At 70.4% G+C, this 108,718-nt stretch carries 99 protein-coding genes, 4 tRNA genes and 1 other RNA gene; 31 read left to right on the top strand and 73 right to left on the bottom strand.

Annotation, left to right across the window (positions count from 1 at the left end; all coding sequences use genetic code 11):
* From BGO15_RS08845 to BGO15_RS08760, 18 genes are all read right to left on the bottom strand, one after another.
* A partial coding sequence (locus BGO15_RS08845; RefSeq protein WP_286748041.1) for a methionyl-tRNA formyltransferase occupies positions 1 to 355 on the bottom strand: 355 nt, incomplete at its 3' end.
* A gap of 55 nt (positions 356 to 410) precedes the next feature.
* Complete coding sequence (locus tag BGO15_RS08840) at positions 411 to 2,399, bottom strand: primosomal protein N' family DNA-binding protein (RefSeq protein WP_235557345.1); 1,989 nt, start codon at positions 2,397 to 2,399, stop codon at positions 411 to 413.
* 10 nt (positions 2,400 to 2,409) lie between these two features.
* Positions 2,410 to 3,603, bottom strand: coding sequence for a methionine adenosyltransferase (gene metK / locus BGO15_RS08835; protein WP_056208999.1), 1,194 nt, complete (start codon positions 3,601 to 3,603; stop codon positions 2,410 to 2,412).
* An 84-nt stretch (positions 3,604 to 3,687) separates the two neighbouring features.
* Positions 3,688 to 3,942, bottom strand: coding sequence for a DNA-directed RNA polymerase subunit omega (gene rpoZ, locus BGO15_RS08830; RefSeq protein WP_045248098.1), 255 nt, complete (start codon positions 3,940 to 3,942; stop codon positions 3,688 to 3,690).
* A gap of 43 nt (positions 3,943 to 3,985) precedes the next feature.
* Positions 3,986 to 4,900, bottom strand: a complete 915-nt coding sequence (gene gmk / locus BGO15_RS08825; RefSeq protein WP_056518567.1) for a guanylate kinase — start codon at positions 4,898 to 4,900, stop codon at positions 3,986 to 3,988.
* On the bottom strand, positions 4,897 to 5,745 hold the full coding sequence (gene pyrF / locus BGO15_RS08820; RefSeq protein WP_056208997.1) for an orotidine-5'-phosphate decarboxylase: 849 nt from the start codon (positions 5,743 to 5,745) through the stop codon (positions 4,897 to 4,899). Before pyrF ends, gmk begins: the two co-directional genes overlap by 4 nt.
* Complete coding sequence (gene carB, locus BGO15_RS08815; protein WP_056208995.1) at positions 5,742 to 9,029, bottom strand: carbamoyl-phosphate synthase large subunit; 3,288 nt, start codon at positions 9,027 to 9,029, stop codon at positions 5,742 to 5,744. Before carB ends, pyrF begins: the two co-directional genes overlap by 4 nt.
* Positions 9,029 to 10,183: a glutamine-hydrolyzing carbamoyl-phosphate synthase small subunit gene (gene carA / locus BGO15_RS08810; RefSeq protein WP_056208992.1), complete on the bottom strand. Its 1,155-nt coding sequence runs from the start codon at positions 10,181 to 10,183 to the stop codon at positions 9,029 to 9,031. The genes carB and carA overlap by 1 nt, the downstream gene beginning before the upstream one ends.
* Positions 10,180 to 10,698, bottom strand: coding sequence for a PH-like domain-containing protein (locus tag BGO15_RS08805; RefSeq protein WP_045248093.1), 519 nt, complete (start codon positions 10,696 to 10,698; stop codon positions 10,180 to 10,182). The genes carA and BGO15_RS08805 overlap by 4 nt, the downstream gene beginning before the upstream one ends.
* On the bottom strand, positions 10,695 to 12,005 hold the full coding sequence (locus BGO15_RS08800) for a dihydroorotase (RefSeq protein WP_056208988.1): 1,311 nt from the start codon (positions 12,003 to 12,005) through the stop codon (positions 10,695 to 10,697). Before BGO15_RS08800 ends, BGO15_RS08805 begins: the two co-directional genes overlap by 4 nt.
* Positions 12,002 to 12,979 carry an aspartate carbamoyltransferase catalytic subunit gene (locus tag BGO15_RS08795; protein ID WP_056209237.1) on the bottom strand — a complete coding sequence of 326 codons (978 nt, stop codon included), beginning with the start codon at positions 12,977 to 12,979 and terminating at the stop codon, positions 12,002 to 12,004. The genes BGO15_RS08800 and BGO15_RS08795 overlap by 4 nt, the downstream gene beginning before the upstream one ends.
* A 5-nt stretch (positions 12,980 to 12,984) precedes the next feature.
* On the bottom strand, positions 12,985 to 13,518 hold the full coding sequence (gene pyrR, locus BGO15_RS08790; RefSeq protein ID WP_045248091.1) for a bifunctional pyr operon transcriptional regulator/uracil phosphoribosyltransferase PyrR: 534 nt from the start codon (positions 13,516 to 13,518) through the stop codon (positions 12,985 to 12,987).
* Positions 13,519 to 13,595: 77 nt separating this feature from the next.
* Positions 13,596 to 14,030 carry a hypothetical protein gene (locus tag BGO15_RS08785; RefSeq protein ID WP_235557346.1) on the bottom strand — a complete coding sequence of 145 codons (435 nt, stop codon included), beginning with the start codon at positions 14,028 to 14,030 and terminating at the stop codon, positions 13,596 to 13,598.
* 8 nt (positions 14,031 to 14,038) lie between these two features.
* Complete coding sequence (locus tag BGO15_RS08780) at positions 14,039 to 15,616, bottom strand: Rieske 2Fe-2S domain-containing protein (RefSeq protein ID WP_056208983.1); 1,578 nt, start codon at positions 15,614 to 15,616, stop codon at positions 14,039 to 14,041.
* An 85-nt stretch (positions 15,617 to 15,701) separates the two neighbouring features.
* Entirely contained in the window at positions 15,702 to 16,112 is a 411-nt protein-coding gene (gene nusB / locus BGO15_RS08775) for a transcription antitermination factor NusB (RefSeq protein WP_056208977.1), read from the bottom strand.
* 3 nt (positions 16,113 to 16,115) lie between these two features.
* Positions 16,116 to 16,676 carry an elongation factor P gene (gene efp, locus BGO15_RS08770; RefSeq protein ID WP_045248088.1) on the bottom strand — a complete coding sequence of 187 codons (561 nt, stop codon included), beginning with the start codon at positions 16,674 to 16,676 and terminating at the stop codon, positions 16,116 to 16,118.
* A gap of 93 nt (positions 16,677 to 16,769) precedes the next feature.
* The gene (locus tag BGO15_RS08765) at positions 16,770 to 17,228 is read right to left on the bottom strand and encodes a type II 3-dehydroquinate dehydratase (RefSeq protein ID WP_045248087.1); all 459 of its coding nucleotides are present in this window, start codon (positions 17,226 to 17,228) and stop codon (positions 16,770 to 16,772) included.
* Entirely contained in the window at positions 17,225 to 19,051 is a 1,827-nt protein-coding gene (locus tag BGO15_RS08760; protein ID WP_056208972.1) for a bifunctional sugar phosphate isomerase/epimerase/4-hydroxyphenylpyruvate dioxygenase family protein, read from the bottom strand. The genes BGO15_RS08765 and BGO15_RS08760 overlap by 4 nt, the downstream gene beginning before the upstream one ends.
* Before the next feature lie 82 nt (positions 19,052 to 19,133).
* On the opposite strand from BGO15_RS08760, the gene BGO15_RS08755 reads away from it, so the two are divergent.
* From BGO15_RS08755 to BGO15_RS08745, 3 genes are all read left to right on the top strand, one after another.
* Positions 19,134 to 19,763 carry a TetR/AcrR family transcriptional regulator gene (locus BGO15_RS08755; protein ID WP_235557347.1) on the top strand — a complete coding sequence of 210 codons (630 nt, stop codon included), beginning with the start codon at positions 19,134 to 19,136 and terminating at the stop codon, positions 19,761 to 19,763.
* 82 nt (positions 19,764 to 19,845) lie between these two features.
* Positions 19,846 to 20,727, top strand: a complete 882-nt coding sequence (locus tag BGO15_RS08750) for a shikimate dehydrogenase (RefSeq protein ID WP_045248084.1) — start codon at positions 19,846 to 19,848, stop codon at positions 20,725 to 20,727.
* A gap of 77 nt (positions 20,728 to 20,804) precedes the next feature.
* The gene (locus BGO15_RS08745; protein WP_056208965.1) at positions 20,805 to 22,136 is read left to right on the top strand and encodes an MFS transporter; all 1,332 of its coding nucleotides are present in this window, start codon (positions 20,805 to 20,807) and stop codon (positions 22,134 to 22,136) included.
* Between the two features lie 54 nt (positions 22,137 to 22,190).
* Here BGO15_RS08745 and aroB read toward each other — a convergent pair whose 3' ends face one another.
* From aroB to BGO15_RS08695, 10 genes are all read right to left on the bottom strand, one after another.
* The gene (gene aroB / locus BGO15_RS08740; RefSeq protein ID WP_056208962.1) at positions 22,191 to 23,270 is read right to left on the bottom strand and encodes a 3-dehydroquinate synthase; all 1,080 of its coding nucleotides are present in this window, start codon (positions 23,268 to 23,270) and stop codon (positions 22,191 to 22,193) included.
* Positions 23,267 to 23,797, bottom strand: a complete 531-nt coding sequence (locus tag BGO15_RS08735; protein ID WP_045248081.1) for a shikimate kinase — start codon at positions 23,795 to 23,797, stop codon at positions 23,267 to 23,269. The genes aroB and BGO15_RS08735 overlap by 4 nt, the downstream gene beginning before the upstream one ends.
* Positions 23,794 to 25,038: a chorismate synthase gene (gene aroC / locus BGO15_RS08730; protein WP_056518569.1), complete on the bottom strand. Its 1,245-nt coding sequence runs from the start codon at positions 25,036 to 25,038 to the stop codon at positions 23,794 to 23,796. Before aroC ends, BGO15_RS08735 begins: the two co-directional genes overlap by 4 nt.
* A gap of 4 nt (positions 25,039 to 25,042) precedes the next feature.
* Complete coding sequence (locus BGO15_RS08725; RefSeq protein WP_333792752.1) at positions 25,043 to 25,930, bottom strand: shikimate dehydrogenase family protein; 888 nt, start codon at positions 25,928 to 25,930, stop codon at positions 25,043 to 25,045.
* Positions 25,900 to 27,441 carry an endolytic transglycosylase MltG gene (gene mltG, locus BGO15_RS08720; RefSeq protein ID WP_056208957.1) on the bottom strand — a complete coding sequence of 514 codons (1,542 nt, stop codon included), beginning with the start codon at positions 27,439 to 27,441 and terminating at the stop codon, positions 25,900 to 25,902. Before mltG ends, BGO15_RS08725 begins: the two co-directional genes overlap by 31 nt.
* Positions 27,434 to 27,913: a Holliday junction resolvase RuvX gene (gene ruvX / locus BGO15_RS08715; RefSeq protein WP_045248180.1), complete on the bottom strand. Its 480-nt coding sequence runs from the start codon at positions 27,911 to 27,913 to the stop codon at positions 27,434 to 27,436. Before ruvX ends, mltG begins: the two co-directional genes overlap by 8 nt.
* A gap of 1 nt (position 27,914) precedes the next feature.
* Complete coding sequence (alaS, locus tag BGO15_RS08710; RefSeq protein ID WP_056208956.1) at positions 27,915 to 30,575, bottom strand: alanine--tRNA ligase; 2,661 nt, start codon at positions 30,573 to 30,575, stop codon at positions 27,915 to 27,917.
* A 61-nt stretch (positions 30,576 to 30,636) separates the two neighbouring features.
* Complete coding sequence (locus BGO15_RS08705) at positions 30,637 to 30,882, bottom strand: ATPase (protein WP_045248077.1); 246 nt, start codon at positions 30,880 to 30,882, stop codon at positions 30,637 to 30,639.
* A 138-nt stretch (positions 30,883 to 31,020) separates the two neighbouring features.
* Positions 31,021 to 31,650, bottom strand: a complete 630-nt coding sequence (rpsD, locus tag BGO15_RS08700; protein ID WP_056518571.1) for a 30S ribosomal protein S4 — start codon at positions 31,648 to 31,650, stop codon at positions 31,021 to 31,023.
* 181 nt (positions 31,651 to 31,831) lie between these two features.
* On the bottom strand, positions 31,832 to 33,121 hold the full coding sequence (locus tag BGO15_RS08695; RefSeq protein ID WP_056209230.1) for a replication-associated recombination protein A: 1,290 nt from the start codon (positions 33,119 to 33,121) through the stop codon (positions 31,832 to 31,834).
* Between the two features lie 146 nt (positions 33,122 to 33,267).
* Here BGO15_RS08695 and BGO15_RS08690 point away from each other — a divergent pair, with 146 nt between their 5' ends.
* From BGO15_RS08690 to BGO15_RS08680, 3 genes are all read left to right on the top strand, one after another.
* A complete protein-coding gene (locus BGO15_RS08690) occupies positions 33,268 to 33,567 on the top strand; it encodes a hypothetical protein (RefSeq protein WP_056208953.1) in 300 nt (99 codons plus the stop codon).
* A gap of 92 nt (positions 33,568 to 33,659) precedes the next feature.
* Positions 33,660 to 35,225 carry a DUF349 domain-containing protein gene (locus tag BGO15_RS08685; protein ID WP_082483181.1) on the top strand — a complete coding sequence of 522 codons (1,566 nt, stop codon included), beginning with the start codon at positions 33,660 to 33,662 and terminating at the stop codon, positions 35,223 to 35,225.
* Between the two features lie 66 nt (positions 35,226 to 35,291).
* Positions 35,292 to 35,843 (top strand): hypothetical protein, encoded by a 552-nt coding sequence (locus BGO15_RS08680; RefSeq protein ID WP_056208949.1) that lies wholly within the window; start codon positions 35,292 to 35,294, stop codon positions 35,841 to 35,843.
* On the opposite strand, the gene BGO15_RS08675 is transcribed toward BGO15_RS08680, so the two are convergent.
* The 11 genes from BGO15_RS08675 to pdxS all read right to left on the bottom strand — a co-directional run bounded on the left by BGO15_RS08675 (position 35,830) and on the right by pdxS (position 46,571).
* Positions 35,830 to 38,082: a RelA/SpoT family protein gene (locus BGO15_RS08675; protein WP_045248074.1), complete on the bottom strand. Its 2,253-nt coding sequence runs from the start codon at positions 38,080 to 38,082 to the stop codon at positions 35,830 to 35,832. The two genes, BGO15_RS08680 and BGO15_RS08675, sit on opposite strands and share 14 nt — an antisense overlap.
* 64 nt (positions 38,083 to 38,146) lie before the next feature.
* Complete coding sequence (gene secF / locus BGO15_RS08670) at positions 38,147 to 39,136, bottom strand: protein translocase subunit SecF (RefSeq protein WP_056208945.1); 990 nt, start codon at positions 39,134 to 39,136, stop codon at positions 38,147 to 38,149.
* Complete coding sequence (gene secD, locus BGO15_RS08665) at positions 39,136 to 40,845, bottom strand: protein translocase subunit SecD (RefSeq protein ID WP_045248072.1); 1,710 nt, start codon at positions 40,843 to 40,845, stop codon at positions 39,136 to 39,138. Before secD ends, secF begins: the two co-directional genes overlap by 1 nt.
* Before the next feature lie 37 nt (positions 40,846 to 40,882).
* On the bottom strand, positions 40,883 to 41,329 hold the full coding sequence (locus BGO15_RS08660) for a preprotein translocase subunit YajC (protein ID WP_056208943.1): 447 nt from the start codon (positions 41,327 to 41,329) through the stop codon (positions 40,883 to 40,885).
* 76 nt (positions 41,330 to 41,405) lie between these two features.
* Positions 41,406 to 42,437 (bottom strand): Holliday junction branch migration DNA helicase RuvB, encoded by a 1,032-nt coding sequence (gene ruvB, locus BGO15_RS08655; protein WP_045248070.1) that lies wholly within the window; start codon positions 42,435 to 42,437, stop codon positions 41,406 to 41,408.
* Positions 42,424 to 43,044: a Holliday junction branch migration protein RuvA gene (gene ruvA / locus BGO15_RS08650; RefSeq protein WP_045248069.1), complete on the bottom strand. Its 621-nt coding sequence runs from the start codon at positions 43,042 to 43,044 to the stop codon at positions 42,424 to 42,426. Before ruvA ends, ruvB begins: the two co-directional genes overlap by 14 nt.
* Positions 43,045 to 43,089: 45 nt before the next feature.
* The gene (gene ruvC / locus BGO15_RS08645) at positions 43,090 to 43,653 is read right to left on the bottom strand and encodes a crossover junction endodeoxyribonuclease RuvC (RefSeq protein ID WP_056208939.1); all 564 of its coding nucleotides are present in this window, start codon (positions 43,651 to 43,653) and stop codon (positions 43,090 to 43,092) included.
* Between the two features lie 55 nt (positions 43,654 to 43,708).
* Positions 43,709 to 44,467: a YebC/PmpR family DNA-binding transcriptional regulator gene (locus BGO15_RS08640; protein ID WP_056208936.1), complete on the bottom strand. Its 759-nt coding sequence runs from the start codon at positions 44,465 to 44,467 to the stop codon at positions 43,709 to 43,711.
* A 10-nt stretch (positions 44,468 to 44,477) separates the two neighbouring features.
* Positions 44,478 to 45,014 (bottom strand): DUF1697 domain-containing protein, encoded by a 537-nt coding sequence (locus BGO15_RS08635; protein WP_056208933.1) that lies wholly within the window; start codon positions 45,012 to 45,014, stop codon positions 44,478 to 44,480.
* Between the two features lie 46 nt (positions 45,015 to 45,060).
* Positions 45,061 to 45,654 (bottom strand): pyridoxal 5'-phosphate synthase glutaminase subunit PdxT, encoded by a 594-nt coding sequence (gene pdxT / locus BGO15_RS08630; protein WP_200930906.1) that lies wholly within the window; start codon positions 45,652 to 45,654, stop codon positions 45,061 to 45,063.
* Positions 45,648 to 46,571 carry a pyridoxal 5'-phosphate synthase lyase subunit PdxS gene (gene pdxS / locus BGO15_RS08625; protein WP_200930901.1) on the bottom strand — a complete coding sequence of 308 codons (924 nt, stop codon included), beginning with the start codon at positions 46,569 to 46,571 and terminating at the stop codon, positions 45,648 to 45,650. Before pdxS ends, pdxT begins: the two co-directional genes overlap by 7 nt.
* Positions 46,572 to 46,633: 62 nt before the next feature.
* On the opposite strand from pdxS, the gene BGO15_RS08620 reads away from it, so the two are divergent.
* The 6 genes from BGO15_RS08620 to BGO15_RS08595 all read left to right on the top strand — a co-directional run bounded on the left by BGO15_RS08620 (position 46,634) and on the right by BGO15_RS08595 (position 52,517).
* On the top strand, positions 46,634 to 47,974 hold the full coding sequence (locus BGO15_RS08620; RefSeq protein ID WP_056208927.1) for an aminotransferase class I/II-fold pyridoxal phosphate-dependent enzyme: 1,341 nt from the start codon (positions 46,634 to 46,636) through the stop codon (positions 47,972 to 47,974).
* The gene (pdxY, locus tag BGO15_RS08615; protein WP_056518573.1) at positions 47,971 to 48,822 is read left to right on the top strand and encodes a pyridoxal kinase PdxY; all 852 of its coding nucleotides are present in this window, start codon (positions 47,971 to 47,973) and stop codon (positions 48,820 to 48,822) included. The genes BGO15_RS08620 and pdxY overlap by 4 nt, the downstream gene beginning before the upstream one ends.
* A gap of 125 nt (positions 48,823 to 48,947) precedes the next feature.
* Entirely contained in the window at positions 48,948 to 49,850 is a 903-nt protein-coding gene (locus tag BGO15_RS08610; protein WP_056208923.1) for a quinone oxidoreductase family protein, read from the top strand.
* Between the two features lie 79 nt (positions 49,851 to 49,929).
* On the top strand, positions 49,930 to 50,829 hold the full coding sequence (locus tag BGO15_RS08605) for an MBL fold metallo-hydrolase (RefSeq protein ID WP_056518575.1): 900 nt from the start codon (positions 49,930 to 49,932) through the stop codon (positions 50,827 to 50,829).
* 10 nt (positions 50,830 to 50,839) lie between these two features.
* Positions 50,840 to 51,601: an SDR family NAD(P)-dependent oxidoreductase gene (locus BGO15_RS08600; protein WP_056518619.1), complete on the top strand. Its 762-nt coding sequence runs from the start codon at positions 50,840 to 50,842 to the stop codon at positions 51,599 to 51,601.
* A 25-nt stretch (positions 51,602 to 51,626) separates the two neighbouring features.
* Entirely contained in the window at positions 51,627 to 52,517 is an 891-nt protein-coding gene (locus tag BGO15_RS08595) for a LysR family transcriptional regulator (protein WP_056208918.1), read from the top strand.
* Between the two features lie 42 nt (positions 52,518 to 52,559).
* Here the strand turns inward: BGO15_RS08595 and BGO15_RS08590 are convergent, their stop codons facing one another.
* On the bottom strand, positions 52,560 to 53,120 hold the full coding sequence (locus tag BGO15_RS08590; RefSeq protein WP_045248061.1) for an HIT family protein: 561 nt from the start codon (positions 53,118 to 53,120) through the stop codon (positions 52,560 to 52,562).
* Complete coding sequence (thrS, locus tag BGO15_RS08585; RefSeq protein ID WP_056208916.1) at positions 53,117 to 55,123, bottom strand: threonine--tRNA ligase; 2,007 nt, start codon at positions 55,121 to 55,123, stop codon at positions 53,117 to 53,119. Before thrS ends, BGO15_RS08590 begins: the two co-directional genes overlap by 4 nt.
* Before the next feature lie 189 nt (positions 55,124 to 55,312).
* On the opposite strand from thrS, the gene BGO15_RS08580 reads away from it, so the two are divergent.
* A complete protein-coding gene (locus BGO15_RS08580; protein WP_056208912.1) occupies positions 55,313 to 56,461 on the top strand; it encodes an ArsB/NhaD family transporter in 1,149 nt (382 codons plus the stop codon).
* Positions 56,462 to 56,465: 4 nt separating this feature from the next.
* Here BGO15_RS08580 and BGO15_RS08575 read toward each other — a convergent pair whose 3' ends face one another.
* The 6 genes from BGO15_RS08575 to BGO15_RS08550 form a co-directional block, all read right to left on the bottom strand.
* Positions 56,466 to 57,134: a DNA alkylation repair protein gene (locus tag BGO15_RS08575; RefSeq protein WP_056208909.1), complete on the bottom strand. Its 669-nt coding sequence runs from the start codon at positions 57,132 to 57,134 to the stop codon at positions 56,466 to 56,468.
* Positions 57,131 to 57,640, bottom strand: a complete 510-nt coding sequence (locus BGO15_RS08570; RefSeq protein WP_056208906.1) for a glycine cleavage system transcriptional repressor — start codon at positions 57,638 to 57,640, stop codon at positions 57,131 to 57,133. The genes BGO15_RS08575 and BGO15_RS08570 overlap by 4 nt, the downstream gene beginning before the upstream one ends.
* Before the next feature lie 9 nt (positions 57,641 to 57,649).
* Positions 57,650 to 58,174: a GNAT family N-acetyltransferase gene (locus tag BGO15_RS08565; RefSeq protein ID WP_056518577.1), complete on the bottom strand. Its 525-nt coding sequence runs from the start codon at positions 58,172 to 58,174 to the stop codon at positions 57,650 to 57,652.
* Between the two features lie 72 nt (positions 58,175 to 58,246).
* Positions 58,247 to 58,321 (bottom strand) — tRNA-Val (locus tag BGO15_RS08560).
* Between the two features lie 25 nt (positions 58,322 to 58,346).
* Positions 58,347 to 58,420: transfer RNA gene (locus BGO15_RS08555), tRNA-Cys, on the bottom strand.
* A 54-nt stretch (positions 58,421 to 58,474) separates the two neighbouring features.
* A tRNA-Gly gene (locus BGO15_RS08550) sits at positions 58,475 to 58,547 on the bottom strand.
* A gap of 150 nt (positions 58,548 to 58,697) precedes the next feature.
* On the opposite strand from BGO15_RS08550, the gene BGO15_RS08545 reads away from it, so the two are divergent.
* Positions 58,698 to 58,773 (top strand) — tRNA-Val (locus BGO15_RS08545).
* A gap of 38 nt (positions 58,774 to 58,811) precedes the next feature.
* On the opposite strand, the gene BGO15_RS08540 is transcribed toward BGO15_RS08545, so the two are convergent.
* From BGO15_RS08540 to zapE, 4 genes are all read right to left on the bottom strand, one after another.
* The gene (locus BGO15_RS08540) at positions 58,812 to 59,096 is read right to left on the bottom strand and encodes a hypothetical protein (RefSeq protein ID WP_056208903.1); all 285 of its coding nucleotides are present in this window, start codon (positions 59,094 to 59,096) and stop codon (positions 58,812 to 58,814) included.
* Positions 59,097 to 59,128: 32 nt separating this feature from the next.
* Positions 59,129 to 59,587, bottom strand: a complete 459-nt coding sequence (locus BGO15_RS08535; protein ID WP_235557349.1) for a type II toxin-antitoxin system PemK/MazF family toxin — start codon at positions 59,585 to 59,587, stop codon at positions 59,129 to 59,131.
* A gap of 89 nt (positions 59,588 to 59,676) precedes the next feature.
* Complete coding sequence (locus tag BGO15_RS08530; RefSeq protein ID WP_056208900.1) at positions 59,677 to 60,969, bottom strand: ammonium transporter; 1,293 nt, start codon at positions 60,967 to 60,969, stop codon at positions 59,677 to 59,679.
* Positions 60,970 to 61,199: 230 nt separating this feature from the next.
* Positions 61,200 to 62,234, bottom strand: coding sequence for a cell division protein ZapE (gene zapE, locus BGO15_RS08525; protein ID WP_056208896.1), 1,035 nt, complete (start codon positions 62,232 to 62,234; stop codon positions 61,200 to 61,202).
* Between the two features lie 116 nt (positions 62,235 to 62,350).
* Between zapE and BGO15_RS08520 the strand changes: the two genes are divergently transcribed.
* The 3 genes from BGO15_RS08520 to BGO15_RS08510 are packed head-to-tail and all read left to right on the top strand — an operon-like array spanning position 62,351 to position 64,454.
* Entirely contained in the window at positions 62,351 to 63,256 is a 906-nt protein-coding gene (locus tag BGO15_RS08520; protein WP_056208893.1) for a sulfurtransferase, read from the top strand.
* Between the two features lie 29 nt (positions 63,257 to 63,285).
* Positions 63,286 to 63,735, top strand: coding sequence for a SufE family protein (locus BGO15_RS08515; RefSeq protein WP_056208890.1), 450 nt, complete (start codon positions 63,286 to 63,288; stop codon positions 63,733 to 63,735).
* Positions 63,732 to 64,454 carry a dihydrofolate reductase family protein gene (locus tag BGO15_RS08510; protein WP_082483179.1) on the top strand — a complete coding sequence of 241 codons (723 nt, stop codon included), beginning with the start codon at positions 63,732 to 63,734 and terminating at the stop codon, positions 64,452 to 64,454. The genes BGO15_RS08515 and BGO15_RS08510 overlap by 4 nt, the downstream gene beginning before the upstream one ends.
* Here BGO15_RS08510 and BGO15_RS08505 read toward each other — a convergent pair.
* On the bottom strand, positions 64,423 to 65,646 hold the full coding sequence (locus BGO15_RS08505; RefSeq protein ID WP_056208886.1) for an alpha/beta hydrolase family protein: 1,224 nt from the start codon (positions 65,644 to 65,646) through the stop codon (positions 64,423 to 64,425). The two genes, BGO15_RS08510 and BGO15_RS08505, sit on opposite strands and share 32 nt — an antisense overlap.
* 25 nt (positions 65,647 to 65,671) lie before the next feature.
* Between BGO15_RS08505 and BGO15_RS08500 the strand changes: the two genes are divergently transcribed.
* The 4 genes from BGO15_RS08500 (at position 65,672) to BGO15_RS08485 (ending at position 70,873) form a co-directional block, all read left to right on the top strand.
* Entirely contained in the window at positions 65,672 to 66,259 is a 588-nt protein-coding gene (locus tag BGO15_RS08500; RefSeq protein ID WP_056208883.1) for a DUF3000 family protein, read from the top strand.
* Entirely contained in the window at positions 66,252 to 67,445 is a 1,194-nt protein-coding gene (locus tag BGO15_RS08495; protein WP_056208878.1) for a ribonuclease D, read from the top strand. Before BGO15_RS08500 ends, BGO15_RS08495 begins: the two co-directional genes overlap by 8 nt.
* Before the next feature lie 72 nt (positions 67,446 to 67,517).
* On the top strand, positions 67,518 to 68,720 hold the full coding sequence (locus BGO15_RS08490) for a thiolase family protein (RefSeq protein WP_045248048.1): 1,203 nt from the start codon (positions 67,518 to 67,520) through the stop codon (positions 68,718 to 68,720).
* Positions 68,721 to 68,728: 8 nt separating this feature from the next.
* Complete coding sequence (locus tag BGO15_RS08485) at positions 68,729 to 70,873, top strand: 3-hydroxyacyl-CoA dehydrogenase NAD-binding domain-containing protein (protein WP_056209217.1); 2,145 nt, start codon at positions 68,729 to 68,731, stop codon at positions 70,871 to 70,873.
* Between the two features lie 71 nt (positions 70,874 to 70,944).
* Here BGO15_RS08485 and dxs read toward each other — a convergent pair whose 3' ends face one another.
* The 5 genes from dxs to dut all read right to left on the bottom strand — a co-directional run bounded on the left by dxs (position 70,945) and on the right by dut (position 77,837).
* Positions 70,945 to 72,912, bottom strand: coding sequence for a 1-deoxy-D-xylulose-5-phosphate synthase (dxs, locus tag BGO15_RS08480; RefSeq protein ID WP_056208875.1), 1,968 nt, complete (start codon positions 72,910 to 72,912; stop codon positions 70,945 to 70,947).
* 143 nt (positions 72,913 to 73,055) lie between these two features.
* Entirely contained in the window at positions 73,056 to 75,890 is a 2,835-nt protein-coding gene (locus tag BGO15_RS08475; RefSeq protein ID WP_056518621.1) for an aconitate hydratase, read from the bottom strand.
* 137 nt (positions 75,891 to 76,027) lie between these two features.
* The gene (locus BGO15_RS08470; protein WP_045248046.1) at positions 76,028 to 76,795 is read right to left on the bottom strand and encodes a DUF3159 domain-containing protein; all 768 of its coding nucleotides are present in this window, start codon (positions 76,793 to 76,795) and stop codon (positions 76,028 to 76,030) included.
* Positions 76,792 to 77,385, bottom strand: coding sequence for a DUF3710 domain-containing protein (locus BGO15_RS08465; RefSeq protein ID WP_082483178.1), 594 nt, complete (start codon positions 77,383 to 77,385; stop codon positions 76,792 to 76,794). The genes BGO15_RS08470 and BGO15_RS08465 overlap by 4 nt, the downstream gene beginning before the upstream one ends.
* On the bottom strand, positions 77,382 to 77,837 hold the full coding sequence (dut, locus tag BGO15_RS08460; RefSeq protein WP_056208872.1) for a dUTP diphosphatase: 456 nt from the start codon (positions 77,835 to 77,837) through the stop codon (positions 77,382 to 77,384). The genes BGO15_RS08465 and dut overlap by 4 nt, the downstream gene beginning before the upstream one ends.
* 12 nt (positions 77,838 to 77,849) lie before the next feature.
* Here dut and BGO15_RS08455 point away from each other — a divergent pair, with 12 nt between their 5' ends.
* On the top strand, positions 77,850 to 78,344 hold the full coding sequence (locus BGO15_RS08455; protein ID WP_045248043.1) for a DUF3093 family protein: 495 nt from the start codon (positions 77,850 to 77,852) through the stop codon (positions 78,342 to 78,344).
* On the opposite strand, the gene BGO15_RS08450 is transcribed toward BGO15_RS08455, so the two are convergent.
* Positions 78,319 to 78,612: a DUF4193 domain-containing protein gene (locus BGO15_RS08450; RefSeq protein ID WP_045248042.1), complete on the bottom strand. Its 294-nt coding sequence runs from the start codon at positions 78,610 to 78,612 to the stop codon at positions 78,319 to 78,321. The two genes, BGO15_RS08455 and BGO15_RS08450, sit on opposite strands and share 26 nt — an antisense overlap.
* A 199-nt stretch (positions 78,613 to 78,811) precedes the next feature.
* Here BGO15_RS08450 and sepH point away from each other — a divergent pair, with 199 nt between their 5' ends.
* The gene (sepH, locus tag BGO15_RS08445) at positions 78,812 to 79,867 is read left to right on the top strand and encodes a septation protein SepH (protein ID WP_045248041.1); all 1,056 of its coding nucleotides are present in this window, start codon (positions 78,812 to 78,814) and stop codon (positions 79,865 to 79,867) included.
* A 2-nt stretch (positions 79,868 to 79,869) separates the two neighbouring features.
* Here the strand turns inward: sepH and BGO15_RS08440 are convergent, their stop codons facing one another.
* Entirely contained in the window at positions 79,870 to 80,985 is a 1,116-nt protein-coding gene (locus BGO15_RS08440) for an alkaline phosphatase family protein (protein ID WP_056209209.1), read from the bottom strand.
* A 55-nt stretch (positions 80,986 to 81,040) separates the two neighbouring features.
* Between BGO15_RS08440 and BGO15_RS08435 the strand changes: the two genes are divergently transcribed.
* Positions 81,041 to 83,491 (top strand): DNA gyrase/topoisomerase IV subunit A, encoded by a 2,451-nt coding sequence (locus tag BGO15_RS08435; protein WP_056208870.1) that lies wholly within the window; start codon positions 81,041 to 81,043, stop codon positions 83,489 to 83,491.
* Between the two features lie 79 nt (positions 83,492 to 83,570).
* Here the strand turns inward: BGO15_RS08435 and BGO15_RS08430 are convergent, their stop codons facing one another.
* Positions 83,571 to 85,649 carry a DNA gyrase/topoisomerase IV subunit B gene (locus tag BGO15_RS08430; RefSeq protein ID WP_416361452.1) on the bottom strand — a complete coding sequence of 693 codons (2,079 nt, stop codon included), beginning with the start codon at positions 85,647 to 85,649 and terminating at the stop codon, positions 83,571 to 83,573.
* Between the two features lie 180 nt (positions 85,650 to 85,829).
* On the opposite strand from BGO15_RS08430, the gene BGO15_RS08425 reads away from it, so the two are divergent.
* The gene (locus tag BGO15_RS08425) at positions 85,830 to 86,051 is read left to right on the top strand and encodes a DUF7455 domain-containing protein (RefSeq protein ID WP_045248038.1); all 222 of its coding nucleotides are present in this window, start codon (positions 85,830 to 85,832) and stop codon (positions 86,049 to 86,051) included.
* On the opposite strand, the gene BGO15_RS08420 is transcribed toward BGO15_RS08425, so the two are convergent.
* From BGO15_RS08420 to BGO15_RS08395, 6 genes are all read right to left on the bottom strand, one after another.
* Positions 86,038 to 87,090 carry an alanine racemase gene (locus BGO15_RS08420; RefSeq protein ID WP_056208867.1) on the bottom strand — a complete coding sequence of 351 codons (1,053 nt, stop codon included), beginning with the start codon at positions 87,088 to 87,090 and terminating at the stop codon, positions 86,038 to 86,040. The two genes, BGO15_RS08425 and BGO15_RS08420, sit on opposite strands and share 14 nt — an antisense overlap.
* Positions 87,087 to 87,734, bottom strand: a complete 648-nt coding sequence (locus tag BGO15_RS08415) for an alanine racemase (protein ID WP_056208864.1) — start codon at positions 87,732 to 87,734, stop codon at positions 87,087 to 87,089. Before BGO15_RS08415 ends, BGO15_RS08420 begins: the two co-directional genes overlap by 4 nt.
* Positions 87,735 to 87,737: 3 nt before the next feature.
* Positions 87,738 to 88,484, bottom strand: coding sequence for a type 1 glutamine amidotransferase (locus BGO15_RS08410; RefSeq protein WP_056208860.1), 747 nt, complete (start codon positions 88,482 to 88,484; stop codon positions 87,738 to 87,740).
* Complete coding sequence (locus BGO15_RS08405) at positions 88,481 to 89,776, bottom strand: Mur ligase family protein (RefSeq protein ID WP_056208857.1); 1,296 nt, start codon at positions 89,774 to 89,776, stop codon at positions 88,481 to 88,483. The genes BGO15_RS08410 and BGO15_RS08405 overlap by 4 nt, the downstream gene beginning before the upstream one ends.
* 7 nt (positions 89,777 to 89,783) lie before the next feature.
* Complete coding sequence (locus tag BGO15_RS08400) at positions 89,784 to 91,184, bottom strand: RNA polymerase sigma factor (protein WP_056208854.1); 1,401 nt, start codon at positions 91,182 to 91,184, stop codon at positions 89,784 to 89,786.
* 181 nt (positions 91,185 to 91,365) lie between these two features.
* Positions 91,366 to 92,295 carry a proteasome assembly chaperone family protein gene (locus tag BGO15_RS08395; protein ID WP_045248033.1) on the bottom strand — a complete coding sequence of 310 codons (930 nt, stop codon included), beginning with the start codon at positions 92,293 to 92,295 and terminating at the stop codon, positions 91,366 to 91,368.
* 70 nt (positions 92,296 to 92,365) lie between these two features.
* Between BGO15_RS08395 and BGO15_RS08390 the strand changes: the two genes are divergently transcribed.
* Genes BGO15_RS08390 through sucB form a run of 3 tightly spaced genes read left to right on the top strand, consistent with a single transcriptional unit; the run spans position 92,366 to position 96,911 of the window.
* The gene (locus BGO15_RS08390) at positions 92,366 to 93,823 is read left to right on the top strand and encodes a leucyl aminopeptidase (RefSeq protein WP_056208851.1); all 1,458 of its coding nucleotides are present in this window, start codon (positions 92,366 to 92,368) and stop codon (positions 93,821 to 93,823) included.
* Complete coding sequence (gene lpdA / locus BGO15_RS08385) at positions 93,820 to 95,193, top strand: dihydrolipoyl dehydrogenase (protein ID WP_056208848.1); 1,374 nt, start codon at positions 93,820 to 93,822, stop codon at positions 95,191 to 95,193. Before BGO15_RS08390 ends, lpdA begins: the two co-directional genes overlap by 4 nt.
* Before the next feature lie 53 nt (positions 95,194 to 95,246).
* The gene (gene sucB / locus BGO15_RS08380; RefSeq protein WP_056208845.1) at positions 95,247 to 96,911 is read left to right on the top strand and encodes a 2-oxoglutarate dehydrogenase, E2 component, dihydrolipoamide succinyltransferase; all 1,665 of its coding nucleotides are present in this window, start codon (positions 95,247 to 95,249) and stop codon (positions 96,909 to 96,911) included.
* Positions 96,912 to 96,917: 6 nt separating this feature from the next.
* Here the strand turns inward: sucB and BGO15_RS08375 are convergent, their stop codons facing one another.
* Positions 96,918 to 98,219: a hypothetical protein gene (locus BGO15_RS08375; protein WP_056208841.1), complete on the bottom strand. Its 1,302-nt coding sequence runs from the start codon at positions 98,217 to 98,219 to the stop codon at positions 96,918 to 96,920.
* 114 nt (positions 98,220 to 98,333) lie between these two features.
* Between BGO15_RS08375 and BGO15_RS08370 the strand changes: the two genes are divergently transcribed.
* Positions 98,334 to 99,041 carry a DUF4191 domain-containing protein gene (locus BGO15_RS08370; RefSeq protein ID WP_056208838.1) on the top strand — a complete coding sequence of 236 codons (708 nt, stop codon included), beginning with the start codon at positions 98,334 to 98,336 and terminating at the stop codon, positions 99,039 to 99,041.
* Between the two features lie 51 nt (positions 99,042 to 99,092).
* Here BGO15_RS08370 and BGO15_RS08365 read toward each other — a convergent pair whose 3' ends face one another.
* Positions 99,093 to 99,494 (bottom strand): RDD family protein, encoded by a 402-nt coding sequence (locus tag BGO15_RS08365; RefSeq protein ID WP_056208835.1) that lies wholly within the window; start codon positions 99,492 to 99,494, stop codon positions 99,093 to 99,095.
* A gap of 136 nt (positions 99,495 to 99,630) precedes the next feature.
* Here BGO15_RS08365 and glnA (BGO15_RS08360) point away from each other — a divergent pair, with 136 nt between their 5' ends.
* The gene (gene glnA / locus BGO15_RS08360; RefSeq protein ID WP_045245759.1) at positions 99,631 to 101,055 is read left to right on the top strand and encodes a type I glutamate--ammonia ligase; all 1,425 of its coding nucleotides are present in this window, start codon (positions 99,631 to 99,633) and stop codon (positions 101,053 to 101,055) included.
* 89 nt (positions 101,056 to 101,144) lie between these two features.
* On the opposite strand, the gene BGO15_RS08355 is transcribed toward glnA (BGO15_RS08360), so the two are convergent.
* From BGO15_RS08355 to BGO15_RS08345, 3 genes are all read right to left on the bottom strand, one after another.
* The gene (locus BGO15_RS08355; RefSeq protein ID WP_056518579.1) at positions 101,145 to 104,132 is read right to left on the bottom strand and encodes a bifunctional [glutamine synthetase] adenylyltransferase/[glutamine synthetase]-adenylyl-L-tyrosine phosphorylase; all 2,988 of its coding nucleotides are present in this window, start codon (positions 104,130 to 104,132) and stop codon (positions 101,145 to 101,147) included.
* Positions 104,133 to 104,139: 7 nt separating this feature from the next.
* Positions 104,140 to 105,477 (bottom strand): type I glutamate--ammonia ligase, encoded by a 1,338-nt coding sequence (glnA, locus tag BGO15_RS08350; RefSeq protein ID WP_056208832.1) that lies wholly within the window; start codon positions 105,475 to 105,477, stop codon positions 104,140 to 104,142.
* 67 nt (positions 105,478 to 105,544) lie between these two features.
* A complete protein-coding gene (locus BGO15_RS08345; protein ID WP_045246578.1) occupies positions 105,545 to 105,730 on the bottom strand; it encodes a hypothetical protein in 186 nt (61 codons plus the stop codon).
* A 71-nt stretch (positions 105,731 to 105,801) separates the two neighbouring features.
* On the opposite strand from BGO15_RS08345, the gene ppgK reads away from it, so the two are divergent.
* Entirely contained in the window at positions 105,802 to 106,563 is a 762-nt protein-coding gene (gene ppgK / locus BGO15_RS08340) for a polyphosphate--glucose phosphotransferase (protein WP_045246577.1), read from the top strand.
* Between the two features lie 27 nt (positions 106,564 to 106,590).
* On the opposite strand, the gene rnpB is transcribed toward ppgK, so the two are convergent.
* Positions 106,591 to 106,946: RNase P RNA component class A (gene rnpB / locus BGO15_RS08335), an RNA gene on the bottom strand.
* A 32-nt stretch (positions 106,947 to 106,978) separates the two neighbouring features.
* Positions 106,979 to 108,691: a bifunctional 3'-5' exonuclease/DNA polymerase gene (locus BGO15_RS08330; RefSeq protein ID WP_056208829.1), complete on the bottom strand. Its 1,713-nt coding sequence runs from the start codon at positions 108,689 to 108,691 to the stop codon at positions 106,979 to 106,981.
* Positions 108,692 to 108,718 lie beyond the last annotated feature (27 nt).

Below are 108,718 nucleotides of genomic sequence, written 5' to 3'. Positions count from 1 at the left end.
CCGGGGCGGCGCCCCGCCAGCGCGGGAGCAGCGAGAAGTGCAGGTTGATCCAGCCGAGGCGCGGGGCGCTCAGCAGCGGCTCGCGCACGAGCCCGCCGTACGCGACGATCACGCCGAGATCGGCGTCGAGGGCCTCGAGATGAGCGGATGCCTCGGGGTCGAGGCGACGGGTCTTGAGCGTCGGCAGCTGCAGCTCGTCGGCGGTCGCCGCGACCGGCGACGGGGTGAGCACGCGCTTGCGGCCGATCGGGGCATCCGGGCGCGTGACGACCGTCGCGATCGTGTGCGAGGAGGCCGCAAGGGCACGCAGAGACGGCACCGCGGCCGCCGGCGTACCGGCGAAGATCAGACGCATGGGCTCCCTGTTCGTGGACGACCGCGGGCATCGCGACACTGGGTCGTCGAGCGGGTCACAGGTCGACGTCGAGAAGGTCGGCCCGGACGTTCAGTGTATTGCGCGGCACCGGTGGTCGCCCCTTCGGCGGGCGTCGCCCGGAGATCGCCGCGGCCACGACGCTCGCGCGCAGCGACCGCATCGTGTCGGCGCCGGCGGCGTAGTCGACGCGCAGCAGCGCCCGCACGCGCCCGTCGTCGAGCGCGACGGGTCCGAGCAGGGCGTCGGCGGGAAGGGGTGCGTGGGCCGCGGCATCCTGCACCGCCTGCTGCACCCGTTCGGGCGTGCCCTCGATGCGCACGATGCGCACGGTCGGCGGCATGCGCAGCGGTGCGCGTTCGGCGAGCTCTGCGCGGGCGTAGGCCGCCGGCGTCCAGGTGGCGAGCGCCCGTGCGGCGGGCCCGGTCACCCCGACGAGATGCACCGGCGCGCCGGGCCGCGCGAGGGCCGCCGCGTTCGCCCACCAGCGCAGGCACGCCTCGCCGATGCGCAGATCCTCGGCGAGCAGCATCCGCTCGCCGTCGAGGAGCACGACCGCACGGTATCCGCCCGCGGCGATCGGCTCGGCGCCGCGCGTCGCGATCACGAGGGCGGGTGCGTCGTCGACGCGTTCACGGGGGTGGGCGCCGTCGGCCACGATCACCCGCATGCCCGCGAACGCGCGGCCGAGCTCGTCGGCGGTGCGCTCCGTCCCCGCCGATGCGAGGCGGAAGGTGCTGCCCGCGCAGTGCGGGCACGCCCAGCCGTGCGCGCGACGGCCGCACCAGCCGCACTCGGGCACGCCGCGCGGGGCGTCGGCCCGCAGGGGGCCGCCGCAGTGCAGGCAGCGCGCGGGGCGCCGGCACTCGGCGCACAGGACGACCGGCGCATAGCCGGGGCGCGCGACCTGCACGAGCACCGGTCCTTGACGCAGCCCCTCGCGCATCGCCGCGAACGCGGACGACGGGATGCGGGCGCGCGATGCGGCGTCGTCGGGTGCGCTCAGCACGACCTTCGGCGACACGCGGCGCCGCGCGGGCACGTCGGTGACCCAGCCGAGCTGCACCAGCCGCTCGACGTCGGTTGTGCGGGTGTGACCCGCGAACAGCAGCGTGTGGCCCTCGAGCTCCTGGCGCACCAGGGCGGCGTCGCGCGCGTGCACCCCGGGGCTCAGGGGTTCGGCGAGCAGTGGATCGCCGTCGTCCCAGAGCGCCACGAGCCCCGTGCGCGCCGCGGGAGCGTAGGCGGCCGAGCGCTTGCCCACCACGATGCACGGGGCCTCGGCGAGGATGCGGAGGTAGGCGGCGTACCGCTCCGGCCCGCTCTCGCGCGCATCGTCGCGCACCACGGCGTCGGCCGGGGCGAGGTCGGCGAGGGCTGCCAGCAGCTGCTCCTGGTCGCGATAGTCGGGCACGACCAGCACCGCGCTGCGACCCTCGGCGAGGGTGACGGTCGCCGCGGCGGCGAGCAGCACGGCCCAGGCGCCCACGTCGGTGCCGTCGCCGAGGCGCGAGGGTCGGGGTGGGGCGTCGACGGCGAGCCGCGCGCCCTGCGCGAGTGCGCCCTCGAGCGTCGGATAGTCGGCCAGGATGCCGCGGGCCGTCCGCAGTCGCTCGGCGTCGACGTGCGGGACCTCGGGCGCGGGACGGGCGAGCCACGCCTTCTCCGCCCGCACCATGCGCTTGGGCACCACGAGACGCAGGATGTCGGACGCCGACCCGGCGGCCCGGTCGGCCGCGCGACGGGCGAGCGCGTAGAGCGATGCCGGCAGCACGGCGACCGACGACACGACCGATTCGAGCTCCGACAGCGGACGCTCGGGCGCGACAGCCTCGGCGATCTCGACGATGAACCCGTCGACTACGCGACCCGCGGTACGCAGCGGCACCTTCACGCGCACGCCGGGGGTCGCGGCATCCATATGCTCCGCGGGCACCGCGTAGTCGAACAGGCGGTCGAGTTGCGGCAGCGGAGAGTCGACGAGGACGCGCGCGACCGTCAGCCGCCGCGGCTCATCGCTCGTCACGGCGTCGCGGTCAGAGTCCGGCAGCGGCGCGGAGCGCGTCGACGCGGTCGGTGCGCTCCCAGGTGAAGTCGGGCAGCTCGCGGCCGAAGTGGCCGTATGCCGCCGTCTGCGCGTAGATCGGGCGCAGCAGATCGAGCTGCTCGATGATCGCCGCCGGACGCAGATCGAACACCTCGCGGATCGCCGCGACGATGTGCTCGTCGGCAACGTGCCCCGTGCCGAACGACTCGACGTAGAGGCCCACCGGGTTGGCCTTGCCGATCGCGTAGGCGACCTGCACCTCGAGACGGTCGGCGAGACCCGCGGCGACCGCGTTCTTGGCGACCCAGCGCAGCGCGTAGGCGGCCGAGCGGTCGACCTTCGACGGGTCCTTGCCGCTGAAGGCGCCGCCGCCGTGCCGCGCCGCTCCCCCGTAGGTGTCGATGATGATCTTGCGGCCCGTCAGACCCGCGTCGCCCTTCGGGCCACCGGTGACGAAAGGCCCGGCCGGGTTGATGAAGTACTGCACGTCGGTCGTCGCCAGACCCGTCAGCTCGAGCACCGGGTCGATGACCTCCGCCTGCACCGCGGCGCGCAGCGCCTTCTGCGAGATGTCGGGCTGGTGCTGGGTCGAGAGCACGACGGTCTCGACCGTGCGCGGCACGGCGCCCTCGTAGCCGAGTGTCACCTGCGTCTTGCCGTCGGGCCGCAGGAACGGCAGCGCACCCGAGCGACGCGCCTCGGCGAGACGCTCGGCGATGCGATGCGCCGTCCAGATGGCGGTCGGCATGTACTGCGGCGTCTCGTTCGTGGCGTAGCCGAACATGATGCCCTGGTCGCCTGCGCCGAGCAGCTCGATCGGGTCGTTCGAGCCGGACTCGCGGTGCTCGAGCGCGGCATCCACACCGTGCGCGATGTCGCTCGACTGCTCGCCGATCGACACGCTGACCCCGCAGGAGTCGCCGTCGAAGCCGGTGTCGCTCGAGGTGTAGCCGATGCGGTTCACGACTCCGCGCACGATGCCGGGGATGTCGACCCAGCCCGACGTGCGCACCTCGCCCGCCACGTGCACGAGCCCCGTGGTCACGAGCGTCTCGACGGCGACACGCGCGTCGCGGTCGACGGTGAGGAGGGCGTCGAGGATGCTGTCCGAGATCTGGTCGCAGATCTTGTCGGGATGCCCCTCGGTGACGGACTCGGAGGTGAACAGTCGCAGCTGGCTCATCGAAGCTCCTGGAGAAGATGGGAACGCCATCATGCGCGCGGCCCCGGACATCATGTCACGGGGCCGCGGTGCAGAAGGCGGGTGTTACTCGGCGGGACGCAGCCGCAGCTTGTCCTCGTGGATCTCGTGCATCGCGATCGTGAGCGGCTTGTCCTCGATGGTCGAGTCGACGAGCGGGCCCACGTTGTCGAAGAGGTTGCCCTCCTGCAGGTCCGAGTAGTAGTCGTTGATCTGACGGGCGCGCTTCGACGCGTAGATCACGAGCTGGTACTTGGAGTCGACCTTCTCGAGAAGGCTGTCGATGGGCGGGTCGATGATGCCCTGATTGGTCCCTGCCATGGCGAAACCTCCTGGTTCGGGGATGACGGCGGAAGACGGCGCGCTACGAAGCGGGCGCGGAAGCCTTCGCCAATTCTACGACCTCGCGCGCGGCGGCGGCGACATCCTGGTTCACCACGCGGTAGTCGAACTCGTTCTGGGAGGCGAGCTCCACCTTCGCCGTGCGCAGGCGGCGCTCTCGCTCCTCCGCGTCCTCGGTGCCGCGGCCGACGAGACGCTGCACCAGTTCGTCCCAGCTCGGCGGCAGCAGGAACACGAGCGTCGCGTCGGGCGCCGCCTGACGCACCTGGCGAGCACCCTGCAGGTCGATCTCGAGCAGCACGGTGCGGCCGGCGGCGAGGGCCTCCTCGATGGGGCCGCGCGGGGTGCCGTAACGGTACTTGTTGTGCACCGTCGCCCACTCCAGCAACTGCCCCGACTCGATGAGCCGGTCGAAGCTGAGCTCGCCGGTGAAGAAGTAGTGCTCCCCCTCGACCTCACCCGGGCGCGGCGGCCGGGTCGTCGCCGACACCGACAGCAGGATCTCGGGGAAGTGCTCCTTGATGTAGGTCGCGACCGTGCCCTTGCCGACCGCGGTGGGCCCGGCGAGCACGATGAGGCGGCTGCGTCCGCGGCGGGGCCGGGGCTCGGGGAACCGCTCGTCGAGCCAGCCTGCGAGCACCTCGCGCTGACGCGCGCCGAGGCCGCCGAGCCGCTTCACGGGTGAGATGGCGAGCTCCTCCAGCACCCGGTCGCGCTTGCCCTCGCCGATCGCCGGCAGCGCGGTGAGGAAGTCGGTGATGCGCAGGGTGCCCGACGGCGACTGCGGGTCGGCGATCGCGCGGCGCAGCACCTCCTGGCCGGTCACGACCCGGAACGACAGGTCGCGCTTCAGGCTCGCCCGGGCGCGGCGCACCTCGACGGCGCGCTGGGATGCCGCGACCCGGTCGACCTCCGGCGGGGTGCGATGCTCGGTCACGAGCGCGCCCCGTAGAGCGCCGCCCGCTCGGCGATGCGCTCGGCCAGCCGGTCGGGGCCGACGGCGAGCACGCTGCGGCTCTCGTTCGCGATCACCTGCGACGACACGTAGCCGAACAGGCGGCCGAGCTCGGCCGGGTCGGCGCCCTGCGCCCCGAAGCCCGGGGCGAGGATCGGCGTGCCGGCGAGCAGGATGTCGCTCAGTCCGAAGCGTGAACGGGTCACGGTCGCGCCGATCACGACGCCGACGGAGCCGAGCGCGCCCGGAAGCCCCACGTTGTGCCAGCCGGCGTCGCGGGCGACGCGGGCGGCGACCCGCTCCCCCTCCTCGGCGGCCGCATCGGCGGTGACCGCCGTCTGCACCGGCTCCGCCTCGGGGTTGCTCGTCGCCGCGAGCACGAACGCGCCCTTGCCGTGCCGCAGCGCGAAGGTGAGCGTCTGCTGCAGCGAGTCCGGCCCGAGATAGGGGCTCAGCGTCACCGCGTCCGCCTCGAGCGGCGACCCCGGCTGGAGCCAGGCGGCCGCGTAGCCGTCCATCGTCGAGCCGATGTCGCCGCGCTTCGCATCGGCGATCACGATCAGTTCCGCCGCCCGCGCCGCCGCGAGCACGTCCTCGAGTGCCGCGAAGCCGCGCGAGCCGAAGCGTTCGAAGAATGCGACCTGCGGCTTCACGACGCCGACACGGCCGGCCGCGGCATCCACCACCCTCAGGCCGAACTCGCGCACGCCGTCGGCCGAGACCGGCAGACCCCACGACTGCAGCAGGCTCTCGTGCGGGTCGATGCCCACACAGAGCGGCCCGTGCGTGTCGAGGGCCTGCCAGAGGCGCTGACCGAATGTCGTCACAGGCGTCCCGCCCGATCGGCCGCGTACTCCTGCAGGCTCTTCACCGCGAAGCCCTCGCGCAGTGCCGGCATGGCGCTGACCGCCGCGCCCAGCACCGCCATCGTGGTGAACAGCGCCTTGTCGGCCGCGACGGCCGCCGCACGGATCTCGTAGCCGTCGGCACGGGCGAGACCGCCCGAGGGGGTGTTGACGATCATGTCGATGCGTCCGTCGTTGATGAGGTCGACGATGTTCTGCTCACCGGATTCCTGGGTGGCGGAGTACTTCTCGACGACCTCCACCCGGATGCCGTTGCGCGCCAGGATCTCGGCGGTGCCCTCCGTCGCGACGAGCGCGAAGCCGAGCTCCTGCAGGCGGTGCGCCGGGAGGATCACGGCGCGCTTGTCGGCGTCGGCGACCGAGATGAACACGGTGCCCTCGAGCGGCATGCCGCCGTACGCGGCATCCTGGCTCTTCGCGAACGCCGTCGGGAAGTCGCGGTCGATGCCCATGACCTCGCCGGTGGAGCGCATCTCGGGACCGAGCACCGAGTCGACGGTCTGGCCGTCGCGGGTGCGGAAGCGCTTGAACGGCAGCACCGCCTCCTTGACGGCGACGGGGGCGTCGAGCGGCACCCGGGAGCCGTCCTGGGCGGGCAGCAGGCCCTCGGACTTCAGATCGGCGATGGACGCGCCCGCCATGATGCGCGCCGCCGCCTTCGCGAGCGGGATGCCCAGGGCCTTCGACACGAACGGCACCGTACGGCTCGCGCGCGGGTTGGCCTCGATCACGTAGAGCACGCCCGCGCTGATCGCGAACTGCACGTTCAGCAGGCCTCGCACGCCGACGCCGCGCGCGATCGCGAGGGTCGCCTCGCGCACGCGGTCGATCTCGGTGCGGCCGAGCGAGACGGGCGGCAGCGTGCACGACGAGTCGCCGGAGTGGATGCCGGCCTCCTCGAGGTGCTCCATCACGCCGCCGATGTACAGCTGTTCGCCGTCGAAGAGCGCATCGACGTCGAGCTCGATCGCGTCGTCGAGGAAGCGGTCGACGAGCAGCGGACGGCCGGCGCCGATGATCGCCTGGTCGGCGATGCGGTCGAAGTAGTCGCGCAGGCTCGCCGTGTCGTAGACGATCTCCATGCCGCGGCCGCCGAGCACGAAGCTCGGGCGCACCAGCACCGGGTAGCCGATGTCCTCTGCGACCGCGATCGCGCCGTCGACGTCGATCGCGGTGCCGTGACGCGGGGCGACGAGCTCGGCCTCGTCGAGCAGGCGCGAGAACAGCTCGCGCTCCTCGGCGAGATCGATGGCCTCGGGGCTCGTGCCGAGGATGCGGTAGCCCGCCTCCTCGATGCCCTTCGCGAGCCCGAGCGGCGTCTGACCGCCCAGCTGGCAGATCACACCGAGGATCTCCCCCGACCGGCTCTCGGCGTGCAACACCTCGAGCACGTCCTCGAGGGTCAGCGGCTCGAAATAGAGCCGGTCGCTCGTGTCGTAGTCGGTGGAGACGGTCTCGGGGTTGCAGTTGACCATGACGGTCTCGTAGCCGGCGTCGGCGAGGGCGAACGACGCGTGCACGCACGAGTAGTCGAACTCCACGCCCTGTCCGATGCGGTTCGGGCCGGAGCCGATGATGACGACCTTGGTGCGATCCGACGGCGTCACCTCGGTCTCGGCGTCGTAGCTCGAGTAGTGGTAGGGCGTGAGCGCCGGGAACTCCCCCGCGCACGTGTCGACGGTCTTGTAGACGGGACGCACGTTCAGGGCGTGACGGATGCCGCGCACCTCCGCCTCGGCGATGCCGCGGAGCTCGGCCAGCTGGGCGTCGCTGAAGCCGTGCTCCTTCGCGATGCGGAGGGTCGAGGCATCCAGCTCGGCGGCGTCGGCCACGAACTGGGCGACCTCGTTGATGAGCACGATCTGGTCGAGGAACCAGGGGTCGATCTTCGTCGCCTCGAAGGCCTGCTCGAGCGTCGCGCCCTTGCGGAGCGCCTGCTGCACGACGACGATGCGGCCGTCGGTCGGGGTCCGGGCGATCTCGAGCAGCTCGTCGACCGAGCGGGTCTCCGTGCCCCAGTGGAAGCTGGAGCCGCGCTTCTCGAGCGAGCGCAGCGCCTTCTGCAGCGCGGTCGCGTAGTTGCGGCCGATCGCCATCGCCTCGCCGACCGACTTCATGGTGGTCGTGAGCGTCGTGTCGGCGGCGGGGAACTTCTCGAAGTTGAAGCGCGGCACCTTCACGACGACGTAGTCGAGCGTCGGCTCGAAGCTCGCCGGCGTCACCTTCGTGATGTCGTTCGGGATCTCGTCGAGGCGGTAGCCGATGGCGAGCTTCGCGGCGATCTTCGCGATCGGGAAGCCGGTGGCCTTCGACGCGAGCGCCGACGAGCGCGACACGCGCGGGTTCATCTCGATGACGATGATGCGGCCGTCGTCGGGGTTCACCGCGAACTGGATGTTGCAGCCGCCGGTGTCGACGCCGACGGCGCGGATGATGTCGATGCCGATGTCGCGCAGCTTCTGGTACTCGCGGTCGGTGAGGGTGAGCGCCGGTGCGACGGTGATCGAGTCGCCGGTGTGCACGCCGACCGGGTCGACGTTCTCGATCGAGCAGACGACGACGGTGTTGTCGTTGCCGTCGCGCATGAGCTCGAGCTCGTACTCCTTCCACCCGAGGATGGACTCCTCGAGCAGCACCTCGTGCGTGGGCGAGTCGTGCAGGCCCGCGCCGCCGATGCGCCGCAGATCGGCCTCGTCGTACGCGAAGCCCGAGCCGAGCCCGCCCATCGTGAACGAGGGGCGCACGACCAGCGGGTAGCCGAGCTTCTCGGCGCCGGCGAGCAGGTCGTCCATCGAGTGGCAGATGACGGATGCCGCGACATCCGCCCCCGCCTCGAGCACGAGCTCCTTGAAGATCTGGCGGTCCTCGCCGCGCTTGATCGCGTCGACCTTGGCGCCGATGAGCTCGACGTCGTACTTCTCGAGGATGCCGCGCTCGTGCAGCGCCATGGCCGCGTTGAGCGCGGTCTGCCCGCCGAGGGTCGGCAGGATCGCGTCGGGGTTCTCCTTGCGGATGATCGACTCGATGACCGCAGGGGTGATCGGCTCGATGTAGGTCGCGTCGGCGAAGTCGGGGTCGGTCATGATCGTGGCCGGGTTCGAGTTCACGAGGATGACGCGCACGCCCTCCTCGCGGAGCACGCGGCAGGCCTGCGTGCCCGAGTAGTCGAACTCGCACGCCTGGCCGATGACGATCGGGCCGGAGCCGATGACGAGGACGGAGCGGATGTCGTCGCGCTTGGGCATCAGGCGGCGCCCTTCTGGGTCTGCTGCGCGATCACGAGGTCGCGGAATCGGTCGAAGAGGTAGTTGGCGTCGTGGGGGCCGGCCGCCGCCTCCGGGTGGTACTGCACGCTGAAGGCGGGGATGTCGAGCGCGCGCAGGCCCTCCACCACGTTGTCGTTGAGACCGACGTGGCTCACCTCGACGCGGCCGTAGCCGTTCGGGCTGTCGATGACCGCGTCGATCGGCGCGTCGACGGCGAAGCCGTGGTTCTGCGCGGTGATCTCCACTTTGCCGGTGGTCTTGTCGAGCACCGGCTGGTTGATGCCGCGGTGGCCGAAGGGCAGCTTGTAGGTGCCGAGCCCGAGAGCGCGGCCGAGCAGCTGGTTGCCGAAGCAGATGCCGAAGAACGGCAGTCCGTCATCGAGCAGCCCGCGCAGCAGCGCCACGTGGGCATCGGATGCCGCGGGGTCGCCGGGGCCGTTCGAGTAGAACGCCGCGACCGGCCCGATCGCGCGGATCTCCTCGAGCGTGGCCGACTGCGGGAAGACGTGCACGTCGAAGCCGCGCGCGGCGAGGTTGTCGATCGTCGCCTGCTTGACGCCGAGGTCGAGCACGGCGAGGCTGCCGATGCGCTCGGTCGTCGCCGGCGTCACCTCGACGCTCGCGACCGACACCTCGGCCGACAGGTTGCGCCCCGCCATCTGCGGCGCCTCGCGCACGATGCGCAGCTGCTCGTCGTCGCCGAGCCCGGCCGCCTCACCCGAGAAGATCGCGCCGCGCATCGACCCGGCCGAGCGGATGTGGCGGGTCACCGCGCGGGTGTCGATGCCGCTGATGCCCACGATGCCGTCGCGCTCGAGCGCCGCGTCGAGGGACTCGTCGGCACGCCAGTTCGAGACGACGCGCGACGGGTCCCGCACGATGTAGCCCTCGACCCAGATGCGGCGCGACTCGGGGTCCTCGCCGTTCATGCCGGTGTTGCCGATGTGTGGGGCTGTCTGCAGCACGATCTGGCCGGCGTATGACGGGTCGGTGAGGGTCTCCTGGTAGCCGGTCATGCCGGTCGTGAAGACCACCTCTCCGATGGTGGTGCCGCGCGCGCCGTAGGCGCGTCCGGTGTGGCGGGTGCCGTCTTCGAGGACGAGAACGGCGGGTTCGGTGTGGAACCTGGTCATGCGTCGCTTCCTGCGGGGGTCGAGGGGGATGAGGTCAGTAGGGGGCGCACCGCGTCGGCGAGCACCTTGGCGGAGGCGTCGCGGGCACGCAGGTAGGTGTCGACCGGGGTGCCGTCGTCGAGCGTCCAGGTGATGCGGGCGAGGCCCTCACGCTCGACGACGCGGTCGATCGCCACCGTCGCCTGGGCGACGTCGACGACGCGCGACGCGGTGAGCTCGACGGTCGGCTCCCCCGCGATCGCGAGCAGCAGCGCGCGGTCGGTGACGACGAGCGTCGCCGGCGCCCGGTAGGCGAGGCCACGGGCGGCGAGGCGCTCGAGGGGACGCTCGTGCACGGTCGTGGCGACGTAGAAGACGTCGAAGCGCGCGCGCTCGTCGATCTCGGCGGCGGGGTCGGCCAGCGGTACCGCGATGCCGGAGTCCCGACGGGTTCGTCGCCACCAGCCCCACGCCATCAGGCCGATGAGCACGAGGGCGAGGCCGATCATGAGAAGGAGGGCGCCTTGCTGGGTCATGCGAACTCCTTCGTCAGGTCGACGAGGTCGCCGTGGGCGACGGTCGGGATGCCGGCGTGGAAGGTCCAGACCACGCGGCCCGGGAGCTCCCGGTCGAGGTAGGGCGAGTTGCGGCTGCGCCCGCGCAGGTCGTCCCGGCCGAAGGTCGAGGTGACGGCCGCGTCGTAGAGCGCGAGGTGGGCGGGCTCCCCCACGGCGATCGGGCGGCCGTGCCCGGCGAGGCGGCCGATGCGGGCCGGTGTCTCGCTCATGACCCGCGCGACATCGGCCCAGTCGAGGAGCCCGGTGTCGACCATCGACTGCTGCACGACGCGCAGGGCGGACTCGAGGCCGACCATGCCGTTCGCGGCCGCCTGCCACTCGCAGGCCTTCGCCTCGGCGGGGTGGGGCGCGTGGTCGGTCGCGACGATGTCGATCGTGCCGTCGGCGAGCCCCTCGCGCACCGCCTGCACGTCGTCTGCGGTGCGCAGCGGCGGGTTCACCTTGTAGCGCGCGTCGTAGCCGCGCACCAGCTCGTCGGTCAGCAGCAGGTGGTGCGGAGTCACCTCGGCGGTGACGTTCACACCGCGCCGCTTCGCCCAGCGGATGATGTCGACCGAGCCGGCCGTCGAGAGGTGGCAGACGTGCAGGCGGGAGCCGACGTGCTCGGCCAGCAGCACGTCGCGGGCGATGATCGACTCCTCGGCGACCGCCGGCCATCCGGCCAGTCCCAGCTCCGCCGAGACGGCACCCTCGTTCATCTGGGCGCCCGCGGTCAGCCGGGGGTCCTGGGCGTGCTGGGCGATGACGCCGTCGAACGCCTTCACGTACTCGAGCGCGCGTCGCATGATGAGCGGGTCCCAGACGCAGGAGCCGTCGTCGCTGAACACGCGCACCCGGGCGCGCGAGTCGGCCATGGCGCCGAGCTCGGCGAGCCGTTCGCCCTTCTGGCCGACGGTGACGGCGCCGATCGGCTGCACCGTGACGTAGCCCGCCTGCTCGCCGAGAGCGAGCTCCTGCTCGACGACGCCCGCCGTGTCGGCGACGGGCGAGGTGTTCGGCATCGCGAAGACGGCGCTGTACCCGCCGGCGGCGGCCGCGCGGGAACCGGTGAGCACCGTCTCCGACGCCTCGTAGCCGGGCTCGCGCAGGTGGGTGTGCAGGTCGACGAGTCCCGGCAGAGCGAGCAGTCCGTCGGCGTCGATCACCGCGGCACCGGCGCGCGACAGCGATATGCCGAGCTCCGCGATCCGGCCGTCTTCGATGAGGATGTCGGTGGTCGTGCCGTCGGCGAGTCGTGCGCCGCGGATCAGATGAAGGCCGGTCATCGCTCGTCCTCCTTCTTCTGCTCGTCGTCGTGGTCGGCCTGCCCGCTCAGGAGCAGGTAGAGCACCGCCATGCGCACCGACACGCCCGCGCGAACCTGGTCGAGCACAGTCGACCGGGGCGAGTCGGCGGCATCCGCCGAGATCTCGAGGCCGCGATTCATGGGGCCGGGGTGCATCACAATGCTATCGGCAGGAAGCGCCGCGAGCCGCGTCGCGTCGAGTCCCCAGCGGCGGGAATACTCCCGTTCAGTCGGGAAATACGCGGCGCTCATGCGCTCGAGCTGGATGCGCAGCATCATGAGCGCGTCGGGCCCGGCGGCGATCGCCGAGTCGAGGTCGTAGGAGATGGTCGCGGGCCAGGCCGAGACATCCTGCGGTACGAGCGTCGGCGGCGAGACGAGGGTGACCTCGGCGCCGAGGGCCGTGAGCAGCCAGACGTTCGACCGCGCGACGCGGGAGTGCAGCACATCGCCGACGATCGTGACCTTCACCCCGGCGAGGTCGCGCCCGCGGCTGTCGTCGCCGAACCGGCGCTGGCGGATCGTGAACGCGTCGAGCAGCGCCTGGGTCGGATGCTCGTGCGTGCCGTCGCCCGCGTTGACGACCCCCGCGGTGATCCACCCGCTCGTCGCGAGGGTGCGCGGGGCGCCGGACGCGCCGTGGCGGATGACCACCGCGTCGGCACCCATCGCCTGGAGGGTCTGCGCGGTGTCCTGGAGCGACTCGCCCTTCGAGACGCTCGACCCCTTCGCGGAGAAGTTGATGACGTCGGCCGACAGGCGCTTCGCGGCGGCCTCGAACGAGATGCGCGTGCGCGTCGAGTCCTCGAAGAACAGGTTCACGACGGTCTTGCCGCGCAGGGTCGGCAGCTTCTTGACCTCGCGATGCTGCGTGTCGGCCATGTCCTCGGCGATGTCGAGGATCGTCAGCGCATCCTCACGGGAGAGGTGCTGCGTGTCGAGCAGGTGGCGCATCCCGGTCACTCCCCCTCGATCGTGACGGCGTCCTCGCCGTCGTGCTCGACGAGTCGCACGTTGACGCGCTCGTCGCGGGAGGTCGGCAGGTTCTTGCCGACGAAGTCGGGGCGGATCGGCAGCTCGCGGTGGCCGCGGTCGACGAGGATCGCGAGGCGCACGGCGGCGGGGCGGCCGATGTCCTGCAGGGCGTCGAGGGCGGCGCGGATGCTGCGGCCCGAGAACAGCACGTCGTCCACCAGCACGACCGTCTTGCCGTCGATGCCGGTGGCGGGGATGTCGGTGCGCTGCGGCGCGCGGGTGGGATGCTGCGCGAGGTCGTCGCGGTACATCGTGACGTCGAGGGCGCCCACCGGCACCGGGGTGCCCGAGATGGCAGCCAGGTTCGTCGCGATGCGCTGGGCGAGGGCGACGCCGCGCGTCGGGATGCCGAGGACGACCAGGTCGTCGGCACCGCGCTGGGTCTCGAGGATCTCGTGGGAGATGCGCGTCAGAGCCCTGGTGATGTCCGCGCCCTGCAGAACGGTGCGCTCGCTCATCAGCCGCTCCCTTCTCCGCCTCACGGGACGGGGTTAAAGGTTGCTTCGGTGTGTCCAGCCTAGCCGGTGATCGGCGCTCAGTCGGTGATCGGCGCCGACGCGCCCCGCGGCGCGAGCAGCCACCGCACGCCGCGGCGCGCGAGCATGAGCACGATGATGAGCGCGGTCACGAGGAAGAACCCCCCGAGGGCCACGGCATCGCCGAAGATCAGGTGGATGAGCTCGAGCACGACGAGCTTGCTGCCGGGCAGCAGCAGCACCAGCACGACGATGCTGACGACGCGGCGAGGCCAGGTCGAGGCCGACTTCAGTCGCGTGAGCACGGCCTTCTTCAGCCACAGCACGGCCTCGAGCACGAGCTTGAGCACGATGGCGGTGAACAGCGACGTCGTGAACGACTCGGTGATCACCTGCGGCACCCACTGGGCCGCGAGGTTCAGCACGGTGACGTAGACGAAGACGTCGACGACGTGCAGGGGGTCGAGGCGACGGATGCCGCGGGCCGTGCTCACTCGGACGCTCAGACCGACGCTGAGGCGGCTTCGGGGCTCGCCGTCTCGTCGGCGCGGCGGGCGCGGATCGGGTGGCCCTGCGAGGTGAGGCAGCGGCCGGAGGCGAGATCCCACTTCCAATCGTGCAGGGAGCAGGTCAGCACGCCGTCCTCGATCTTGCCGGTCTTGGTGAGGTCTGCGCGCAGGTGCGGGCAGCGGCGCTGCACGACCCAGTCGTCGAGCTCGGTGTCCTCGGTCTGGTCGGACTGCTCGGCGTACCAGTTCTCGACGTACTCGATGCGGTCGCGCGAGAGGCACTTGAGGAAGGTGGTGAGGAACTCGTTGAACTTGCCGGCGCGTCCGACTTCGAACTGCATCGACAGGAAGATCGAGTTCGACCAGTCGATCTCGTGGTCGGCGATGTTCGTCGAGACGAGGTCGGCGGGGATCGTGTACCAGTACACGCACTCCTCTCCCGCGTACTCGCGCACCTTCGCCTTGGGGAAGTCGACGACCATGTCGAGGTCGCCGATGCGGAATCGCACGTTGCCGCCGACGCCGTTGCGGATGGTGCGTGCGCGGCGCAGCAGCGGCTCCCACCACTCCTGAAGCGCAGCGAGCATCTCCGCGGGCGGCAGCACGGCGGCGCGCTGCGCCTCCTCGGCGCGCACCTCGTCCTGACGGGCGTCGCGCTGCTCGGCGAGATAGGTCCACTTGTCGGAGAAGATGCGCTCGATCTCCGCCTCGGTGTACAGGGTCTGCGTCACCTGGATCTCGCTGCCCGCGAGGTCGACCTGGGTGCCGGGCACGAACCGGTAGCCCTTCTGGGCGGGAGAGACCTCGGCCATGTGGTCGAGGAACTGCTGCTGATCGGTGAAGATCGAGTCGTCCTCGAGGCCGTAGCCGTTGTAGCGGAACAGCTCCTCGCGCAGGAACATCGGCGGGCCGGCCATCGGGAAGACGTGCTCGGCGGCGACCTTGTCGATGTAGTACATCGCCCGCTTGTTCTGGGCGTCGCGCTTGAGCCCCGCGAAGTTCTGCTTGGCGTCCTGGGGCAGGTCGTAGACCATCGGCCACCAGATCGCGCCGCTCACCTGGGTGAAGTAGGCGTCGGGGTGGGAGAAGGCGAGCAGCTTCTCGAGATCGAGCGGGTGGGCGTCGTTCTGGTTGAGCATGCTCGCGGTGCCGTCGTCGACGCTCAGTGACGAATCGCCGATCGGGCCGTCGCTCGGGGCGCGCAGCGGGGTCACCATGATGGTCAGGCCGTTGTCGTACACGAGGGGAACGCCCGCCTGCGTGTAGACGATGTTCTCGTATCCGAGGGCGCGAAGGTCGACCTCGAGGTCGTCGGTCGGGTACTCGGGCAGGAGCACGCGGATGTCTCGGGGCACGTAGCGCTGCAGCAGCTGTGGGTCGAAGTGGTCACGGTGCCGGTGCGAGACGTAGAGGAAGTCGGCGTTGCCGAACCGCTCCCAGTCGAGCCCGCGGTTGTCGGGGAACGGGAACCACGATCCGAAGAACGAGGGGCCGATGACCGGGTCGCAGAGGATGCTGCCGCCCGTGGTCTCGATGAACATGCCGGCGTGGCCGAGGCCCGTGATGCGCATGCGCTCTCCCTTCCGCAGTCGAGTCTAGGCACGCGGGTTCGGCGCGCCGGGGTGCCGCGGCCGGGAAAACGCGCGGCGTGGGCGCTCAGACGGCGCGCGAGATGCGGGCGAGCACGCCGTGCACGAACGAGCCTGAGCCGTCGGTCGAGTATTCCTTCGCGAGCTCGACCGCCTCGTCGATCGCGACGGCGCTGGGCACCTCGCTGTTGAACACGATCTCCCACGTGGCGATGCGCAGCAGGGCGCGGTCGACGGCGGGCATGCGGTCGAGCTTCCAATCGCGGGCGTGGGTGATGATGAGCTCGTCGATCTGGTCGGCGTTGTCGATCACCCCGTCGACGATGTCGCGGGCGTACAGCCAGGAACCCTCGCGGGCGGGCTCGCTCGCCGCGCGCTTGGCCTCCGCGGCGAGCACGGCGGGAAGGTCCTCACCGCGCACATCCGCCTGGAACAGGATGTCGAGCGCGCGCTTGCGCGCCTTCGAACGGGCGCTCACGCGTCAGCTGACGCGGCCGAGGTAGTCACCCGTGCGGGTGTCGACCTTGACCTTCGTGCCGGTCTCGAGGAACAGCGGCACCTGGATCTCGTAGCCGGTCTCGACGGTGGCGGGCTTGGTGCCGGCCGACGAGCGGTCGCCCTGCAGGCCCGGCTCGGTGTAGGTGATCTCGAGCACGACGGACGCGGGCAGCTCGATGTAGAGCGGGTTGCCGTTGTTGAGCGCGATCTGCACCTGCTGGTTCTCGAGCAGGAAGTTCGCCGCGTCACCGACCGTCGCGGCGGCCACGTTGATCTGGTCGTAGTCGGCGACGTCCATGAACACGAAGCTGTCGCCGTCGTTGTAGAGGTACTGGAAGTCGCGGCGGTCGACGTTCTCGATCTCGACCTTGGCGCCCGCGTTGAACGTGCGGTCGACGACCTTGCCGGTGAGCACGTTCTTCAGCTTGGTGCGCACGAACGCGCCGCCCTTGCCGGGCTTGACGTGCTGGAACTCCACGACGCTCCAGAGCTGACCGTCGATGTTCAGGACGACGCCGTTCTTGATGTCTGCGGTGGATGCCATGAGGGTGCGCTTTTCCGTTTCGTGTGGGTGCGAGGCCGAGACGGCCGACACGAGAGTCTAACGGATGCCCCGTGGCCCGGGTGATTCCGAGGATCAGCCCTCGGCGCGACCGGTCACGACGTCGAGCAGCAGGTTCGTCGCGCGCACGTAGCCGGCGACGCCCTCTCCGATCACGTGCACGACGGCGACGTCGTGCACGTACGAGTGGTGCCGGAACGCCTCGCGGGCGTAGACGTCGGACACGTGCACCTCGGCGACCGGCAGGGCGACCCCGCTGAGCGCGTCGCGCAGCACCACGGAGGTATGGGTGAGACCGCCGGGGTTGATGACGATCGCCGCCGCCGTGAGGCGCGCCTCGTGGATCGCGTCGATCAGCACGCCCTCGTGGTTGGACTGCACGGCGGTGACCTCGAAGCCGCGGGAGGCCGCGGCATCCGTCACGAGACGCTCGACGTCGGCGAGGGTCTCGTGGCCGTAGATCGCCGGTTCCCGCACGCCCAGCAGGTTCAGGTTCGGGCCGTTGACGAGCAGGATGCGGCGCGGGGCGGTCATGCGCCGAACCTATCAGCGGCGCGCTGCTGCGCCGTGAGGCGGACGGCGGCGTTCTGGGGGCCGTATCCGTCGTAGTGGCCGCGGCGCTCGACGAACTCGAAGAACACGCCGCCGGTCGTGCGTGTGTAGACGTGCAGGTAGGAACCGTCGGCGTCGGCGTCGTAGAGCACGGATGCCGCGCGCAGCCCGTCGAGCGTCGATTCCGGAAGTGCGAACCGGGCGGCGAGGTCGTCGTAGTAGTTCGCGGGGACGGGAAGCGGCGCGACGCCGGCGTCCGCGAGGGCGCGCGCGAGTGCGATGACGTCGTCGCAGGCGAAGGCGATGTGCTGCACGGGCCCGCCGTCGCGGCCCGCCTCGGCCGACAACGGCGGCGCGACGTTCAGCGGGAGACGCACGGCGCCGTCGGGCGAGCCGAAGACGTGGCTCTGCACGAGTCCGGCAGGACCCGGGACATCCGTGGAACCCTGCGGCTCCAGTGCGAAGGCGGCGGACAGGAACAGCCGGGTCTCGTCGATGGCCTGCCAGGGCTGGGTGAGGCTCACGTGGTCGACGCGGGTGACGCCGTGTGCAGCGGAGCGCTGCACCGGGCCGAACTCGGCGGCCCACTCCGGGTCGCCGGCGTCGGCCGCCTGGCTCCAGTACACCTCGGTGCCGTCGGGTGCGATGGTGCCGGGCAGGTCGGCCTCATCGGCGAGCCGGCGCCGGTCGACGCGCGGCACCCCCAGGGCGGTGAGCCGGCGGGTGACGGCGTCGGCATCGTCGACGTCGAAGCCGACGGCGGCGATGCGCGGCGCGAGACCCGCGGCGCGCTCCTCGTTGAGCACGATGCGGGCGCGCCCGCTGGTCCACAGAGTGACCGCCTTGGAGCGGTGGCGGCCGTGGGCGGTGAAGCCCGCCGCGGCGAGCACACGGTCGAAGCGGCTCGTGTCCTCGCCCTTGATCTCCACGAACGCGACCCCGGCGGGCGCCGCGGAGTCCGGCAGGAGCTGCAGGTCGGGAACGTCCGGGTCGATGCGCGCGACGGCGTCTTCGAGCCAGCGCAGCGAGCGGCGGGCCTGCGCGGCGGTGCGCACGGGGTCGGTCTGCCGGAAGGTGTCGTTGAACACCTCGAGCGACAGCGGACCGCGGTATCCGGCGTCGAGGACGCGGCGCGTCAGGTCCGCCAGCTCGAACGCCCCCTCGCCCGGGAACAGGCGGTGGTGCCGGCTCCACGAGAGCACGTCGAGCGACAGGGCGGGTGCGTCGGCGAGCTGCACGAAGAAGATGCGGTCGCCCGGGATCTCCGCGATGCCCTCCAGCGGGGTGCGGCGGGACAGGATGTGGAACGAGTCGAGGCACACGCCGACGGCGGGATGATCGGCGCGCCGGACGACCTCCCAGGCGGTGCGGTAGTCGTCGATGTGGCGTCCCCAGGCGAGGGCCTCGAAGGCGATCCGGATGCCGCGGCCCGCGGCGAGCTCGCCGAGGCGCCGCAGCTGCGCGGCACTGACGTCCAGGTCGTCGGTGACGGCGGTCGCGACGTTGCTGCAGGCGAGCACCGAGTCGACGCCGAGCCGCTGCATGAGCGCGAACTTCGCGTCGGCGCGGTGGAGGACCCGGGCGAACTCCTCCTCGGAGATCCCTTCGACGTCGCGCAGCGGCTGGTAGAGGTCGATGCGCAGGCCGAGTCGTGCGGCCAGCGCCCGGATCTCCTCTGGGCTCTCGGGCGCGGCGATGAGGTCGGGTTCGAACAGTTCGATGCCGTCGAAACCGGCGGCGGCGATGGCGTGGAGCTTGGCGGAGAGGGGCCCGCTGATGCACACCGTTGCGATCGAGGTCTCCATGGTCAGGGAATGTACCACTCGGTACATTCCCGGCGGTATGCCGTTCCCGACTCCCCCGATCCCGCTCGGATACTCTGACGGCGTGAGTGACGTGCGCCGCGACCCCGAACGCACCAAGGCCGAACTGCTCGCCGTCGCGACCGAGGTCTTCGCCGAAGAGGGCTTCTCCGGCGCCCGCGTGGACGAGATCGCCCGCCGCACCCGCACGACCAAGCGGATGATCTACTACTACTTCGACAGCAAGGAAGGCCTCTACCTCGCCGTGCTCGAAGACGCCTATCGCGGCATTCGCGAGGCGGAGCGCGGGATCGACGTCGATCACACGGACCCGGTGGCCGCGGTGCGCCAGCTCGCGGAGCTGACCTTCGACCATCATGTCTCGCACGAGGCGTTCATCCGGCTGGTGGCGATCGAGAACATCCACCGCGGGACATCCATCTCCCGCATCCCGTCGCTGCGCACGCTGTCGCAGCCTGCCAAGTCGCTGCTCGACGAGATCCTCGCGCGCGGCCGCGATGCCGGCCTGTTCCGCAGCGACGTCGACGCGCTTGACGTGCACCTCGTCATCAGCGCCTACTGCGTCTTCCAGGTCGCGAACCGCCACACGTTCGGGCAGCTCTTCGACATCGACTTCACGGATGCCGCGACCCGTGCGCACCTGCGCAGCATGATCGGCGACGTGGTCGTCGGCTGGCTGCGCACGACTCCCTGACACCGGTGCTTGACACGTCGGATGTTGTCGTGTTCACTGCGAACGTACTAGTTAGTACAAACGCTTCGGACGAAGGAGTACCGTGCACAGCGATCGACGCTTCCTGGTCGGCCTCGTCGGCGACGGTGTCACCCCCTCGCTGACCCCGCCCATGCACATGGCGGAGGCCACCGCCCTCGGGATTCCCTACGTCTACCGCCCGATCGACACGGCGCTCCTCGGCCTCGGCGTGACCGAGCTCGGCGAGATCCTCGCCTGGGCCGAGCGCCTCGGCTTCGACGCGCTCAACATCACCCACCCCTTCAAGCAGGCGGTCCTCCCCCACCTCGACCACGTCGACCCCGTCGCCGCCTCGCTCGGCGCCGTGAACACCGTCCTGCTGACCGCCGAGGGCCGGCTCGGCTACAACACCGACACCACCGGCTTCGCCGCGGCCCTGCGTGAAGGGCTGCCGGGCGTCCCCCGGGAGCGGGTCGTGCAGTTCGGCGCCGGCGGTGCAGGCTCCGCCGTCGCCGACGCACTGCTGCGCGACGGCGTGCGCGAGCTGACCATCGTCGACCTCGACATCGAGCGGGTGGCCGCCCTGGCGGTGCGCGCCGGTGAACGGCACCCCCACGCCGAGGTGCGCCCCGGGACGCCCGCCGAGGCGGCCGACCTGCTCGCCCGCGCCGATGGAGTGGTCAACTGCACCCCGCTCGGCATGGCCGCCCACCCCGGCACCGCGTTCGACCCCGCGCTGCTGCGCCCGCAGACCTGGCTCGCCGACATCGTCTACCGCCCGCTGCGCACCGCCCTGCTGGACGCCGCTCGCGAGCGCGGCTGCCGCACGCTCGACGGCGGCCAGATGGCGGTGCACCAGGCGGTCGACGCCTTCGAGCTGATCACCGGCGTGCGTCCCGACCCCCGACGCATGACCCGGCACTTCCGCGACCTCGTCACCTCCGAGGAGATCCTCGCCCGCTGAGCCGACCGGCAGACGCGGCATCCGTTCCTTCCATCCCACCCCTACCCCCGACAACACCCATCTGATAGAGGAGACTCATGTCCACTCCCGCAACGACGCGGAAGACCCCAGTGCGCGCGGCCATCGCGAGCTTCATGGGGAGCGCCGTCGAGTACTACGACTTCTTCCTGTTCGGCTCCGCGGCCGCGCTCATCTTCCCGAGCGTGTTCTTCCCCTCCAACGACCAGGCGGCCCTCGTCATGTCGTTCGCGACCTTCGGGTTCGCCTACATCGCGCGTCCCGTCGGCGCCGTCATCCTCGGGCACTTCGGCGACCGCGTCGGACGTCAGCGCGTGCTCATGTTCACGCTGCTGCTCATGGGACTGTCGACCTTCGCGATCGGATGCCTCCCCGGCTATGCGCAGATCGGCTGGGCGGCGCCCATCCTGCTGGTGCTCGCCCGACTGCTGCAGGGACTCTCGGCCGCCGGCGAGCAGGCCGGCGCCTCGTCGCTCACGCTGGAGCACGCCCCCGATGACCGTCGCGCGTTCTTCACCTCCTGGACCCTCACCGGCACCCAGGGCGGACAGATCCTCGCGGCCCTCATCTTCGTTCCCGTCGTGGCCCTTCCCGACGACATCAAGTTCTCGTGGGGCTGGCGTATCCCGTTCTGGCTCAGCGCGGTGGTCGTGCTCGTCGCGTGGGTGATCCGTCGCCGGCTGCACGAGACCCCCGAGTTCGAGCAGGCGAAGGCCCGCGGCGAGATCGCTCGGCTCCCGCTCATCCCGCTGCTGCGCCACCACTGGCGCGACGTGATCCGCGTCGTGCTGTGCGCGACCATCTCGGCGGTCTCGACTGTCTTCGGCAACCTCGCCATCGCCTACGGCGTGAAGGTCGGCCTTGCCGCGTCGCTCACACTCTGGCTGGTCGTCGTCGCCAACCTGTTCGCCCTCGGCACGCAGCCGCTGTTCGGCCGCCTCGCCGACCGCATCGGCCGCAAGCCCGTCTTCATCTATGGGGCGCTGGCCTCGGCGGTGCTGATGCCCTTCTACATGCTGTCGATGTCGAGCGGCAACGCGCTGCTGACGTTCGTGCTCGCCGTGCTCACGTTCTCGTTCGGCTACGCGGCCGCGAACGCGGTCTGGCCTGCGTTCTACGGCGAGATGTTCTCGACCCGCGTGCGCTTCTCCGGCATGGCGATCGGCACCCAGCTCGGGTTCCTGGCCGCCGGCTTCGCACCGACCATCGTGACCGCCCTCGGCGGCGTGCAGGTGGGTGGCTGGGTCGTGACGAGCGTGTTCACCGCCGTGGTCGCCCTCATCGCGGCGGGCGCCGCGCTCACCGCACGGGAGACCAAGGATGTCGCGACCGCCGACCTCGGGGAGGCCAGTCCGGCCCCGGTCACCGTGAGGGAGCACGTCGCGGCCTGACCTCCGCTGTCGCAGAGCCCCGACCGCCTTCGGACGGCCGGGGCTCTGCGCATCTCAGGAGCCGATCTCCTGATAGGCCGCGAACAGCAGTGATTCGTCGGGTGCCTGCAGCACGGTGGGACGAGCGAGGTCGTCGAGCACGATGAAGCGCAGCATGGCGCCCCGCGTCTTCTTGTCGCGCTGCATGGTCGCCAGCAGCTGCGGCCAGGCGCCCGCGCGATACGAGGTGGGAAGACCCAGCAACTCCAGAACCGAGCGGTGCCGGTTCGCGACGTCGTCGCTGAGGCGTCCGGCCAGACGCGACAGCTCGGCGGCGAAGACCATGCCGACCGAGATCGCCGCGCCGTGGCGCCAGCGGTAGCGCTCGGCGTGCTCGATGGCGTGACCGAGAGTGTGTCCGTAGTTGAGCACCTCGCGCAGCCCCGCCTCGCGCAGGTCCTCGCCGACGACGCGTGCCTTCATCTCGATGGCGAGCTCGATCGATCGACGGAACGCCTCCGAGCCCGGATCGACGACGGCCGCGGGATCCTTCTCGATGAGATCGAGGATCTCCGGGTACCAGATGAACCCGGCCTTCACGACCTCCGCGAACCCGGCGGTGCGCTCGTGCGCGCTGAGACCGTCGAGGAGGTCGAGGTCGCAGATCACCGCACGCGGCGGCCAGAAGGCGCCCACCAGGTTCTTGCCCTCCGCGGTGTTGATGCCGGTCTTCCCGCCCACCGCGGCATCCACCATCGCCAGCACCGTCGTCGGCACCTGCACGATCGCGACGCCGCGCAGCCAGGTGGCAGCGACGAAGCCCGCGAGGTCCGTGACCGCTCCCCCGCCGAAGCCGACGACCGCGTCGGTGCGGGTGAAATCGGCCTGCCCGAGGATCTGCCAGCAGAACGCCGCGACCTCGACGCGCTTGCCCTGCTCGGCGTCCGGCACCTCGGCCAGCAGCACCTCGCGCGCACCGTCGCCGCGCAGCACCTCGCGCAGCGCAGCCGCCTGATCGGCGAGGGTCGGCGGGTGCACGATGAGCACCTTGCGGGCGGTGGCGGGCAGGGCCTCGGCGACGATGGGCAGGATGCCGCGGCCCACCGTCACGTCGTAGGGGGCGTCTCCGCCGACGGTGATCGTGGTGGTGCTCATGAAGGGGATCCTTCCGTCCGGCGGGCGCGGTCCCAGGCGACGATGCGCTCGACCACGTCCGACAGGGGGCCGTGCGAGGTGTCGAGGGTGAGGTCGGCGACCCGTTCGTAGAGGGCTCGTCGCTCGTCGTAGATGCGGTTCCAGCGGGCGATCGGGTCGTCGCCGGCGAGCAGGGGGCGATCGTCGCCGACGATGCGGGACGCGACGATGTGCGGGGCTACCGTCAGCAGCACGACGTGATGCGCGGCGAGGTCGGCACGGGTCTCCTCGTGCAGCACCGCCCCGCCTCCGAGCGCGATGACGCCGCCGGTCGTCAGGGCCTCGGCGACCGCGGTGCGCTCGATCGCTCGGAACGCCGTCTCCCCGTGCGCCTCGAAGTACGCCGGGATCGGCCCGTGGTCGCGCGTGATGATCTTGTCCGTGTCGAGGAACGGCCGTTCGAGCGCGCGGGCGACGCGTCTGCCGACGCTCGTCTTCCCGGCGCCCATCGGGCCGACCAGCACGATCGAGGGAGCGACCCCGCTCATCCGAGGGGGATGTCGACGACCTCGTCGACCGCCGCGAGGGCGGCATCGCTCTCCCCCGCCGTCGCGAGCGCGTCGGGGATGTGCGCGAGGTAGGCCTCGAGGTTGCGGCGGGTCTCGTCGACGTGGTCGCCGCCGAACTTCTCGAGCACGACGTCGGCGAGCACGATGGCCACCATCGCCTCGGCGACGACGCCCGCCGCCGGCACGGCGCAGACGTCGGAGCGCTGGTGGTGTGCGGCGGCCGCGTCGCCCGTCGCGACGTCGATCGTGCGCAGGGCGTGCGGCACCGTCGCGATCGGCTTCATACCGGCCCGCACGCGCAGGAGCGTGCCCGTGGACATGCCGCCCTCCGTGCCGCCGGCGCGGTCGCTCGACCGGGTGATGCCGTCCTCGGCGACGAAGAGCTCGTCGTGGGCGGCCGACCCGCGGCGTCGGGTGGTCTCGAAGCCGTCGCCGACCTCGACGCCCTTGATGGCCTGGATGCTCATGAGCGCCTGCGCGAGCTTCGCGTCCAGGCGCCGATCCCACTGCACATGGGAGCCGAGCCCCGGCGGCAGTCCGTAGGCGAGCACCTCGACGATGCCGCCCAGCGTGTCTCCCGCCTTCTTCGCGTCGTCGACCTCCTCGACCATGCGTGCGGATGTCTCCGGGTCGAAGCAGCGCAGCGGGTCGGCGTCGAGGCTGTCGACGTCGTCGGGCGTCGGGCACGGGGCATCCGAGGGCACCTGCACGGGTCCGATCGACAGGGTGTGGCTGACGAGCCGGATGCCGAGCTCGGCGAGGAAGGCGCGCGAGAGGGCTCCGAGAGCCACGCGGGCGGCCGTCTCACGGGCGCTCGCGCGCTCGAGGATGGGGCGCGCCTCGTCGAACGAGTACTTCTGCATGCCGACGAGGTCTGCGTGTCCCGGACGAGGGCGGGTGAGGGCGGCGCCGCGGCCGCGGGAGCGCTCGGTGAGCTCGACCGGCTCGGCGCTCATCACCTCGACCCACTTGGGCCACTCGGTGTTGCCGATGCGCACGGCGATGGGGCTGCCGAGGGTGTAGCCGTGACGTACGCCCGAGGAGATCGTGAGCTCGTCCTCTTCGAACTTCATGCGCGATCCGCGACCGTAGCCAAGCTTGCGTCGGGCGAGGTCGGCCTGGATGGCGGCGCGCGAGACGGGGACACCGGCCGGGAGTCCCTCGACGAGCGCGACGAGTTCGGGGCCGTGCGATTCGCCGGCCGTCAGCACGCGGAGCATTCCCTTAGTCTCCCACGCCGGGGACGACCGCATCCGCCTCTGTGACGGCGGCGCGCATCGCAGCAACGACGCTGGCCTCATCGGGCAGCGGCACCGCCGGATCGCCGTGCAGGAACGCGCTCACCTGCCGCACCGCCTGGTGCAGCAGCATCCCGAGGCCGTTGGCGGAGATCAGGCCTTCTGCCTCCCACGCGCGGGAGAGCGGGGTGGGCCAGGTGCCGTAGGCGACGTCGTAGAGCATGCCGCCGGCCCCCGCGAGGTGCGCGGCCACCCCGGGGGGGAGCTCGGCGTCGGTGGGGATCGTCGCGACGGTCACGGGAACGGGGGTCGCGTCGGCGTCGTCGAACGTCGCCGGGGTCACCTCGACGCCGAGGGTGGCGGCGAGGTCGATGAGCGCCGCCGCAGCCCCGGGGCGGCGGGTCACGACGCTCACCCGGTCGGCGCCGAGACGGTGCAGCGCAACGAGGGCGGAGGTCGCGGTCGCTCCCCCGCCGAGGATGCGCGCGTGCGTCAGCTCGGACACGCCCAGCTCTCGCAGCACCGCGACGAGCCCGGCGACGTCGGTGTTGAAGCCGTCCCAGCCTGATTCTGTGCGCACGAGGGTGTTCACGGCCCCGGTGGTGGTCGCGTCGTCGTCGCGTCGCCCGGCCGCGGCGAAGGCGACGCCCTTGAGCGGCATGGTGAGCGAGAGTCCGCGCACGCGCGTCGCGGCCTCGCCGAGGGCGCCGGGAAAGGCCGACTCATCGACGCGGAGCCGGTCGTAGCTCCACTCCAGGCCGAGGGCGGCGTAGGCCGCGCGGTGCAGCGCGGGCGACTTGCTGTGCGCGATCGGGTCGCCCCACACCTCGCAGCGGGGCGGCGTCAGCATCCCGAGTTCGGGTTCTGCGCGCACCAGGACCGCCACTGTGCCACCGCGGCCTCATGCTCCGCATCGGTGGTGGAGAACACGGTCTCACCGGTGTCGAGGTTGACGGTCACGAAGTACAGCCACGGTCCGTCTGCCGGGTGCACGGCCGCATCGATCGCCGTGTCCCCGGGATTGGAGATGGGTCCCTTCGGCAGCCCCGTGATCACGTACGTGTTCCAGGGGTTGTTGTCCGCCAACGCCGCGGCCGACGAGCTCACGCTGCCGTCGTGCATCTCGCCGTAGCCGTACTGGGCGGTGGAGTCCATCTGGAGCTTCATGCCATCGGCGAGGCGGTTCTGGATGACGCGGGACACCTTGTAGAAGTCGGCGGACTGGCGGGCTTCGCGCTGGATGATCGAGGCGATCGTGAGGATCCGCTGCTGATCGGATGCCGCAACCCCCGCCTGCTGGAGCGACTGCTTCGTGCGGTCGACCATCGCCTTCACGGCCTGCGTCGCGGTGGTGCCGGGATCGAAGGTGTACGTGGCGGGAAAGAGCCAGCCCTCGAGGGAGTCCGCACTGACGCCGTAGTCGGACGGGGTCTTCACCGCTGCCTGCACATCGGCCAGGGGGATGGCCAGATCGTCGGAGAGCGCCTGGGCGATCTGGCTGACCGTGAGACCCTCCCGGATGAGCGCCGTGTTCTGCTGGCGATTCGCGGGGTCCTGGATCGCCGCGAGCGCGGCGGCGGCGGTCATCTGCTTCTGCAGCTTGTAGACGCCGGGCTGGAAGTTCGGGTTCTGCTGCGACTTCACGAGCATGTTGTAGAAGACCGAGGACGTCTTCGTCACGCCGGCCTGGTAGAGCTTCGTCGAGATCGTCATGCCGGTGTCGCCCGAGGCGATCGTGAGGAGTGCTTCGCCGTTGGCGAGTCCGGGGGCATAGTCCGCGGGCTCCTCCCATCCCATGAACGAGCGCACCTTGTCGCCGTACGTGTTCCACACCCACACGCCACCGGCGCCGATACCCCCCAGCAGCACCACGACGATGGCGAGGGCGATCCACCCCCGTGCGCGCCGACGTCGCTTCGAGGGCTTCTTCGGCACGGCTCCGACCGTATCGGACGATGCCCGCCCGGTGAAGAGGTCCGCGAGGTCTCCGGGGGCGGACGCTCTTGCGGCGCCGACTGGAGCTGTGCGCTCCGGCGGCCGAGTGACCGGCGGTGGGGTGCTTCCCGACGGAGGCATGGCGGCGGTGGGCGCCGGGGTCAGGCCGGTGAGGCTCGCGGGGTGGAGCGCGTCGGGTTGACTCGGCACGCGCGGGGGCCACGAGGCCGGTGTCGGGCTGACGGGGGCGGCGTCGGGCGCCGGCTGCTGCTGCCCGGTGGTTTCGCGGGTCAGTCGCTCGCGAAGCTCGCGGCGGGTGAGCGGCGCCGTCTCGGTGCCCGGCTCGGCGGATGCGGGCGTCTCGCCGGTCGCACTCGTCCGCGGCCGGTTGGCGGGCAGCTGCGAGTACAGGGTCGAGAACGGATCGTCCGCGCTCTTCTCGTCAGTCATTCGGCGTGGCCTCCTCGGGCGCGGGCACGACGGCCCCGGGGGTGCGCCCGGTCTGCTTCTCGGTGTCGATCGCGTTCTGCAGGAGAATCACTGCGGCGACCTGATCGACGATGTTACGAGACTGTCGCTGCGAACGCCCGGAGCCACGCAGGGCCGCGTGCGCGGAGACCGTGCTCAGGCGCTCGTCGACGAGGCGCACGGGCACACCGGAGGCGGCGAGTTGCGCCGCGAACTCGCGCGCATCCGCCGTCGACGCGGTCTCCCGACCCGACAGCGCGACGGGCAACCCGACGACGAACTCGATTGCGTCCCACTCCGCGCCGATCTCCCGCACGCGGGCGACGGCCGCGTCTGTGCGCGGCACGGTCTCCACGGGGGTCGCGAGCAAGCCGTCCGGGTCGCAGCGGGCGACGCCGACCCGGGCGGTGCCGACGTCGACGCCGATCCGGATGCCGCGTCGGAACCCCGTCACGTCACGCGACCTCGAGAGCCCGAACCGCCGCCGAGAGCGCATCGGGCAGGAGCGCGGCATCCGTACCGCCGCCCTGGGCGACATCGTCGCGCCCGCCGCCGCCGCCGCCGAGCACGCCGGCCGCGGTCTTCGCGAGCACACCCGCCTTGGCTCCGGCCTCGCGTGCGCGGGCGGTGGTCGCGGCGATCACGACGGGTCGGTCGCCGGCCACGGCGCCGAGCACGATCACGGCGGGCTCGTCGCCGAGTCGATCGCGAACGGCAAGCGCCACCGTGCGCAGGTCGTCGGCCGAGCCGACGGCGCCGATCGCGGCGCTCACGACGCGGAACGGTCCGGTGGTCGTCGCCGACGCGGCGAGCTCGGGGGCGCGCTCGGCGAGCTTGCCGGCCTCGAACGCCGCGATCTTCTTCTCGGCGGCCTTCAGGTTGGCGCCGAGCTCGGCGATGCGCGCGACGAGCTGGTCGCGCGGAGCCTTGAGGTTCGCAGACAGCTCGGCGACCAGCGCTCGTTCGGCCGCGAGCTCGCGGAACGCGTCGTGCCCGACGAGGGCCTCCACACGGCGGTTGGACGCGCCCACCGAGGACTCACTGACGAGCGAGATCAGCCCGATCTCAGCGCTCGTGGCCACGTGGGTTCCCGCACAGAGCTCGCGCGACCACGGGCCGCCGATGTCGACCATCCGCACGGTCTCGCCGTACTTCTCGCCGAACAGCGCCATCGCGCCGAGTTCCTTGGCGTCCGCGAGCGGCAGCACGCGGGTCGTGACCTCGAGGTTGTCGTAGATCGCGTTGTTGGCGATCTCCTCGATCTCCGTGCGCGTCTCGGCCGACAGCGCCTGGCTCCACGAGAAGTCGAAGCGCATGTAGCCGGCGCGGTTCAGCGAACCCGCCTGCGTCGCGGTCTTCCCCAGCGTGTCGCGCAGGGCCGCGTGCACGAGGTGCGTCGCGGAGTGGGCCTGACGTGCTGCGCGACGGTTCGCGCGGTCGACGACGGATGTCGCGGGGGCGCCGAGACCGACGTCGCCGCGGGTCACCTCGACCGTGTGGCTCACAAGGCCGGGCACGGGCTTCTGCACGTCGAGCACCTCGAGCTCGTACCCGGGCCCGACGATCACGCCCTTGTCGGCGACCTGTCCGCCCGACTCGGCGTAGAGCGCGGTCTCCCGCAGGATGACCTCGGCGATCTGGCCCTCGGTCGCGCGGTCGGTCGGCACGCCGTCGACGAGGATGCCGAGCACCGACGACTCGGTCTCGAGGTCGGTGTAGCCGGTGAAGACGGTCTCGCCCTTCGCGCGGAAGTCGCCGTAGACGCTGACGTCGGCGAGGGCGCGCTTGCGGGACTTCGCATCGGCCTTCGCGCGTGCCTTCTGCTCCCGCATCAGGGTGTCGAAGCCGTCGCGATCGACGGTGATGCCCGCCTCCTCGGCGATCTCGAGCGTCAGGTCGATCGGGAAGCCGTAGGTGTCGTGGAGCAGGAACGCCTCGCTGCCGGCGAGCTCGGAGCCACCGGCATCCTTCGTCTGCGTCACCGCGAGATCGAGGATCGTCGACCCCGACGCGAGCGTGCGCAGGAACGTCTCCTCCTCGGCGAACGCGTACTGCGAGATGCGCGCCCAGTCTTCGTCGACGACCGGGTAGGCGCTCTTCATCGCATCGCGCGACGCGGAGAACAGCTCGGGGAAGGTGGGGGCGTCGACGCCGAGCAGGCGCATCGCGCGGATCGAGCGGCGCATGAGCCGGCGCAGGATGTAGCCGCGTCCCTCGTTGGACGGCGTGACGCCGTCGGAGAGCAGCATGAGCGACGAGCGGATGTGGTCGGCGATGACGCGGTAGCGCACGTCATCCTCGTGCACGGCGCCGTACGGCCGTCCCGAGAGCGCGACGGCACGGTCGAGCACCGGACGCACCTGGTCGGTCTCGTACATGTTGTCGACACCCTGCTTGATGAACGCGACACGCTCGAGGCCCATGCCGGTGTCGATGTTCTTCTTGGGGAGCTCCCCCACGACGTCGAACTCGGTCTTCGAGCGCACGTTCGTGATGGCGTACTGCATGAACACGAGATTCCAGATCTCGGTGAAGCGGCTGTCGTCGACCGCAGGGCCGCCGTCGCGGCCGTACTTGGGGCCGCGGTCGAAGTAGATCTCCGAGCAGGGGCCGGCGGGGCCCGGCTGGCCGGTGGACCAGTAGTTGTCCTCGGCGCCGAAGCGCTGGATGCGCTCCTCCGGGAGTCCGGCGATCTTCTTCCACAGCGAGGCGGCTTCGTCGTCGTCCTCGTAGACGGTGACCCACAGGTCGCGCTCGTCGAACCCGAGGCCGCCGTCGGCCTCGCTCGAGGTGAGCAGCTCCCACGCGTAGCCGATCGCGCCTTCCTTGAAGTAGTCGCCGAACGACCAGTTGCCGAGCATCTGGAAGAACGTGCCGTGACGGGCGGTCTTGCCGACCTCTTCGATGTCGTTCGTGCGGATGCACTTCTGCACGTCGGCGGCGCGCGGGTACGGCGGCGGAACGGTGCCGTTGAGGTAGGGGATGAAGGGCACCATGCCCGCGATCGTGAACAGGATCGACGGGTCGTCGCTGACGAGGGACGCCGACGGCACGATGGTGTGGCCGTTGCGCTCGAAGTAGTCCAGGTAGCGCTGCGCGATCTCGGCGGTCTTCATGCGGGAGTCCTCATGGTGAACGGGCGGTGCCGGAGCCCGGCCCGCGGATGTCTCGGGGTGATCAGTCGTTCGCCGGCCGGGAGGCGGCATCCGCGACGGCCTCGGCGGCCTCGTGGACGGCGTCGCCGACGGTCTCGCCGAAGCGCGCCTGCTGCTCGCGGTACGCGTCGGTGACGCGTTCGGTGAACTCGGTGATGCGCGCGTCGATGTCGGCGAGCACCTCGTGACCGCGAGGATCCTTGTTCACGACGTGCGCGACCACGAAGCCGGCAGCGGCGCCGAGCACGAACCAGAGCACGTTCTTCACAGTCAGATCACTTCCTCGTCGGGCGCGACTCTCACGTCCGTGGTCCATCGTAGGCGACGGGTGGTGTCCGTCGGCGGGCGCCGGCGGCGCAGATGCGAGAAGGGCGCCGGGTTTCCCCGACGCCCTTCTCGGTGCGACTCAGCGTGCGGCGTAGTACTCGACGACGAGCTGCACGTCACAGGTGACGGGCACCTCGACGCGCTTCGGGCGACGCACGAGGCGCGCCTGGAGCTTGTCGAGCTCGACCTCGAGGTAACCCGGAACGGCCGGCAGCACGTCGGCGTGACCGCCGGCGGCCGCGACCTGGAAGGGCTCGCTGCCCTCGCTGCGGGCCTTGACGTGGATGAGCTGGCCGGGCTTCACGCGGAACGACGGGCGGTCCACGATCTGGCCGTCGACCAGGATGTGACGGTGGGTCACGAACTGGCGGGCCTGGGCGGTGGTGCGGGCGAAGCCGGCGCGCAGCACGAGCGCGTCGAGACGCATCTCGAGCAGCTCGACCAGGTTCTCACCGGTCAGGCCGTCGGTGCGGCGGGCCTCATTGAACGCGATGCGCAGCTGCTTCTCGCGGATGCCGTACTGCTCGCGCAGACGCTGCTTCTCACGCAGACGGACGGCGTAGTCGCTGTCGGCCTTGCGCTTGGTGCGGCCGTGCTCGCCCGGAGCGTAGGGACGCTTCTCGAGGTAGCGGGCGGCCTTGGGGGTGAGTGCCACGCCGAGGGCGCGGGACAGGCGGACCTTGCGGCGGTCCTGGGACTTCGTGACCACGAAGTGTTCCTTCCGATGACGCGGCCGTGTCTCTCACGGCCCGCGGACGTATCTCCCTCTCCCGCCCTCTCGGTGTGCACGCCGGGGCGCACCGTGAGGTGTTCCAGGAAGGAGGGGATGCCCGAAAACCGGTTTCGAGCCGGTCCATGCTACCAGACCGCCCCGCGCCGGCCGGGCCTCGTCATCCGTCGCCCAGAATGCGCCGGATGCGCTCGAGCCGAGCCTGCACGTCGCGCTCCTGGCCGTGCGCCGTCGGCGTGTAATAGCGGCGCCCGACCAGTGGGTCGGGAAGGTACTGCTGTGCGGCGACGCCGAGGTCGGTGTCGTGCGGATAGACGTAGCCCTTGCCGTGTCCGAGCCGCTTCGCGCCCGCGTAATGCGCGTCGCGCAGATGCGGCGGAACGGCGCCGAACGACCCCGCCCGCACGTCGGCGATGGCCGCGTCGATCGCCAGGTACGCCGCGTTCGACTTCGCGGTCGTCGCGAGGTACGCGGTCGCCTCGGCGAGCGGGATGCGCCCCTCGGGCATGCCGATGAACGCGACCGCGTCGGCGGCGGCGACGGCGATCTGCAGCGCGTGCGGATCGGCGAGGCCGATGTCCTCGGCGGCGGAGATGACGAGGCGTCGGGCGATGAACCGCGGGTCCTCCCCCGCCTCGATCATGCGCGCGAGGTAGTGGATCGCGGCATCCACATCGGAACCGCGGATCGACTTGATGAAGGCGCTGATCACGTCGTAGTGCTCGTCGCCCTGCCGGTCATAGCGCAGGAGCGCGCGGTCGACCGCCGCCGCGACGTGCTCGGCCGTGACCCGGGGTGTCGCCTCGTCGTCATCGGATGCCGCGGCCCCCGCCGCGAGCGTCGCCGCCGCCTCCAGCGCGGTCAGCGCCCGACGCGCGTCACCGGATGCGAGCCGCACCAGCGCGCCGCGCGCGTCGTCGTCTAGCGCCACCGCGCCGGAGAGCCCGCGCGGATCGGCGACCGCGCGGTCGACGAGCGACCCGAGGTCGTCGTCGGTGAGCGCGCGCAGCGTCAGCAGCAGCGAGCGCGACAGGAGAGGCGCGATGACCGAGAAGGACGGGTTCTCGGTCGTCGCGGCGATCAGCACGACCCAGCCGTTCTCGACGCCCGGCAGCAGGGCGTCCTGCTGCGCCTTCGTGAAGCGATGGATCTCGTCGAGGAACAGGATCGTGGACTGCCCGTACAGGTCGCGCTGGTTCAGGGCGTCCTGCATGACCTCGCGCACGTCCTTCACCCCCGCGGTGATGGCCGACAGCTCGACGAACCGGCGCCCCGACGAGCGGGCGATCGCCTGCGCGAGCGTGGTCTTGCCGGTGCCGGGCGGCCCCCACAGGATGACCGACACCGCGGCGGCGCTGCGGGAGTCGGGCGAGGCGAGCGCCACGAGCGGCGACCCCGGACGCAGCAGATGCCCTTGACCCGCTACCTCGTCGAGCGACGTCGGGCGCATGCGCACCGCCAGCGGCGTCGGGGACGACAGCAGGGGCGCGGAACTCACCACGCCAGGCTAGCGGCGCCATGAGACACCGACGCTTTGGCCGCCCACCGGATCACTGCGTAGGATCGGTGCGCTCAACGACCAGTGCAGGAGGACCCGTGGCCGCAGGCGGAAAGTCGCGCGACGAGAGGGTGGCGCGCGAGCGCGCCAGGGCGTACCAGGCCCGCCGTGCGCTGCACGAGGCGAGCCGGCGCCGTCGCGTCCGCGACAACACGATCGCCGCCGTCGCCGGCGGCATCCTGATCCTCCTCCTCGCGGCGGGTCAGTTCGCCTACTACTCCGTCGGACCCGGCGCGCCCGCGCCGTCGCCCAGCCCCACCCCGACCGTGAACCCGAGCGATCAGCCGCTCTTCTTCCCGACCCCCCGCGCGACGGATTCGCCCAGTCCGACCCCGTGACGCGTGACGACGCCCCGACCGGGCCGTCGGAGGGCGCGTACTAGGCTGAGCACGTCCATCCGACCGCCCGGCGAACCGCTTGAGGTGCACCCGTGACTGCCACGAACGACCAGACTCCTGACGTCCCCGCCGCCGAGGCGGACCCGACGCCCGAGACCCCGGCCGAAGAGACCCCTGCCACCGACGTCACTGCAGACGTCGAGGCCACCCCCGACGTCGCCGACGAGGCGTCTGCCCCGGCCGCGATCGCCGCGGTCGAGGCATCCGGGGACGAGGCGCCCGCGGTCGAGAGCCCGGCGCCCGACGCTCCGGTCGAGGACGACACGGTGACGGCTGCCGCGCCGGCACCGGCACCCGTTCCGTCACCGTCGCGCGCGATCCCCGTGCCCACCCGCCCGCGCTCCGCCGCGCCGGTGGCTGCGCCCGCCGCGACCACGGAGCCCTGGGGGCGTGTGGAAGAGGACGGCACCGTGTCGGTGCGCGAGTCCGCCGGATGGCGCATCGTCGGCCAGTACCCCGACGGGTCCACCGACGAGGCCCTCGCCTACTTCGAGCGCAAGTACGCCGATCTCGCGGGCGAGGTGGTGCTCCTCGAGGCGCGTCACCGCCGCGGAGGCGCGGGCGCCGCCGACCTGAGCTCCACCGCCGCCGCCGTGCGCGAGCGCGTCGTGGGCGCGGCCGCGGTCGGCGACCTCGAAGGACTCGCCGCGCGACTCGACGCTCTCGTGGCGGCGCTGAGCGCCGCCACCGAGGTCGAGGCGCAGCAGGCCAAGGAGGCCGTCGACGAGGCGATCGCCGAGCGCACCGCGATCGTGGAGAAGGCGGAGGCTCTCGCCGCCCGCGACCCTCAGAGCGTGCAGTGGAAGCAGACCACGGCCGACATCGCCACGCTCTTCGACCAGTGGCAGAACCACCAGCAGAACGGTCCTCGTCTCCCCCGCGCCGTCTCTCAGAAGCTCTGGGGCCGCTTCCGTGACGCGCGCGCGACGATCGACCGTCACCGTCGCGCCTACTTCGCCGACCTCGACGAGACCCACAAGTCGGCGCGCGACAGCAAGTCGCGTCTGGTCGAGCGGGCCGAGGCCCTCGCCCCGCGCGGCGAGGACGGCATCGCCGCCTACCGCACCCTCCTCGACGAGTGGAAGAGCGCGGGCCGCGCGGGCAAGAAGATCGACGACGCCCTGTGGGCCCGGTTCAAGGCCGCCGGTGACGTGCTCTACGGCGCCCGTTCCGACCGCGAGAGCGTCGAGGCCGAGGAGTCGAAGGAGCGCATCGAGCTCAAGCGGGCGCTGCTCACCGAGGCCGCCGCGGTTCCGGGCGAGAAGGACCTTGCCGCCGCGCGGCAGTTGCTCACCGGTCTCCAGCGTCGCTGGGACGAGATCGGCCGCATCTTCCCCCGTGACAAGGAGCGCCAGCTCGACGACGAACTTCGTCGCATCGAGCAGGGCGTGCGCGACCGCGAGCAGACGCACTGGCGTGAGAACAACCCCGAGACGAAGGCGCGTGCGAACGACATGACGCGTCAGCTCGAGGATGCCATCGCGAAGCTCGAGGACGACCTCGCCGCGGCGAAGGCGACCGGCGACAGCCGCAAGGTCAAGGCGGCGACCGAGGCGCTCGAGGCGCGTCGCGGCTGGCTGCGCGCCATCGGCGGCTGACGCCTTCTCCACAGCTTCGACCCGCCGGTCCGGCGAGCGGATGCCGCGTGCGGCACCATGGCTCGCATGGGATCGCCGTTCGTGTACGTCGCAGGTGACCGCTTGTCGGTCGCGGAGTTGAGTGCGGCGCGCATCGACGGCGACCTCGTCGAGGTCGGCGATGCGTTCATGCCCGCCGACGCCATCGAGACCCCCGCGATCCGGGCGGCCTCCCTCGCCCAGCTTGTGCCGGCCAACACCGCGCTCGTCGGTCGCAGCGCCGCCTGGGTCCACGGAGCGTTGCTCCCGCTGCCCGAGCGTCAGAGCGTGCAGCGCGCGGTCGCGCACCGCATCGGCCAGCCCGTCGACCGGCGCCTCGTGTACAGCGATCAGGGTCTTCCCGCCGACGCCGTCGAGCTCTGCGGCGGCGTGGCTGTGACATCCGCCGTGTACACCACGACCGACCTCGCCCGTGCGGGCGACGACGTCGCGGTGCGCGCGCTGTGCGACGCTCATCCCGCGCCGGCTGTGCGGGTACGTGACGCCTACGCTCTGCTGCAGGCGGCGGGCCCGCTGCACCACAAGCGCCGCGGCCTCGCGCTGCTGGAGGCTCTGATCGACGAGCTCAGGACGACGTGACGCGGTAGACGTCGTAGACCGCGTCGATGCGACGCACCGCGTTGAGCACGCGGTCGAGGTGCACGGTGTCGCCCATCTCGAACACGAACCGGCTGAGCGCGAGGCGGTCGTCGGTGGTCGACACCGTCGCCGACAGGATGTTGACGTGATGCTCGCTGAGCACGCGGGTCACGTCGCTGAGCAGTCCCGATCGGTCGAGGGCCTCGACCTGGATCTGCACCAGGAACACGCTCTTCGTGGTCGGTGCCCACTCGACGTCGATGAGCCGCTCCGGGTTGTCCATGAGCGCCTTCACGTTCGTGCAGTCGGTGCGGTGCACGGAGACGCCGCTGCCGCGCGTCACGAACCCGACGATCTCGTCGCCCGGGACCGGGGTGCAGCACTTCGCGAGTTTCACGAGGATGTCGGGAGCGCCGCGCACGAGGACGCCCGAGTCACCGTCACGCGGCGCGCGGCTGCGGCCGACGTGGGGCAGCTCGATGGCCCCCGTGGAGGTATCCCCCTCCGCGACGAGCGCGGTGACCTTCTCGATGACCGATTGGGTGGAGACGTGCCCTTCGCCGACGGCGGCGTACAGGGCGGAGACGTCTTCGTACTTCAGCTGGTGCGCGACCTGGGAGAAGGAGTCCTGGTTCATCAGGCGTTGCAGGGGCAGGTTCTGCCGCCGCATCGCGCGGGCGATCGACTCCTTGCCCTGTTCGATCGCCTCTTCTCGGCGCTCCTTCGTGAACCAGCCGCGGATCTTGTTGCGCGCGCGGGTGCTCTTGACGAATGTGAGCCAGTCCTGGCTCGGGCTCGCATCCGGGTTCTTCGAGGTGAACACCTCGACGACGTCGCCCGAGTTCAGTTCGCTCTCGAGCGGAACGAGACGCCCGTTGACCTTCGCCCCCATCGTGCGATGGCCGATCTCGGTGTGCACCGCATAGGCGAAGTCGACCGGAGTCGCGCCGGACGGGAGCCCGATCACGCGTCCCTTCGGCGTGAAGACGTAGACCTCCTTGGCGCCGATCTCGAACCTCAACGACTCGAGGAACTCGCCGGGGTCAGCGGTCTCGGCCTGCCAGTCGGAGATGTGGGCGAGCCACGCCATGTCGGTGTCGACGGTGCGGTCGTCGGTGCGACTGCCCGACATCCGCTCCTTGTACTTCCAGTGCGCCGCGACGCCGTACTCGGCCTGCTGGTGCATCTCGTTCGTGCGGATCTGGATCTCGACCGTACGACCGCCCGGGCCGATCACCGTGGTGTGCAGCGACTGGTAGAGGTTGAACTTCGGCGTCGCGATGTAGTCCTTGAAGCGGCCGGGTAGTGGCGTCCAGCGGGCGTGGATCGAGCCCAGCACGGCGTAGCAGTCGCGCACGGTCGCGACGATCACGCGGATGCCGATCAGGTCGTAGATGTCGTCGAACTCCCGACCGCGCACCACCATCTTCTGATACACGGAGTACAGCTGCTTCGGACGACCCATGACGCGCCCGCGGATGCGCAGCTCGCGCAGATCCGCATCGACGGAGTCGATCACACTGTGCACGTACTGCTCGCGCTGGGGCGTGCGCTGCTTGACCAGACTCTCGATCTCGGCGTAGAGCTTGGGGTGCAGTACGGCGAACGAGAGGTCCTCGAGCTCCGACTTGATCGCCTGGATGCCGAGGCGGTGCGCGAGCGGAGCGTAGATCTCGAGAGTCTCGCGCGCCTTCTTCTGCGCCTTCTCGGGCGGCACGAAACCCCACGTGCGCGCGTTGTGGAGCCGGTCGGCGAGCTTGATGAGGAGCACGCGGATGTCTCGCGACATCGCGACGATCATCTTGCGGACCGTCTCGGCCTGCGCGCTCTCGCCGTACTTGACCTTGTCGAGCTTCGTGACGCCGTCGACGAGCATCGCGACCTCGTCGCCGAACTCCGCCGTCAACTGGTCGAGGCTGTAGTCCGTGTCCTCGACGGTGTCGTGCAGCAGGGCCGCAGCGATCGCCTTCGGTCCGAGACCGAGATCGGCGAGCACCTGAGCGACCGCGAGCGGGTGCGTGATGTACGGCTCACCGCTCTGGCGCTTCTGGTCGCGGTGCGCGCGCTCCGCGACGGTGTATGCGCGCTCGATGACAGCGAGGTCGCCGCGCGGATGATGCGTGCGCACCGTGCGCACGAGCTGGTCGACATCGTCGCGCCGGTGCGCGCGGGAGAAGATCCGAGGCACGAGCCGCCGCAGCGAAGAGGCCTGGGGCGCGGCCGGAACGGTCTCGGTCACTCGCGTCTCACCGCCCTTCGCCGGATCGGATCATCCTACGCCCGCTGCCGAGGTGGACGGCCGCTCAGGCGGCGACCTCTGCCTTGCTCCGAGAGGCGCGCACGCGGGCGTCGCGCGCCTTGACCTTCGGCTCGTTCTCACGGAACAGCGAGTACAGCGGCGCCGCCACGAAGATCGTCGAGTAGGCAGCCACGATCGTTCCGACGAAGATCGACAGCGAGATGTCGGTGAGCGTCTGTGCACCCAGCCAGAACGCGCCGATGAACAGGATCGCACCGGTCGGGAGCACCGCGACGATGGTCGTGTTGATCGAACGGATGAGCGTCTGGTTGACAGCCAGGTTCACCGACTCGCCGAACAGGCGACCGGCCGCCTCACCGCCTTCGCGCGTGTTCTCCCGGATCTTGTCGAACACGACTGTCGTGTCGTAGAGCGAGTACGCCAGGATCGTGAGGAATCCGATCACCGCGGCGGGCGAGATCGCGAAGCCGCAGACCGCGTAGATGCCGATCGTGATCACCAGCACGTCCACCACGCCGATGACGGCCGCGGCCGACATCTTCCACGTGCGGAAGTAGAGCGCGAGGATGAGGAACGTCAGCGCGAGGAAGATCGCGAGTCCCCAGAGCGACTGGCGCGTGACATCCGCGCCCCACGCCGGACCGATGAACGAGTCGGTGACGTCGGTCTGCGGCACGTCGAACGCCGTGGCGAGCGCCTGGCTGACCTGCTGGGTCTGCTCGGGCGTCATCTGGTTCGTCTCGACCTGAACCGAGGTGCCCCCGACCGTGGTGACGCTCGAGACCGAGCCGGGGACGACACCGTTGACGGCGTTCGTCGCGGTGAGCTGATCGGGGTTCGTCAGACCGCTCACGGTGAACTGCGAGCCGCCGGTGAACTCGATCGAGAAGTGGATCGGGCGCACGAGGGGAACGAGCACCGACGCGATCACGAGCACCGCCGCGATGATGAACCACACACGACGACGGCCGACGAAGGGGAAGGACGTCTTGCCGGTGTAGAGGTCGTTTCCGAGCTGATTCATGGAGCGCATCAGTCGTCTCCCTCCTTGGTCGCGGTCGTGGTCCCGCCGCCGAGTTCGGCCGCGCGCTTTCGCTCGGCGATCGTCTGCCGGCGCTCCGCCTCCTTGCGCGACTTGGCCGAACGCCCGGCGGTCGCCGCTGCCGGGGCGCGGAACTGGGCGCGGCCGCGGTAGACGGCGCCGAGCGCCTCGGGGTCGAGACCCGAGAGCGGGTGCCCCGAGCCGAAGAACCGGGTGCGTGCCAGCAGCTGCATGACAGGGTGCGTGAACAGGATGAAGATGAGCACGTCGATCGCGGTCGTGATGCCGAGCGTGAACGCGAAGCCCTTCACCGTCGCATCCGCGAGGATGTAGAGCACGACGGCCGCGAGCACGTTGATCGACTTCGAGATGTAGATCGTGCGCTTCGCCCGGCCCCAGCCGTCCTCGACGGCGGAGGTGATCGACTTGCCGTCGCGCAGCTCGTCGCGGATGCGCTCGAAGTACACGATGAACGAGTCGGCGGTGAAGCCGATCGTCACGATCAGACCGGCGACACCGGCGAGAGAAAGGCGGAAGCCCATGCGCCACGCCAGGATGCAGAGCACCGCGTACGTGATGACCGCCATCACCGCGAGGGACGCGATGATCACCGAGCCGAGAGCCCGGTAGACGATGAGCGAGTAGATCGCGACGAGCGCCAGACCGATGAGTCCCGTGATCAGACCGATCATGAGCTGCTGTGAGCCGAGGGTCGCCGAGATGGTGTCGGAGCTCTGCACCGAGAAGCTCAGCGGCAGAGCACCGAACTTGAGCTGGTCGGCGAGCGTGGTCGCGCTCTCCTGCGTGAACGAGCCCGAGATCTGCGGTTTGCCGTCGGTGATCACGGCGTTCATGCTGGGGGCGGAGAGAACGGATCCGTCCAGCACGAAGGCGAACTGGTTGAGCGGCGCCGTCTGGCTGTAGAGGCGCTTGCTGATGTCGCCGAAGGTCTGGGTTCCCTCGCCGTTGAACACGAGGTTCACGACCCACTGGCCGTTCTGCGTGTTCAGACCGGCACTGGCGTCGGTGATGGCGGAGCCGTCGAGCTCGACGGGCCCGAGGATGTACTTCGCGGTGTTGGTCGAGTCGCAGGTGACGAGCGGCTTGTCCTTGGGCGCGTTCGCGGGGTCGTTCGTCGTCGCCGAGCAGTTGTAGGCCTGATACTCCGCCTGCAGCGCCGGGGTGATCCACGAGGTGTCACTGCCGCTCGTGGGCGACGCGGTCGGGGTCGACTGCAGGGTGGGCGCCGGCGTCGGGTAGGGCGTCTGGTTCCCGTCCTGTCCGGTGAAGCTGCCGGTGACGTCGGCCGACGTGTACAGCACGGCCCGCAGCTGCAGCTGGGCCGAGGCCTCGATGCGCTGTCGCGTCTGCTCGTCCGCCGTTCCGGGGATCTGCACGACGATGTTGCGGCCGCCCTCTGTCGAGACGGATGCCTCGGACACACCCGACGCGTCGATGCGCTGGCGGATGATCGACACCGCCTGGTTCATCTGCGTGTCGGTGGGTGCCGCGCCGTCGACGGTCTGCGCCTGCAGGATAATCTGCGTGCCGCCCTGGAGGTCGAGCGCGAGCTGCGGGGCCCACGACGACTTCTGGAACACGTAGACGCCGAGGGCGTTGATGCCGAACAGCACGGCGATCACGGCCAGCAGGCCGATGAGGGCACGCCAGGCGTGCTTGACGGGGGTGGATGTCGCCACTGATCAGGTCTTTCGGAAGGGGTGCGCGGGCACCGTGTCAGGCGTCGGTGCCGTTCTTCTTCTCGTCGTCGGCGTCGGCGGCCTTCTTCTGGTCGTCGCTGATCGAGGAGATCTCGCCGCTGGCGACGCCGGCCTCGTACTCGTCGTGGGTGGCCTCGGCCTCGAGGTACTCGTCCTCGGTGACGACCTCGTCGATCGGGTCGACGACGCGAAGGATCGCCTGGCTGTGTACCTCGATCTCGACGCCGGGGGCGATCGAGACCACGGCCGGCTGGTCGAGGTTGTCGGAGTCGAAGGTCACGATGGTGCCGTACAGGCCTCCCTGCAGCAGCACCTTGGCGCCGGGGACGGTCTGACGCGCGCGGGCCTCGACCTCGGCCTTCTGCTTCTGCATGCGGCGTCGGGAGCTCCAGAACATGAAGACCAGGAGCAGGACGAGCAGGATGAGCAGGCCGTAGTTGCTGAAGAACGTGCCGAAGTCCATGCGGGCGCGGAGCCTTTCAGATGAGGCGCACTCAAGATGGGCGCCGTAGGGAGAGGGCGGCGAAAGCCTTCAGCGATTATAGGTCATCCATATCGAGCGTTCCGGTCGCATGTGCCGGGGCCACACCGAGATGGGCATACGCCTCGGGCGTGGCGACGCGCCCGCGGGGCGTGCGACCCATGAGTCCGATGCGCACGAGGTAGGGCTCGACGACCGACTCGATCGTGTCGGCCTCCTCTCCGACCGTCACCGAGAGGGTGCCGAGGCCGACGGGCCCGCCGCCGAACCGGCGGATCAGAATGTCGAGCACCGCCCTGTCGAGCCGATCGAGACCGATCGGGTCGACGTCGTAGAGCTCGAGCGCGGCGCCGACGGCCGCGACATCCGTGCCCGCGCCCCCGTGTACGAGCAGGTAGTCACGTACGCGGCGCAGCAGTCGGTTCGCGATGCGGGGTGTCCCCCGGGAGCGGCGGGCGATCTCGGCGCGGGCGCGGGCGGACAGTTCGACCCCGAGCACGATTGCCGAGCGCTCGACGACGCGTTCGAGCTCGGCGGGGTCGTAGTACTCCAGATGGGCGGTGAAGCCGAACCGGTCGCGCAGTGGGTTCGGCAGCATGCCGGAGCGCGTCGTCGCGCCCACGAGCGTGAAGGGGGCGAGATCGAGCGGGATCGAGGTGGCGCCGGCGCCCTTGCCCACCATGATGTCGATGCGGAAGTCCTCCATCGCGAGATACAGCATCTCCTCCGCCGAACGGGCCATCCGGTGGATCTCGTCGATGAACAAGACCTCCCCCGGCTGCAGGCTCGACAGCAGCGCCGCGAGGTCCCCCGCGTGCTGGATCGCGGGGCCGCTCGAGAGCCTCAGGGGACGCCCGCTCTCGTGCGCGACGATCATCGCAAGAGTGGTCTTGCCGAGCCCCGGGGGGCCGGCGAGCAGGATGTGATCGGCGGGCCGCTCCTGGATGCGGGCGGCATCGAGCAGCAGCTGCAACTGCCCGCGCACCTTGGGCTGCCCGATGAACTCGGCGAGCGACGTCGGGCGCAGTGCGCCCTCGATGGCGAGCTCGGTCTCATCGACCGCCTGCGGGTTCACCTCATCCACGCACATGCTCCCCTCGCGCGGGCCCGAGCTCGGCGAGGGCGAGCCGGAGCAAGGCGGGAACGCTGCGTTCGGTCGCGGGCGCGCTCTCGATGACGGATGTCGCGGTCTCCTGTGCGACCCGGTCGTTCCAGCCGAGACCGTTCAGGGCCGCGGTGAGCTGGGTGAGCAGCGCCGCGTCTCCCCCGCCCGTCGGAGAGGTCGAGGCAGCTGACGGCGGGGCGAGGCGCCCGGCGAGCTGCACGACGATGAGCTTTGCCGTCTTCGGGCCGATCCCGGAGACGCGCCGGAACGGCGCGTCGTCCTCGGCGGCAACGGCGGCGGCGATCTGGTCGATCGACAGGTGCGAGAGCACGCCGAGGGCCGACTTCGGACCGACGCCGGAGACGCCGAGGAGCGCCAGGAACACGACGAGCTCGGCGCGCTCGGTGAACCCGACGAGCTGCATCGCGTCTTCGCGCACGACGAGATGCGTGTGCAGCAGCACCTCGGCGCCGGGAGTCAGGCTGTGGGCGACGGGCTGCGTCACTGCGACGGCGTAGCCGACACCGCCCGTTTCGACGACGACGGTGTCGCCGTCGACGTACAGCACGGAGCCGCGCACGGAAGCGATCATGGCTCCACCCTACGAGACGGTTCGCAGATATGTTCGAGCGACACGCTAGCGGCGGGCGCGGCGCTCGGCGTCGGCCCAGGCGCGCTGCGCCGGCGTCAGGGCGGATGCCCCGGGGGCGGCGGGGCCGCGACGCCAGGCGTGGCAGAGCGCGAGGGCCAGGGCGTCCGCGGCATCCGCCGGCTGCGGGGGTGCGTCGAGGCGCAGCAGGCGCGCGATCATCGCCTGCACCTGCGCCTTGTCGGCTGAGCCGTAGCCGGTGACGGCGGCCTTCACCTCGGACGGAGTGTGGGTCGCGGCCTCGAGGCCGAACTCGGCGGCGACGAGCAGCGCGATGCCGCTCGCCTGGGCCGTCCCCATGACGCTGTGCCGGTTGTGCTGGGCGAAGACGCGCTCGACGGCGACCACGTGGGGCTGATGGACGGCGACGACCTCGCGGATACCGTCGGCGATGAGGCGCAGGCGCCGCTGGATCGCGAGGTCGGGTGAGGAGCGCACGACCCCGACGTGCACGAGGCGCGCAGAGCGGTCGGGAGCGACATCCACCACGCCCACGCCGCAGCGGGTGAGGCCGGGGTCGATGCCCAGCACGCGCAGCGAAGGGGTGGTCACTCCCCCACGCTAACGATCGCGGGTCGCGGCGCTCGAGCGGCGCGCCCGCGTGCGATCACTCGTCCTCTTCGAGCTCGGCCTGCACCTCGGCGGTGAGGTCGAAGTTCGAGTAGACGTTCTGCACGTCGTCGCTGTCCTCGAGGGCGTCGATGAGGCGGAACACCTTGCGGGCGGTCTCGGCGTCGATCTCGACCTTGAGGGTCGGGACGAACTCGACGTCGGCCGACTCGTACTCGATGCCGGCGTCGACGAGCGCGCTGCGGACGGCCACGACATCGGATGCCTCGGTGATGACCTCGAAGCCCTGGGCGTGGGGCTCGATCTCCTCGGCGCCCGCCTCGAGGGCCGCGAGCATGACGTCGTCCTCGGTCGTGCCCTCCTCAGAGACGACGATGACGCCCTTGCGGGAGAAGTTGTAGGCGACCGAACCGGGGTCCGCGAGGGTGCCGCCGTTGCGGCTGAGTGCCGTGCGCACCTCGGCCGCGGCGCGGTTCTTGTTGTCGGTCAGACACTCGATCATGAGGGCGACGCCGTTGGGACCGTAGCCCTCGTACATGATCGACGAGTACTCGACCGACTCGCCGCCGATGCCGGCGCCGCGCTTGATCGCGCGGTCGATGTTGTCCTTGGGCACCGAGGTCTTCTTGGCCTTGAGCACTGCGTCGAAGAGGGTCGGGTTGCCCTGCAGGTCGGCACCGCCGAGCTTGGCTGCGACCTCGATGTTCTTGATGAGCTTCGCCCACGACTTCGCGCGGCGGGCGTCGACGACCGCCTTCTTGTGCTTGGTCGTGGCCCATTTGGAGTGTCCGGACATAGGCTCCAGTTTACGGGCGTGCGGCGAGGATCTTCACGAGGGTGCGGAGATTGCGCGTCGTGGTGCGCTCCCGCCAGGTGCGACGCGCGACCGCCTTCGCGAAGGGGGTGTCGGTCGAACGTCCCTTGGGTGGGTTCCAGTACACGACGGCGCCGTCGCGGGCGACCGGATCGAGGTCGTCGTCGCGGGGCTCGTCGATGAGGGATGCCGCGGTCTGCGCGGTGTCGCAGAAGATCACCCAGGGCTGCCGCGCGGTGTCGTCGGCCGCGAACGGGAACCCGCCGATCGCCTCTTCGACGGCCTCCCGGGCAACGAGCAGCAGGTGCGCGTCGTAGTCGTAGTGGCGTCCGAGCGCCGCCTCGAGCCTCGCGCGGAGAGCCGCGGCATCCGCTCGCTCGGTCGGGTGGTCGAACACGACGTTGCCGCTCGCGAGCACCGGCACGACGTCAGTGCCCCCGATGCCCGTCACGATCTCGCGCAGCTCGGCGTTGCGCACGGTCGCGCCGCCGACGTTGACCCCGCGCAGCAGGGCGATCCAGCTGGTCACGTCGCGAGACTACGCGGCGGGGACGACATCGAACGGATGCCGCGGCTCACGCCGCCGCGACGGCGTCGAGCAGCAGGCGGTGGAACCTCAGCTCCCCCGTGACCTCGGGGTGGAACGACGTGCCGAGCAGGGGGCCCTGCCTCACGGCGACGACCCGCCCGTCGGAGAGGTGGGCGAGCGGTTCGGCCCGGGCGCCGACCTGTTCGATGAGCGGTGCGCGGATGAACGCGGCGTGCACAGGCGGTGCGCCGAGGGAGGGCACGTCGAGGTCGGTCTCGAACGAGTCCACCTGGCTGCCGAACGCGTTGCGGCGCACCGTCACGTCGAGGCCGCCGAAGGTCTGCTGCCCGGCGATGCCGTCGACGATGCGCTCGGCGAGCAGGATGAGGCCGGCACAGGTGCCGTACACCGGGAGCCCTCCGGCGATCGCCTCGCGCAGGGGGTCGCGCAGCTCGAAGGCGCGGGCGAGCTTGTCGATGACGCTCGACTCGCCGCCCGGGATCACGAGCCCCTGCACGGCGGCGAGGTCTTCGGGGCGCCGCACCCTGGCGACATCCGCCCCCAGCGCCGCCAGGGCGACGGCGTGCTCGCGCACGTCGCCCTGGAGCGCGAGCACCCCGATGCGCGGGCTGGTCACCAGCCGCGCTCGGCGAGGCGGTGCGGTGCGGCCAGGTCGGTGACATTGATGCCGACCATCGCCTCGCCGAGTCCGCGCGAGACCTCGGCGATGACGGCCGGGTCGTCGTAGAACGTGGTCGCCTTCACGATGGCGGCGGCGCGCTCGGCCGGGTTGCCGCTCTTGAAGATGCCGGAGCCGACGAACACGCCGTCGGCACCGAGCTGCATCATCATGGCCGCATCCGCGGGGGTGGCGACGCCGCCGGCGGTGAAGAGCACGACAGGGAGCGTGCCGGTCTCGGCGATCTCGGCGACCAGCTCGTAGGGCGCCTGCAGCTCCTTTGCGGCGACGTAGAGCTCGTCCTTGGTGAGGGAGCGCAGCACGTTGATCTCGCTCGTGATCTTGCGGATGTGCTTGGTCGCCTCGGACACGTCGCCCGTGCCGGCCTCGCCCTTCGAGCGGATCATCGCCGCACCCTCGTTGATGCGGCGCAGCGCCTCACCGAGATTCGTCGCGCCGCAGACGAAGGGCACCGTGAACTTCCATTTGTCGATGTGGTTGACGTAGTCGGCGGGCGAGAGCACCTCGGACTCGTCGATGTAGTCGACGCCGAGCTGCTGCAGCACCTGCGCCTCGACGAAGTGCCCGATGCGCGCCTTCGCCATGACCGGGATGGAGACCGACGCGATGATGTCGTCGATGAGGTCGGGATCGCTCATGCGGGCGACGCCGCCCTGGGCGCGGATGTCGGCGGGAACCCGCTCGAGCGCCATCACGGCGACGGCGCCGGCGTCCTCGGCGATGCGCGCCTGCTCGGCGGTGACGACGTCCATGATGACGCCGCCCTTGAGCATCTCGGCGAGGCCGCGCTTGACGCGGTCGGAACCGATGGTGGGAGTGGTCACGGTCTGCTCCTTCGGGCGTCCGGATGACGCCATGTTTTGGCCTAGGCCGAAATGTAACACGACTGGCGCTTAGGCTTGCTGCGAGGGGGTCACACATGACGACCGGCATAACGGGCACCACCGCGACCGAGATCGCGGACAGCGTGCGCACGCTCGTCGAGCGAGGCGATCGCGTCCCCGGCGCGCTGCTGCCGCCCGTGCGCACCCTCGCCGACACGCTCGGCGTGAACCGCAACACCGTCGTCGCGGCCTACCGGCAGCTCGCTCTGGCGGGGGTCGTGGTCTCGCGGGGGCGCGCCGGAACCCGCATCGCCGCGCGCACCCGCATCGCGCAGGAGGGCTACGCCGCCGACACCGTGCTGCGCGACATCGGCACGGGCAACCCCGACCCGCGACTCATCCCCGACCCGACCGAGGCCCTCCGACGCGTCGGCGGACGCCCCGTGCTCTACGGAGAGCCGGTCATCGACCGTGCGCTCGAGGCGTGGGCGCGGGACTGGATGACCGAGGCGCTGCCGGAGGCGCGCGACATCCGCCTCACGATCACCGGCGGCGCGTCCGACGCGATCGACCGCCTGCTCTCGCAGACCCTCGCCCGCGACGACGCCGTGGCGCTCGAGGACCCGTGCTTCCTGTCGAGCCTGAACATCGTGCGCCTCGGCGGCTACCGGGCCGTGCCCGTCCCGGTCGACGAGGAGGGCATGACTGTCGCCGGACTCCGGGCCGCGCTCGCCGTGGGCGTGCGGGCGGTCGTGCACACCCCTCGCGCGCAGAACCCCACCGGTGCCGGCCTCAGCGCCGCGCGCGCGGCGCAGCTGCGGGAGGTGCTCGCCGAGCACCCCTACGTGCTCATCATCGAGGACGACCACTTCTCCCTGCTCTCCACCCGCCCGTTCCACTCGCTCATCTCCCCCGCCCACGAGCGCTGGGCCCTCATCCGCTCGGTCTCGAAGTTCCTCGGGCCCGACATGGGGCTGGCCATCACAGCCGCAGACCCGCACACCGCCGAACGCCTCGCCCTGCGGCTGAGCCCCGGCACCACCTGGGTCAGTCACCTGCTGCAGCGCCTCGCGCACGCCCTCCTCATCGACCCGGCGGTGCGCGCGCAGATCGACGCGGCCGGCGCGCATTACGCCTCGCGCAACGCCGCCTTCATCGCCCGGCTCGCCGACCGCGGCATCGTCGTGCCGCCCTCCGACGGACTCAACGTGTGGGTGACGACGGATGCCGCGGCCCGCCCCGTCGCCGAAGGGCTCATGCGTCGCGGGTGGCTCGCCCGGCCGGGCGACGAGTTCGAGCTGGCCGGCGGGGGTGCGGCATCCGCTCTTCGTCTCACGGTGCACGAGCTTGACGATGCCGATCAGGAGCGCCTCGCGGACGACGTCGCCGCGGCCGTCGTCGCGGCGCGCGCCGCGGATGCGAGGATCGACGGATGAAGATCCTCTCGATCCAGTCGGCCGTGGCCCACGGGCACGTCGGCAACTCGGCCGCCGTGTTCCCGCTGCAGCGCATCGGTGTCGAGGTGCTGCCGGTGTACACGGTGACCTTCTCGAACCACACCGGGTATGACTCCTGGCGGGGGCCGCTCATCGCCCCGAGCGACGTGCACGAGGTGATCCTCGGCATTGAGGAGCGCGGGGTCTTCCCCGAGATCGACGTAGTGCTGTCGGGCTATCAGGGCAGCGAGGGCATCGCCGATGTCATCCTCGACGCGGTCGCGCGGGTCAAGGCCGCGAACCCCGACGCCATCTACGCCTGCGACCCGGTGATGGGAAACGCCGTGTCGGGATGCTTCGTGGCCCCCGCAATCCCCGATCTGCTGCGCGACCGGGTCGTGCCCGCCGCCGACCTCGTCACCCCCAACCAGTTCGAGCTGGGATTCCTCACGGGCACCTCTCCCGACACGATCGCCTCGACGCTCGAAGCGGCCGACCTCGTGCGGGCCTCCGGCCCCGAGACCGTGCTCGTCACGAGCGTCGCCCGCCCCGACCGCCCGGAGGGCACGATCGAGATGCTCGTCGTGAACGGGGACGGCGCCTGGCTCGTGCAGACGCCCATGATCGGCATGAAGGCGAACGGGTCGGGCGATGTGACGGCGGCCCTGTTCACCGCGCATTACCGCGCGACCGGCGATGCGCAGGCCGCGCTTGCGCGCACCACGTCGAGCGTCTTCGATCTGCTGCAGCGCACGCACGACGCGGGATCTCGGGAGCTGCTGCTCGTCGAGTCGCAGGAGGCGTACGCCCACCCCCGTCTGCAGTTCGACGTCGCGCGAGTGCGGTGAGCCTCGGCATCCATCACATTCGGTGATGGCCGCGATCGTTTTCCGATTCTTGTGGCGCCGGGGCGCCGGATCGACGATGAATCCGGCCGCCGCACCCGACGGGCGGCCGGAAGGCAGGTGCCGACATGCGCGCCCTCACCCTCGCCGCCACCGGCGGCATCGTGCTCACCGAGATCGAGGAGCCATCGGCTGATGCGACGCCGGCGACGCTCGTCGCGGCGGCGGTGAACCCCGTCGACCGGGTGATCGCCACCGGGACCATGCCCTTCCGCCCGCTCGCACCCGGCGCCGTCGCCGGCCTCTCCGGCGTGGTGCAGGATGCCGCGGGCGGGCTTCTCTACGTGAGCGCGCCGCCCGCGCCGTTCGGCACGTTCGCCGACGTCGTGCCGCTGCGCGGTGCCGAGAGCGTGCCGGTGCCCGACGGGCTCGACCCGGTGACGGCGGCGGCGATCGGGGTGCCGGGGATCGCCGCGTGGCTCGCGCTGCACCGTGCCGCCCAGACGCAGCCCGGGGAGACCGTGCTCGTGCTCGGCGGAACGGGATCGGCGGGCACCCTTGCCGTCGCCGCGGCCGTCGACCTCGGGGCGACGGTGCTCGCGACCGCCCGCACCGAGGCCGGACTCGAGGCTATCGGGGCGCGGGGCGGTCACGGGGTGCTCGCGGTCGACGCCGATGCCCTCGACGCGCAGCTCGCCGCCGCGGGCGGCATCGACGTGGTCATCGACCTCACCTGGGGCATGCCGCTCGCGGTCGCCGCCCGACACCTCGCCACGGGCGCGCGCATCGCGCAGGTCGGCAACTCGGCCGGCGCCGAGGCGAGCATCCTGGCCCCCGCGTTCCGCAACCGCGGCGCGCGCATCATCGGGCACTCCAACTTCCTCGCGTCGGCCGCCGAGCGCGAGATCGCCTACACGGCCGTCGCCGACCTGGTGCTGCGCACGGGCCTTCGTCCCGCCGCTCCCACGCGCCCGCTCGCCGAGGGCGTGGACGCCCTGGCGCAGGCGGGCGCCGTCGTGCTCGTCCCCTGACCCGCGGCATCCGCACCGCCCCGACCGGGGCGGCGTTCGCCGCGCCATCCCCATCCACCGATTGCCGAGGAGGCACATCATGTCCGCACCCGCACGTCGCCACGTGCAGCCCGAGGAGGTCACCGACCTCAGCGCCGGGTTCCTGACCCGGGAGATGACCCCCGGGGTCTTCATGATCACGAACGGCAACTACCAGACGATCTTCTTCACCACCGGCGAGGGGGTCGTGCTGCTCGATGCTCCCGAACCGCTCGTCGACCACATCCGCACCGCGATCGCCGACGTCACCGACGAGCCGATCCGCACGCTCATCTACTCGCACGGGCACTCGGATCACATCGGTGGCTCGTACCTGCTCGCCGACGGCGTGGAGATCATCGCCGAGGCCGGCACCGCGCGGTTCCTCGCCGAGAAGGCGGACCCCGCCCGCCCGGCGCCGACCGTCGTGTACGAGGGCGCCCTCTCGCTCACCCGCGGCACCCGCCGCATCGAGCTGTTCCGCGACGGCTTCCACTCCGCCGACGGCGACACGGTGCTGTTCCTCCCCGACGAGAAGGTCATGGTCGCCATCGACCTGCTCGCGCGCGGGTGGGTGCCGCTGCTCGACTTCGACATCACCGAGAACATGTTCGCCTACCTGGGCGCGTTCGACCGGTTCCTCGAGTACGACTTCGAGCACTTCCTGTCGGGGCACACCGCCGATGTCGCGCGCCGCAGCGACGTGGAGCTGACCCGTCGCTACGTGCTCGACGTGTACGCCACCGTCAAGCGCCTGCACGACGAGATCAACACTCCCGAACTGCTGGCCGAGCACCGCGACAGCGAGCAGGCTGGCATCAAGTTCATCATCGAGGAGGTCACCCGCCGCGCCGCCGCCGAGCTCGCCGAGCGGTGGGCCGACGGCCCGATGAAGGGCGTCGAGCTGTGGACCGAGAGCCACGCGCGCGCGATGGTGCTCTACGTGCGCTGGACGGACTGAGGTGGCCGACATGAGCGTCACCTTCGATTTCTCCGACAAGGTCGCCGTCGTCACGGGCGGCTCCAGCGGGATCGGCGCCGCCGTCGCCCGCGCACTCGGTCGCGCCGGTGCGGCTGTGGTGATCGGCTCCCGGGATGCCGCGGGCCAGCGCGTCGTCGACGACATCGTCGCGGCCGGGGGCCGGGCGACCCACGCGGTCGCCGACGTCTCGGATGACGCCGCGGTCGCCGCTCTCGTGCAGACCGCCGTGGACACCTACGGCGGCCTCGACATCGCGGTCAACAACGCGGGGTCGCTCCCGCCGACGGGGACTCTCGCCGAGCAGACCGTGACGGACTGGCAGCACACGCTCGCGGTCGACCTCTCCGGGGTGTTCTTCTCGCTCCGTCACGAGATCCCGGCGCTGCTCGCTCGGGGCGGCGGCTCGATCGTCAACATCGCCTCGGTGGCCGGAGTCATCGCCGACCCGGGGATGTCCCCCTATGCGGCGGCCAAGCACGGCGTCGTCGGCCTGACGCGCGCGGCGGCGCTCGACTACGCCCGCGAGGGTGTGCGGGTGAACGCGGTCGCGCCGGGCCTCGTGCGCACGCCGATGATCGACGGATGGCTCGCGGACCCCGCCATGCGCGAGACCGTGCTGTCGTACTCGCCCCAGGGACGGGTGTCGGAGCCGGAGGAGATCGCGAACCTCGTGCTCTTCCTCGCCTCCGACGCGTCGCCGTTCATCAACGGCAGCGTGTACACGATCGACGGCGGCCAGACGGCCCACTGATCGCCGGAGGCGAGAGGATGGACGCGTGCAGCTGCGTCAGTTGGAGTACTTCCTCGCGGTCGCCGATGCCGAGAGCATCAGTGCGGCGGCCGAGCGGCTGCACGTCGTCCAGTCCGGCGTCTCGAGCGCGATCCGCTCGTTGGAGCGCGAGCTCGGGTCACCGCTGTTCGATCGTGGCCCGCGCGGGGTGCGGCTGAACGCGGCCGGGCACGCGCTGGTGCCGCTCGCGCGACAGACCCTCGCCGACGCCGCGCAGGCCGCGGCCGCAGTCGACGAGGTGCGGCGCGGGTTGCGCGGCACCGTGACGATCGGCGCACTGCCGGTGCTCGGACTCATCGACCTCACATCGGCGATCGCCGAGTTCCGCGGTCGCCACCCGCACGTGAGCGTGCGGCTCGTGGTCGCGGGCTCCCACGAGCTGGTGCGCGCGATCGATCACGGCGAGGTCGACTTCGCCCTCCTCTCCCCCGTCGGCGCGACGCCCGACGAGGTGCGGCTCGAGCCGGTCGCCTCGGCATCGTTCGTCGCGTTGTCCCCGCTCGGCGCCGCCTCGGGGGCGGATGTCGCGACCCTCCCCGAGCTCGCGGCGTCGCCGTTCATCGACGCCCCGCGCGGGTTCGGCACCCGCGACCTCATCGACGAGGTGTTCGCCCGGGCGGGCCTGCGGCGCGACATCGGCGTGGAGGCACCGGATGCCGCGGCGATCCCCGTGCTCGTCGCGAAGGGCGCGGGGGTCGCGATCGTCCCCGACTTCGTCGCAGGGCTCGGAGACGTGGGCGATGCCCTCGCGGTGCGACCGCTCGACCCGCCCCTGCCCGCGTGGACGCTCTTCCTCGGCACAGCCGTGCACACGACGCCGTCGCGCGCGGCCGCGGCGTTCATGGCGATGCTGCGCGCCGTCTGCCGCGGCGGGTGAGGCGCGGCGTCCGCTCTCTCGAGAGAGAGAGAGAGGACGCGGTCAGGCCGGCCAGGCGTCGGCGAGCGACTGGCGCACCTCGCCGAGCAGCTGCGGCAGGGCCTTCGTCTTCGCGATGATCGGGAAGAAGTTCGCGTCGGTCGCCCAGCGCGGCACGACGTGCTGGTGCAGGTGGGCGGCGACGCCCGCGCCGGCGACCTCGCCCTGGTTCATGCCGATGTTGAAGCCGTGGCAGCGTGCGGTCTCACGCAGCGTGCGCATCGCTGTCTGCGTCAGGCGGGAGATCTCGTCGATCTCCTCTGCGGTGGCCTCGTCGTAGAGACCGACATGGCGGTAGGGGCACACCAGCAGGTGTCCTGAGTTGTACGGGAAGAGGTTCAGCAGCACGTAGGCGTGCACACCCCGGTGCACGATCAGGGCGTCCTCGTCGCTCATCGACGGCGCGGCGCAGAACGGGCAGTCGTGCTTCAGCGGCTCGGGGCCTGCCTGGATGTACGCCATCCGGTGCGGGGTCCACAGGCGCTGGAACTCGTCCGGCACACCGGGCAGATCGGATGCCGCGACCAGCGCGTCATCCGATCCGCCCGCGTGCGACGAGGTCATACGAGCTGATCCGCCGTGTCGACGAGCGTGTGCTGCGCGATGGCGCGCAGGACGAGGGCGATCGCATCGTCGACGGGGACTCCGTTGGTCTGCGACCCGTCGCGGAAGCGGAACGAGACCGTGCCCGCGGCGCGGTCCAGCTCCCCCGCGATCAGCTGCAGCGGCACCTTCTGGGTGGTGTGCGTGCGGATCTTCTTCTGCATGCGGTCGTCGGAGTGGTCGACCTCCGCGCGCACGCCCGCCTCACGCAGGCGGCCGACGATCTCGTCGAGGTACGGCGCGTACTCCTCGGCGACCGGGATGCCGACGACCTGCACCGGGGAGAGCCACAACGGGAACGCGCCGGCGTAGTGCTCGAGCAGGATCGCGAAGAACCGCTCGATCGAGCCGAACAGTGCACGGTGGATCATGATGGGGCGGTGACGCTCGCCGTCCGAGCCGGTGTACTCCAGCTCGAAGCGCTCGGGCAGGTTCGGGTCGACCTGCACGGTCGACAGCTGCCAGGTGCGCCCGATCGCGTCACGGGTCTTCAGGTCGATCTTCGGGCCGTAGAACGCCGCCTCGCCGGGCACCTCAGTGAGCTTCAGTCCGCTCGCCAGGGCGACATTGCGCAGTGCGTTCGTGGAGTACTCCCAGAACTCGTCCGACCCGATCCACTTCGACTTCTCGTCGTCGCGCATCGACAGTTCGAGCTCGAAGTCGTCGAGACCGAAGTCCCGCAGCATGGAGATGACGAACTCGAGCACCTTCGTCGCCTCACCCTCGAGCTGCTCGGGGGTCACGAACAGGTGCGAGTCGTCCTGGGTGAAGCCGCGGACGCGCGTGAGGCCGTGGAGGGCGCCCGAGAGTTCGTTGCGGTAGACCGTGCCGTTCTCGGCGAGCCGCATCGGCAGGTCGCGGTAGCTGCGGCCGCGCTCCTTGTAGATGAGGATGTGCATCGGGCAGTTCATCGGCTTCAGGTAGTACTCCTGGCCGGCCTTGGTGATGGTGCCGTCGGCGTCGCGCTCCTCGTCCATCGTGATGGGCGGGAACATGCCGTCCCGGTAGGTCACGAGGTGGTTCGAGGTCAGGAAGAGGTCTTCCTTCGAGATGTGCGGGGTGTACACGTAGGTGTAGCCGGCTGCGACGTGGCGACGGCGGGCGTGCTGCTCCATCTCCCCGCGGACGATGCCGCCCTTCGGATGCCAGACACTCAGCCCCGAGCCGATCTCGTCGGGGAACGAGAAGAGGTCGAGCTCCTTGCCGAGCTTGCGGTGATCGCGCTTGGCGGCCTCCTCGAGGCGCTGCTGGTAGGCGCGCAGTTCGTCCTTCGTCGCCCACGCGGTGCCGTAGATGCGCTGCAGCTGCGGGTTCTTCTCGCTGCCGCGCCAATAGGCGCCCGCGATGCGCTGCAGGTCCCAGCCGTTGCCGATCGTGCGGGTGTTGGGCACGTGAGGTCCGCGGCACAGGTCTTTCCAGACGGTCTCGCCGTCGCGGTTGACGTTGTCGTAGATCGTCAGCTCGCCGGCTCCGACCTCGACCGAGGCGCCCTCGGCGGCCTCCTTCGTGCCGCCCTTGAGGCCGATCAGTTCGAGCTTGAACGGTTCGTCAGCGAGCTCGGCGCGCGCCTCGTCGTCGCTGACCACGCGGCGCACGAAGCGCTGGCCCTCGCGGACGATGCGCTCCATCTCCTTCTTGATGGCCTTCACGTCATCGGGGGTGAACGGCGCATCCGTGCCGAAGTCGTAGTAGAAGCCGTCGGTGATCGGCGGGCCGATGCCGAGGTTCGTCTGCGGCTTGATGCGCTGCACCGCCTGGGCGAGCACATGCGCGGTCGAGTGTCGCAGGATCGCCAGGCCGTCGGCGCTGTCGATCGTGACCGGCTCTACGGAGTCTGCGGCGGTCACGACCGTCGCGAGGTCCTTCAGCTCGCCGTTGACGCGCAGCGCCACGACGGATCGGTCGGGGAAGAGGGCGAAGCCGTCGGCGGGGTACTCGACGACAGCGGGTAGGGCATCAGACACAGGGAAATCTCCAGAGGATCGCTCGGTTCCAGGCTACTCAGCTTCGGGGCGCACGCGCGCCGCCGCCCGCTCAGGCGCCGAGCGTTCGCGTCGCCGTCGCGCGCACGACGACGGTCGTGAGCGGGCGAGGGCGGATGTCCATGCCGCGAGCCTACCGTTCCCAGGTTCGTTGGGGAGCAGGATGGGAGCGTGAAACTCGCGGGCGTCGGCGCCGTGCTCCTCCTGCTGTCGGCGATTGCCGTGGCGATCGGCGTGCTGCCCGCCGCGAACGCCCTCGCCATCGGCGACCGCGTGTGGCCCATCCTGCTGTTCGTCGTGGCGGTGACGGTCGTCGCCGAGCTCGCCGCGGCCGCGGGCGTCTTCGACGCCGCGGGGCACCTGCTCGTGCGCCTCAGCCGCGGCCACACGCTGCGGCTGTGGTTCAGCGTCGCGCTGCTGGCGATCCTCGCGACCTCCTTCCTCTCCCTCGACACCACCGCCGTGCTGCTCACGCCTGTCGTGGTCGCCGTCGCGCGGCGGGCGGGGCTGTCGCCGCTGCCATTCGCGTTCGCGACCGTGTGGCTCGCCAACACGGCGTCACTGGCGCTGCCGGTCTCGAACCTCACCAATCTGCTCGCCGCAGACCGGCTCGCGGGCGGCGACCCGCTGCAGTTCCTCGCGCTCATGTGGGCGCCCGCGCTCATCGCGATCCTCGTCACTGTCGCGGCGCTGCTGCTGTTCCACCGCCGTCAATTGCGCGGGCGGTTCGAGACGCCGGTCGCCCCCCGAATCGACGATGCCCCCCTGCTCATCGTGAGCGCGGCCGTCGTCGTGGTCATGATGCCGCTCCTCGTGTCGGGTCTCGCACCGTGGATCCCGGCCCTCGGAGCCGCTGTGGTCTTGACGATCGTGTTCGCTGTGCGCTCCCCCGCCGCGCTGCGCCCCTCTCTCCTCCCGTGGCAGCTCGTCCTGTTCGCCGCCGGGCTGTTCCTCGCCGTCGGCGCGCTGGAGGCGCTCGGCGGCGCCGCCGTCATCGGAGCGGTGGCGGGAGCGGGCGACGATCTGCTCGAACTCTGGCGGGTCGCGGCATCCGCCCTTGTCGGCGCGAATCTCATCGACAACCTGCCCGCCTACCTCGCGCTCGAGCAGGTCGCTCACACACCGGCGCGCCTGGGCGCGGTGCTCGTCGGGGTGAACGCCGGCCCGCTGATCACGCCCTGGGCCTCCCTTGCGACGCTGCTCTGGCACGCCCGGCTGCGGTCGCTCGAGGTGCAGATCTCGTGGCGCACCTACATGCTGCGCGGGTGCCTCGTGGCCCCGCTGGTGGTCGCCCTCGCGACCGTGCCGCTCGCGTTCTGACGCCTCAGAGGTGCCTCAGGGCCTCGCGGCGACTGAGCGGACTGAGCGGATGCGCCTCGACGTATGCGCGTACCCAGTCGGGTGCGACGCGCGCGTGGTCCCGCAGCGCCCAGCCGATCGCTTTGCGCACGAAGAACTCGGTGTCGGCGATGTTGGGGCGGATCGCATCGTCGAGCAGCGTCTCGTCGAGTGCGGTGCCGCGACCGAGCTGCGAGATGATCGCGATGCGTCGCAGCCACATGTCGTCATCGCCGGCCCAGGCGCGCACGAGGCGCGCCGTCTCGCGCGGTCGCACCTCGAGCTGGTCGGCGACACGGTGGGCGAGCTCGTCCACGAGGTCCCACCACTGCCCCTCGCGCACATATCGCTCGATGGTCCCCGGCAGGGAGGGGTCGTCCTGTTGCGGCCTGAGGGCGAGGATCGCGAGGGCGGCGTAGCGCTCCTCACGCACCTCGGCGCCGCTCCACAGTGCCTCGGCGGCCGCGCCCAGGGTCGCGGCATCCGTCACACCCTTCGCGCGCTGCCGGGTGAGTCGTCGCACCTCCGGCACCGGCACACCGCGGAACGGCATCGCCGATTTCATGTACGCCTGCTGGGCGGCGGCGCGAGCGGGGTCGGCGCGCGCTCGCAGATCGGCTCGGACGCCCTCGACGATCTGCGCCGACGCGGTCATGACGCGTCGAATGTGAGATCGACCTGGATCTCCCCCGCGAGCTGCTCGAGCGCCGCCGTCGCGTCGTCGGCGACGGCAGCGGATGCCGCGTGCGCGGCGATACTCGCCTCGAACAGCGTCCCTCCGGCCATCGGCGCATCGAACACGCGACTCGTGAACGCGTCGATCGTGAGGCCGCGCACGCTGAGCGCGCGGGTGACGTCGTTCACGATGCCGGGACGATCGTTGCCCAGCACGGTGAAGGTGAGACGCGACCCGGCGGGGTCGGGAGCGTGTGTCGTGAGGTGCACCGACACCCGCAGTGCGGGAAGGTCGGCCAGGGCCGTCGTGAGGGCGTCGACCGCGTCATCGGCCACCTCGACGAGCACGATCCCGGCGAACGCGCCCGCGAGCTCGGCGAGTTCGCTGCGCTGCCAGTTGCCGCCATAGGCGGCGACGGTGTGTGCGAGGGACTGGACGATGCCGGGGCGGTCGTCGCCGACGACGGTGAGCACGAGCTGAGCCATGCGCCGAGCCTAGGGTGCGGACGGTGCGGCTGTCAGGGGCTCCCAGAAGTGTCGTGTCCACACGCGTACGTGGAGGCGGACTCCGCGGTACTCCGAGTCGCGTTCGTCCAGGGCGGTGAACCCCGCAGCGCGGCACACACCGTTCGAAGCGTCGTTCTCGATCGAGGGGAAGGCGACGATGAGCGACCGCGGCGCCGCGATCGTCGGGGCCATCTTGACGAGTGCCCGCAGCGCCGCCCCGGCGTATCCGTTGCCCTGCCACGGCGGGAGCACGTGCCAGCCCGCTTCGTACACCGGCGCGCCGTCGAGGTCGCTCGGCCAGAAGCCGATACCTCCGATCGCGGTGCCCTCCCGCTCGATCGCGAACATCCACGCTTCCCCCGCCGCGGTGAGGCGCAGATACTTCGCGTGTCGCGCCCGGACCTCGTCGTCGGTCTCGGGGCCGCCGAGGTACACGGTCATCTCGGGGGTATTCGCGGCGATCAGGACGGGCAGGTGGTCATCGCGCCAGGGGGTGAGGGAGACATCCGTCATGTGACCAGTGTGCGCGGCGGCGCCGACATCCTCCGGAAACGAGAAAACCCCCGGCGAGCCGGGGGTTTCGGGTGGTGCGCGATACTGGGATCGAACCAGTGACCTCTTCCGTGTCAGGGAAGCGCGCTACCGCTGCGCCAATCGCGCCTGTTCAGGCATGTTCACTTGTGAGTGGAGGTGGCGACGGGATTCGAACCCGTGTAAACGGCTTTGCAGGCCGGTGCCTAGCCGCTCGGCCACGCCACCGTGTGGTTTGACCCCACGTGCCGTGATCGTTCGATGGAACGACCCCTGCACTCGAGCGGATGACGAGACTCGAACTCGCGACCCTCACCTTGGCAAGGTGATGCGCTACCAACTGCGCTACATCCGCGTGTTTCCCGGTTGCCCGGGGCACTCGTACGACTTTAGCCGACGAATCGGTCGACGCAAAACCGGCACGCGCGCGGGCGTTTCGCGCTCTCGGTTCGCGGCGGGCCCGCCGCATCCGGTATGCTCGACACTCGGTCCTCCGGGGCCGATCGGGCGATTGGCGCAGTTGGTAGCGCGCTTCCTTCACACGGAAGAGGTCATCAGTTCGAGTCTGGTATCGCCCACCACAGAACCCCCGCTTCGGCGGGGGTTCGTCGTTTGAGTTCTACGCCTCGCACAGGCGCGTGCGCGTCGTCCGGATGGCGATGACGAGGCACGCGGCGACCGCGATCGCCCACAGGGTCCACAGCACCGCCGTCGCCGGCGCGCCGAGCACCGGACCCGAGGTGCAGTACGAGCGTCCCGGCACCGACGAGTCGTAGCATGCCCCCTGCGTCAGGCCACTCACCGCCCAGAGCGGCAACGCGACGGCACCAGCGACGGCGGTCCAGATCCACGCCCAGATGACACCGCCCAGCCCACGGCGATCGGACGCCTCGTGCTCCCCCATGCCGCGAGGCTAGCCCGCCGCGCAGCTCCCGGCTAGATGCGCCAGCCGTACCGGCGCTGCAGCTCCGCGGCGACGCGGCGGAACGTGCGCGCGTCGAGCGCCGCGGCTTCGCGGCGCACCGCCGCATCCGGCACCCGGTACAGCTGATCGAGATCGAGCCACGACTCGCGCCGGGCGGCATCCCATGCACCGCTGCCGAGCGAGACGTACTCGCGGTCGCCGGCGTGGGACTTGCTCGTCAGCTTCATCGCCCACGCATGACCGCGTCCGGCGCGGCCGATGACGAGCACCGGCCGGTCCTTCCCCTGACGCGGGTTCGCCTGGAACGGTACCCAGGTCCACACGATCTCTCCCCCGTCAGCCGTGCCGCCGGGAGACGGCGAGTACGCGACGCGGATGCCGCGTGTCGTGCGTATGTCGACCTCTTCGGCGCGAGCGGGGCGTCCGGTGAGAGCGCGCACCAATCCGCGGAGCAGTGTCGAGAAGGCCACATCCTCACGCTAGCGGAGCGCGCCCGCCGGGGAACGCCGAAGAGCGCCGCGGCCGAAGCCGCGACGCCCTTCGGGACGATCGGTGAAGGTCACTCCGCGAGTGCGTAGCCCTCTTCACCGTGGACCGTGGTGTCGACACCGGCGATCTCGTCCTCGTTCTTGATGCGGAACCCGATCGTCTTCTCGATCGCGAAACCGATCACGAAGGCGACGACGAAGGAGAACACCAGCACCGTGGCTGCGGCGATCGCCTGCAGGATGAGCTGGTCCCAGCCACCGCCGAGGAACAGGCCCGTGCCCGTGGCGAAGAAGCCGAGGTACAGCGTTCCGATGATGCCGCCGACGAGGTGGACACCCACGACGTCGAGCGAGTCGTCGAAGCCGAGCTTCCACTTCAGCTCGATCGCAATGGCGCACACGCCACCGGCGATGAGGCCGAGCAGGAGCGCCCAGCCCGGGTCGAGGTTCGCGCACGAGGGGGTGATCGCGACGAGACCGGCGACGGCACCCGAGGCGGCGCCGACCGAGGTGGCCTTGCCGTCCTTGAGCTTCTCGACGATGATCCAGCCGAGCACGGCCGCAGCCGTGGCGCCGAGCGTGTTGATCACGATCAGACCGGTCGGCGAGCCGACGGCACCGATACCCGCGAGGATCGCGCCGTTCGCCGACGAGGTGCCCTCGGGCGAGACGAAGAAGGCCGAGGCGCCGGCGTTGAAGCCGAACCAGCCGAACCACAGGATGGCGGCACCGAGCAGCACGAGCGGCACGTTGTGGGGCTTGGTGATGCCCTTCTTGAAGCCGACGCGCTTTCCGAGCACGAGTGCGAGCGCGAGCGCCGCGGCACCGGCGTTGATGTGCACCGCAGTACCACCGGCGTAGTCGATGACCTCAACGCCAGCGTCCTTGCCGAACAGCGTCGTGCCGAGGTTGAAGATCCAGCCGTTGGTGTTCCAGACCCAGCCGGCGACCGCGAAGTAGTCGATCGTCGCGAACAGGAACGCGAAGATCATCCACGAGCCGAACTTGGCGCGGTCGGCGATGGCGCCGGAGACGAGCGCGACCGTGATGATCGCGAACGTCGCGCCGTACGAGACGGCGGTCAGGTTGACCGATGCGGTCTCCGGGGTGTTGGCCATGGTGGTCAGGCCGAAGTCGCTGAAGGGGTTGCCGAGTACGCCAGGCCACCAGTCGGCGGTCTGCATGTTGAATCCGTAGAGGATCCAGAGCACGGCGATGAGGCCCATTGCTCCGAAGCTCATCATCATCATGCTGACGACGCTCTTGGCCTTGACGAGTCCTCCGTAGAAGAACGCAACGCCCGGCGTCATGAACAGCACTAGCGCCGTTGCGGCGATGTACCAGGCGAGACTTCCGTTGTCCATGAAATCCTCACTCATGTGTCGTGTTACAGGACCCTCGGCAGAACGCGCGGGAGAGCGTAGCGTCGGGTGCGGCCAGTCTCGCGAGAGCGGGTTTCGCCCGGTATGCGCCTCGTGTTTCCGGCAGGTAACAGTGCACAGGCCCGCGTTAACATCACGTTTCGGGAGTCGCAGAGATCTCGAGGCATGACCGTGAGGTTCCCGTGCAGCTGCGCGGGAGCGACCGGGAGTCGTCAGGAATGCGTCAAGGCGTTCAGGCGAGAGATGGCGCGCAGGTACTTCTTGCGGTATCCCCCGCCGAGCATGTCCTCGCCGAAGACCCGATCGAGGGCGACTCCGGTCGCACGGATGGGCACCTGCGCGTCGTAGGCGCGATCGACGAATGCGACCAGTCGCAGGGCTGCGGACTGGTCCTCCAGCGTGACGACGTCGCGCAACCCGATGGTGGCGAGACCGTCGATGAGGCGGATGTAGCGCGACGGGTGCACCCGGGCCAGGTGCGCGACGAGGTCCCCGAACGCGTCATCCGAGACGAGACCGGATGCCGCGGCATCCGCGATCGCCACCGTGTATGCCTCGTCGTCGAGCACGACCGCGTGGCCGTCGAGGGCGCGCTGGCGGAAGTCGACGCCGTCGATGCGCAGCGTCTCGAAGCTGGCAGACATCGCATTGATCTCGCGCAGGAAGTCCTGGGCGGCGAAACGGCCCTCGCCGAGCGCGTTCGGAGGCGTGTTGGATGTCGCGGCCAGCCTGGTTCCACCGGGAACCAGCTCGCCGAGGAGACGGGTCATCACCATCGTGTCGCCCGGGTCGTCGAGCTCGAACTCGTCGATGCACAGCAGGTCGGCGCCGCGGAAGAGCTCGACGGCCTTTTGATAGCCGAGTGCGCCGACGAGCGCCGTGTACTCGATGAACGAGCCGAAGTACTTACGGCGGGCGGGCATCGCATGGTAGATGGACGCGAGGAGGTGGGTCTTGCCCACGCCGAACCCGCCGTCGAGATACACCCCGGGTTTTGTGGGCTCGATCTTCGGCGCCTTCGAGAAGAGCCCCCGACGTACCGGTGCGGCCGCTCCGCCGCCGGAGAAGGCGATGAGCTTCTCCTTTGCCGCCCGCTGCGACGGATAGGCGTCATCGGCGCGATACGTCTCGAAGGTCGCTCCGTCGAACTGGGGCGGGGGGACGAGGGCGGCGACCATGTCCGCGCCGCTCACGTCAGGGGTGCGGTCGGTGAGGTGGATGACGCCCGTGGTCACGGCGGCTGCCATTCGTGCCCCTGTCATTTTTCGACGCAACAGATCCGCCCCCGCTGCACCGACGTAGGTTGGCGGGGACGCGAACAACCCTAACGCCGTCACCCACCCGTCATTTCCGAGGAGCAGCGATGTCCGTCGCACCCGACACCGACAGCCAGAAGTTCGCCGAGTATGCGCACAGCGACCGGCTGGTGAGCACCGCGTGGCTCGCCGAGCACCTCACCGACCCGGGCCTGGTGGTCGTCGAGTCCAACGAGGACGTCCTCCTCTACGAGACCGGCCATATTCCCGGCGCCGTCAAGGTCGACTGGCACACCGAGCTCAACGACCCGGTCGTGCGTGACTACGTCGACGGCGCGGGCTTCGCCGAGCTGCTCAGCCGCAAGGGCATCTCGCGCGACGACACCATCGTCATCTACGGCGACAAGAACAACTGGTGGGCCGCCTACGCACTGTGGGTGTTCTCGCTGTTCGGCCACGAGGACGTGCGCCTGCTCGACGGTGGCCGTGATCGCTGGATCGCCGAGGGCCGCGACATCACAACCGCGCCCGCCGAGCGCGCCGCGACGTCGTATCCCGTCATCGAGCGCGACGACTCCGTGCTGCGCGCGTACAAGGAGGACGTCCTCGTCCACCTCGGCAAGCCGCTCATCGACGTGCGGTCGCCGGAGGAGTACTCGGGCGAGCGCACGTCCGCCCCCGCCTACCCCGAAGAGGGCGCCCTGCGCGCCGGCCACATCCCCAGCGCGGCGAGCGTTCCGTGGGCCAAGGCCGTGGCCGCGGACGGCACCTTCAAGTCGCGCGCCGAGCTCGACGCCATCTACCGTGACGAGGCGGGACTCGGCGACGCCGATGAGGTCATCGCCTACTGCCGCATCGGTGAACGCTCGAGCCACACCTGGTTCGTGCTGAAGCACCTGCTCGGCATCGAGAACGTGCGCAACTACGACGGCTCCTGGACCGAGTGGGGCAGCGCCGTGCGGGTTCCCATCGTCACGGGTGCCGAGCCGGGCGCGGTCCCCCCGCGCGCCTGACGTTCTTCCTGCGTGCGAGGATGGGGGCGATGTCGGACTCTGACGCGCTCCCGCCCTCGCTCGCCGAGGCGCGCGACGCCTTCCTCGAGCTCTCGGACCCCGAGCGCCTCCAGTTGCTCCTCGAGTACTCCGAGGAGCTCCCCGAGGTGCCCCCGGCCCTGCAGGGCCATCCCGAGATGTGCGAGCGTGTGGCGGAGTGCCAGTCCCCGGTCTACATCTTGATCGAGGTCGCCGACGGCATCGTGACGATGCACGCGATGGCGCCCGCCGAGGCGCCGACGACCCGCGGCTTCGCCAGCATCCTCGTGCAGGGGATCTCCGGTCTGACCGTCGCCGAGGTGCTCGCGATCCCCGATGACTACCCGCAGACCATCGGGCTCACACGCGCGGTCTCGCCGCTGCGCATCGCCGGAATGTCGGGGATGCTCCGGCGCGCCAAGCGCCAGGTGCACGAGAAGTCGGGTGCACTGGCGGGATGACCCTGCTCGAACTCGAGCCGCGCACGCTCCGCGCGTTCGACACCCTCGCCCCCGGCACGCGTGAGGCACTGCGTCATATCTATGCGCCCACGGCCGACCGCTTCGTGCGGCTCAACATGATCACGAGCCTCACAGGAGCGGCCGCCGGCGACGACGGCACGAGCGAGTCGCTCACGAACCGCGTCGACCGTCTCATTCTCGGCATCATCCGCGAGCTCGCCGACGTCGTCGTCGTCGGCGCGCAGAGCGTACGGGCAGAGGGGTACATCGTGCCCCGCCGTGCGCGGCTGGCGATCGTCACGTCCAGCGGAGACCTCACCGGCCACCGCCTCGCTCTGGCCGAGGGTGCCGCGAGCGATCAGGTGATCGTGATCTGCCCCGCCGATCGCGCCGATGCGATCCGCTCGCATCCGGATGCCGCGGGCATCACTGTGCTGCCGGTGCCCGGACCCGCACCGCTGTCCCCGCGGGACATCCTCACGGTCCTGGCGGAGGAGGGCCATCGCCGCGTTGTCTGCGAGGGTGGACCGTCGCTCGCGAGCCAGTTCGCGGCGGCCGGAGTGATCGACGAGTACTGCCTCACGGTCGCGCCCGTGCTCGAACCCGTCAGTTCGCCCTTCCTCCGGCTGGCGCGCGATCAGCGCGTGGCCACGCGGGTCGTCGGCCACCTGGTCGACGAGACGGGGTTCACGTATCTGCGCCTGCGTCCCGCGGGATGAGCGCGTGCGCGTCGAGCCACGATTCGATCGCCCGGCTCCAGCGCTCCTGGTCGTAGTTCCAGAGCTTCGTGTGGCGGGCGACGGCGAAGACCTGCAGGTCGACCAGGTCGGGACGGGCGTCGGCGAGCTGGTGCGACGCCTCCGAGGGAACGAACCCGTCGTCGTCGCTGTGAAGGATCAGAATCGGATGCCGCAGCTCCTGCGCCCGTGCCACGACGTCGAGGCGGTCGAACGGGATCGGCGCTCCACTGCGAGTCAGGGCGGCACCCCACTCCGACTGCAGCGCGGTGAGCGCGAGCTCGGTGACCGGCTCGGGCAGCCCCATCTCCCGACCCTGATACCGCAGCACGACCCTCCAGTCGACCACCGGTGACTCCAGGATCACGCCCACGATGCGATCACGGTGCGCCGAACTGAGCTCGAGCTGCAGAGCGATCGCGCCGCCCATCGACCACCCCATGAGGATGATGCGCTCTGCCCCGTGGCGGCGGGCGTAGCCGACCGCGGCGTCGACGTCGCGCCACTCCGTCGCGCCGAGCATGTACGTGCCCGTGCGGCTGCGCGGTGCCTCGCCGTCGTTGCGGTACGACGTCACCATCGTCGTGATGCCCAGACTGTGGAGCAGAGGGACCGCGCGCAGGCACTCCGCCCGCGCGGCGCCGCGGCCATGGATCTGGATGCACCAGACGTCGCTGCCGCCGTCGGCGGGGAAGATCCACGCCGGGCACGGCCCCACGGCGGAGCCGATGAGTGTCGACCGGTAGGGCAGATGCAACTGCTCGGGACGGTCGTAGTACCACCCGCTGAACGCGGCGGGGTCGGCGAGCTGTGTGCCCGTCGGCACCTCGGTGAGAAGCTTGCGCTTGACCGTGCCGGCATCCGCCTGCAGGACCGAGCCGAGCTTGAGGTACTCCTCGGCACCCGTCGTGAACAGACCGTATCGTCCGGGCAGTTCCGTGTCGGGCGTGCGCGTCAGGGTGATCGTCTGGGCGGCCGGGTCGAGCGCGACGATGGTCGTGTCGGGGCGCCGGCGCGAGGGAGTCACCACGAGTCGCGCGATGCGTCCGGCCACACCGGCGATCGCCGCGAGCGAGAGTCCGAGCAGCACGCCGAGCGCGACGATGAGGGTGCGCAGACCGAGAGAGACCGCGGGTGAGGCGCCGCGCGACGCGGCGCGCCTTGAGCTTGCCATCGAGGCTTCATTCTAGTCTGTCGTCGTGGTCGACCAGGCTCCCGCGGCATCCGCGTCGTTCGCCGCCGCGCTTGCCCAGCTGCATGCCGCGGACCTTCGCGACGACCTCGTGACCCGCGAGCTGCCCGCCCCGACGGGACTCGCCCCCGAGGCGTTCGCCCTCGCAGGCGACATCCGTCCCGAGCCCGATGCGCTCGACTCCGTCTACGGCACGGGTCGGTTCGTGCTGCTGCACGACCGGGAGGAGCCCGACGCGTGGGGCGGTGCGTGGCGCATCGTCTGCTATGCGCAGGCGCCGCTCGAGGTCGACATCGGCGTCGATCCGATGGTCGCCGAGGTGGCCTGGGCCTGGCTGCTCGACGCGCTCGACGAGAACGGCGCGGCCTATCACTCCCCCTCCGGCACGGTCACCAAGACCGTCTCGCAGGGCTTCGGCTCGTTGGCCGCCGAAGGCTCCGGCTCGCAGCTGGAGCTTCGCGCGTCGTGGACGCCCGACGGCCCGTTCGACGCGCACGTGCGTGCCTGGGCCGAGGTCGTCTGCATGCTCGCCGGTCTCCCGCCGGGCTCTGAACAGGCCCCCGTGCTGAATCCCCGAGGACGTGCCCGTGCCTGACTACGACGTGATCTCGACGACCGAGGGACTGGATGCCGCGGCCGCCGTGCTCGCGGCGGGAACCGGTCCGATCGCTGTGGACGTCGAGCGGGCCTCCGGGTTCCGCTACAGCCAGCGCGCCTACCTCGTGCAAGTCTTCCGACGGGATGCCGGTGTCTTCCTGTTCGACCCGCCGGCATTGCCCGATGCCTCCGTGCTGCAGGCGGCTCTGAATGACGAGTGGGTGCTGCACGCGGCGAGCCAGGACCTCCCGTCGCTGCGCGAGTGGGGCCTCGTGCCGCAGCGCATCTTCGACACCGAGCTCGCGGCCCGGCTCCTCGGTCACGAACGCGTGGGGCTCGGTGCGATCGTCGAGGAGACCCTCGGGATCACGCTCGCGAAGGCGCATTCGGCCGATGACTGGTCGACGCGTCCGCTGCCGCAGTCGTGGCTGGAGTATGCGGCGCTCGATGTGCTGCATCTCGTCGACGTGCGCGACATCCTCGTCGACGAGCTCGCTGCGCAGGGGAAGACCGAGCTCGCGGCCGAGGAGTTCGACGCGGTGCTGCACCGTGAGCCGAAGCCCGTCCGCGCCGACCCGTGGCGCCGACTGAGCGGACTCCACACCCTGCGCGGGCGCCGCAACCTCGCGATCGCCCGCGCCCTGTGGACCGCGCGTGAGGAATACGCGCAGCAACAGGATGTCTCCCCCGGCCGGCTCGTGCCCGATCGCTCACTCGTCGCGGCCATTCAGGCGAACCCCGCGACCAAACGCGCCCTCGCCGAGGTGAAGGAGTTCACCGGCCGCGCCAGCCGCACCCAGCTCGACCGCTGGTGGGATGCGATCGAGCGGGGTCGCGCGGACACCGACCTTCCCCCCGACCGCGTTCCGGGCGACACGCTGCCGCCGCCGCGCGCGTGGGCCGACCGCGCCCCCGAGGCGGACGCGCGGCTGAAGGCGGCGCGCCCGGTCATCGAGGAGCGTGCGTCGAGTCTCGGCATGCCGACGGAGAACCTGCTGACGCCCGAGCTGCTGCGCCGCCTGGCGTGGGAGCCGCCGGTTCCCGCCGACGCGGACCACATCGCGGCCGCCCTCGCGGCGGGTGGGGCGCGCCGCTGGCAGATTGCGCAAACCGCACAGCTGATCGCCGAAGCCTTTGTCGTTTCCGCGCAAAACCCGGCGGAGCCCGCCGAACCCGCATCGTAGGTTCGAACCAACCGATTTCGTGAGACGCAGTTCCACCTTAGGCTGGACTCGATCCCAGACTTTGGAGGCAGAGTGGCCGAGAATTCGGACGTCTATTTCATCGACGGCATGCGCACCCCGTTCGGGCGCGCGGGTGAAAAAGGGCAGTACTGGAACACCCGGGCAGACGACCTCGTCGTCAAGACGATCATCGGCGTGATGGGGCGCAATCCCGACGTCCCCGCCGACCGGATCGACGACGTCGCCATCGCCGCGACATCGCAGACGGGTGACCAGGGCCTCACCCTCGGGCGCTCCGCCGCGATCCTCGCCGGGCTCCCCCAGAGCGTGCCCGGATTCGCGATCGACCGCATGTGCGCGGGCGCGATGACGAGCGTGACCACCATGGCCGGCTCGATCGGCTTCGGCATGTACGACCTCGCCCTCGCGGGCGGCGTCGAGCACATGGGCCGTCACCCCATCGGAGCGAACTCCGACCCCAACCCGCGATTCGTCGCCGAGCGGCTGGTCGACCCGGGCGCCCTCAACATGGGTGTGACCGCCGAGCGCATCTTCGACCGCTTCCCGCACCTGACCAAGGAGCGCAGCGACCGCTACGGCATGCTCAGCCAGCACAAGGCGCAGGCCGCCTACGACGCCGGCAAGATCCAGCCCGACCTCGTCTCCGTCGCCACGAAGGATGCCGAGGGCGCCTGGGGCATCGCGACCGAGGACGAGGGTCGTCGCCCGCAGACGACGATGGCCGACCTCGCCGGTCTGAAGACGCCCTTCCGTCCGCACGGACGAGTGACCGCCGGCACGTCGTCCCCGCTCACCGACGGCGCGACGATGAGTCTCCTCGCGGGAGGCCACGCCGTGCGCGAGCTGGGCCTGCGCCCGAAGATGAAGCTCGTCTCGTTCGCGTTCGCCGGCGTGCAGCCGGAGATCATGGGCATCGGGCCCATCCCGTCGACCGAGAAGGCGCTCGCGAAGGCGGGTCTGTCGATCACCGACATCGGACTGTTCGAGCTCAACGAGGCGTTCGCGATCCAGGTGATCTCGCTCCTCGACCACTTCGGCATCGCCGACGACGACCCGCGCGTGAACCAGTGGGGCGGGGCGATCGCGCTCGGACACCCCCTCGCGGCATCCGGTGTGCGTCTGATGATCCAGCTCGCCGCGCAGTTCGCGGAGCGCCCCGACGTGCGCTACGGCCTCACCGCCATGTGCGTCGGCCTCGGCCAGGGCGGATCGGTCATCTGGGAGAACCCGTACTACGACGGCAAGAAGAAGTGAGCACCGCGATGACCCGCTACGACCAGATCGACTTCTCCGCGCTCGAGAACCTCGTCCCCGACGAGGTCGTCACCCGCTCCCTCGTGCGCGACGTGCGGCTTCCCTCCGGGAAGGTGCTCGCCCTCGTCACGCTCGACAACGGACGCGACCACACCCGGCCCAACACGTTCGGGCCGAAGACCATCCTCGAGCTCACCCGCACGCTCGACGCACTCGCACAGCGTGCGAAGTCGGGTGAGATCCAGGCCGTGGGAGTCACCGGCAAGCAGTACATCCTCGCCGCCGGCGCCGACCTGAGCGACGTCGCCAAGGTGCCGTCGACGGAGATCGCGAAGCTCATCGCCCAGGGCGGTCACTTCGCCTTCTCGAAGCTCGGTGACCTCGGCGTGCCCTCGTTCGCGTTCGTGAACGGCCTCGCGCTCGGCGGCGGACTCGAGATCGCGCTGCAGTCGACGTATCGCACGGTGGATGCCTCGGCCGCGGCGATCGCGCTGCCCGAGGTGTTCCTGGGGCTCATCCCCGGCTGGGGCGGCGCGTACCTGCTGCCGAACCTCATCGGCATCGAGAACGCCCTCGAGGTCGTGATCTCCAACCCGCTCAAGCAGAACCGGATGCTCAAGCCCCAGCAGGCGTTCGAGCTCGGCATCGTCGACACGATCTTCGAGCCCGCCAACTTCCTCGAGGAGTCGCTGGCGTGGGCCGACGGTGTGCTGTCGGGAGCGATCAAAGTCGAGCGCAAGAACGAGCCCGGCAAGATCGAACGCCTCACCAAGTGGCCGATTGCGATCAGGATCGCCCGCGGGATGCTCGAGAGCCGCATCGGCACGGTCCCCCGCGCGCCCTACCTCGCACTCGAGCTCCTCGACAAGGCCAAGAGCGGCACCAAGTGGGAGGGCTTCGAGCGCGAGGACGAGGCGCTCTCCGAGCTGATCGTGGGCGATCAGTTCGCGGCATCCATGTATGCCTTCGACCTCGTGCAGAAGCGCGCGAAGCGCCCCGTCGGCGCCCCCGACAAGGCCCTCGCGAAGAAGGTCTCGAAGGTCGGCGTCATCGGCGCCGGGCTCATGGCCAGCCAGTTCGCACTGCTGTTCCTGCGCAAGCTCCGGGTGCCGGTGGTCATCACCGACATCGACCAGGCACGCGTCGACAAGGGCCTTGCCTACATCCGTGACGAGATCGGCAAGCTCGAGGCGAAGGGCCGGCTCGACGCCGACACGGCCAACCAGCTGCGCGCGCTCGTGCACGGGACGACCGACAAGAGCGAATACGCCGACTGCGACTTCGTCATCGAGGCGGTGTTCGAGGAGGTGGGCGTCAAGCAGCGGGTCTTCGCCGACATCGAGCAGCACATCGCGGAAGACGCGATCCTCGCCACGAATACATCGTCGCTCTCGGTCCAGGAGATCGGCGCAAAGCTCGCCCACCCCGAACGCCTCGTCGGCTTCCACTTCTTCAACCCCGTGGCACTCATGCCGCTGCTGGAGATCGTGAAGACCCCGCACACGAACGAGCAGAGCCTGTCCACCGCGTTCGTCGTCGCGAAGGCGATCGGCAAGAACGCGATCCTCAGCAAGGATGCCCCGGGCTTCATCGTCAACCGGCTGCTCGCCAAGCTCCTCGGCGAGGCCGCCCGCGCGATCTACGAAGGAGCGCCGCTGACGACGGTCGACAAGGCCTATGCGCCGCTCGGGCTGCCGATGACGCCGTTCCAGCTGATCGACCTCGTCGGCTGGAAGGTCGCCGCTCACGTGCAGGACACGATGGCGGGGGCCTTCCCCGACCGGTTCTTCGCGTCGGAGAACTTCCACGAGCTCGCGAACCTCGACCAGGTCGTCGAGAAGGACAAGAACGGTCGGGTCACCGGCTGGACCAAGCCCGCGCAGAAGCTCGTCGACCAGGTCGCGGGGAAGACGCCGGCGAGCGAGGCGGAGATCCTCCGTCGCGTCGAGGACGGCCTCGCGACCGAGATCAAGATCATGCTCGACGAGGGCGTGGTGCCAGAAGTGCAGGACATCGACCTCGCGCTCATCTTCGGCGCCGGCTGGCCGTTCATCGACGGCGGCGCCTCGCCGTACCTCGACCGCTCGGGCGCTGCCGAGCGCGCGTTCGGCGACACGTTCCATCACCCGCCCATCCGCGGGATCGGCGCGTAGGGATCGCACGAAGGAGGGGCCCGTCCGCACGGACGGGCCCCTCCTTCGTGCGATCGGCCGTCGCGTACGGCTCAGTCGTCCGCGCGGCGGCCGGCGTCCTCGGGGGCGGCATCGGCGGCGGTCCACTCCCCCGCGTCCTCCGAGGCGCGAGCCTTCGGCACCCGTGTGCCGAGCACCTGCGCGACGACGTCGTGGGCGATCTTCGGGGCGACGAGACCGGCGTCCTCGAGGATCTGCTCGCGGCTCGCGTGCGAGATGAACTCGTCCGGAACGCCGAGTTCATCGACGGCCGTGTCGATGCCGGCCTCCCGCAGCACCTGACGGATGCGGGTGCCCACGCCGCCGACACGGATGCCGTCCTCGATCGTGATGACGATGCGGTGCTGTGCGGCGAGCTCGACGACCGACGGCGCAACCGGCACCGCCCAGCGCGGGTCGATGACGGTCGCGCCGATGCCCTGCGAGTGCAGGCGGTGGGCCACGTCGACGGCCACCTGCGCCATCGGCCCGATGCCGACGATGAGCACGTCCTGCTGGTCGTTGCGCGCGAGCACGTCGGTGCCGTCGGACCGCCGCTCGATCGCGGGAAGCTCGTCCCCCACGTTGCCACGGGGGAACCGCACGACCGTCGGTGCATCCTCGACGGCCACAGCCTCGTGCAGCAGCTCGCGCAGGCGGGCCGCATCGCGTGGCGCCGCAATGCGGATTCCCGGCACGATCTGCAGCATCGCGAGATCCCAGATGCCGTGATGACTGGGGCCGTCGGGTCCGGTGACGCCGGCCCGATCGAGCACGAAGGTCACGCCCGCACGGTGGAGGGCGACATCCATCATCACCTGGTCGAAGGCGCGGTTCATGAACGTCGCGTAGATGGCCACGACGGGGTGCAGGCCGCCATAGGCGAGGCCGGCGGCCGACGCGACCGCGTGCTGCTCGGCGATGCCCACGTCGTACACCCGGCCGGGGAACCGGTCGGCGAAGGGCTTCAGGCCCGTGGGCCGCAGCATCGCGGCCGTGACCGCGATCACGTCGGGACGCTGCTCCCCGACCGTCACCAGTTCGTCGGCGAACACGCTCGTCCAGGCCGTTCCCCCGCCCGAGCCGAGCGTCTCCCCCGTCGCGGGGTCGATCTTGCCGACCGCGTGGAACTGATCCGCCTCGTCCTCGAGCGCCGGAGCATATCCGCGGCCCTTCTCGGTGATCACATGGACGATCACGGGCGCCTGGTAGCGCTTCGCGAGTTCGAGCGTCTCGAGGAGGGTCGGGATGTCGTGGCCGTCGATCGGCCCGAAGTACTTGATGTCGAGGTTCGAGTACAGCGATTCGTTGTTCACGAAACGGGAGAGGAAGCCGTGCGTTCCGCCCCGCACACCGCGGTAGACGGCTCTCGCCCACGGGCCGAGGGCCCGGAACAGCGAGTCCGACGACGTACGCAGCGTGCGATAGGCACCCGCCGCCCGCACGCGGTTCAGGTATCGGGCCATGCCGCCGATCGTCGGAGCGTAGGAGCGACCGTTGTCGTTGACGATGATGACGAGGTTGCGATCGTTGTCGTCGGAGATGTTGTTGAGCGCCTCCCACGTCATCCCGCCGGTCAGCGAGCCGTCGCCGACGACGGCGACCACGTGATGATCGCGTCGACCGGTGCGGCTGAGCGCACGCGAGATGCCGTCCGCCCAGCTGAGCGAGGACGACGCGTGGGACGACTCGACGACGTCGTGGGGGCTCTCGGAGCGCTGCGGATAGCCGGCGAGGCCGTCGCGCGAGCGGAGACCGGAGAAGTCCTGACGACCCGTCAGGATCTTGTGCACATAGGACTGGTGCCCGGTGTCGAAGATGAACGGGTCATCGGGCGAGCGGAACACTCGGTGCATGGCGATCGTCAGTTCCACCACGCCGAGGTTCGGGCCGAGGTGACCGCCCGTGCGGGCGACGTTCTCGATGAGGAACGTGCGGATCTCCGATGCGAGTTCCGTGAGCTGTTCGGGCGAGAGTCGATCGAGGTCGCGGGGACCGGTGATCGTCGGAAGGAGTGCCATTCCGTCCTCTCGTTCGGGCGACGCGGACAGCGCCGATCGGTTCAGTGTATCCGCGTGCACAGACCCGACAGGGGGCTTGACGCGCACCGGCGGAAACGCCGTCGGGGCCCCGGATCGCTCCGAGGCCCCGACGGCGTGAGCGCTCAGACGAGCGAGCGCAGAACGTACTGCAGGATGCCGCCGTTGCGGTAGTAGTCGGCCTCACCGGGGGTGTCGATTCGCACGACCGCGTCGAACTCCACGGTCTGCTTGCCGTCGGCCGAGAACTCGCTCGGCTCGGCGACGACGCGCACCGTCTTCGGAGTGACGCCCTCGTTGAGCTGCTCGAGGCCCGTGATCGAGATGATCTCGGTGCCGTCGAGGCCGAGGGACTTCCAGCTCTCGCCGGCCGGGAACTGCAGCGGGACGACGCCCATGCCGATCAGGTTCGAACGGTGGATGCGCTCGAAGCTCTCGGTGATGACCGCCTTCACGCCGAGCAGGCGCGTGCCCTTGGCGGCCCAGTCGCGGGACGAGCCCGAACCGTACTCCTTGCCGCCGAACACGACGAGCGGGGTGCCCTGCTCCTGGTAGTTCTGCGACGCGTCGTAGATGTAGGACTGCGGTCCGTCGACCTGGGTGAAGTCGCGGGTGTAGCCGCCCTCGACGACCGCGCCGTCGTTGACAGCCGCGGTGAGCTCGTTCTTCAGACGGATGTTCGCGAAGGTGCCGCGGATCATGACCTCGTGGTTCCCGCGGCGCGAGCCGTAGGAGTTGAAGTCCTTCTGCGCGACGCCGTGCTCGGTCAGGTACTGTGCGGCGGGCGTGCCCGCCTTGATGTTGCCGGCCGGGCTGATGTGGTCGGTCGTGACGGAGTCGCCGAGGGTCGCCATGACGCGTGCGCCGGTGATGTCGGAGACGGGGGTGAGGTCCATGGTCATGCCGTCGAAGTACGGCGCCTTGCGCACGTAGGTCGAGTCGGCATCCCACTCGAAGACCGGACCGCTCGGGGTCGGCAGGCTCTTCCAGCGCTCGTCGCCGTCGAAGACGGTGGCGTACTGGTTGATGAACTGGTCGCGGGAGATCGACGAGTCGATGATCGACTGCACGTCGGCGGTGTCGGGCCAGATGTCCTTCAGGAAGACGTCGTTGCCGTCGGTGTCGGTGCCGAGCGCGTCGGTCTCGAAGTCGAAGTTCATCGTGCCCGCGAGCGAGTACGCGACGACCAGCGGCGGCGAGGCGAGGTAGTTCATCTTCACGTCGGGGCTGATGCGGCCCTCGAAGTTGCGGTTGCCCGAGAGCACCGCGGTCACGGCGAGGTCGTTCTCGTTGATCGCCGCCGAGACCTCCTCGATGAGGGGGCCGGAGTTGCCGATGCAGATCGTGCAGCCGTAGCCGACCGTGAAGAAGCCGAGGCCCTCGAGGTCCTTGTCGAGGCCGGACTTCTCGTAGTAGTCGGTGACGACCTTCGAGCCCGGGCCGAGCGTGGTCTTCACCCACGGCTTGCGCTTCAGGCCCTTGGCGAGGGCGTTGCGCGCCAGGAGGCCCGCCGCGACCATGACCGAGGGGTTCGACGTGTTGGTGCACGAGGTGATCGCCGCGAGCGTGACCGCGCCGTTGTCGAGGATGTACGACGCGCCGTGGGGCGGCGTCACCTTGACGGGCTTGGATGCCGCGGCCGGCCCGCCGCTCGAGATGAGCACCTCGCCGGTGTGGGTGTGCTCGTCGCCGGGCACGACGCCCGCATCGGAGGCGGGGAATGATCCGGCCGACTCGAGGTCGACGATCGAGTCGCTCGTGGCGGGGGTCGCGTAGTTGAGGATGTCCTTCTCGAACTGCGACTTGGCCTCGGCGAGCAGGATGCGGTCCTGCGGGCGCTTCGGTCCGGCGATCGAGGGCACGACCGTGGCGAGGTCGAGCTCGAGGTACTCGCTGTACTGGGGCTCGTTCGCGGCGTCGTGCCAGAGCGACTGGGTCTTCGCGTACTGCTCGACCAGCGCGACAGCCTGCTCGCTGCGGCCGGTGAGGCGCAGGTAGTCGAGGGTGACGTCGTCGATCGGGAAGATCGCGGCGGTCGAGCCGAACTCTGGGCTCATGTTGCCGATAGTGGCGCGGTTGGCGAGCGGCACAGAGGCGACGCCGGCTCCGTAGAACTCGACGAACTTGCCGACGACGCCGTGCTTGCGCAGCAGATCGGTGATCGTGAGCACCACGTCGGTCGCGGTGACGCCGGCGGGGATCTCGCCGGTCAGCTTGAAGCCGACGACGCGCGGGATGAGCATCGAGACGGGCTGGCCGAGCATGGCGGCCTCGGCCTCGATGCCGCCGACGCCCCAGCCGAGCACGCCGAGGCCGTTGACCATCGTCGTGTGCGAGTCGGTGCCGACGCAGGTGTCGGGGTAAGCGCGCAGCGCGCCTCCGACGGTGCGGTCGTAGACGACCTTGGCGAGGTGCTCGATGTTCACCTGGTGCACGATGCCGGTTCCCGGGGGCACGACCTTGAAGTCGTCGAACGCGGTCTGACCCCAGCGGAGGAACTGGTAGCGCTCCCCGTTGCGCTCGTACTCGATCTCGACGTTGCGCTCGAGGGCGTTCTCGCTGCCGAACAGGTCGGCGATGACCGAGTGGTCGATGACCATCTCGGCGGGCGAGAGCGGGTTGATGCGCTTGGGGTCGCCGCCGAGGGCGGTCACGGCCTCGCGCATGGTGGCGAGGTCGACGATGCAGGGCACGCCCGTGAAGTCCTGCATGACCACGCGGGCGGGAGTGAACTGGATCTCGGTGTCGGGCTCGGCTTGCGGGTCCCAGGAGCCAAGCGCCTCGATCTGCTCCTTGGTGACGTTCGCGCCGTCTTCCGTGCGGAGCAGGTTCTCCAGCAGCACCTTGAGACTGAACGGGAGCTTGTCGTAGCCCGCGACCGCGTCGATGCGGAAGATCTCGTAGTCGGTGCTGCCGACCGTCAGGGTGCTCTTGGCACCGAAGCTGTCAACCGTGGACACGATCGTCTCCTTCGTCGGCATTCGGGCGGCAGTGAGCGCCGCCGTTCCCATCTTCCCGCCCGGTTCCGGGGGTGGCTAGCAAGGCTTGCCTAACTCAGGTGGAAGACGGAATTTATCTTGATATCAAGATAAAAGTATCACTCCTGACCTGATTCGGCATCGGATGCCGCGGCGCGCCGCGCGGTCGGATAGAGGGCGCGTGCCACGAGCCACGTCACCACCACCAGCGGCGCGAACAGCGGAAGTCCCATGGCGATCTTCAGGGTGCCGAGCGCCGGGACGTCGCCGGCGAAGTAGAACGGCAGTTGCACGGCGAGGCGGACGGCGAAGAGGGTTGCCCACGCCAGCGTGATCCAGACGAACGCGCGGCGCTTTCGACGATCGCGGCGCCAGCCCGTGGCATCCCCCATGAGCCATCCGACCGCCAGACCGATCAGCGGCCAGCCGACGAGCGCCGAGACGAGGAGGGCGAGGCCGTAGGCGCCGTTCGTGACGAAGCCGAGGATGAAGTTGTCCTGACCGCGCCCGGTGAGGAGCGCGAGCGCGGCCGCGGCGGCCGTCGCCACGAGTCCGCCCAGGGCGGCGCTCGCGGGCGAGCGCTGGACGAGCCTCACCACCGAGAACACCGCCGCGAGCCCGACCGACGCGCCGAGGGAGAGAAGGAGGTCGCCGCGGCCGGTGCCGCTGTCGAGGGTGACGGTGAACAGCACCACGAAGACCAGGCTCGGAAGGACGGACTCGATGATGCCGCGCCAGCCGCCCATCGCCGCCCACGCGACGTGTCGGGCACTGGTCTGCGCGGACGGATCGAGCCCGGCGCGGCGCGCGGCGGATCCGAGGGCGCGGGCCAGTGCGTCCGACGTGGACGGACGGGCCTCGTCGGGGGCGGGGGGTTCGACGCTCACGCGGCGCCCGGCGCGACCGGCATCTTCAGCGGGATGAGGTCGCGCGGCGGCATGGGCTGGCTGCCGCGCACGATGACGAGGGATCGGAAGAGATCCTCGACCCGCTCGGCGGCGATCGGGTCGTTGGCCGCGGCGCCGCCGATGACACCGCGCAGGAACCAGCGCGGGCCGTCGACTCCGACGAAGCGGGCCAGTCGTTTGATCGGCGCGCCGCCGTCGACCGCGGTGGGCACCTCGGCGAGGAGCTCGGTGCCGAGGGCGCCCTCACGCTCTTCCGCCCGGCCGCCCTGCTGCCGCACCTGCTCGAGCAGCTGGGCGCGGGTCTCATCCCAGAGCCCACCGCTGCGCGGGGCGGCGAAGGCCTGCACCTGCAGCGTCGAGTCGGCGTAGTCCAGTCCCACGGCGACGATCTGCTTCGACTGCTCCTCGACCTCGAGGCGCAGGTTCAGACCTTCGCGCGGGAGCACCTTGATCGCGCCGAGGTCGATGTAGGGGCGAACCGGGTTCGCCTCGCTCTCGTCGTAGGGCCCGGCCTCCGCGCGGGTGTCGGGGGCGGACTTGTCGCCGAAGGAGGGGACGATGTCGCTCACGAGGGAGCTCCTTCCGTGCTCTGATAGCCCGTCGAACCGAATCCGCCTTCGCCGCGCACACTGCCGGGCAGCTCGTCGACCGGCACGAAGCGCGCACGCGGAACGGGCAGGACGATGAGCTGCGCGATGCGGTCGCCGACGGCGACCTCGTACGTCGCGTGAAGGTCGGTGTTCAACAGGGTGACCTTGATCTCACCGCGGTAGCCCGCATCGACCGTGCCCGGTGCATTCACGACGGTGATGCCGTGCTTCGCCGCCAGCCCGCTGCGCGGGACGACGAACGCGGCGTAACCGTCGGGCAGCGCGATGCGCACACCGGTGCCGACGAGGGCGCGCTCGCCCGGGCCGAGGATGACCGCCTCCGCGGCGACGAGATCTGCGCCGGCGTCGCCCGGGTGGGCGTACTGCGGGATCGTCGGCGCGATAATGGGGACGTCAACGCTTTCGGTCACGCAAAGAGGCTAATGCAGATCACCCAGCTCTCGAGGAGCGTCGCATCCGGTTCGTACCGTGAGCGGCTCTCGCCGTCACTGTGGGCGCTCGTCGCCTCCGCGGTCTGTGCACCCATGGCGGCGCTCGTGGTCGTGCCGATCGACGCGACGTTCTCGCTCGCGGTCGGCGTGATCGTCGGATGCCTCATCGTCGCTCTGCTGCTCGCGGCGTCGCCGAGCGTTCGAGTCGCCGACGGCGTGCTCCATGCCGGGCGCGCTCGCATCGACGTCATTCATCTCGGCGATGCGGTGGTGTTCACCGGCGAAGAGGCGCGGCGCGTGCGGGGTCCGGGTCTGCCCCGTGACGCCTGGCACCTGTTTCGTGGCGGGATCGATGCCGTGGTCGTGTTCCCGGTCGTGGATCCGGACGATCCGACGCCGGCGTGGGTCATCGCGTCCCGCACGCCGGATCGTCTCGCGGCCGCCGTCGCGGCCGCTCAGCTCACGCGGCGCACTCCGCGCAGATAGGGCCGATGCCCTCTTCGTGGTCGAGCTGCGAGCGGTGCTTCACCAAGAAGCAGCTCACGCACGTGAACTCGTCCTCCTGGGGCGGGAGCACGACGACGTCGAGCTCGAGGTCGGAGAGGTCCGCGCCCGGGAGCTCGAAGCCCGACGGGTTGTCGGTGTCTTCGGAATCGCCCGAGCCGGAGAGCTTGTCCGGCACACGCTCCTTGAGGGCCTCGATCGACTCGCTGTCGTCGTCGGTCTTGCGCGGGGCGTCGTAATCCGTGGCCATTCGTCCGTGTCTCTACTTCCAGATGCTGCGTGCCGCGCGGCGCGCGGCGGCGATAGTTTGCATGACGCGGAACACAAACGCAAATGCGTTCCGCTGAGGCGTGCATCGTCGAAACGCCCGCCACGCGGGCGATATTCCGAGCGGTCCGGTCGCGGTGTGGAACCATGGCGGAACACGGCAGATCGGAGGCGTGTCCCGCATGGAAAAGCTCAGAGTCATCGGCGTCGAGGATGATGTGCTGGTGCTCGCCACGGAGACGGGTGAGCGCTTCGGTGTCCCGGTGGACGAGGTGCTGCGCACCCAGTTGCGTCGCGCCGACCGTTCCAGCGCCGGATCCCGCACGAAGGCAAGCCCCCGTGACATCCAGGCGCAGATCCGTGCCGGGCTGTCCGCCGAGGAGACCGCCGCGGTGCTCGGCCTCTCCGTCGACGATGTGGTGCGTTTCGAGGCACCGGTGCTCGCAGAGCGTGAGTTCGTCGTCGGGCAGGCGCTCTCCGTTCCGGTGCTGCTCACGAGCGACTTCGACTCCGACACACCGACCACCTTCGGCGACGCGGTCCGCGCGAAGCTGGTGGAGGCGCACGCCGTGGGCGAGCGGTGGTCCAGCTGGAAGGACGACAGCGGCTGGACGGTGAAGCTCTCGTTCTCGATCACCGAGGTCGAGCGGGACGCGCGCTGGAGTTTCGATCCGAAACGTTCCGTGCTCTCCCCGATCAACGCCGATGCGACACAGCTCTCACGTCAGGGGTCTCTGCCGGACGGTCTGATTCCGCGGTTGCGCGCGCTCGAGATCCCGGGCATCAAGGACGATTCACGGTTCGACAGCGGCGCATTCGGACCTCGCGCACTCCCGGACCTCGAGCCGGAGGATGCGCACGAGGTCGAGCCGCTCGACCACACTCCTGTCGCGCCACCGCAGTCGAGCCCCGCCGTTCAGCACGCGGCGATCAAGCGGGCGCCCGAGGCATCCGTCACCTCATCCGAGACGGCCGACCTCCTCGAGGCGCTGCGTCGTCGTCGAGGCCAGCGGCCCGACGCGCCCGATGTCATCGCCGAGGTCCCCCGCGGCGCGGCCGCACCGGTCGCCCTGTTCGACGCGGTCGAGCCGGGGTACGACGAGGCTCCGGCGCCCGTGGAGACGCCCGCACTGCCGACGAGCCCACCCGGCGGGAGCGATGCGCAGCGGCGCAAAGGTCGCACTTCGATGCCGTCGTGGGATGAGATCGTCTTCGGCGCCCGCACCGACGAGAGCTGACCTCAGCTCCAGGCGGCCAGCCCGATGAGCGGGACGATGCGCTCCTGCTCGGTGAGTGATCCGTGCTGTCCGACCATGCGGCGACTGCTGATGTCGTCGGTGCGCCCGTCGTAGTACGCGACACCGCTGCGCGCGGCGACGATCACGTCTCCGATGCGTTTCGCCGCCTCGGGAGCGACGCGGGCACCGAAGAGTCCGGCGTCGATCGCCTCGTCGCGGCTCAGCACCCAGGCTCGCTCCCCCTCCGCCGCGCGCCACGCCTCGACCAGTCGCGCGGCAGACCGTTCGCGCGCGTAAAGGTGCAGCATGCGGGGCTCGCCCGCGACATCCGTCACGTCATCGCGCAGCGCCGCGTCGTCGACGATGATCTGGCGGTGCGCCGGCACATCGACCATGCCATGGTCGGCGGTGACCACGATGCCGGCATCGGATGCCGTGTGAAGCCGCCTCGCGGCTCGGTCGATCTGTTCGAGCACCGCCGCCCACTCATCGGACTCCCATCCGGCGCGGTGACCGGCGGTGTCGAGTTCGGGTGCGTAGAGGTAGACGAGGGTTCCGGGCACGGCGGCGGCCTCGATCGCCTTCTCGACGCGGTCGTCGAGGCCGGCGGCGTCGCGATGGATGCCGTGCGGGAACATCGCGGTCGTGAAGCCGGATGTCGCGTACTCCGGACGCGAGCAGACCACGAGACGCTCGCGTGCACGGAGTGTCGTGGTGAGCGAGCGCGCCAGCGGCCAGGATTCGGTGTCGAGCTCGCCGCGCTCCCAGCCATTGAGCTGGTTGGCGACGATGCCGGTGTCGGGCACCCGCACGCGGTATCCGAGGATGCCGTGCTCCCCCGGCGTGACTCCCGTCCAGAGGGAGGCGAGAGCGGCCGCGGTCGTCGACGGGAAGACCGACCGTGCGACATCCTTCTTGCCCATCGCCTCCGCGAGGAATCGAGCGTGCCCTGCACGCTGGCGCAGGTTGAGCGCGCCGAGCCCGTCGACGAGGAGCACGATCACGCTCGGCGCCGGACGGAACCAGCCCTCCTCGCCGCGGATCGCCCGCAACGCGTTCGACACGACGCCGGTGAGGCTCCGGGCTCCGGCGGGGTCGGTCGGTAGGCTGGAGCGCATCGGGGTCAGTCTCGCACACGCGCACGCCCCGCCCCGCGACACGAGGCAGAACGTCATGGCCAGCACCCGAAACCCCTCCACGCCGCCCGCAGAGGAGCGCATCGACGACGTCGACCTGTCGACCGAGATGCAAGGCTCCTTCCTGGAGTACGCCTATTCGGTCATCTACTCCCGGGCGCTCCCCGATGCGCGCGACGGGCTGAAGCCCGTGCAGCGCCGCATCCTCTTCCAGATGGCCGACATGGGGCTGCGCCCCGACCGAGGCCACGTCAAGAGTGCCCGCGTCGTCGGTGAGGTCATGGGAAAGCTGCACCCTCACGGCGACGCGCCGATCTACGACGCACTCGTGCGACTCGCGCAGCCCTTCACGCTGCGCGTGCCGCTCGTCGACGGCCACGGCAACTTCGGCTCCCTTGACGACGGTCCCGCCGCCCCGCGCTACACGGAGGCGCGGCTCGCGCCGTCGGCACTCGCCCTCACCGCCGACCTCGACGAGGACGTCGTCGATTTCGTGCCGAACTACGACGGGCAGTTCCAACAGCCCGAGGTGCTGCCGGCTGCCTTCCCGAACCTCCTCGTCAACGGCGCCGCAGGCATCGCCGTCGGCATGGCGACGAACATGGCGCCCCACAACCTCATCGAGGTCGTGGCCGCCGCGGTGCATCTGCTCGAGAACCCCGAGGCATCCGTTGAGGAGCTGATGGAGTTCGTCCCGGGCCCCGACCTTCCGTCGGGCGGGATCATCGTCGGGCTCGACGGCATCAAGGACGCCTACACGACCGGCCGCGGCACGTTCCGCACGAGAGGCAAGGTCACGGTCGAACAGCTCGGCCCGCGCCGCACCGGCCTCATCGTCACCGAGCTCCCGTACATGGTCGGCCCTGAGCGCGTCATCGAGAAGATCAAGGACGCCGTCAACGCGAAGAAGCTGACCGGCATCTCCGATGTCACCGACCTGACCGACCGTGAGCACCCGCTGCGCATCGTGATCGGCATCAAGACCGGCTTCAAGCCGACCGCTGTGCTCGAGCAGCTCTACCGGCTCACGCCCCTCGAGGACTCGTTCGGCATCAACAACGTGGCCCTCGTCGACGGCCAGCCGCAGACGCTCGGCCTCAAGCCGCTGCTGCGGGTCTACCTCGATCATCGCCTGCGCGTCATCACGCGGCGCAGCGAATACCGTCTTGCCAAGCGCCGGGACCGGCTGCACCTCGTTGAGGGCTTGCTCATCGCGATCCTCGACATCGACGAGGTCATCCAGGTGATCCGCACCTCGGATGACTCGGAGTCCGCGCGAGGCCGGCTGATGACGGTGTTCGACCTGTCCGAGGTGCAGGCGGAGTACATCCTCGAACTGCGGCTGCGCCGGCTTACACGGTTCTCGCGCATCGAGCTGGAGTCGGAGCGCGACGAGCTGAAGGCTGAGATCGCGAGCCTCGAGGAGCTGCTCGGCAGTGACGTGCTGCTGCGCGCGGCGGTGGCGAGCGAGCTCGAGCACGTCGCCGAGCAGTACGGCACGCCGCGGCGCACGCTGCTCATGAACGGCTCTCCGGTCACCGCGCGTACCGCGTCGCGTGCGACCGCGCCGAGCCTGGAGATCGCCGACGACCCGTGCCGCGTCTACCTGTCGGCCACCGGCCGCATGGTGCGTGCGGAGCTCGGCGAAGACGGCTCGATCGTGCCGCCTGCGCGCCGGTCGAAGCACGACGCGGTGCGCTCGGTGGTGACGACCACGGTGCGGGGCGAGATCGGTGCGGTGACGACGCGCGGGCGGCTCGTGCGGCTCTCCCCCGTCGACCTTCCGTCGGTGCCCGCCAACTCCGTGCAGCTCGCCGTCGGCACCCGCGTCGACCAGTACCTGGCGCTGGAGAAGGGCGAGCACGTCGTCGCCCTCGTGCCTCTCGTCGCGGAGCCGCCGATCGCGCTCGGCACCCGTCAGGGAGTCGTGAAGCGTGTGTCGGCCACCGAACTCGCCCCGGGCAAGCACGACGCCGAGATCATCGCTCTGAAACCCAGCGACGAGGTCGTCGGAGCGGCCGTCGCGCCCGACGAAGCCGAAATCGTGTTCGTCGCGAGCGACGCCCAGCTCCTGAGGTTCGAGGCGTCGGCCGTGCGACCACAGGGTCGCGCCGCGGGTGGCATGGCGGGCATCCGTCTGTCCGACGGCGCCGAGGTCATCCACGTGGCCGTCGTGACCGATCCGGACGCCGCCGAGGTCGTGACCGTCGCGGGAAGCTCCTCCGTGCTGGCCGGGGCAGACGCGGGCAGCGGCAAGGTGTCGGCGTTCGCGGAGTTCCCGCCCAAGGGTCGCGCCACCGGCGGTGTTCGCGCGCAGCGGTTCCTGCGTGGCGAGGACGCCCTGACGCTCGCCTGGGTCGGCGTCGAGCCGCGCGCCGTGGGTGCGGACGGCTCGACGCGGGCGCTGCCGGCCTCCGGGGCGAAACGGGATGCCTCGGGCCAGACGATCGATGCCGTCATCGGCGCCGTCGGCACCGCCCTCGCGTAGCCGGGCGAGGTGCGGCGTCCACTCGAGATTCGGGCCGCCGTAAGACGTGCCGGCGGCGAGACTCCGAGCGTGTCGCCGGTCAGGCGTCGATGCGGTCGCGCGCCAGTCGGTCGCTCGAGGTCACGATGAACTCGCGGCGCGGTGCGACCTCGTTGCCCATGAGCAGCTCGAAGACGGTGGCCGCGGCCTCCGCGTCGGAGAAGGTCACCCGACGCAGGGTGCGCCCGGCGCGGTCCATCGTGGTGGTCGCGAGCTGCTCGGCGTCCATCTCGCCGAGCCCCTTGTAGCGCTGGATGGGCTCCTGCCAGCGGCGACCCGCCTTCTGCAGCTTCGCGAGCAGGGCGTGCAGCTCCTGCTCGGAGTAGGTGTAGATCGTCTCGTTCGGCTTCGAGCCGGGGTTCACGACGATCACCCGATGCAGCGGAGGAACAGCGGCGTAGACGCGGCCCGCCTCGACGAGCGGACGCATGTAGCGGAAGAACAGGGTGAGCAGCAGCGTGCGGATGTGCGCGCCGTCGACGTCGGCGTCGCTCATGAGGATGACCTTGCCATAGCGCGCCTGCTCGAGATCGAACGAGCGCCCCGAGCCCGCGCCGATAACCTGGATGATCGAAGCGCACTCGGCGTTCGAGAGCATGTCGCTGATCGATGCCTTCTGCGTGTTCAGGATCTTCCCGCGGATGGGAAGCAGTGCCTGGTACTCGCTGGTGCGCGCCTCCTTCGCGGTGCCGAGGGCCGAGTTGCCCTCGACGATGAACAGTTCGGAGGCGGCGACGTCGTTCGTGCGGCAGTCGACGAGCTTCGCGGGCAGCGACGACGACTCGAGCGCGTTCTTGCGGCGCTGGGTCTCCTTGTGGGCGCGCGCGGAGATGCGCGCCTTCATCTCGGCGACCACCTTGTCGAGCAGAAGCGCGGTCTGGGCCTTGTCGTCGCGCTTGGTCGACGAGAACCGCTCGCCGAGGGTACGTGAGACCACGGAGGTGACGATCTGGCGCACCGCGGGCGTGCCCAGCACCTCCTTCGTCTGGCCCTCGAACTGGGGCTCGGGAAGACGGACGGTGAGCACCGCAGTGAGGCCCGCGAGGATGTCGTCCTTCTCGATCTTGTCGGTGCCGACCTTCAGCCGGCGGGCGTTCTGCTCGACCTGGGTGCGCAGCACCTTCATGAGGCCCTGCTCGAAGCCCTGTTGGTGGGTGCCGCCCTTGGGGGTGGCGATGATGTTCACGAACGAACGGCTGACCGTCTCGTATCCGGTTCCCCAGCGCAGCGCGATGTCGACCTCGCACGTGCGCGTCACCTCGGTGGGAACCATCGCGCCCGATGCCTGCAACACGGGTACGGTCTCGGTGAAGTCGCCGGCACCGGTCAGGCGCCACGTGTCGGTCACGCCGCTGTCGGGCGCGAGGAAGTCGGCGAACTCGGAGATGCCCCCGTCGAAGTGGAAGTCGGTGGTGACCGGTGTCTCACCGCGGGCATCGCCGATCGCGATGTGGAGCCCCGGCACGAGGAACGCGGTCTGCCGCGCCCGCTGCTCGAGCTCGTCGAGGTGGAACGTCGCATCGCGGGTGAAGATCTGACGGTCGGCCCAGTAGCGCACCCGCGTGCCGGTCACGCCCTTCGCGACCTTGCCGATGACCCGCAGCTCGCTGCGCTCGTCGTACGGGGTGAAGGGGGCGTCGGGTCGCGGTTCACCGCTGTCGGCGAAGACGCCGGGCTCGCCCCGACGGAAGGACAGCGCGTACGTCTTGCCGTCGCGATCGACCTCCACGTCGAGTCGCTCCGACAGCGCGTTGACGACCGAGGCGCCCACACCGTGCAGACCACCGGATGCCGCGTAGGACCCGCCGCCGAACTTGCCGCCGGCGTGCAGCTTCGTGAACACGACCTCGACGCCCGTGAGCCCGGTGCGCGGTTCGATGTCGACCGGGATGCCGCGGGCACGGTCGCCGACCTCGACGCTCCCGTCGGGACGCAGGGTGACGTCGATGCGTTCGCCGAACCCGCCGAGCGCTTCGTCGACCGCGTTGTCGATGATCTCCCACAGGCAGTGCATGAGTCCGCGGGAGTCAGTAGAGCCGATGTACATGCCGGGACGCTTGCGCACGGCCTCGAGTCCCTCGAGGACCTGGAGGTGGTGGGCGGAGTACTCGGCGGTCACAATCTCCAAGCGTATGCGCGGGTACCGACGTCGCCTGGCACAGACACGGGGTACGGGGGCCGCCGTACGCGTTGAGCGAAATGTGACGCGTTCGCGGCATACCCGAAACATCGGCGTGCTTGTATGTGAGGACTTCGGCGCCACCGGGCGTCGGGCAGACGCATCGAGGAGGCAGTCATCATGACCTACACGTCGACCCCCACCGAGGGCAATGCCGTTCTCGACTACCGTCTCACCGCCGTCGACCGCTGCGACTCCTGCGGTGCGCAGGCCTACATCGCCGCCGAGGTGAACGGCACGCAGCTCCTGTTCTGCGCCCACCACGGCCGCAAGTACGAGGCCAAGCTCCGCTCCGTCGCCACCTCGTGGCACGACGAGACTGCTCGCCTCATCGAGTCCTGACGTCGTCCTCGGCGCGACGCTCGATGAGGGGCGACAGCCGCACCGCGATTTCCTCGCCGATCGTGTCGATCGCTTCCGCCAGGTCGGTGGCGCTGGGTGCTCCCACCCCGTAGATCCGAACAGTCCCCCCGACGGCGGCGTGCGGCCAGGCGTCGACGGACGTCGTGAGGTCGTCGACGCTCCGGACGGCGACCAGCCCTGCGGGGCTCCGCGCCACCGTTCGTCCGCCGAGGGTGGACGGCAGGCCATCCAGCGCTCCGACTCCGAGTACCGCGATTCCGCCGCGAACCTCGATGACGTCGGCGTCGAGGGAAGCCACCGGCGCGATCCCGAGTTCGTGCTCACCGGGGCCGCCGGCTGGCCGGATCCCGTAGCTGAACGCTCCGATGCGCACCATGTCGTAGCGGAACTCGGGGCGCTGGAATGCCGCGGCGCTCGCGGCGAGGTGGGCGCGCGGTGGCGTCAGGCCGGCGTCGTGCACGACCGCGAGAGCCTCGTCGAAGCGGGCGCGTGCCGCGTCATCTTCGCCATTGGACGCCTCGGCGAGATGGCTCCAGACACCCTCCAGGCTCAGCGCCCCGGCCGCCGAGGCCGCCGCGGTGCGGGCGACGGCATCGGTCCACTCCTCGGGTCGGATGCCGTTGCGGTGCAGGCCCGTGTCGATCTTCAGGTGAACCCGCGCCGTCGTGCCGTGCGCGGCGGCGAGTCGGACGACGTCCTCGAGCAGCGCCGGGTCACCGACACCGAGGTCGATCCCCGCGTCGATCGCCGTGTGGAGGGACGCATCGCCGGCGACCATCCAGGCGAAGACCCGCACCGAGTCTCCCGCCAGGGCGCGCACGCGTAGAGCGGTCGGCAGGTCGAACGCGCCGATCCAGGTGATTCCGGCCTCGAGGGCGGTGGGGATCACGTTGTCGAGACCGTGTCCGTACGCATCGTCCTTGACCACGAGCATCAGTTCGGCCGGGGAAACGCGGGCGCGCAGCACATCGATGTTGGCGGCGAGGGCAGCGCGGGAGATCCGCAGCACGGCAGTCACGATTGCACCTCGCGTTGCGTGTGGAGACCGACGGCGGTGACGATCTCCGACGACCGGAGTCCTGTCGCTGCGGCCCAGCGCGCGACGGTGTCGCCGCCTCGACCGAAGAAGGTCGCTTCGGCGCCGCGCGCCACATCGGCGTCACCGATGTCGATGACGCAGACATCCATGGCGACCCGCCCGACGATCGGATGCCGTGCCCCCTCGATGAAGACGGATGCCGCGCCCCCCGCGCCGCGCACGACTCCCTGTGCGTAGCCGCCCGTCACCAGAGCGACCCGCGTATCCGCGGGGGCGCGGAACCGGTAACCGTACGACACGCCTTCGCCGGCCCGTAGCCGCTTCGTGCTGAGCACCGTGCCGACGAGGGTCATCGCCGGCTCACCCTCGACCCAGCCGTACGTCGCCGCCGGGCTCAGGGACGGATCGCCCGTGCGCACGACACGGCCGCCGATGGCCGACGCGTCGTCGACTAGGAGAAGTGCGTCGGTCTCCCCCAGCAGCGCCGTCGAGACAGCCGTGACCCCGTGGCCGTAGGCGTCGTGGCGAAGATCGACGAGCGGGGCGGACGCCGCGGCCCCTCGGACGTTCGCGACGATCGCCGCCACGCTGATGCGGGCGACGGGAGCAGCATCGTCGGTCATGGCCTATCGCAGCTGGATGGCCGTGAACCGCTTGCCGGTGGCCAGGCGCTCGATCTCGGCACGCGCGGCGTCGGCATGGGCGTCGATCGCGGCGTGCGCGTCGCCGGTCGAGTACGTGAGGGCGCGACGGGCTGTCGCTGCGGTGAGCAGCAGGTCGGCGAGCCAGGGGTTCAGCGGAAGCACCGGGCCCTGCAGGTTCGTTGCGACGACGCTGCCGGCGCGCACCGTCTCGTGGCCGCCGTCGACGCCGCCGCTGCCCGCGATCACCGTTCCGTACGCGAGGGCGGGGTCATCGAGCGACCACAGCGAGGCATGGTCCTCGAAGCCGACGAGCCGTCCGTCGGCCGTGTCAGCGACGACGTAACCGACACGACGCTCTCGCGTGCGGGCGACCCGCGCCGGAACGAGGCCGAGCCCGTCGAGACGGGAGCCGTCCGTGAGGGTGATCTGCTCGGCGAGCAGCTCCGCACCGCCGCCGACGGCGAGCACGGGGCAACCGTTCTCGACCTCGGTGCGCAGCCAGTCGGCGCGGGCACGCAGGTCGGATTCGACGGTGCGGATCGCGGAGAGCGGTCCGTTGCCGATGACGATCAGGTCGGCCTCGCCCGGCGCGGTGTCGCCGGGTTCGACGGTGACGACCTCGACCTCGAGCCCGGCGAGACGCGCGCGGGTCGCGAGCACCTCGACGTTTCCGGCGTCGCCGGAGATGCCGAGCAGGGTCGGATAGAGCTGGATGAGGCGCAGAGTCATCGGCGGGCGATCTCCTGGTCTCCGTGACCGAGCACGCGACGTCCGATCATCATGAGCTCGTAGTTGACGAACCAGTTCTGACGGCCGGACGCCGTCACCGGGAACGACCGCATGATCTCGACGGCCTTCTCGAGGTCGGGTTCGACGACCCCGATCGGGATTCCGGCGTAGGCGAAGCGCGTGGCGATCTGGTGGGCCTTCTCCCCCGTGATCACATCGACGTGGTCGAAGGCCGAGAGATCGACGTCGTACAGCCAGGAGATGTCGGGCGTGCCCTCATCGATCGCGAATAGCAGCCGCTCGGGTGTGCCGTCGAGCGCGTCGATGTTCAGCTGCAGGCTCGGGCCGTTCTTGAACATCACGAACTCCACCAGCTCGCCCGCCGGATCGCGACGCAGCGGAATGACCTCGCCGCGTCCGTAGGCCGGGGCCATCGCGGCGAAGCCGGCCTGCGCGGCCTCGGGCCGGAAGGCGTCGCCGAGCACGTGACGGGCGGCGCTGACCGCCGCCGCCGCATCGACCGCGTAGTGCAGGCCGCGCGCGGGAAGGCGGACCGGGATGCTCCGCCCCTCGAGGGAGATCTCGACCTCGCGTCCGGAGACAGCGGTGACCTCGCTCTCCGCCTCGTGGCGGATCGCCTGCGCGGTTCCGCTGCGGGTGTCGGCGGCGTTGTTCAGACCGTGAGCCGACGCGGCGACGACCTCATCCGAGGCGCCGAAGAACGACACCGGCGCGCGCAGCGTCGACGGGTCGATCTTGCTGAGGTACGGATCATCGCGGTTGGTCACCACGCGCACGCTCGCGCGGGTCGCGGCATCCAGCATCATGTCGGCGACCCGCTCGGTCTCGTAGAACCGGTACAGCTGGTCGACCTGCACGTTCAGCGCCACGATCACCCGCGGCGAGAGGATGTCGGCAAGGTCGGCCGCATAGCCCTCGTCGACCTCCAGCACCGCGACATCAGCCCGCACCCGACCGAACAGGGTCGCATCCGCGAGGAACGCGCTCGTGACGCCCTGCGGCAGGTTCGCGCCGGTGGGGTTCGTGAACACCCGCAGACCGTGCGCCCGCAACACCTCGCTGATCATGTGCGTCGTCGTGGTCTTGCCGTTCGACCCCAGCACGAACACGACGCCCGCCGGGAACTGCGCAGCGATGCTCGACAGCAGCGTGGGCGCGAGCCGGTTGGCGACGTACCCCGGGAACGCCGATCCGCCGCCGCGCAGGCGCGTGGCGAATCGGGCGAGCTTGCCGACGGCGACCGCGGGGACGTACTTCGCGCGGAACGTCATGCGCGGCTCACTCGAGGTAGTCGCGCAGCGACTGCGACCGCGACGGATGACGCAGCTTCGCCATCGTCTTCGACTCGATCTGACGGATGCGCTCGCGCGTGACGCCGAACGTGTCGCCGATCTGGTCGAGCGTCTTCGGCTGGCCGTCGCCGAGACCGAACCGCATGCGGATCACGCCCGCCTCGCGCTCGCTGAGCGAGTCGAGGAGCGACTCGAGCTGACGCTGCAGCATGGTGAAGCCCACCGCGTCGGCCGGGACCACAGCCTCGGTGTCCTCGATCAGATCGCCGAATTCGCTGTCGCCGTCCTCACCGAGCGGCGTGTGCAGCGAGATCGGCTCACGGCCGTACTTCTGCACCTCGATGACCTTCTCGGGGGTCATGTCGAGCTCGCGGCTCAGCTCCTCGGGCGTGGGTTCGCGTCCGAGGTCCTGCAGCATCTGCCGCTGCACGCGGGCGAGCTTGTTGATGACCTCGACCATGTGAACGGGGATGCGGATCGTGCGCGCCTGATCGGCCATCGCTCGGGTGATCGCCTGACGGATCCACCACGTCGCATACGTCGAGAACTTGAAGCCCTTGGTGTAGTCGAACTTCTCGACTGCGCGGATGAGGCCCAGGTTGCCCTCCTGGATGAGGTCCAGGAACTGCATGCCGCGCCCGGTGTAGCGCTTCGCGAGCGACACGACCAGACGCAGGTTCGCGCCCAACAGGTGGCTCTTCGCGCGCTGACCGTCACGGGCGACCCACTGCAGGTCGAGGCCCGTCTGGCCGGCCTTGTCGGCGGCCGACATGCCCGAGAGCTTCTCCTCGGCGAACAGACCCGCCTCGATGCGCATCGCGAGCTCGACCTCTTCGGCCGCGTTCAGCAGCGGCACCTTGCCGATCTGCTTCAGGTAGTCCTTGACCGGGTCGGCTGTCGCGCCGGTGATCTGCGTCGAGTAGACCGGGACGTCGTCCTCGTCGCTCGACGAGATGACGATCGCGCCCGTCGGAAGCGGCTCGCTGAACGCGGGCTTCTTCTCGTCGTCGTCTTCCGCATCGTCGTCGGCGTCGTCGGATGCCGCGGCATCCGTCTTCTTCTTCGCCGTGGGCGTGTCGTCGCCGTCGCTGTCGTCCGACTCGTCGCCGTCATCGGCGGAGTCGTCGAGCTCCTCGTCGATCTCGACGTCGTCCTCGTCCTCGTCCTCGTCGAACTCGTCGTCCTTCGGCTTCGCGGTCGACTTCTTCTCAGGCGCCTTCTTCGCGGGCGCGGCCTTCTTCGCTGCGGGCTTCGCCGTCGCGCGGGTCTTCGTCGCGGGCTCCGTCGCCGCGGCATCCGTCTCGTCGACGACGGCCGTCTCGTCGGCGGCGTCCGCAGCCTTCGTGGTCGCGCGCGATCGGGTTCCGGTCTTGGTGGCTGGAGTCACGTTTCGCCTTTCACCGAGGGCGTTCCCTCCCTCGGACAGAGGTAAGACCCTTGTCAAGTCCAGTGCTGTTCGCAACCGGATCGACAACGGGTCGGTCCCTCATTGTCTCATACCCGCGTCGGCGTCCTCGCCTCGCGGTCTCCCCTGTGGCAACATCGGTGCGCTCAGGCGCATTCCCCGCTCAAGAGAACGGGCCGGCGCGCCGGTCGTCGTCGCCCGGGCGTGACGCGAGGAAGCGCTCGAGCTCGGCGGCGAGCTCGTCGGCGCTCGGCAGATCGCCCTGGTGGATCAGCGGAGTGGCCTGCGTCGCTCCCGCCATATAGGCGTCGTAGCGCTCCTCGAGGCCTGACAGCATGGTGCCGAGCTCGTCACTCTGCTCGATCTGCTCGGCGACCTTTGCGACGAACGCCTCGTTCTCCTGCCGGAGGGACTCGACGTCGAACACGAGACCCGTGGCGAGCGTGATGCTGTCGAAGGCGGCGATGGCGGTGGCGGGGTACTCGGCGTCGCCGAGGTAGTGAGGTACGAGCAGCACGAACCCCGCGATCTTCGCTCCTGCCTCGGCGAAGCGGTACTCGAGCAGGTGTCCGATGGTGGCGGGTACCTGCGTGCGGGGCTTCCACACCGAATGCGCCGCCGTCAGGTCTGGTCGGGTGCCCGACACGGTCGCGCCGAGGGGCCGCGTGTGCGGCACGGGCATGGGGATCGCGTGCACCCACGTCACGCCCGAGACGCCGAGGGCGTGCGCAGCCTCGGTGACGGAGGACGCGAAAGCCTCCCAGGCGAAGTCCGGCTCGTATCCCGACAGCAGCAGGAATCGCTGTCCGAGGGTGTCGCGTCCGAGCGACAGTTCGAGCCGCGGCGGACGGTAGTCGGACAGGTGGTCCTCGTCGAACACGACGATCGGCCTGCGGGCGCGATAGTCGAGCAGCACGTCGTTCTCGAAGCGCAGCACGGTCTGCAGGTCCCCCGCCTCGCGCAGGTGGTCGATGACCTGCGATGCCGCCGATCCCGCATCGGTGAAACCGGTGAACGCGATCACGAGCGGAAGGCCGTGCGGCACCTCCGGCGCGTCGTCCGCGGCGTCGTACAGAGGAGCGTCGAAGGGCATGACTCCATGCTAGGAGCCGGACGAGGGGGTGGGCCGGACGCTTCGCCCTGGGCGTACCTAGGATGAAGTCATGCCGTACCCCGTTCTCGAGTTCACCGACCAGCCGACCACCGAGATCGCCGCGGACGCGGTGCTGTTCCTCCTTCCCTGGGGTGATCCCGCCGACGATGCGAGCACGTCTGTGCGCGCCGCGGCCGACGCCGTCGGCGCCTCGCGCAGCGCAGGCGCCGTCACCCGGGTGAGCGTGCCGGAACTCGTCTCGCTCCCCGCCGCGGTCGTCGCGGTCGGCGACGGCGCGGATGCCGCGGCATCCCGTTTCGCGGCCGGCGCCGGCATTCGCACCCTCATCGGATTCGAGACGGTCGCGATCGTGCCGCTCGGCGGCACCGCCGCGCACGCCCGCGCGATCGCCGAAGGCGCGACCCTCGGGGGATACCGCTTCGACGGCTACAAGAAGAACGCGCCGGGGCGAGTCCGCGCGAACCGTGTGCTCATCGCGGCCCCGGGCACGGATGACGATGCCGCCTTCGCCGCGGCGGTGGGCGAGGCATCCGCTCTCGTCAAGGACCTCGTCACGACGCCGGCCGAGTGGCTCGGCCCCGCCGATCTCGCCGATGCGGCGCGCGCCGCCGTCGAGGGGCTCCCCGTCGAGGTGACCGTCTGGGACGAGGACGCACTGCGGGCGGGCGGCTTCGGCGGCATCCTCGGCGTCGGACAGGGCTCGGTGCGCCCGCCGCGCCTCGTGAGGGTGGACTACTCCCCCGCCGACGCGACGGGGCACGTCGCCCTCGTCGGCAAGGGCATCACCTTCGACACCGGCGGTCTCTCGCTGAAGCCGGCCGGGTCCATGGTCGGCATGAAGTACGACATGTGCGGAGCCGCGACAGTGCTCGCCGTGGCCCGTGCGGCCGCGCGTCTCGCGGTTCCGGTGCGCGTGACCGCGTGGCTCTGCATTGCTGACAACATGCCCTCCGGCAGCGCCACGCGTCCGGGCGACGTTCTGCGCATCGCCGACGGCCAGACCGTCGAGGTGCTGAACACCGATGCCGAGGGTCGCCTCGTGCTCGCGGACGGCCTCGTCGCGGCGAGCCGCGAGAACCCCGACCTGATCGTCGACGTCGCGACTCTCACCGGGGCGATCACCACCGCACTCGGCACCCGCCACACCGGCGTCATGGGTGAGGAGGGCGCCGTTGCGGCCTATCTCGCCGCCGCAGAGCGGGTCTCCGAGCTGGCCTGGCCGCTGCCGCTCCCCGACCACATGGAGGACGAGCTCGACTCCCCGATCGCCGACCTCGTGAACGCGAAGATCGGCGACCCGGCGGGCGGGTCGCTGTTCGCGGGTCTCTTCCTCCGCCGCTTCGTCGGACGTCTCTCGGATGCCGACGACGCCCCTCGCATTCCTTGGGTGCACCTCGACATCGCCGGTGTCGGCATGAACAAGGGCGGCGGATACGGCTTCACCGACAAAGGCCCTACCGCCGCGACGGTGCGGAGCCTCATCGAGCTGATCGGCACCCGCGCATGAGCGCGCACACCGTCGACGTCGTCGTCATCGGCGGCGGCAGCGCCGGTTACGCGGCGGCGATCCGTGCCCGCGAGCTCGGCTCGTCGGTCGTCATCGTCGAGGCCGACAAGCTCGGCGGCACCTGCCTTCACCGCGGCTGCGTGCCGACGAAGGCGCTGCTGCACACGGCCGAGGTCGCGGATGTCGCACATGCGGCGTCGACCGCGGGCGTCTCGGTCGGCGAGGTCGTCGTCGACGGCTCCGCCGCGCGCGCGTTCCGCGACAAGATCGTCGCCGGCAAGCACAAGGGTCTGCAGGGCCTCATCGCGGGTCACGGCATCACCGTCGTCGCCGGGTACGGCGTGCTCGGGCCCGACCGCGTCGTCACCGTCGGCGACGACACGTACGCAGCGTCCCATGTCGTCATCGCGACGGGATCGCATACCCGTCTGCTGCCGGGCATCGAACCCGGCCCGCGCGTGTGGACCAGCGAGACCGCACTGTCGTCGGACGTCGTGCCGGCGCGGGCGATCGTCCTCGGCGGGGGCGTCATCGGTGTGGAGTTCGCGAGCGCCTGGCGGAGCCTGGGCGCCGAGGTCACGATCGTGGAAGCCCTCGACCACCTCGTCGCCGCCGAGGACGCCTCCTCTGTCGCCCAGTTGGAGCGGGCCTTCCGCCGTCGGGGCATCCAGACCCGCCTCGGTGTACGCGTCGCGACTGTCGCCGAGACGGCGGACGCGGCATCCGTGACGCTCGAGGACGGCACTGTGCTCGAGGGTGACGTCGTGCTCGTCGCTGTCGGGCGGGCGCCGCACACCGCGGACCTCGGACTCGAGCAGGCCGGCGTCGCGCTCGAGCGCGGGTTCGTCGTCGTCGACGACCAGCTGCGCACCACGGTGCCGGGCGTGTGGGCGGCGGGTGACGTCGTCGCCGGGCTGCAGCTCGCCCACCGCGGGTTCCAGCACGGGCTCGCCGTGGCGGAGCGCATCCACGGACGCACGGTGCCGCAGATCCCGGATGCCTCGATCCCCCGCGTGATCTACACGCACCCGGAGGTCGCGTCGGTCGGTCTCACCGAGGAGCGGGCGAAGGAGACCTGGGGTGCAGAGGCGATCGCCACCGTCGAGTACAACCTGGCGGGCAACGCCAAGAGCACCATCCTCGGCACGTCCGGCGTCGCGAAGGTCGTCCGTCGCCTGAACGGGCCGGTCGTGGGAGTCCATCTCGTCGGCGATCGGGTCGGCGAACTCATCACCGAGGCGCAGCTCGTCGTGGGCTGGGAGGCCCACCCCGAGGACATCGCGCCGTTCGTGCACGCACACCCCACTCAGGGCGAGGCTCTCGGCGAGGCGTTCCTCGCGCTCGCGGGCTCGCCCCTGCACGTCGCGTGAGCGACGCGTCACTAAGCTAGACACCACACCGCATTCGTGAAGGAGCAACACCCATGAGCACTTCCGTGGTCCTCCCCGCTCTCGGCGAGAGCGTGACCGAGGGAACGGTCACCCGCTGGCTCAAGCAAGTAGGGGACACGGTGGCCGTCGATGAGGGTCTCGTGGAGATCTCGACCGACAAGGTCGACACCGAGATCCCCTCGCCCGTCGCCGGTGTAATCGAGGAGATCCTCGTTCAGGAGGACGACACGATCGAAGTCGGTGCCGTGCTCGCAAAGATCGGTGACGGTTCTGCCGCGCCCGCCCCCGAGACCGCTGCTCCGGCTGCCGAGTCCGAGCCCGCGCCGGTCGCGGAGACCCCGGCCCCCGCGGCGGAGCCTTCCCCCGCTGCTGCTCCGGCCGCTGCCGCCCCGACCGCCTCCGGCGGCAAGGAGGTCGTGCTCCCCGAGCTCGGCGAGAGCGTGACCGAAGGCACCGTCACCCGCTGGCTGAAGCAGGTCGGCGACTCGGTCGAGGTCGACGAGCCGTTGCTCGAGATCTCGACCGACAAGGTCGACACCGAGATCCCGGCTCCGTTCGCCGGTGTGCTGCAGGAGATCCTGGTGCAGGAGGACGAGACTGTCGCCGTAGGCGCCGCGCTCGCCCGCATCGGCGATGGGGCCTCCGCCCCCGCCGCTGCGCCGGCAGCCGTTCCCGCGCCGGCTCCTGTTGCTGCTCCCGCCCCTGCTCCCGCTGCTGCGGCTCCGGCCGCTGCGGCTCCCGTCGCTGCACCGGCCCCGGTTGTCGCTCCTGCGGCGGCGGCCTCGGGCGACGATGTCAGCTACGTGACGCCGCTCGTGCGTCGTCTCGCGCAGCAGCAGGGTGTCGATCTCGCCACGGTCAAGGGCTCGGGCGTCGGTGGACGCATCCGCAAGGAGGACGTGCTCAAGGCCGCCGAGTCGGCGACGAGCGCACCTGCGGCCGCTGCTGTGGCCCCGGCTGCGCCCACGCTCGAGGTCTCGCCGCTGCGCGGCACCACCCAGCCGATGTCGCGTCTGCGCAAGGTTCTCGCCGAGCGCGCCGTCGCGTCGATGCAGGCCACCGCGCAGCTCACGACGGTCGTCGAGGTCGACGTCACCGACCTCGCGACGTTCCGCGACGCCGTCAAGGGTGATTTCCAGGCCAAGACAGGTCAGAAGCTCTCCTTCCTGCCCTTCTTCGCCCTCGCGGCTGCGGAGGCGCTGCAGGCGTTCCCGGTCATCAACGCGACCGTCGACGGCGACCAGATCGTCTACCCGGCGAGCGAGAACCTCTCCATCGCGGTCGACACCGAGCGTGGCCTCCTCACCCCTGTGGTGCGCGACGCGGGCTCGAAGAACGTCGCGCAGATCGCGGCGGAGATCGCGGACCTGGCGGCCCGCACCCGTGAGAACAAGCTGAAGCCCGACGAGCTCGGCGGCGGAACGTTCACCCTCACGAACACCGGTTCGCGCGGAGCGCTGTTCGACACCCCCGTCGTCTTCCTGCCGCAGTCCGCGATTCTCGGCACGGGTGTCGTGTTCAAGCGTCCCGGTGTCGTGAAGGTCGGCGGCGTCGACGCGATCGCCGTGCGCTCGTACGTGTTCCTCGCTCTGTCGTACGACCACCGCGTCATCGACGGGGCCGACGCTGCGCGCTTCCTCGGAGCGGTGAAAGCTCGTCTCGAGGCCGCGGCGTTCCAGGCCGACCTCGGCATCTGACCCCACTCACGCTGGCTCTTGCGGTGCGTCGACGACGCTTCGCAAGAGCCAGCGTTGTCTGTCGTAGACGGCGGTGACGAGCTGGACGCCCGCCACGGATGCCGCGGTGACGCGCACAGCGACCACTCCCCCGTAGTCATCGATCACCTCGACGACGGCATCCGATGCATCGACCGGGCCGGGCGGCACATCGACCGCGCTCGCGGTGACGGCGGCGCGGCAGGACTCATCGCCGCATTCCCGCCGAAGGGCGAGGAGCGCCGCGACGGCCTCCGCCGCGGTGGTCGGGCCGACCGACGCCGCAGCGGCGGATGGCGAGGTCGGCGCCGACTCAGCGGTCGATATGGCGGTCGGTGTCGGATCGGCCGGAGTCAGGATGCTCGGCGTCGCCGTCGGGGCCTCGCGCGGCCACAGCAGCCCCAGCGCGGCGACCGCGCCTGCGGTCACCGCGGCGACGGCGACAAGTCGTCCGCGCGGAGCGCGCCGCGCCTCAGTTGATGTGAGAGGCGACCCGTGGGCCGTGTGCGGCGCCGTGAGCGAGACACTCGCGTGACGTGGTCGTCGTGCACGGCCGAGAGCGGTGCGTACCGCGCCGGCCCAGCCACGCACGTCACCGTCGACACCGGCGATGAGCGGGCTCCACCACGACGCACGGTGATCGTCGTCCTCGGGTGCGATCTGTGCGCGGTCTGATCGCGCGAGCGGAGTGTCGGCGTCCGGCAGTGCGGCAGGTGTCGCAGCGGCGAACAGCCGTTCCTCGATCGCGCGAAGGTCCTCGTCGTCGAGACGCCGGACGCGGCACAGAGCCGCGGCATCCGCCCACAGGCCGCCCGGGCCGCCGATGGCGGCGAGCTGCTCGATGACGTGGGCGCCGTCGGTCACCATTCCGTCGCCGGCGGAATGCACGAACACCGGGCGGCCGCTCGTCGTCACCCACCAGGATCCCGCGCACAGCTCACCATGGCCGCGGACATGCTCCGCATGGATGCCGCGCAGCACGCCGACGGCGATCGTCACGGCGGCACCGAGGCCCGCGTCGCCGACAGGCAGGGCATCCACGACAGTGCCCAGCGCACGGTCGCATGCGTCGACGAGGAGGTCGTGGCCATCGGGACGCCGCCGGATGTCGCGGAGGCCGAGAACGTGCCCGCCGTCCTCGTCACCTCCCCGCCAGTGCTCGCCGATAACGGCGGTGTCGACCACATGCAACGTCGCCCCGTCAACGTCGCGGGCCAGCGCGCCCGGCCAGGGTGCCCGGGGCGGAGCGACGAGGCGGAGGATCACGAGACGGTCGTCGAGCAGGGACATGCGGCAAGACTGCGCCCTCCGTACTCGGTGCCCACGCTCCGCGCGCGGAGTCGCGGCACGACCATGCCGGTCGGCGGGGTGGGGAGGAGGCGACGCGCCGGTAGGCTGTTCCGCATGGCACGCAGCACGTCTCCCGAGAAGCGCCCCGGCTTCCTCTCCCAGATCCAGACGCTCTTCCGGTTCACCCGCGAGGTGTACCCGTGGCTCGGATGGCTCATCGCGGGCGTGATCGTGCTCGGCATCCTCATCGGTGTCGGCGTCGGCTTCCTGATCCCGCCCGTCGCCGGGTGGAGCGTCATCCTCTGGGGCGTCACGGGTCTCATGTTCGGTGTGCTCGGATCCCTCATGACCATGACTCGGCTGTCGACGCGCGCGATGTACCAGAAGATCGACGGGATGCCGGGCGCGTCCGGTCACGTGCTCTCCACGGCGCTCGGACGCAACTGGCAGGGCGGCGAGTCGCCCGTCGGTGTCAACCCCCGCTCGCAGGATGCGGTCTTCCGCGCGATCGGACGCGGCGGTGTCGTCATCGTCGCCGAGGGTTCGCGCGGGCGGCTGACACGTCTGGTCGCCGATGAGAAGTCCAAGATCCAGCGCGTCGCATCGGGTGTGCCGGTCACAGTGCTCTACGTCGGCCACGGCGACGAGGACGTCGCGATCTCGAAGCTCGCCACGACCATCAAGCGCCTGCCGAAGGCGATCGACCGCGGCACGCAGGCGGCGGTCATCAAGCGTCTCGACTCGGTCTCGCGGGGGCTCTCGTCGCTGCCGATCCCGAAGGGCGTCGACCCGCTCAAGGCGCGGGCACCGCGCCCGCGCTGACCGGCGCACTCAGGCGTATCCGCAGGTGACGATCACCAGCGGATGATCCGATCACCAGCGGATGGTCATCGTGCCCGCGAAGACGTCATGCAGACCCCGGTGATCGACGTTCCAGATGAGCGCCGGAAAGAGCAGGAGCAGCAGTGCAGTGCGCACGACCGGGCGCCAGAGACCGATCCATCCGCCGGTCGCCTTCACGACCCGCAGGCCCACGAGCCGGTGCCCGGGGCTGCCGCCGATGGTCGGGATGAAGAGCACGTGGAGCAGGGCGAAGATGACGAGCGACGCGACCGCGCTGTAACGGAAGAACGCGAAGGAGATGAGCGCGGACAGCGCTGCGTCGATCGCGTACCCACCGAGCCGTCGACCGAACCGCGCGATACTCAGCCGGCCGGTCTCGGGAAGTCCGAGGCGCGCACCCGGATAGGCTGAAGTCGTCCGCTCATCACTCACGCCGACAGCCTAGACAGCGTCGCGTAACATGCCCGAAACATCCGAGATATCGCCGGGCAACGCCCCGTCGATAGTTTCGGATGCGTCCCGCCGGTGGCGGGCGGAACTTCCCGAATGCCCTACCTCAGGAGTCTCCATGTTCAGTGATTCATCCGAGGTGCTGAAGTTCATCAAGGACGAGGACGTCAAGTTCCTCGACATCCGGTTCACGGATCTCCCTGGTGTCCAGCAGCACTTCAACATTCCCGCTGCGACCGTCGATGAGGACTTCTTCACGGTCGGTCAGCTGTTCGACGGCTCCTCGATCCGCGGCTTCGCGAACATCCACGAGTCCGACATGCAGCTCATCCCCGACGTGTCGACCGCCTACCTCGACCCGTTCCGCGAGGCGAAGACGCTCATCATGCTCTTCGACATCTACAACCCGCGCAACGGTGAGATCTACGCGAAGGACCCGCGTCAGGTCGCCAAGAAGGCGGAGAAGTACCTCGCCTCGACCGGCATCGCCGACACCGCGTTCTTCGCCCCCGAGGCGGAGTTCTACATCTTCGACGACGTGCGCTACGAGGTGAAGCAGAACTCGAGCTTCTACGCCGTCGACTCCGAAGAGGGCGCCTGGAACTCGGGCCGCGTCGAAGAGGGCGGAAACCTCGCGAACAAGACCCCCTACAAGGGTGGCTACTTCCCGGTCTCCCCCGTCGACAAGCAGGCCGACTTGCGTGACGACATCTCGCTCAAGCTCATCGAGGCCGGTCTCATCCTCGAGCGTGCCCACCACGAGGTCGGCACCGGCGGCCAGGCGGAGATCAACTACCGCTTCGACACGATGGTGCATGCGGCGGACGACATCCTGAAGTTCAAGTACATCGTCAAGAACACCGCTCTCGAGTGGGGCAAGGTCGCGACCTTCATGCCGAAGCCGCTCTTCGGCGACAACGGTTCGGGCATGCACACCCACCAGTCGCTGTGGCTCGAGGGCAAGCCGCTGTTCTACGACGAGACCGGCTACGGCGGGCTCTCGGACGTCGCCCGGTGGTACATCGGCGGCATCCTGGCCCACGCGCCGGCGCTGCTCGCGTTCACCAACCCGACGCTGAACTCCTACAAGCGTCTGGTCAAGGGCTACGAGGCCCCGGTCAACCTGGTCTACTCGGCCGGCAACCGCTCGGCGGCCATCCGCATCCCGATCACGGGCACCAACCCGAAGGCCAAGCGCATCGAGTTCCGTGCGCCCGACGCCTCGGGCAACCCGTACCTCGCCTTCGCCGCCCAGCTCATGGCCGGTCTCGATGGCATCCAGAACCGCATCGAGCCGCACGAGCCGGTCGACAAGGACCTGTACGAGCTTCCCCCCGAGGAGGCCAAGAACATCCCGCAGGTCCCGAACTCGCTGCTCGACTCGCTCGAGGCGCTGCGTGCCGACCACGAGTTCCTGACCAAGGGCAACGTGTTCACGCCCGAGCTCATCGAGACGTGGATCGAGTACAAGATCGAGAACGAGATCAAGCCGCTGGCTGCTCGTCCGCACCCGTTCGAGTACGAGCTGTACTTCGGCGTCTGATCGGATGCCTCGCCGAAGGGCCCCGGACTGCACATGCAGGCCGGGGCCCTTCGGCGTTCCCGTGCCTGACGCGCCGGTAGCGGCCGGGTTCAGCCGTAGAAGAGGCGCTCGAACACCTGCCGTGCCCGGCGCGAGGTGCGCATCCAGTCCTCCTCGACGCGGGTCGCGGAGCCGGGCGGGTACTCGAGGAGGCGAGCGATGCCCTCGAGGCGCGCGCGATCGGTGGGCAGCACGTCGCTGGTCTGTCCGGAGAGCAGCGTGTTGGCCGACCGGAGACGCGACGCGAGGCGCCAGGCCTCGCTCAGCCGCTCGTAGGCGGGCCGCGGGATGAGTCCCTCGTCCACGGCGACCGATAGCGCGGCGAGCGTGGACGTCGTGCGGAGGGCGGGGAGCCGACCGGCGTGCTCGTGCTGAAGCAGTTGCACGAGCCATTCGACGTCGCTGAGTCCGCCCGGGCCGAGCTTGAGATGGCGCTCCGGCCGAACGCCCTGTGGGAGCCGTTCGCTCTCGACGCGCGCCTTGATGCGCTTGATCTCGCGCAGGCCCTGCACGTCGACATCGCGGGGGTAGCGCACCTCGTCGGCCACCTCGAAGAAGGCCGTGACCAGCTTCACGCTCCCCGCGACGCCGCGTGCGCGAAGGAGTGCCTGCGCCTCCCACGAGAGCGACCAGCGCCGGTAGTACTCCGTGTACGCGTCGAGCGACCGCGCCAGCGGGCCGTTGCGCCCCTCGGGGCGCAGATCGGCGTCGAGGTCGAGGGGTGCACGATGGTCCTCTGAGGAGGCGCGTAGCGCCGCGACGAGGCGCAGGGCGAGCTCGTGGGCGCGCTGCGGGTCGACCCCGTTCGGACGATAGACGTACATGACATCCGCGTCGGAGCCGAAACCGAGCTCGGCGCCGCCGAGGCGGCCCATCGCGATCACGGAGAAGTCGAGCGCGTCGTCCTCGGGAGGGACGACCTCGCGGCGCACGGCCCGGAGGGTCGCCTGGATCGCGACATCCGTGATCGTCGACAGTGCGGCCGCGATCTCATCGATCGTCAGGACGCCGAGCACCGCGCCCATCGCCGTGCGCAGCAGCTCGCGTCGACGCAGCGCCCGCACGGAGCGCATGGCTTCCTCCGTCTCGGGATGCCGCGTCTGGATGGCGCGCGCCTCGTCCTGCAGCGCGACGCCCGACCGCGGCCGCAGCAACGCGTTGTCGTCGAGCCAGGCGACGGACTCCGGGATCCACTCCATCAGCTCGCCGATATACCGGGAGCCGGACAGCACCCGGGTGAGTCGCTCCGCCGCCCCCGAGGAGTCACGCAGCACTCGCAGGAACCACGCGGTGTCGCCCAGTCGCTCACTCACCCGACGGAACGCGAGGAGGCCGTAGTCGGGGTCGACGCCGTCGGCGAACCAGCGCAGCATCACAGGCATGAGGTGGCGCTGGATCGTGGCCTTGCGACTGAGACCAGAGGTGAGCGCGGCGATGTGGCGCAGCGCCCCCGCCGGGTCGCGGAATCCGATCGCGGTGAGGCGGTCGTGCGCCTGCTCGGGCGACAGCGTGCGCTCCCCCTCGCCCAGCGAGGCGACCGCCGACAGCAGTGGACGGTAGAAGAGCCGCACGTGCACGTCTCGCACGTCGCGCTTGATGCGCTCCCACAGCTCCCAGATCTCCGCAGCCGACCCCGCCAGCCCACTCGTGCGGGCGAGCACACGACGCTCGTCCTCTTCCCGCGGCATCAGATGGGTTCGGCTCAGACGTCGCAGCTGCACGCGGTGCTCGAGCACCCGCAGCACCCGGTAGTCGGACACGAAGACCGCGGCATCCGCCCGCCCGATGTAGCCGCCGTCGACAAGCGCCGCGAGGGCGGGCAGTGTGCCGCGCTCGCGCACGGTCGCATCCGTCAATCCGTGTACGAGCTGGAGCAACTGCACCGTGAACTCGACGTCTCGGATGCCGCCGGGCCCGAGTTTGAGCTGGAACGGCACGTCGGCGGCGGGGATGTGCTCGGTGACCCGCTCGCGCATGCGCTGCACGCTGTCGACGAAGTTCGTGCGGGCGGCGCTCGACCAGACCTTGGGGGCGACCGCCTCGATGTAGCGTGCGCCGAGGTCCGGATCGCCGGCGATCGCGCGGGCCTTCAGCAGGGCCTGGAACTCCCAGCTCGACGCCCATCGGTCGTAGTACGACAGGTGGGATTCGAGCGTGCGCACGAGGGCGCCCTGCTTGCCCTCCGGACGCAGGTTCGCGTCGACCTCCCACAGGGGCGGCTCGATCTCCATGCTCGAGATGCCGCGCATCGTCTGCACGGCGAGACGGGTGGCGATGTCGACCACGCGGCTGCCGCCGAGCCGCTCGGTGGTGACGTCGTCCGCGTCGCCGACGAAGATGACGTCGACATCGGACACGTAGTTGAGTTCGCGCGCGCCGGTCTTGCCCATCCCGATGATCGCGAGCGCGACCGCAGCGACGTCGTCGCGGGGGAACATGGAAGCCGACAGCCGGGTGCGCGCGACCGCAAGCGATGCCTCCAGCGCCGCCCCCGCGGCATCCGCGAGTGCGGCAGCCACGAGATCGACATGGGCCGGTGCATCGGGGGTGAGCAGGTCGTAGGCCGCGATGCGGGCGAGGAGGGTGCGGTACCGCACGCGCAGCGCCACCCACGAGGCCTCTCCCCCGTCGGCGGCGAAACCGTCGACCGCCTCGACCGACGCGAGAAGCTCGTGAGTGAGCTCGGCGGCGTCCGGCACGGTCGGCTCCCGGCCGAGCAGGTCCGCGAGCTGCGCAGGTCGGCGGAAGTAGAAGTCCGCGAACCCCTCGGAGGCACCCGTGAGCGCCCAGAGCGCGGCCGCGCCCCGGTGATCGGTGAGCACGGGCGCGACCGCGGCGGCATCCCGCCGGGCGACGCGCAGAATGCCGGTCAGCGCCGCATCCGGGTCGCCGACCGTGACCACACCCGAGAGGATCGCATCACGATCGATCCCGCACAGCAGCGCAAGCTCGTCGAGAGCCGCCTCTGCGGCATCCACATGGCCGAAGCCGTAGCGGACGAGGTCGGTGCGCGTGTGCGACCGGTCGGACGTGGCCATCGGCCCGTCAGAGCATCTCGAGGTTGCTCTTCAGCTCGAAGGGCGTGACCTGCGAGCGGTAGCCCTGCCATTCCTTGCGCTTGTTGAGCAGCACGTAGTTGAAGACCTGCTCCCCCAGCGTCTCGGCGACGAGCTCGGACTCCTCCATGAACCGCAGGGCCTGGTCGAGGCTCGTCGGCAGCGGCGCGTAGCCGAGGGCGCGGCGCTCAGAGTCGCTGAGCGACCACACGTTGTCCTCGGCCTCCGCCGGCAGCTCGTACTCCTCCTCGATGCCCTTCAGGCCCGCCGCGAGCAGCAGCGCGAAGGCGAGGTACGGGTTCGCGGCCGAATCGAGCGCACGGTACTCGACACGCGAGGACTGACCCTTGTTCGGCTTGTACAGCGGAACGCGCACGAGGGCGGAGCGGTTGTTGTGACCCCAGCAGATGAAGCTGGGGGCCTCGTCGCCACCCCACAGCCGCTTGTACGAATTCACGAACTGGTTGGTGACGGCCGAGATCTCGTTCGCGTGACGCAGCAGCCCCGCGATGAAGTGTCGGCCGACCTTCGAGAGCTGGTACTGGGCGCCCTCCTCGTAGAAGGCGTTCTGATCGCCCTCGAAGAGTGAGATGTGCGTGTGCATGCCCGATCCGGGCTGTCCGCTCAGCGGCTTCGGCATGAACGTCGCGTAGACGCCCTGCTCGATCGCCACCTCCTTGATCACCGTGCGGAAGGTCATGATGTTGTCGGCCGTCGTCAGTGCGTCGGCGTAGCGCAGGTCGATCTCGTTCTGACCGGGGCCGCCCTCGTGGTGGCTGTACTCGACCGAGATGCCGAGGTCTTCGAGCATGCGCACCGACCGCCGACGGAAGTCGTGCGCCGTGCCGCCGGGCACGTTGTCGAAGTAGCCGGCCGAGTCGACGGGCTCGGGTCCGTCGGGGCCGTACGACGACGACTTGAGCAGGTAGAACTCGATCTCGGGGTGCGTGTAGAACGTGAAGCCGGCGTCGGCGGCCTTCGCCAGCGCACGCTTGAGCACGTGACGCGGGTCCGCGACCGCGGGCTGTCCGTCGGGCGTCGTGATGTCGCAGAACATGCGCGCCGTCGGGTCGACCTCGCCCCGCCATGGCAGGATCTGGAACGTCGTCGGGTCGGCGTGCGCCAGCAGATCCGACTCGTACGAGCGGGTGAGGCCCTCGATCGCAGAGCCGTCGAAACCGAGGCCCTCGCTGAACGCGCCCTCCACCTCGGCCGGGGCGATCGCCACCGACTTCAGGGTGCCGATCACATCGGTGAACCAGAGGCGGACGAACTTGACGCCGCGCTCCTCGATCGTGCGCAGCACGAAGTCCCGCTGCTTGTCCATCGCGTGCCTCTCCTCGGACGAGTGTGTGCGTCCAGCCTATTTCGTCCGGAGCCCCGTGCGACGCACCTCAGGCGTCGTCGCGCGCGTCGTCCTCGGACCACTTGCGGGAACGCTCCGCGATGATCTCCGGAGCGCGCGCCGCCTCCTCTGCCGTGGCGAAGGGACCCGCGCGGTCGACCGCGGGCGAGAGGAGTCCGTGCTCGACCTGCTTGGTGGTCAGGTTGTACCAGTAGCTGTTCTCGTCGTCGCTCACGGGTGCCCTCCTCGGCGTCACGTTGGTCCGATCCTACTGAGCACCCCTGTCGGCATGGATAGGCTTCACGCATGGCTACAGAGAAGTCGCGCGCAGTCGGAATCGACATCGGTGGAACGGGTATCAAGGGCGGTGTCGTCGACCTGGTCGCCGGCGAGCTGGTGAGTGAGCGCATCAAGGTGCCCACGCCCAAGGGCGCGGAGCCGAAGGACGTGCTCGCCGCGGTGCAGCAGGTGCTCGAGACGCTCGAGGTGAGTGGCTCCGACCTCGAGCTCGGCGTCGCGTTCCCGGCCATCGTCAAGAACGGTCGCACGCTCTCGGCGGCGAACGTCGCCGAGACCTGGATCGACTTCCCGGCAGAGGAATTCTTCGAGCAGGGGCTGGGGCGCGGCATCCACTTCGCCAACGACGCGGATGTCGCGGGCCTCGCAGAGGTGCGCTACGGCGCCGCCCGTGACGCGAAGGGCCTGACGATCCTCACGACCCTCGGCACCGGAATCGGCACCGCGCTGCTCTACAACGGCGTGCTCATCCCGAACTCGGAGCTCGGCCACATCGAGCGCAAGAACCACCGCAAGGACGCGGAGTTCTACGCGGCGTATTCGGCGATGGAGCGCGACGAGCTGACGTGGAAGAAGTGGGCCAAGCGCCTGCAGTGGTACTACTCCCACCTCGAGGCGCTCTTCAGCCCCGACCTGTTCGTCGTGGGCGGCGGCGTCTCCAAGCACGCGGACGAGTTCCTGAGCCTGCTGAAGCTGCGCACTCCGATCATCCCGGCGGTGCACCAGAACAACGCCGGCATCATCGGCGCGGCTTCGCTCGCCCTGGACTGATCGGCGCTGATCCGGCGTATCGGCGGGCGAATGGGCCGGCCGATACGCCGGGTTCTGTCCCGGGGGCGAACCCCGGTGACGGTCATCTCTCTCGGCGTCACGTTGCCGTGACGCTCCAGCGGCCTACCCGGGGACTCGGCGGGCCGCGTCAACATCCCCTGTCTGGCCTTGCTCCGGGCGAGGTTTACCGTGCGGGGCGCGTCACCGCGCCCCCGGTGGTCTCTTACACCACCCTTTCACCCTTACCGGCTGCTGCCGGCGGTCTGCTCTCTGTGGCACTGTCTCGCGGATTGCTCCGGGTGGGTGTTACCCACCGCCCTGCCCTGCGGAGCCCGGACGTTCCTCGGCGCGGTCTCCCGCGACGCGACCGTCTGGCCGACCCATTCGCGTCTTGGATTCTACCGGCGCCGACCTCTTACGACTTCCCCGCGTCGGGGGCGATGCGCACGTCGAGCGGGAAGTCGATGGGGAACTCGCCGAACAGAAGGCGGCCGGCGCGGGCCGCGGCATCCGTCACGATCGCGGCGACCTGGTCGGCAAGTTCGGCCGGCGTGTGCACGATGATCTCGTCGTGCAGGAAGAAGGCGATGTGCGGTGCGCCCGACTGGGCAGGACCGGATGCCGCGGCTTCCGCGCCGGGCGCCGTGAGCGCGAGCAGTGACCGCCGCGTCTCGGCGAGCCAGCACAGCGCCCATTCCGCGGCGGTGCCCTGCACGACGTAGTTGCGGGTGAACCGCCCGCGGTCGCGGGCTCGTCGTCGAGCCTGCTGCTCGGTGGCCGCGTCGGTCTCGTCGAGCGAGGCCTCGAACTGGGAGCGGGTGAACGCGGATCCGGCGGGTGGCGAGGTGCGGCCGAGCCAGGTGGAGACGACACGCCCCTCCTCGCCGGCCACGGCGGCGTCGTCGACGAGCCGCATCGCGGCGGGGAACGCGCGGCGCAGGCGCGGCACGAGGCGGCCGCTGTCGCCGGTCGTTGCGCCGTACATCGCACCGAGCACGGCGATCTTCGCCTCTTGGCGGGTGGTCACGACTCCGGTGCGCACGATGCCGGCGTACAGGTCGGTGCCCGCGGCCGCACGCGCCATCGCCCGGTCGCGCGACATTCCGGCGAGCACCCGCGGCTCGAGCTGGGCGACGTCGGCGCTGACGAGCAGCCAGCCGGGATCGGCGCGCACCGCGGGGCGCAGGGACCGCGGGATCTGAAGCGCGCCGCCGCCGCTCGAGGCCCAGCGTCCCGTGACGACGCCGCTCGGCACGTAGACGGGCCGGAAGCGGCCGCCGTGCACCCACGTCGCGATCCAGCTCTCGCCGTTCGCTGTGAGCAGCCGCATCAGGCGCTTGTACGCGAGCAGCGGGGCGACCACCGGATGGTCGAGGTCCTCCAGCTCCCATTTGCTGGTCGACGAGACGGCGAGTCCCGCCCGATGCAGGGCGCGCAGCAGGCGCGGCGGGGAATCGAGCGCGACGTCGGGATCGTCGAGGGCGGTTCGCACGGCGGCGGCCGCGGCATCCACATGGCGCCTGCTGCCCCCGACCCGCTCGCCCAACGTCTCGTCGAGCAGCCTCGTGTGGGTGGCGACGTCCCACGGGAGGCCGGCTGCCCGCATCTCGGCGGCGACGAGCGCTCCCGTCGATTCCGCGACGGCGAGGAGTCTCAGCCGGCCGGATGCCGCGTCGAGCGCGGCCAACTGCGCGGCGAACTCCCGGTGGCCGCTCGCGAGATCCGTCGGCGCAACGCGCGCGGCGATCGTCTCGACCTCGAACAGCGCCTCGCGGGAGTCGGGCGCCTCCTCCCAGGCCGCGGGCGCGGACCACGCGGCATGCGTCGGCAGCCGTGCGGACTCGGGCACCGACTCGGCGGTGCGCAGAATCGCCCGTACCGCGCGGAGATCGTGCACCCGCCGCACGCGCACGCCGGCGGCCAGAAGCGGCGGATACCAGCGCGCCGTGTCGCTCCACACCCAGCGCACGTCGTCGGTGTGCGTGCGCGCCAGTTCGATCAGTCCCCCGGACGTCACGCCCGCACGAGAGATCTCGGCGCCCGCGCCATCGAGCTCGACGACAGCGATCTCCCCGTCCTCGTCCGTGCCGACGAGTCGCCACGCCGGTGACGGCTCAGACGCGGACATGCGTCCGCGTCGGGCTCACAGCCCGGA

The organism is Microbacterium sp. 71-23, assembly GCF_001897265.1.
In the GTDB taxonomy this organism is placed as follows: domain Bacteria; phylum Actinomycetota; class Actinomycetes; order Actinomycetales; family Microbacteriaceae; genus Microbacterium; species Microbacterium ginsengisoli.
The sequence above is the reverse complement of the archived record's forward strand: the minus strand, read 5'-3'. Positions and strand labels throughout refer to the sequence as shown.

Bases quoted from the DNA above. Each gene is read 5' to 3' on its own strand.
- sucB (WP_056208845.1), top strand. From the start codon at position 95,247: ATGAGCACTTCCGTGGTCCTCCCCGCTCTCGGCGAGAGCGTGACCGAG.
- BGO15_RS08330 (WP_056208829.1), bottom strand. From the start codon at position 108,691: ATGTCCGCGTCTGAGCCGTCACCGGCGTGGCGACTCGTCGGCACGGAC.
- BGO15_RS08520 (WP_056208893.1), top strand. From the start codon at position 62,351: ATGTCCGTCGCACCCGACACCGACAGCCAGAAGTTCGCCGAGTATGCG.
- BGO15_RS08805 (WP_045248093.1), bottom strand. From the start codon at position 10,698: ATGACCCAGCAAGGCGCCCTCCTTCTCATGATCGGCCTCGCCCTCGTG.
- BGO15_RS08565 (WP_056518577.1), bottom strand. From the start codon at position 58,174: ATGACGGATGTCTCCCTCACCCCCTGGCGCGATGACCACCTGCCCGTC.
- BGO15_RS08640 (WP_056208936.1), bottom strand. From the start codon at position 44,467: ATGTCCGGACACTCCAAATGGGCCACGACCAAGCACAAGAAGGCGGTC.
- aroC (WP_056518569.1), bottom strand. From the start codon at position 25,038: ATGCTCCGCGTGCTGACGGCCGGCGAATCGCACGGCCCCGAACTCGTC.
- BGO15_RS08450 (WP_045248042.1), bottom strand. From the start codon at position 78,612: ATGGCCACGGATTACGACGCCCCGCGCAAGACCGACGACGACAGCGAG.
- BGO15_RS08440 (WP_056209209.1), bottom strand. From the start codon at position 80,985: ATGCGCTCCAGCCTACCGACCGACCCCGCCGGAGCCCGGAGCCTCACC.
- metK (WP_056208999.1), bottom strand. From the start codon at position 3,603: ATGAGCCAGCTGCGACTGTTCACCTCCGAGTCCGTCACCGAGGGGCAT.
- BGO15_RS08695 (WP_056209230.1), bottom strand. From the start codon at position 33,121: ATGCGCCCGACGTCGCTCGACGAGGTAGCGGGTCAAGGGCATCTGCTG.
- BGO15_RS08620 (WP_056208927.1), top strand. From the start codon at position 46,634: ATGACGACCGGCATAACGGGCACCACCGCGACCGAGATCGCGGACAGC.
- BGO15_RS08395 (WP_045248033.1), bottom strand. From the start codon at position 92,295: ATGCCCTTCGACGCTCCTCTGTACGACGCCGCGGACGACGCGCCGGAG.
- BGO15_RS08660 (WP_056208943.1), bottom strand. From the start codon at position 41,329: ATGGACTTCGGCACGTTCTTCAGCAACTACGGCCTGCTCATCCTGCTC.
- BGO15_RS08795 (WP_056209237.1), bottom strand. From the start codon at position 12,979: ATGCGCCACCTGCTCGACACGCAGCACCTCTCCCGTGAGGATGCGCTG.
- mltG (WP_056208957.1), bottom strand. From the start codon at position 27,441: ATGACTGACGAGAAGAGCGCGGACGATCCGTTCTCGACCCTGTACTCG.
- BGO15_RS08765 (WP_045248087.1), bottom strand. From the start codon at position 17,228: ATGACCGCCCCGCGCCGCATCCTGCTCGTCAACGGCCCGAACCTGAAC.
- BGO15_RS08415 (WP_056208864.1), bottom strand. From the start codon at position 87,734: ATGACCGACGATGCTGCTCCCGTCGCCCGCATCAGCGTGGCGGCGATC.
- BGO15_RS08355 (WP_056518579.1), bottom strand. From the start codon at position 104,132: ATGGCCACGTCCGACCGGTCGCACACGCGCACCGACCTCGTCCGCTAC.
- rpoZ (WP_045248098.1), bottom strand. From the start codon at position 3,942: ATGGCAGGGACCAATCAGGGCATCATCGACCCGCCCATCGACAGCCTT.
- efp (WP_045248088.1), bottom strand. From the start codon at position 16,676: ATGGCATCCACCGCAGACATCAAGAACGGCGTCGTCCTGAACATCGAC.
- carB (WP_056208995.1), bottom strand. From the start codon at position 9,029: ATGCCCAAGCGCGACGACATCCGCTCCGTCCTCGTCATCGGCTCCGGC.
- pdxY (WP_056518573.1), top strand. From the start codon at position 47,971: ATGAAGATCCTCTCGATCCAGTCGGCCGTGGCCCACGGGCACGTCGGC.
- BGO15_RS08600 (WP_056518619.1), top strand. From the start codon at position 50,840: ATGAGCGTCACCTTCGATTTCTCCGACAAGGTCGCCGTCGTCACGGGC.
- lpdA (WP_056208848.1), top strand. From the start codon at position 93,820: ATGAGCGCGCACACCGTCGACGTCGTCGTCATCGGCGGCGGCAGCGCC.
- alaS (WP_056208956.1), bottom strand. From the start codon at position 30,575: ATGAAGACCGCCGAGATCGCGCAGCGCTACCTGGACTACTTCGAGCGC.
- secF (WP_056208945.1), bottom strand. From the start codon at position 39,136: ATGCGCTCCATGAATCAGCTCGGAAACGACCTCTACACCGGCAAGACG.
- BGO15_RS08530 (WP_056208900.1), bottom strand. From the start codon at position 60,969: ATGGACAACGGAAGTCTCGCCTGGTACATCGCCGCAACGGCGCTAGTG.
- BGO15_RS08410 (WP_056208860.1), bottom strand. From the start codon at position 88,484: ATGACTCTGCGCCTCATCCAGCTCTATCCGACCCTGCTCGGCATCTCC.
- zapE (WP_056208896.1), bottom strand. From the start codon at position 62,234: ATGGCAGCCGCCGTGACCACGGGCGTCATCCACCTCACCGACCGCACC.
- sepH (WP_045248041.1), top strand. From the start codon at position 78,812: ATGGAAAAGCTCAGAGTCATCGGCGTCGAGGATGATGTGCTGGTGCTC.
- BGO15_RS08760 (WP_056208972.1), bottom strand. From the start codon at position 19,051: ATGGAGACCTCGATCGCAACGGTGTGCATCAGCGGGCCCCTCTCCGCC.
- pdxS (WP_200930901.1), bottom strand. From the start codon at position 46,571: ATGGCGTCATCCGGACGCCCGAAGGAGCAGACCGTGACCACTCCCACC.
- BGO15_RS08435 (WP_056208870.1), top strand. From the start codon at position 81,041: ATGGCCAGCACCCGAAACCCCTCCACGCCGCCCGCAGAGGAGCGCATC.
- pyrR (WP_045248091.1), bottom strand. From the start codon at position 13,518: ATGAGCGAGCGCACCGTTCTGCAGGGCGCGGACATCACCAGGGCTCTG.
- BGO15_RS08455 (WP_045248043.1), top strand. From the start codon at position 77,850: ATGCAGATCACCCAGCTCTCGAGGAGCGTCGCATCCGGTTCGTACCGT.
- ruvB (WP_045248070.1), bottom strand. From the start codon at position 42,437: ATGTGCGTGGATGAGGTGAACCCGCAGGCGGTCGATGAGACCGAGCTC.
- BGO15_RS08800 (WP_056208988.1), bottom strand. From the start codon at position 12,005: ATGACCGGCCTTCATCTGATCCGCGGCGCACGACTCGCCGACGGCACG.
- BGO15_RS08505 (WP_056208886.1), bottom strand. From the start codon at position 65,646: ATGGCAAGCTCAAGGCGCGCCGCGTCGCGCGGCGCCTCACCCGCGGTC.
- BGO15_RS08390 (WP_056208851.1), top strand. From the start codon at position 92,366: ATGCCGTACCCCGTTCTCGAGTTCACCGACCAGCCGACCACCGAGATC.
- BGO15_RS08590 (WP_045248061.1), bottom strand. From the start codon at position 53,120: ATGACCTCGTCGCACGCGGGCGGATCGGATGACGCGCTGGTCGCGGCA.
- BGO15_RS08485 (WP_056209217.1), top strand. From the start codon at position 68,729: ATGACCCGCTACGACCAGATCGACTTCTCCGCGCTCGAGAACCTCGTC.
- BGO15_RS08375 (WP_056208841.1), bottom strand. From the start codon at position 98,219: ATGTCCCTGCTCGACGACCGTCTCGTGATCCTCCGCCTCGTCGCTCCG.
- BGO15_RS08570 (WP_056208906.1), bottom strand. From the start codon at position 57,640: ATGGCTCAGCTCGTGCTCACCGTCGTCGGCGACGACCGCCCCGGCATC.
- BGO15_RS08610 (WP_056208923.1), top strand. From the start codon at position 48,948: ATGCGCGCCCTCACCCTCGCCGCCACCGGCGGCATCGTGCTCACCGAG.
- carA (WP_056208992.1), bottom strand. From the start codon at position 10,183: ATGACCAGGTTCCACACCGAACCCGCCGTTCTCGTCCTCGAAGACGGC.
- BGO15_RS08425 (WP_045248038.1), top strand. From the start codon at position 85,830: ATGACCTACACGTCGACCCCCACCGAGGGCAATGCCGTTCTCGACTAC.
- BGO15_RS08515 (WP_056208890.1), top strand. From the start codon at position 63,286: ATGTCGGACTCTGACGCGCTCCCGCCCTCGCTCGCCGAGGCGCGCGAC.
- BGO15_RS08575 (WP_056208909.1), bottom strand. From the start codon at position 57,134: ATGACCGCGTCGGCGCAGATCGTCGAGGGCGTCCGAGCCGATCTGCGA.
- glnA (WP_045245759.1), top strand. From the start codon at position 99,631: ATGTTCAGTGATTCATCCGAGGTGCTGAAGTTCATCAAGGACGAGGAC.
- dxs (WP_056208875.1), bottom strand. From the start codon at position 72,912: ATGGCACTCCTTCCGACGATCACCGGTCCCCGCGACCTCGATCGACTC.
- BGO15_RS08745 (WP_056208965.1), top strand. From the start codon at position 20,805: ATGTCCACTCCCGCAACGACGCGGAAGACCCCAGTGCGCGCGGCCATC.
- BGO15_RS08540 (WP_056208903.1), bottom strand. From the start codon at position 59,096: ATGGGGGAGCACGAGGCGTCCGATCGCCGTGGGCTGGGCGGTGTCATC.
- BGO15_RS08780 (WP_056208983.1), bottom strand. From the start codon at position 15,616: ATGCGCATCACGGGCCTCGGCCACGCCGGCATGTTCATCGAGACCACG.
- BGO15_RS08735 (WP_045248081.1), bottom strand. From the start codon at position 23,797: ATGAGCGGGGTCGCTCCCTCGATCGTGCTGGTCGGCCCGATGGGCGCC.
- glnA (WP_056208832.1), bottom strand. From the start codon at position 105,477: ATGGACAAGCAGCGGGACTTCGTGCTGCGCACGATCGAGGAGCGCGGC.
- BGO15_RS08605 (WP_056518575.1), top strand. From the start codon at position 49,930: ATGTCCGCACCCGCACGTCGCCACGTGCAGCCCGAGGAGGTCACCGAC.
- BGO15_RS08510 (WP_082483179.1), top strand. From the start codon at position 63,732: ATGACCCTGCTCGAACTCGAGCCGCGCACGCTCCGCGCGTTCGACACC.
- ppgK (WP_045246577.1), top strand. From the start codon at position 105,802: ATGGCTACAGAGAAGTCGCGCGCAGTCGGAATCGACATCGGTGGAACG.
- BGO15_RS08370 (WP_056208838.1), top strand. From the start codon at position 98,334: ATGGCACGCAGCACGTCTCCCGAGAAGCGCCCCGGCTTCCTCTCCCAG.
- aroB (WP_056208962.1), bottom strand. From the start codon at position 23,270: ATGAGCACCACCACGATCACCGTCGGCGGAGACGCCCCCTACGACGTG.
- ruvA (WP_045248069.1), bottom strand. From the start codon at position 43,044: ATGATCGCTTCCGTGCGCGGCTCCGTGCTGTACGTCGACGGCGACACC.
- BGO15_RS08405 (WP_056208857.1), bottom strand. From the start codon at position 89,776: ATGACGTTCCGCGCGAAGTACGTCCCCGCGGTCGCCGTCGGCAAGCTC.
- BGO15_RS08680 (WP_056208949.1), top strand. From the start codon at position 35,292: ATGGGATCGCCGTTCGTGTACGTCGCAGGTGACCGCTTGTCGGTCGCG.